The organism is Aestuariimicrobium soli (assembly GCF_051192575.1).
GTDB classification, from domain to species: Bacteria; Actinomycetota; Actinomycetes; order Propionibacteriales; family Propionibacteriaceae; genus Aestuariimicrobium; species Aestuariimicrobium soli.
Genome location: NZ_JBPJSQ010000003.1, coordinates 110,318 through 223,274 on the forward strand (window position 1 = coordinate 110,318; position 112,957 = coordinate 223,274).

General features: G+C 70.6%; 105 protein-coding genes, 2 tRNA genes and 3 pseudogenes (2 of these 110 cut by a window edge). 65 read left to right on the forward strand and 45 right to left on the reverse strand.

Features of this window, described 5'->3' with window-relative positions; all coding sequences use genetic code 11:
• Both ACSDQ9_RS04250 and ACSDQ9_RS04255 read left to right on the forward strand, forming a co-directional pair.
• Positions 1-199: the end of a heavy metal translocating P-type ATPase gene (locus ACSDQ9_RS04250; protein WP_435144054.1), read on the forward strand. Its footprint begins 2,021 nt before the window's first position; the window shows 199 of its 2,220 coding nt (coding positions 2,022-2,220); its start codon lies off the left edge, out of view; the stop codon is at positions 197-199.
• A gap of 145 nt (positions 200-344) precedes the next feature.
• Entirely contained in the window at positions 345-1,526 is a 1,182-nt protein-coding gene (locus ACSDQ9_RS04255; protein ID WP_435144057.1) for a transglycosylase family protein, read from the forward strand.
• 123 nt (positions 1,527-1,649) lie between these two features.
• On the opposite strand, the gene ACSDQ9_RS04260 is transcribed toward ACSDQ9_RS04255, so the two are convergent.
• The gene (locus tag ACSDQ9_RS04260; RefSeq protein WP_435144059.1) at positions 1,650-1,988 is read right to left on the reverse strand and encodes a thiamine-binding protein; all 339 of its coding nucleotides are present in this window, start codon (positions 1,986-1,988) and stop codon (positions 1,650-1,652) included.
• Positions 1,989-2,184: 196 nt separating this feature from the next.
• Between ACSDQ9_RS04260 and ACSDQ9_RS04265 the strand changes: the two genes are divergently transcribed.
• From ACSDQ9_RS04265 to ACSDQ9_RS04290, 6 genes are all read left to right on the forward strand, one after another.
• Positions 2,185-2,652, forward strand: coding sequence for a hypothetical protein (locus ACSDQ9_RS04265; RefSeq protein ID WP_435144062.1), 468 nt, complete (start codon positions 2,185-2,187; stop codon positions 2,650-2,652).
• A 56-nt stretch (positions 2,653-2,708) separates the two neighbouring features.
• Positions 2,709-3,488 (forward strand): ThuA domain-containing protein, encoded by a 780-nt coding sequence (locus ACSDQ9_RS04270; protein WP_435144065.1) that lies wholly within the window; start codon positions 2,709-2,711, stop codon positions 3,486-3,488.
• A gap of 46 nt (positions 3,489-3,534) precedes the next feature.
• The gene (locus ACSDQ9_RS04275; RefSeq protein WP_435144067.1) at positions 3,535-4,284 is read left to right on the forward strand and encodes a (Fe-S)-binding protein; all 750 of its coding nucleotides are present in this window, start codon (positions 3,535-3,537) and stop codon (positions 4,282-4,284) included.
• A gap of 75 nt (positions 4,285-4,359) precedes the next feature.
• Complete coding sequence (locus ACSDQ9_RS04280) at positions 4,360-5,799, forward strand: LutB/LldF family L-lactate oxidation iron-sulfur protein (RefSeq protein ID WP_435144914.1); 1,440 nt, start codon at positions 4,360-4,362, stop codon at positions 5,797-5,799.
• Positions 5,796-6,431, forward strand: coding sequence for a LutC/YkgG family protein (locus tag ACSDQ9_RS04285; protein ID WP_435144068.1), 636 nt, complete (start codon positions 5,796-5,798; stop codon positions 6,429-6,431). The genes ACSDQ9_RS04280 and ACSDQ9_RS04285 overlap by 4 nt, the downstream gene beginning before the upstream one ends.
• A 216-nt stretch (positions 6,432-6,647) precedes the next feature.
• Positions 6,648-7,649 (forward strand): hydroxyacid dehydrogenase, encoded by a 1,002-nt coding sequence (locus tag ACSDQ9_RS04290; protein ID WP_435144070.1) that lies wholly within the window; start codon positions 6,648-6,650, stop codon positions 7,647-7,649.
• A 7-nt stretch (positions 7,650-7,656) separates the two neighbouring features.
• On the opposite strand, the gene cydC is transcribed toward ACSDQ9_RS04290, so the two are convergent.
• The 4 genes from cydC to ACSDQ9_RS04310 form a co-directional block, all read right to left on the reverse strand.
• Complete coding sequence (gene cydC, locus ACSDQ9_RS04295) at positions 7,657-9,195, reverse strand: thiol reductant ABC exporter subunit CydC (protein ID WP_435144916.1); 1,539 nt, start codon at positions 9,193-9,195, stop codon at positions 7,657-7,659.
• A 146-nt stretch (positions 9,196-9,341) separates the two neighbouring features.
• Positions 9,342-10,970 carry a thiol reductant ABC exporter subunit CydD gene (gene cydD, locus ACSDQ9_RS04300; protein ID WP_435144918.1) on the reverse strand — a complete coding sequence of 543 codons (1,629 nt, stop codon included), beginning with the start codon at positions 10,968-10,970 and terminating at the stop codon, positions 9,342-9,344.
• A gap of 88 nt (positions 10,971-11,058) precedes the next feature.
• Positions 11,059-12,138 (reverse strand): cytochrome d ubiquinol oxidase subunit II, encoded by a 1,080-nt coding sequence (cydB, locus tag ACSDQ9_RS04305; RefSeq protein ID WP_435144072.1) that lies wholly within the window; start codon positions 12,136-12,138, stop codon positions 11,059-11,061.
• A gap of 12 nt (positions 12,139-12,150) precedes the next feature.
• Positions 12,151-13,641, reverse strand: a complete 1,491-nt coding sequence (locus ACSDQ9_RS04310) for a cytochrome ubiquinol oxidase subunit I (RefSeq protein WP_435144075.1) — start codon at positions 13,639-13,641, stop codon at positions 12,151-12,153.
• 55 nt (positions 13,642-13,696) lie between these two features.
• Between ACSDQ9_RS04310 and ACSDQ9_RS04315 the strand changes: the two genes are divergently transcribed.
• The 5 genes and pseudogenes from ACSDQ9_RS04315 (at position 13,697) to ACSDQ9_RS04335 (ending at position 16,156) form a co-directional block, all read left to right on the forward strand.
• Positions 13,697-14,062, forward strand: coding sequence for a BlaI/MecI/CopY family transcriptional regulator (locus tag ACSDQ9_RS04315; RefSeq protein WP_435144078.1), 366 nt, complete (start codon positions 13,697-13,699; stop codon positions 14,060-14,062).
• 206 nt (positions 14,063-14,268) lie between these two features.
• Entirely contained in the window at positions 14,269-14,985 is a 717-nt protein-coding gene (locus tag ACSDQ9_RS04320) for a CpaE-like family protein (protein ID WP_435144080.1), read from the forward strand.
• Positions 14,982-15,638 (forward strand): hypothetical protein, encoded by a 657-nt coding sequence (locus tag ACSDQ9_RS04325; protein WP_435144951.1) that lies wholly within the window; start codon positions 14,982-14,984, stop codon positions 15,636-15,638. Before ACSDQ9_RS04320 ends, ACSDQ9_RS04325 begins: the two co-directional genes overlap by 4 nt.
• Positions 15,526-15,918: pseudogene (locus tag ACSDQ9_RS04330) on the forward strand (ATPase, T2SS/T4P/T4SS family); the annotation flags it as partial. The gene ACSDQ9_RS04325 and the pseudogene ACSDQ9_RS04330, both read left to right, overlap by 113 nt.
• A gap of 31 nt (positions 15,919-15,949) precedes the next feature.
• A complete protein-coding gene (locus ACSDQ9_RS04335) occupies positions 15,950-16,156 on the forward strand; it encodes a hypothetical protein (RefSeq protein WP_435144954.1) in 207 nt (68 codons plus the stop codon).
• Positions 16,157-16,316: 160 nt separating this feature from the next.
• On the opposite strand, the gene ACSDQ9_RS04340 is transcribed toward ACSDQ9_RS04335, so the two are convergent.
• Positions 16,317-18,341 (reverse strand): MMPL family transporter, encoded by a 2,025-nt coding sequence (locus tag ACSDQ9_RS04340; protein ID WP_435144081.1) that lies wholly within the window; start codon positions 18,339-18,341, stop codon positions 16,317-16,319.
• 21 nt (positions 18,342-18,362) lie between these two features.
• On the opposite strand from ACSDQ9_RS04340, the gene ACSDQ9_RS04345 reads away from it, so the two are divergent.
• The 8 genes from ACSDQ9_RS04345 (at position 18,363) to ACSDQ9_RS04380 (ending at position 27,054) form a co-directional block, all read left to right on the forward strand.
• Complete coding sequence (locus ACSDQ9_RS04345; protein ID WP_435144083.1) at positions 18,363-18,887, forward strand: MarR family winged helix-turn-helix transcriptional regulator; 525 nt, start codon at positions 18,363-18,365, stop codon at positions 18,885-18,887.
• Positions 18,888-19,347: 460 nt separating this feature from the next.
• Positions 19,348-20,898, forward strand: coding sequence for a M81 family metallopeptidase (locus ACSDQ9_RS04350; protein WP_435144085.1), 1,551 nt, complete (start codon positions 19,348-19,350; stop codon positions 20,896-20,898).
• A 96-nt stretch (positions 20,899-20,994) separates the two neighbouring features.
• A complete protein-coding gene (locus ACSDQ9_RS04355) occupies positions 20,995-22,020 on the forward strand; it encodes a LacI family DNA-binding transcriptional regulator (RefSeq protein ID WP_435144087.1) in 1,026 nt (341 codons plus the stop codon).
• A 143-nt stretch (positions 22,021-22,163) separates the two neighbouring features.
• On the forward strand, positions 22,164-23,138 hold the full coding sequence (locus tag ACSDQ9_RS04360; protein WP_435144089.1) for a carbohydrate ABC transporter permease: 975 nt from the start codon (positions 22,164-22,166) through the stop codon (positions 23,136-23,138).
• The gene (locus ACSDQ9_RS04365) at positions 23,135-24,037 is read left to right on the forward strand and encodes a carbohydrate ABC transporter permease (RefSeq protein WP_435144092.1); all 903 of its coding nucleotides are present in this window, start codon (positions 23,135-23,137) and stop codon (positions 24,035-24,037) included. The genes ACSDQ9_RS04360 and ACSDQ9_RS04365 overlap by 4 nt, the downstream gene beginning before the upstream one ends.
• A gap of 77 nt (positions 24,038-24,114) precedes the next feature.
• Complete coding sequence (locus ACSDQ9_RS04370; protein ID WP_435144095.1) at positions 24,115-25,431, forward strand: extracellular solute-binding protein; 1,317 nt, start codon at positions 24,115-24,117, stop codon at positions 25,429-25,431.
• A gap of 100 nt (positions 25,432-25,531) precedes the next feature.
• Complete coding sequence (locus ACSDQ9_RS04375) at positions 25,532-26,428, forward strand: glycoside hydrolase family 130 protein (RefSeq protein ID WP_435144098.1); 897 nt, start codon at positions 25,532-25,534, stop codon at positions 26,426-26,428.
• Positions 26,425-27,054, forward strand: coding sequence for an SGNH/GDSL hydrolase family protein (locus tag ACSDQ9_RS04380; protein ID WP_435144101.1), 630 nt, complete (start codon positions 26,425-26,427; stop codon positions 27,052-27,054). Before ACSDQ9_RS04375 ends, ACSDQ9_RS04380 begins: the two co-directional genes overlap by 4 nt.
• 36 nt (positions 27,055-27,090) lie before the next feature.
• Here the strand turns inward: ACSDQ9_RS04380 and ACSDQ9_RS04385 are convergent, their stop codons facing one another.
• Together ACSDQ9_RS04385 and ACSDQ9_RS04390 are read right to left on the reverse strand one after the other, a co-directional pair.
• Positions 27,091-28,305 (reverse strand): alpha-L-rhamnosidase-related protein, encoded by a 1,215-nt coding sequence (locus ACSDQ9_RS04385; protein WP_435144920.1) that lies wholly within the window; start codon positions 28,303-28,305, stop codon positions 27,091-27,093.
• Positions 28,269-29,933: pseudogene (locus ACSDQ9_RS04390) on the reverse strand (alpha-L-rhamnosidase N-terminal domain-containing protein); the annotation flags it as partial. The pseudogene ACSDQ9_RS04390 and the gene ACSDQ9_RS04385, both read right to left, overlap by 37 nt.
• A gap of 45 nt (positions 29,934-29,978) precedes the next feature.
• Between ACSDQ9_RS04390 and ACSDQ9_RS04395 the strand changes: the two are divergent.
• The gene (locus tag ACSDQ9_RS04395) at positions 29,979-30,881 is read left to right on the forward strand and encodes a hypothetical protein (RefSeq protein ID WP_435144104.1); all 903 of its coding nucleotides are present in this window, start codon (positions 29,979-29,981) and stop codon (positions 30,879-30,881) included.
• Here ACSDQ9_RS04395 and ACSDQ9_RS04400 read toward each other — a convergent pair.
• Both ACSDQ9_RS04400 and ACSDQ9_RS04405 read right to left on the reverse strand, forming a co-directional pair.
• Positions 30,847-31,446, reverse strand: a complete 600-nt coding sequence (locus ACSDQ9_RS04400) for a flavin reductase family protein (RefSeq protein ID WP_435144107.1) — start codon at positions 31,444-31,446, stop codon at positions 30,847-30,849. The genes ACSDQ9_RS04395 and ACSDQ9_RS04400 overlap by 35 nt on opposite strands.
• Before the next feature lie 195 nt (positions 31,447-31,641).
• Positions 31,642-32,489: pseudogene (locus tag ACSDQ9_RS04405) on the reverse strand (aldo/keto reductase).
• On the opposite strand from ACSDQ9_RS04405, the gene ACSDQ9_RS04410 reads away from it, so the two are divergent.
• The 3 genes from ACSDQ9_RS04410 (at position 32,383) to ACSDQ9_RS04420 (ending at position 34,437) form a co-directional block, all read left to right on the forward strand.
• Positions 32,383-32,604 (forward strand): hypothetical protein, encoded by a 222-nt coding sequence (locus ACSDQ9_RS04410; protein WP_435144956.1) that lies wholly within the window; start codon positions 32,383-32,385, stop codon positions 32,602-32,604. The pseudogene ACSDQ9_RS04405 and the gene ACSDQ9_RS04410 overlap by 107 nt on opposite strands.
• 76 nt (positions 32,605-32,680) lie before the next feature.
• The gene (locus tag ACSDQ9_RS04415; RefSeq protein ID WP_435144109.1) at positions 32,681-33,352 is read left to right on the forward strand and encodes a ThuA domain-containing protein; all 672 of its coding nucleotides are present in this window, start codon (positions 32,681-32,683) and stop codon (positions 33,350-33,352) included.
• Positions 33,349-34,437, forward strand: coding sequence for a Gfo/Idh/MocA family protein (locus tag ACSDQ9_RS04420; RefSeq protein WP_435144112.1), 1,089 nt, complete (start codon positions 33,349-33,351; stop codon positions 34,435-34,437). The genes ACSDQ9_RS04415 and ACSDQ9_RS04420 overlap by 4 nt, the downstream gene beginning before the upstream one ends.
• Positions 34,438-34,601: 164 nt before the next feature.
• Here ACSDQ9_RS04420 and ACSDQ9_RS04425 read toward each other — a convergent pair whose 3' ends face one another.
• The 3 genes from ACSDQ9_RS04425 to ACSDQ9_RS04435 are packed head-to-tail and all read right to left on the reverse strand — an operon-like array spanning position 34,602 to position 39,003.
• The gene (locus ACSDQ9_RS04425; RefSeq protein WP_435144115.1) at positions 34,602-36,662 is read right to left on the reverse strand and encodes an ABC transporter ATP-binding protein; all 2,061 of its coding nucleotides are present in this window, start codon (positions 36,660-36,662) and stop codon (positions 34,602-34,604) included.
• Positions 36,659-38,395: an ABC transporter ATP-binding protein gene (locus ACSDQ9_RS04430; RefSeq protein WP_435144118.1), complete on the reverse strand. Its 1,737-nt coding sequence runs from the start codon at positions 38,393-38,395 to the stop codon at positions 36,659-36,661. The genes ACSDQ9_RS04425 and ACSDQ9_RS04430 overlap by 4 nt, the downstream gene beginning before the upstream one ends.
• Positions 38,395-39,003 carry a TetR/AcrR family transcriptional regulator gene (locus ACSDQ9_RS04435; protein ID WP_435144121.1) on the reverse strand — a complete coding sequence of 203 codons (609 nt, stop codon included), beginning with the start codon at positions 39,001-39,003 and terminating at the stop codon, positions 38,395-38,397. Before ACSDQ9_RS04435 ends, ACSDQ9_RS04430 begins: the two co-directional genes overlap by 1 nt.
• 187 nt (positions 39,004-39,190) lie before the next feature.
• On the opposite strand from ACSDQ9_RS04435, the gene ACSDQ9_RS04440 reads away from it, so the two are divergent.
• Positions 39,191-40,120, forward strand: coding sequence for a pirin family protein (locus ACSDQ9_RS04440; RefSeq protein WP_435144124.1), 930 nt, complete (start codon positions 39,191-39,193; stop codon positions 40,118-40,120).
• 157 nt (positions 40,121-40,277) lie between these two features.
• Positions 40,278-40,940, forward strand: coding sequence for an HAD family hydrolase (locus tag ACSDQ9_RS04445; RefSeq protein ID WP_435144127.1), 663 nt, complete (start codon positions 40,278-40,280; stop codon positions 40,938-40,940).
• Between the two features lie 15 nt (positions 40,941-40,955).
• On the opposite strand, the gene ACSDQ9_RS04450 is transcribed toward ACSDQ9_RS04445, so the two are convergent.
• The 3 genes from ACSDQ9_RS04450 to ACSDQ9_RS04460 all read right to left on the reverse strand — a co-directional run bounded on the left by ACSDQ9_RS04450 (position 40,956) and on the right by ACSDQ9_RS04460 (position 43,803).
• On the reverse strand, positions 40,956-41,585 hold the full coding sequence (locus ACSDQ9_RS04450) for an MBL fold metallo-hydrolase (protein WP_435144130.1): 630 nt from the start codon (positions 41,583-41,585) through the stop codon (positions 40,956-40,958).
• Positions 41,582-42,667 carry an S-(hydroxymethyl)mycothiol dehydrogenase gene (locus ACSDQ9_RS04455; RefSeq protein WP_435144133.1) on the reverse strand — a complete coding sequence of 362 codons (1,086 nt, stop codon included), beginning with the start codon at positions 42,665-42,667 and terminating at the stop codon, positions 41,582-41,584. The genes ACSDQ9_RS04450 and ACSDQ9_RS04455 overlap by 4 nt, the downstream gene beginning before the upstream one ends.
• A gap of 185 nt (positions 42,668-42,852) precedes the next feature.
• Entirely contained in the window at positions 42,853-43,803 is a 951-nt protein-coding gene (locus ACSDQ9_RS04460; RefSeq protein WP_435144136.1) for a heavy metal-binding domain-containing protein, read from the reverse strand.
• Positions 43,804-43,960: 157 nt separating this feature from the next.
• Between ACSDQ9_RS04460 and ACSDQ9_RS04465 the strand changes: the two genes are divergently transcribed.
• From ACSDQ9_RS04465 to ACSDQ9_RS04475, 3 genes are read left to right on the forward strand one after another with little or no spacing between them, the layout of a single operon-like run.
• Entirely contained in the window at positions 43,961-45,427 is a 1,467-nt protein-coding gene (locus ACSDQ9_RS04465; protein ID WP_435144922.1) for a lysine--tRNA ligase, read from the forward strand.
• Positions 45,428-45,452: 25 nt separating this feature from the next.
• The gene (locus ACSDQ9_RS04470) at positions 45,453-46,061 is read left to right on the forward strand and encodes a DinB family protein (RefSeq protein ID WP_435144139.1); all 609 of its coding nucleotides are present in this window, start codon (positions 45,453-45,455) and stop codon (positions 46,059-46,061) included.
• On the forward strand, positions 46,058-46,435 hold the full coding sequence (locus ACSDQ9_RS04475) for a VOC family protein (RefSeq protein ID WP_435144142.1): 378 nt from the start codon (positions 46,058-46,060) through the stop codon (positions 46,433-46,435). The genes ACSDQ9_RS04470 and ACSDQ9_RS04475 overlap by 4 nt, the downstream gene beginning before the upstream one ends.
• Before the next feature lie 10 nt (positions 46,436-46,445).
• Here ACSDQ9_RS04475 and ACSDQ9_RS04480 read toward each other — a convergent pair whose 3' ends face one another.
• Complete coding sequence (locus ACSDQ9_RS04480) at positions 46,446-46,733, reverse strand: cell division protein CrgA (RefSeq protein WP_435144145.1); 288 nt, start codon at positions 46,731-46,733, stop codon at positions 46,446-46,448.
• A gap of 124 nt (positions 46,734-46,857) precedes the next feature.
• Between ACSDQ9_RS04480 and ACSDQ9_RS04485 the strand changes: the two genes are divergently transcribed.
• Entirely contained in the window at positions 46,858-47,676 is an 819-nt protein-coding gene (locus ACSDQ9_RS04485; RefSeq protein WP_435144147.1) for a DUF881 domain-containing protein, read from the forward strand.
• Positions 47,677-47,796: 120 nt separating this feature from the next.
• Positions 47,797-48,429, forward strand: coding sequence for an aminodeoxychorismate/anthranilate synthase component II (locus tag ACSDQ9_RS04490; RefSeq protein WP_435144149.1), 633 nt, complete (start codon positions 47,797-47,799; stop codon positions 48,427-48,429).
• 3 nt (positions 48,430-48,432) lie between these two features.
• On the opposite strand, the gene pknB is transcribed toward ACSDQ9_RS04490, so the two are convergent.
• The 7 genes from pknB to ACSDQ9_RS04525 form a co-directional block, all read right to left on the reverse strand.
• Positions 48,433-50,577, reverse strand: coding sequence for a Stk1 family PASTA domain-containing Ser/Thr kinase (pknB, locus tag ACSDQ9_RS04495; RefSeq protein WP_435144150.1), 2,145 nt, complete (start codon positions 50,575-50,577; stop codon positions 48,433-48,435).
• 112 nt (positions 50,578-50,689) lie between these two features.
• Positions 50,690-52,123: a peptidoglycan D,D-transpeptidase FtsI family protein gene (locus ACSDQ9_RS04500; RefSeq protein WP_435144152.1), complete on the reverse strand. Its 1,434-nt coding sequence runs from the start codon at positions 52,121-52,123 to the stop codon at positions 50,690-50,692.
• Positions 52,120-53,595 carry an FtsW/RodA/SpoVE family cell cycle protein gene (locus ACSDQ9_RS04505; protein ID WP_435144154.1) on the reverse strand — a complete coding sequence of 492 codons (1,476 nt, stop codon included), beginning with the start codon at positions 53,593-53,595 and terminating at the stop codon, positions 52,120-52,122. The genes ACSDQ9_RS04500 and ACSDQ9_RS04505 overlap by 4 nt, the downstream gene beginning before the upstream one ends.
• On the reverse strand, positions 53,595-55,034 hold the full coding sequence (locus ACSDQ9_RS04510; RefSeq protein WP_435144925.1) for a PP2C family protein-serine/threonine phosphatase: 1,440 nt from the start codon (positions 55,032-55,034) through the stop codon (positions 53,595-53,597). The genes ACSDQ9_RS04505 and ACSDQ9_RS04510 overlap by 1 nt, the downstream gene beginning before the upstream one ends.
• Positions 55,031-55,537 (reverse strand): FHA domain-containing protein FhaB/FipA, encoded by a 507-nt coding sequence (locus ACSDQ9_RS04515; RefSeq protein WP_435144156.1) that lies wholly within the window; start codon positions 55,535-55,537, stop codon positions 55,031-55,033. Before ACSDQ9_RS04515 ends, ACSDQ9_RS04510 begins: the two co-directional genes overlap by 4 nt.
• 13 nt (positions 55,538-55,550) lie before the next feature.
• Positions 55,551-56,276, reverse strand: coding sequence for an FhaA domain-containing protein (locus tag ACSDQ9_RS04520; protein WP_435144159.1), 726 nt, complete (start codon positions 56,274-56,276; stop codon positions 55,551-55,553).
• Between the two features lie 119 nt (positions 56,277-56,395).
• Positions 56,396-56,845: a globin gene (locus ACSDQ9_RS04525; RefSeq protein WP_435144162.1), complete on the reverse strand. Its 450-nt coding sequence runs from the start codon at positions 56,843-56,845 to the stop codon at positions 56,396-56,398.
• 158 nt (positions 56,846-57,003) lie between these two features.
• On the opposite strand from ACSDQ9_RS04525, the gene ACSDQ9_RS04530 reads away from it, so the two are divergent.
• Positions 57,004-57,678, forward strand: coding sequence for a trimeric intracellular cation channel family protein (locus ACSDQ9_RS04530; RefSeq protein WP_435144164.1), 675 nt, complete (start codon positions 57,004-57,006; stop codon positions 57,676-57,678).
• A 53-nt stretch (positions 57,679-57,731) separates the two neighbouring features.
• Here the strand turns inward: ACSDQ9_RS04530 and ACSDQ9_RS04535 are convergent.
• From ACSDQ9_RS04535 to ACSDQ9_RS04545, 3 genes are all read right to left on the reverse strand, one after another.
• A tRNA-Pro gene (locus ACSDQ9_RS04535) sits at positions 57,732-57,805 on the reverse strand.
• A 95-nt stretch (positions 57,806-57,900) separates the two neighbouring features.
• Positions 57,901-58,809, reverse strand: a complete 909-nt coding sequence (locus ACSDQ9_RS04540) for a metallophosphoesterase (protein ID WP_435144166.1) — start codon at positions 58,807-58,809, stop codon at positions 57,901-57,903.
• The gene (locus tag ACSDQ9_RS04545) at positions 58,809-61,247 is read right to left on the reverse strand and encodes a transglycosylase domain-containing protein (RefSeq protein ID WP_435144168.1); all 2,439 of its coding nucleotides are present in this window, start codon (positions 61,245-61,247) and stop codon (positions 58,809-58,811) included. The genes ACSDQ9_RS04540 and ACSDQ9_RS04545 overlap by 1 nt, the downstream gene beginning before the upstream one ends.
• Positions 61,248-61,388: 141 nt before the next feature.
• Between ACSDQ9_RS04545 and ACSDQ9_RS04550 the strand changes: the two genes are divergently transcribed.
• Together ACSDQ9_RS04550 and ACSDQ9_RS04555 are read left to right on the forward strand one after the other, a co-directional pair.
• The gene (locus tag ACSDQ9_RS04550; protein ID WP_435144171.1) at positions 61,389-61,580 is read left to right on the forward strand and encodes a DUF4177 domain-containing protein; all 192 of its coding nucleotides are present in this window, start codon (positions 61,389-61,391) and stop codon (positions 61,578-61,580) included.
• Positions 61,577-62,038, forward strand: a complete 462-nt coding sequence (locus ACSDQ9_RS04555) for a RidA family protein (RefSeq protein ID WP_435144174.1) — start codon at positions 61,577-61,579, stop codon at positions 62,036-62,038. Before ACSDQ9_RS04550 ends, ACSDQ9_RS04555 begins: the two co-directional genes overlap by 4 nt.
• Positions 62,039-62,045: 7 nt before the next feature.
• On the opposite strand, the gene ACSDQ9_RS04560 is transcribed toward ACSDQ9_RS04555, so the two are convergent.
• On the reverse strand, positions 62,046-62,795 hold the full coding sequence (locus ACSDQ9_RS04560) for a Crp/Fnr family transcriptional regulator (RefSeq protein ID WP_435144176.1): 750 nt from the start codon (positions 62,793-62,795) through the stop codon (positions 62,046-62,048).
• 157 nt (positions 62,796-62,952) lie between these two features.
• Between ACSDQ9_RS04560 and nth the strand changes: the two genes are divergently transcribed.
• Genes nth through ACSDQ9_RS04575 form a run of 3 tightly spaced genes read left to right on the forward strand, consistent with a single transcriptional unit; the run spans position 62,953 to position 64,903 of the window.
• Entirely contained in the window at positions 62,953-63,639 is a 687-nt protein-coding gene (gene nth, locus ACSDQ9_RS04565) for an endonuclease III (protein ID WP_435144179.1), read from the forward strand.
• Positions 63,636-64,268 carry a TlpA family protein disulfide reductase gene (locus ACSDQ9_RS04570; RefSeq protein WP_435144182.1) on the forward strand — a complete coding sequence of 211 codons (633 nt, stop codon included), beginning with the start codon at positions 63,636-63,638 and terminating at the stop codon, positions 64,266-64,268. Before nth ends, ACSDQ9_RS04570 begins: the two co-directional genes overlap by 4 nt.
• On the forward strand, positions 64,265-64,903 hold the full coding sequence (locus ACSDQ9_RS04575; protein ID WP_435144186.1) for an NUDIX hydrolase: 639 nt from the start codon (positions 64,265-64,267) through the stop codon (positions 64,901-64,903). The genes ACSDQ9_RS04570 and ACSDQ9_RS04575 overlap by 4 nt, the downstream gene beginning before the upstream one ends.
• 21 nt (positions 64,904-64,924) lie before the next feature.
• On the opposite strand, the gene ACSDQ9_RS04580 is transcribed toward ACSDQ9_RS04575, so the two are convergent.
• The 3 genes from ACSDQ9_RS04580 to ACSDQ9_RS04590 form a co-directional block, all read right to left on the reverse strand.
• On the reverse strand, positions 64,925-65,404 hold the full coding sequence (locus tag ACSDQ9_RS04580; RefSeq protein ID WP_435144188.1) for a phage holin family protein: 480 nt from the start codon (positions 65,402-65,404) through the stop codon (positions 64,925-64,927).
• An 80-nt stretch (positions 65,405-65,484) separates the two neighbouring features.
• Complete coding sequence (gene nhaA, locus ACSDQ9_RS04585; protein ID WP_435144191.1) at positions 65,485-66,720, reverse strand: Na+/H+ antiporter NhaA; 1,236 nt, start codon at positions 66,718-66,720, stop codon at positions 65,485-65,487.
• 140 nt (positions 66,721-66,860) lie between these two features.
• Positions 66,861-67,604 carry a class I SAM-dependent methyltransferase gene (locus ACSDQ9_RS04590; protein ID WP_435144194.1) on the reverse strand — a complete coding sequence of 248 codons (744 nt, stop codon included), beginning with the start codon at positions 67,602-67,604 and terminating at the stop codon, positions 66,861-66,863.
• A 123-nt stretch (positions 67,605-67,727) separates the two neighbouring features.
• Here ACSDQ9_RS04590 and ssd point away from each other — a divergent pair, with 123 nt between their 5' ends.
• The 8 genes from ssd (at position 67,728) to ACSDQ9_RS04630 (ending at position 74,124) form a co-directional block, all read left to right on the forward strand.
• The gene (gene ssd / locus ACSDQ9_RS04595; protein WP_435144197.1) at positions 67,728-68,825 is read left to right on the forward strand and encodes a septum site-determining protein Ssd; all 1,098 of its coding nucleotides are present in this window, start codon (positions 67,728-67,730) and stop codon (positions 68,823-68,825) included.
• Positions 68,822-69,985 (forward strand): TadA family conjugal transfer-associated ATPase, encoded by a 1,164-nt coding sequence (locus ACSDQ9_RS04600; RefSeq protein WP_435144200.1) that lies wholly within the window; start codon positions 68,822-68,824, stop codon positions 69,983-69,985. The genes ssd and ACSDQ9_RS04600 overlap by 4 nt, the downstream gene beginning before the upstream one ends.
• Positions 69,982-70,782, forward strand: a complete 801-nt coding sequence (locus ACSDQ9_RS04605) for a type II secretion system F family protein (RefSeq protein ID WP_435144202.1) — start codon at positions 69,982-69,984, stop codon at positions 70,780-70,782. Before ACSDQ9_RS04600 ends, ACSDQ9_RS04605 begins: the two co-directional genes overlap by 4 nt.
• On the forward strand, positions 70,782-71,582 hold the full coding sequence (locus ACSDQ9_RS04610; protein WP_435144205.1) for a type II secretion system F family protein: 801 nt from the start codon (positions 70,782-70,784) through the stop codon (positions 71,580-71,582). Before ACSDQ9_RS04605 ends, ACSDQ9_RS04610 begins: the two co-directional genes overlap by 1 nt.
• Positions 71,583-71,732: 150 nt before the next feature.
• A complete protein-coding gene (locus ACSDQ9_RS04615; RefSeq protein ID WP_435144208.1) occupies positions 71,733-71,978 on the forward strand; it encodes a DUF4244 domain-containing protein in 246 nt (81 codons plus the stop codon).
• A 151-nt stretch (positions 71,979-72,129) separates the two neighbouring features.
• The gene (locus ACSDQ9_RS04620) at positions 72,130-72,453 is read left to right on the forward strand and encodes a TadE family type IV pilus minor pilin (protein WP_435144927.1); all 324 of its coding nucleotides are present in this window, start codon (positions 72,130-72,132) and stop codon (positions 72,451-72,453) included.
• Positions 72,450-72,845: an Rv3654c family TadE-like protein gene (locus ACSDQ9_RS04625; RefSeq protein ID WP_435144210.1), complete on the forward strand. Its 396-nt coding sequence runs from the start codon at positions 72,450-72,452 to the stop codon at positions 72,843-72,845. The genes ACSDQ9_RS04620 and ACSDQ9_RS04625 overlap by 4 nt, the downstream gene beginning before the upstream one ends.
• Before the next feature lie 79 nt (positions 72,846-72,924).
• Entirely contained in the window at positions 72,925-74,124 is a 1,200-nt protein-coding gene (locus tag ACSDQ9_RS04630; protein WP_435144213.1) for an AAA family ATPase, read from the forward strand.
• Here ACSDQ9_RS04630 and ACSDQ9_RS04635 read toward each other — a convergent pair.
• The gene (locus ACSDQ9_RS04635; RefSeq protein WP_435144216.1) at positions 74,090-74,653 is read right to left on the reverse strand and encodes an ArsR/SmtB family transcription factor; all 564 of its coding nucleotides are present in this window, start codon (positions 74,651-74,653) and stop codon (positions 74,090-74,092) included. The two genes, ACSDQ9_RS04630 and ACSDQ9_RS04635, sit on opposite strands and share 35 nt — an antisense overlap.
• Before the next feature lie 77 nt (positions 74,654-74,730).
• On the opposite strand from ACSDQ9_RS04635, the gene ACSDQ9_RS04640 reads away from it, so the two are divergent.
• Positions 74,731-76,068, forward strand: coding sequence for an MFS transporter (locus tag ACSDQ9_RS04640; RefSeq protein ID WP_435144219.1), 1,338 nt, complete (start codon positions 74,731-74,733; stop codon positions 76,066-76,068).
• A complete protein-coding gene (locus ACSDQ9_RS04645) occupies positions 76,065-77,399 on the forward strand; it encodes a VOC family protein (protein WP_435144222.1) in 1,335 nt (444 codons plus the stop codon). Before ACSDQ9_RS04640 ends, ACSDQ9_RS04645 begins: the two co-directional genes overlap by 4 nt.
• A 32-nt stretch (positions 77,400-77,431) precedes the next feature.
• Here the strand turns inward: ACSDQ9_RS04645 and ACSDQ9_RS04650 are convergent, their stop codons facing one another.
• Positions 77,432-79,732: a DEAD/DEAH box helicase gene (locus ACSDQ9_RS04650; RefSeq protein ID WP_435144225.1), complete on the reverse strand. Its 2,301-nt coding sequence runs from the start codon at positions 79,730-79,732 to the stop codon at positions 77,432-77,434.
• 62 nt (positions 79,733-79,794) lie between these two features.
• The gene (locus ACSDQ9_RS04655; protein WP_435144227.1) at positions 79,795-80,685 is read right to left on the reverse strand and encodes a CPBP family intramembrane glutamic endopeptidase; all 891 of its coding nucleotides are present in this window, start codon (positions 80,683-80,685) and stop codon (positions 79,795-79,797) included.
• 129 nt (positions 80,686-80,814) lie between these two features.
• Here ACSDQ9_RS04655 and ACSDQ9_RS04660 point away from each other — a divergent pair, with 129 nt between their 5' ends.
• The gene (locus ACSDQ9_RS04660) at positions 80,815-82,350 is read left to right on the forward strand and encodes a DUF7059 domain-containing protein (RefSeq protein ID WP_435144230.1); all 1,536 of its coding nucleotides are present in this window, start codon (positions 80,815-80,817) and stop codon (positions 82,348-82,350) included.
• Between the two features lie 48 nt (positions 82,351-82,398).
• Here the strand turns inward: ACSDQ9_RS04660 and ACSDQ9_RS04665 are convergent, their stop codons facing one another.
• The 4 genes from ACSDQ9_RS04665 to ACSDQ9_RS04680 all read right to left on the reverse strand — a co-directional run bounded on the left by ACSDQ9_RS04665 (position 82,399) and on the right by ACSDQ9_RS04680 (position 86,561).
• Positions 82,399-83,190: an ABC transporter permease gene (locus ACSDQ9_RS04665; protein WP_435144233.1), complete on the reverse strand. Its 792-nt coding sequence runs from the start codon at positions 83,188-83,190 to the stop codon at positions 82,399-82,401.
• Positions 83,187-84,032 carry an ABC transporter permease gene (locus tag ACSDQ9_RS04670; protein ID WP_435144235.1) on the reverse strand — a complete coding sequence of 282 codons (846 nt, stop codon included), beginning with the start codon at positions 84,030-84,032 and terminating at the stop codon, positions 83,187-83,189. The genes ACSDQ9_RS04665 and ACSDQ9_RS04670 overlap by 4 nt, the downstream gene beginning before the upstream one ends.
• Positions 84,029-85,042, reverse strand: coding sequence for an ABC transporter ATP-binding protein (locus ACSDQ9_RS04675; protein ID WP_435144238.1), 1,014 nt, complete (start codon positions 85,040-85,042; stop codon positions 84,029-84,031). The genes ACSDQ9_RS04670 and ACSDQ9_RS04675 overlap by 4 nt, the downstream gene beginning before the upstream one ends.
• Before the next feature lie 166 nt (positions 85,043-85,208).
• Positions 85,209-86,561 (reverse strand): FG-GAP repeat domain-containing protein, encoded by a 1,353-nt coding sequence (locus ACSDQ9_RS04680; protein ID WP_435144241.1) that lies wholly within the window; start codon positions 86,559-86,561, stop codon positions 85,209-85,211.
• 230 nt (positions 86,562-86,791) lie between these two features.
• On the opposite strand from ACSDQ9_RS04680, the gene topA reads away from it, so the two are divergent.
• The 6 genes from topA to ACSDQ9_RS04710 all read left to right on the forward strand — a co-directional run bounded on the left by topA (position 86,792) and on the right by ACSDQ9_RS04710 (position 96,644).
• The gene (gene topA / locus ACSDQ9_RS04685; RefSeq protein ID WP_435144244.1) at positions 86,792-89,557 is read left to right on the forward strand and encodes a type I DNA topoisomerase; all 2,766 of its coding nucleotides are present in this window, start codon (positions 86,792-86,794) and stop codon (positions 89,555-89,557) included.
• 1 nt (position 89,558) lies between these two features.
• Positions 89,559-90,983 carry a hypothetical protein gene (locus ACSDQ9_RS04690; protein ID WP_435144246.1) on the forward strand — a complete coding sequence of 475 codons (1,425 nt, stop codon included), beginning with the start codon at positions 89,559-89,561 and terminating at the stop codon, positions 90,981-90,983.
• Positions 90,983-91,681, forward strand: a complete 699-nt coding sequence (tmk, locus tag ACSDQ9_RS04695) for a dTMP kinase (protein ID WP_435144248.1) — start codon at positions 90,983-90,985, stop codon at positions 91,679-91,681. The genes ACSDQ9_RS04690 and tmk overlap by 1 nt, the downstream gene beginning before the upstream one ends.
• Before the next feature lie 127 nt (positions 91,682-91,808).
• On the forward strand, positions 91,809-94,376 hold the full coding sequence (locus ACSDQ9_RS04700; RefSeq protein WP_435144930.1) for a DEAD/DEAH box helicase: 2,568 nt from the start codon (positions 91,809-91,811) through the stop codon (positions 94,374-94,376).
• A 51-nt stretch (positions 94,377-94,427) separates the two neighbouring features.
• Entirely contained in the window at positions 94,428-95,630 is a 1,203-nt protein-coding gene (locus tag ACSDQ9_RS04705) for a DNA polymerase III subunit delta' (RefSeq protein ID WP_435144251.1), read from the forward strand.
• 99 nt (positions 95,631-95,729) lie between these two features.
• Positions 95,730-96,644 (forward strand): DoxX family protein, encoded by a 915-nt coding sequence (locus tag ACSDQ9_RS04710; protein WP_435144254.1) that lies wholly within the window; start codon positions 95,730-95,732, stop codon positions 96,642-96,644.
• Positions 96,645-96,648: 4 nt separating this feature from the next.
• Here ACSDQ9_RS04710 and helR read toward each other — a convergent pair whose 3' ends face one another.
• Positions 96,649-98,862 carry an RNA polymerase recycling motor ATPase HelR gene (gene helR, locus ACSDQ9_RS04715; protein ID WP_435144256.1) on the reverse strand — a complete coding sequence of 738 codons (2,214 nt, stop codon included), beginning with the start codon at positions 98,860-98,862 and terminating at the stop codon, positions 96,649-96,651.
• Positions 98,863-98,957: 95 nt separating this feature from the next.
• On the opposite strand from helR, the gene ACSDQ9_RS04720 reads away from it, so the two are divergent.
• The 4 genes from ACSDQ9_RS04720 (at position 98,958) to ACSDQ9_RS04735 (ending at position 103,499) form a co-directional block, all read left to right on the forward strand.
• Positions 98,958-100,598, forward strand: a complete 1,641-nt coding sequence (locus tag ACSDQ9_RS04720; protein WP_435144259.1) for an alpha/beta hydrolase — start codon at positions 98,958-98,960, stop codon at positions 100,596-100,598.
• Between the two features lie 4 nt (positions 100,599-100,602).
• Complete coding sequence (locus tag ACSDQ9_RS04725) at positions 100,603-101,859, forward strand: MFS transporter (protein ID WP_435144261.1); 1,257 nt, start codon at positions 100,603-100,605, stop codon at positions 101,857-101,859.
• Between the two features lie 54 nt (positions 101,860-101,913).
• A tRNA-Thr gene (locus ACSDQ9_RS04730) sits at positions 101,914-101,986 on the forward strand.
• 127 nt (positions 101,987-102,113) lie between these two features.
• On the forward strand, positions 102,114-103,499 hold the full coding sequence (locus ACSDQ9_RS04735) for a flavin monoamine oxidase family protein (RefSeq protein ID WP_435144263.1): 1,386 nt from the start codon (positions 102,114-102,116) through the stop codon (positions 103,497-103,499).
• Between the two features lie 89 nt (positions 103,500-103,588).
• Here ACSDQ9_RS04735 and ACSDQ9_RS04740 read toward each other — a convergent pair whose 3' ends face one another.
• A complete protein-coding gene (locus tag ACSDQ9_RS04740) occupies positions 103,589-103,927 on the reverse strand; it encodes a P-II family nitrogen regulator (RefSeq protein WP_435144266.1) in 339 nt (112 codons plus the stop codon).
• On the reverse strand, positions 103,924-105,312 hold the full coding sequence (locus ACSDQ9_RS04745; RefSeq protein WP_435144267.1) for an ammonium transporter: 1,389 nt from the start codon (positions 105,310-105,312) through the stop codon (positions 103,924-103,926). Before ACSDQ9_RS04745 ends, ACSDQ9_RS04740 begins: the two co-directional genes overlap by 4 nt.
• A gap of 131 nt (positions 105,313-105,443) precedes the next feature.
• Between ACSDQ9_RS04745 and ACSDQ9_RS04750 the strand changes: the two genes are divergently transcribed.
• Both ACSDQ9_RS04750 and ACSDQ9_RS04755 read left to right on the forward strand, forming a co-directional pair.
• On the forward strand, positions 105,444-106,286 hold the full coding sequence (locus ACSDQ9_RS04750; protein ID WP_435144270.1) for a zinc ribbon domain-containing protein: 843 nt from the start codon (positions 105,444-105,446) through the stop codon (positions 106,284-106,286).
• 80 nt (positions 106,287-106,366) lie between these two features.
• A complete protein-coding gene (locus ACSDQ9_RS04755; RefSeq protein WP_435144273.1) occupies positions 106,367-106,621 on the forward strand; it encodes a hypothetical protein in 255 nt (84 codons plus the stop codon).
• Positions 106,622-106,632: 11 nt separating this feature from the next.
• On the opposite strand, the gene ACSDQ9_RS04760 is transcribed toward ACSDQ9_RS04755, so the two are convergent.
• Positions 106,633-107,142, reverse strand: a complete 510-nt coding sequence (locus ACSDQ9_RS04760; protein ID WP_435144276.1) for a SixA phosphatase family protein — start codon at positions 107,140-107,142, stop codon at positions 106,633-106,635.
• Positions 107,143-107,198: 56 nt separating this feature from the next.
• On the opposite strand from ACSDQ9_RS04760, the gene ACSDQ9_RS04765 reads away from it, so the two are divergent.
• Complete coding sequence (locus ACSDQ9_RS04765) at positions 107,199-108,248, forward strand: acetylxylan esterase (RefSeq protein WP_435144278.1); 1,050 nt, start codon at positions 107,199-107,201, stop codon at positions 108,246-108,248.
• Between the two features lie 9 nt (positions 108,249-108,257).
• On the opposite strand, the gene ACSDQ9_RS04770 is transcribed toward ACSDQ9_RS04765, so the two are convergent.
• Positions 108,258-109,280 carry a TRM11 family SAM-dependent methyltransferase gene (locus ACSDQ9_RS04770; RefSeq protein ID WP_435144281.1) on the reverse strand — a complete coding sequence of 341 codons (1,023 nt, stop codon included), beginning with the start codon at positions 109,278-109,280 and terminating at the stop codon, positions 108,258-108,260.
• A complete protein-coding gene (locus ACSDQ9_RS04775; RefSeq protein ID WP_435144284.1) occupies positions 109,277-109,945 on the reverse strand; it encodes a hypothetical protein in 669 nt (222 codons plus the stop codon). Before ACSDQ9_RS04775 ends, ACSDQ9_RS04770 begins: the two co-directional genes overlap by 4 nt.
• 200 nt (positions 109,946-110,145) lie before the next feature.
• On the opposite strand from ACSDQ9_RS04775, the gene ACSDQ9_RS04780 reads away from it, so the two are divergent.
• On the forward strand, positions 110,146-111,378 hold the full coding sequence (locus ACSDQ9_RS04780; RefSeq protein ID WP_435144287.1) for an MFS transporter: 1,233 nt from the start codon (positions 110,146-110,148) through the stop codon (positions 111,376-111,378).
• 185 nt (positions 111,379-111,563) lie between these two features.
• Entirely contained in the window at positions 111,564-111,725 is a 162-nt protein-coding gene (locus tag ACSDQ9_RS04785; protein WP_435144290.1) for a hypothetical protein, read from the forward strand.
• Between the two features lie 6 nt (positions 111,726-111,731).
• Here the strand turns inward: ACSDQ9_RS04785 and ACSDQ9_RS04790 are convergent, their stop codons facing one another.
• Complete coding sequence (locus ACSDQ9_RS04790; protein ID WP_435144292.1) at positions 111,732-112,292, reverse strand: inorganic diphosphatase; 561 nt, start codon at positions 112,290-112,292, stop codon at positions 111,732-111,734.
• A gap of 68 nt (positions 112,293-112,360) precedes the next feature.
• Between ACSDQ9_RS04790 and dacB the strand changes: the two genes are divergently transcribed.
• On the forward strand, positions 112,361-112,957 hold the 5' portion of the coding sequence (dacB, locus tag ACSDQ9_RS04795) for a D-alanyl-D-alanine carboxypeptidase/D-alanyl-D-alanine endopeptidase (protein WP_435144295.1). The gene runs 852 nt beyond the window's last position; only the first 597 of its 1,449 coding nucleotides appear in the window; it begins with the start codon at positions 112,361-112,363; its stop codon lies beyond the right edge, outside the window.

Sequence of the window (112,957 nt, forward strand, 5' to 3'; positions counted from 1 at the left end):
CGCGGTGCGGCTCAGCCGGGCCACGCTGCGCACCATCACCATCAACCTGTTCTGGGCCTTCTTCTACAACGTCGCTGCCCTGCCGGTGGCCGCGTTGGGCCTGCTCAATCCGATGATCGCGAGCGCCGCGATGGCGTTCAGCTCGGTGTTCGTGGTGCTCAACTCGCTGCTGCTGAGGCGGTTCACGCCGCGAGCCTGACGACACGCCCGCCGCGGTCACCCGCGGCGGGTCGTCCTCAGGTACTCTCAGGGTTTTTTTGGGATTCTCTCAACATCGGTTAAAGTTGACTCGCTCGGAGGATCCGGGCCACCCGAATCCGAATCCGCAAGAAGAGGTCTCGCCCGTGAAGTTCCCTGTTGGCGCCAAGGTTGCGCTCGCCACCGTGCTCGCCGCCGGTACCGCCGTTGGCGGCATCGGTGTGTCCCGTGCGTTCGCCACTGACTCCGTCACCTTCGACATCGACGGGGCCACCAGCACCGCCCAGGTCCGTTCGTCCGACGTGCGCGAAGCGCTCGCCTCGCAGGGGGTCACCCTCGGTGAGCACGACGTCGTCCAGCCCTCGCTCGACACCAAGGTGTCCGACGGCCTGGAGATCTCGGTCAAGTACGGCCGCCCGATCACCATGACCGTCGACGGCAAGACCACCACCAAGTGGACCACCGCGAAGTCGTTGGACGAGGCGTTGACCCAGTTCAACCTGCTCAACCCCAAGGATCAGGTCTCGATCAACCGGTCGACCCCGCTGGGCCGCAACGGGCTCACCGTGTCGGTTGACACCGCGAAGGCCGTGACCGTCAAGACCGCCAAGGGCGAGGTCGAGGTCGAACTGGTCGGCACCGTGGGCGACGCCCTGAAGGCCGCCAAGATCACCACCGACGCCTACGACGAGATCTCCGTGGCCCCCACCAGCCAGCTGGTCGACGGCCAGGTCATCACCGTCGCCGACGTCGCCGGCACGCGCTACACCAAGACCGCCGCGATCCCGTTCTCGGTCGTGAAGGTGTCGGACGACTCGCTCGCGAAGGGTACGACCAAGGTCGCCCAGGAGGGCAAGAACGGCTCGGTCACCAACGTGCGCACCAAGTGGACCCGTGACGGCAAGCTGTTCTCGGACCAGCTGGTGAGCCAGAAGGTCGTCAAGCCCGTCAACAAGGTGATCAAGGTCGGCACCAAGGTGGCGGCCCCGGCTGTCACCACCCGCACCTCGTCGTCGACCTCGACCTCGACGACCACCTCGACCTCGACGACCACCTCGAAGACCGCCTCCAGCGTTCCCTCGGGCAGCGTCTGGGACCGTCTCGCGCAGTGTGAGTCGGGCGGCAACTGGGCCATCAACACCGGCAACGGTTTCTACGGTGGCCTGCAGTTCACCAGCCAGACCTGGCTCGCGTTCGGTGGCGGGGCCTACGCCTCGCGCGCCGACCTGGCCAGCCGTGAGGCCCAGATCGCCGTCGCCACCAAGGTGCAGGCGGCGCAGGGCTGGGGTGCCTGGCCCGCGTGCACCTCGAAGCTCGGCATTCGCTGAGGCGAAGCCGACAGCTGACACCCGAACGGGGCGTCCACCAGTGTGGTGGGCGCCCCGTTCGTGTTGGTGGAGTCGGTGTTGTTGGAGTCGGACTCTGGGCGGTGGTGTCGTGGGGCCGGGCGCTCAGCGCTCGGCGATCGCCTGCTCGAGTCGATCCAGTTTGCCGTCGAGCTCGCCGGTGAAGCCGGGGCGGATGTCGGCCTTGAGCACCAGCGACACGCGTGACCCGTAGGGCTGCACGGCGTCGACACAGGCCTTGACGACGGCCATGCACTCATCCCACTCGCCCTCGATGGTGGTGAACATGGCGTCGGTGCGATGCGGGAGCCCCGAGGCGCGGATCACCTGCACGGCGGCGGCGACGGCGTCGTGCACCGAGGCGTCGTCGGTGCCGGGGCGATCGTCGCGGGCGACGGGCTCGGCGGGGCGACCGGAGGGGGCGACGGAGAAGGCGATCAGCATGCCCTCAGTCAAGCAGCGGATGTCCAGAAATGGTCGCGGGAGGCCGTTCGTGACCAGTTTTCGGCCCCCGGAGCTCCGCCGAGTGGCCATTTTTGGACACGCCCCCGGCGAGCGGCCCCGAACCCGTCCACGCCTACCCTCGAGGCATGGAGACCCGCTCACCATCGAGCTCGCCGAGCCCCTGCCCCACCACGCCGTGCTGGCCAGCCAGGCCCTGCGGTGGCGCGGCGCGGCCGGCATGGTGGCCGGGGTGGTGCTGCTCGGTCTCGCCGTGCTGGTGCTGGTGATCGGCCTGGTCGACCGGGGCCCGTGGCAACTGTTCGTCGCCGCTGTGGTGGTCGGCGTCATCGGTGCCCTGGGTCTGCTGACCGGCCGATGGATCCTCCGCGGCGGCTTGTTGTCCCTCGACGGCGGCCCGACCACGCTGCCGCCCCATGCCTTCGTCATCACCGACGACAGCCTGGAGTTCCCCCCGTTCCGACGCAGCGCCGGCGAGTCGTGGCCGAGGGCCGAGGTCACGGCCCGCATCGAGTCGGTGCGCGGGCACCGGCTGCTGGCGTTGTCGGCGCCGGGTCGTCGTCCGCGGCGGTTCTTGGCCAGCGCCCTCGTCCTGCCCGTGGACGACGTGCTCGCTCTCGTGCGGGCGGGTGGTGAAACGGGCTGAAACCGCTTCCGCGCAGGCCCTAGGCTCGTGGCCGCCAATCGTCTGCAAGGAGCACCATGAGCCAGCCCATCCGCGTCGTCGTCTGGGGCGAGAACTTCCACGAGAACCACGACGAGCCGGTGCGGGCGATCTACCCCGACGGTATGCACACCGCCATCGCCGAGGGAATCCGCGAGCTGTTGGGCGAGGGCGTCGAGGTCTCGACCGTCACCCTCTACGACGAGCACCAGGGCATCACCGAAGACCTGTTGGCCGGCACCGACGTGCTGCTGTGGTGGGGCCACGCCCGCCACGACGAGGTCACCGACGAGACCGCCACCCGCGTGCAACGCGCGGTGCAGGCCGGCATGGGTCTGATCGTGTTGCACTCGGGCCACCATTCCAAGCCGTTCGTGCAGCTGATGGGCACCACCTGCAACCTCGACTGGCGGGGGTCCGACGACCGCGAGCTGGTCTGGACCGTCAACCCCGGCCACCCCATCGCCCAGGGGGTGCCGCACCCGATCATCATCGATTCGGAGGAGATGTACGGCGAGCCGTTCGACGTGCCGGCCCCCGATGAGTTGATCTTCGTCTCGTCGTTCTCGGGCGGTGAGGTGATTCGCTCCGGTGGCACCTGGACTCGCGGCCGCGGCAAGGTCTTCTACTTCCGCCCCGGCGACCAGGAGTACCCCACCTACTTCCACCCCGACGTGCGCCGGGTGATCGCCAATGCCGTCGCCTGGATCGCGCCCACGAACGGTCGCGTGGCCCCTGTCGTCAATCGCCGCCCGGCCGGCTGGTTCGAGACCGGCGAGAGCCTGGACGCATCCGATCCCCGATTGCAGCAGCACTGACCCATCGGAAGTCGGCCGTGCCAGACTGGCCGACAGGAGGTCACCCATGGCAGCACCCACCGTCGCCCTGTTCGCGACGTGCATCAACGACACGATGTTCCCGGGCACCGCGGTCGACACGGTGCACCTGCTCGAGCGGCTGGGCTGCACGGTCACCTTCCCCGAGGCCCAGACCTGCTGCGGGCAGATGCTCACCAACACCGGCTACATCACCCAGGCCGAGCCGGTGGTGCGCACCTTCGTCCGCGCGTTCGAGGAGGCCGACTACGTCGTCGGGCCGTCGGGGTCGTGCGTGGGCTCGGCCCGCCACCAGCATCCGATGGTCGCCGAACGGGTGGGGGACGAAGGCCTGCGCCGCGCCTCCACCGAGCTCAACCAGCGGGTGTTCGAGCTGTCGGAGTTCCTGGTCGACGTGCTCGGGGTCACCGATGTCGGGGCTTGGTTCCCGCACCGGGTCACCTACCACCCGACCTGCCACTCGCTGCGGGTCGCCCGCGTCGGCGACCGCCCCCTGCGGCTGCTGCGCGCCGTCGGCGGCATCGACCTGGTCGACCTGCCCGAGGCCGACCAGTGCTGCGGATTCGGCGGCACGTTCTCGGTGAAGAACCCCGACGTCTCCGTCGCCATGGGCTCCGACAAGGTGCGACAAGCCGCCTCGACCGGGGCCGAGTACCTCGTGGCCGGCGACAACTCCTGCCTGATGCACCTGGGTGGGTTGATGTCGCGGACGAAGGCCCGCGTCAGGCCCGTGCACCTGGCGACGGTGCTGGCCTCGACGAAGGAGTTGGCCCAATGAAGGAGTCGGCCCAGTGAAGGAGTTGACCCAGTGACCCGCCTGACCCCGGCACCCGAGGCGCCCGCTTTCCTCGGCATGCCGCCCTTCCCGAAGGCCGCCCCCGAGGCGCTGGCCAACACCACCCTGCGCACCAACCTCGCCCAGGCCACGCGCACCATCCGGGCCAAGCGGGCGGTGCGCGCGTCCGAGATCTCGAACTGGGAAGACCTGCGCACGGCCGGCGCCCAGATTCGCGACGGAGCCCTGCGCAACCTCGACCGGCTGCTCGAGCAGGCAGAGCAGGCGATGACCGCCTCGGGCGTGCAGGTGCACTGGGCCCGCGATGCCGCCGAGGCCAACCTGATCGTGACCGACCTGGTCAGGGCCGAGCAGGCGACGGAGGTGATCAAGATCAAGTCGATGGTCACCCAGGAGATCGAGCTCAACGAGGCCCTCGAAGAGGCGGGCATCGCCGCCTGGGAGACCGACCTGGCCGAGCTGATCGTGCAGCTGGGCCACGATCGTCCCAGCCACATCCTGGTGCCGGCGATCCACCGCAACCGCACCGAGGTGCGCGACATCTTCACCGCCGAGATGGGTCGCTGGGGCCGACCCGCCCCCGAGGGGCTCACCGACGAGCCGGCCGAACTGGCCGAGGCGGCGCGCCTGCACCTGCGCGAGAAGTTCCTGCGCGCCAAGGTCGGCATCTCGGGCGGCAACTTCATCGTCGCCGAGACCGGCACCCTGGTGATCGTCGAGTCCGAGGGCAACGGACGCATGTGCCTGACCCTGCCCGAGACGCTGATCTCGGTGGTGGGCATCGAGAAGGTGATCCCGACCTTCGCCGACCTCGAGGTGATGCTGCGCCTGCTGCCGCGCTCGTCCACGGGCGAGCGGATGAACCCCTACACCTCGCTGATCACTGGCGTGACCAGCGGTGACGGCCCGCGCACGCGGCACGTGGTGCTACTCGACAACGGCCGCACCAACGCCCTCGCCGACGAGGTCGGGCGCGACGCGCTGCGCTGCATCCGCTGTTCCGCCTGCCTGAACGTGTGCCCCGTCTACGAGCGGGTCGGCGGGCAGACCTACGGATCGGTCTACCCCGGCCCGATCGGAGCGATCCTGACCCCGCAGCTGCGCGGCCTCGACTCGCCCGTCGACCAGGCGCTGCCGTTCGCGTCGTCGCTGTGCGGGGCCTGCAACGACGTCTGTCCCGTCAAGATCCCGATCTCCGACATCCTCGTGCACCTGCGCGGCAAGGTCGTCGAGCACAAGACCGCCCAGCACCCCACGGCCGAGTCGGTCGCCTTCGACGCCGTCGCGCGGACGATGGCCTCCTCCCGGCTGCTGGGGGTCGCCCAGTTCGGCGCCGAACTGCTCGGACGAGGGCTGGCGATCCTCCGTCGGCCCTCGATGCCGCGACTGCCCTGGCTGGGCGCGGCGTGGTTCCGCGAGCGAGACATGGTGGCGCCGCCGAAGCAGACCTTCCGGGACTGGTGGCAGCACAACCGGCGAGAAGGGGGTGGGCGATGAGTGCCCGCGACGACATTCTGGGCCGGGTGCGCGCGGCCCTCACCGACGTTCCCGCCGACGAGCAGCGCCAGGTGGACTGGCAGTACGGTCGGGCCACTCCGCTCGCGTCGGTGATCGACACGTTCGCCGAGAACATCGACGAGTACGGCGCCCGGCTCACCCGGGTCGCTCCCGACGACCTGCCCGGCGCCATGGCCGCCGCCCTGACCGACGCTGGCGCCCGGTCGGTGGTGGTGCCGCACGACCTGGACGAGTCCTGGCTGTCGGAGGTGCGGGGGCTGATGGTGGTGCCCGATCACGGGCAGCTGACGGCGCGCGAACTCGACGGCATCGACGCGGTGGTCACCGCCTCGCTGGTGTCGTCGGCCGAGACGGGAACCATCTGCCTCGATCACGGGGTCGGTCAGGGTCGGCGGGCCATCTCGCTGGTGCCCGACATTCATGTCTGCGTCGTGGCAGTGGACTCGGTGGTCTCGGACATTCCCGAGGCCGTGGCACGGCTGCACGCCTCGGCGGCTGCCGGTCGTCCGATCACGTGGATCTCGGGTGGATCGGCCACCTCGGACATCGAGCTCGACCGCGTCGAGGGCGTGCACGGTCCGCGCCGGCTGCACGTGCTGCTGGTGGGCTGACGGCGCTCGCGTCCAAAAATGGCCACTCGCGGGGGTGGTGGCACTGAAAGCGGTCGATTCGGCCACCGAGAGGCCATTTCTGGACATTCGGCACCCACGATCGGAAGCGGCACCCGACACACCCTGCCCCGGAGACCCGCCCAACGCCCCGCCCAACCGACGCTCAACTACTGGGAAAGCGCTTTCACCGCCCCGGACCCGCGCCAGACTGGAGCCATGAGCGCACCCGTCGTCCTGCTGGCCGTCCATGAGCACCTGCGAGAGCCCTTCTTCGGCCGCGGCGAACTGGAGCGCCTGCAGGCCGTCGCCGACGTGCGGCTCGCCGCCGACCCCGGCACCCTGAGCGCCGCCGAACTCGCCGAGGCCATCGTGCTGGTCACCGGCTGGGGCACCGGACGCCTGACCCCCGAGCTGCTCGACTCCGCCCCACGGCTGACCACGCTGGTGCACTCGGCTGGCAGCCTGCGGGCCGTGCTCGACCCTGACTGCTACCGCCGCGACGGGTTCATCGCCTCCTGCCAGTCCGACACCAACGCGCTGCCGGTGGTCGACTTCACCCTCGCCGTGGTGATCCTCGCCCTGAAGAACGCGTTCGTGCTGCGCGAGAAGTTCCGCGAGCACCGCACCGACACCTCCGATGCCCGTTCCTGGGGCGCCGACGGGGTGCCCTTCCGCCGGGTCGCGATCGTCGGCGCGTCCAGAATTGGACGAGGCGTGCTCGCCAAGCTGCGTCCCCTCGAGGTCGAACTGGGGCTCTACGACCCCTACGTCACCGCAGACGAGGCGGCCGAGCTGGGGGCCACGAAGTTCGACGACCTCGTCGAGTTGGCGCGCTGGAGCGAGGTCTTCTCGGTGCACGCCCCCTGGCTGCCCTCCACCGAGGGACTCGTCTCGGCCGAGGTGCTGGCCGCGCTGCCCGACGGCTCCCACTTCATCAACACCTCCCGCGGCGCGGTGGTCGACGAGCCAGCCCTGGTGGCCGAGCTGCAGACCGGTCGCTTCGACGCCGTGCTCGACGTCACCTGGCCGGAGCCCCCCGAGGCCGACTCGCCGCTGTGGGAGCTGCCGAACGTCTTCCTGACCCCGCACATCGCCGGGTCGCAGGGAACCGAGTTCGGGTTGCTCGGACGAGGGGCCATCGATGAGGCGATTCGCGTCGTCACGGGGCAGCCGCTGGTGCACCCCGTCGACGCCGCTGGCTACGAGCGCCAGGCCTGAGGAACCCTCACCCCAGCCTGACCACCCGCGAACAGGCGGCCATCACGTCGGCGTCGTGGGTGATCACCAGCACGGGGCTGTCACCGGCGGACGCCCACACGTCGGTCATCAGGGCGGCAGCCGTCTCGTGGTCGAGGTGCTCGGTGGGCTCGTCGAGAATCCACAGATCGTGGGTGCCGACCAGCAGCCGGGCCAGCGCCAGCCGCCTCGCCTCGCCGCCCGACAGGGTCGCGCCCGCCTCACCGATCACGCGCTCGGGGTCGAGGTCGAGCCCGGCGCGGGCCAAGGCGTCCCGCACCTGCGCGTCGGTGGCCTGGCGGTCGCCGATGCGCACGTTCTCGCTGACCGTCGTGCGGAAGATGTGCGCGTTCTGGGCGAGGTAGCCCACCCGACCGGCCGAGACGGCCTCGCCATCGAGGGCGGGAATCATCCCCATCACCGTCGCGGCCACCGTCGTCTTCCCGATCCCCGACCGCCCCACCAGCGCCACCCGTTCCCCGGGAGCCACCGACAGGTCGAGGTCTCGGACCACCGGCGCCCCGCCCGGCCACCCGGCGGTGACCGAGCTCAGCCGCAACCCGGGATCGGCGGAGGCCTCACGACGGGCGTCACCGGAGCCGACTGGCGGCTCGTCCAATGTCTGGGCCAGGCGGGAGAGGGCGATCTGGCTGCGGGTGAAGGTCTGCGCGGCCTGGGTGAAGGTGCTGAGCACCTCGTGCATCGCCAGCGGGGTCAGCGCGACGACGGCGAGCAGGCGCGGCCCCATGGTGCCGGCCGCGACTGCGTGGCCGCCGATCCACAGTGCCGCGATCACGGCGACGCCGGAGGCGAGCACCTGCCCGCCGGTCGCCAGGCCGCGCACCCAGGCGGCGCGGCTCTCGATGCGGCGCAGGTCCTCGTCGTGGGCCAGGGCTCGGGCGATGCGGTCGTCGGCGGCACCGTTGGCGACCAGGTCCTGGCCGGCGCGGGCCAGCTCGAGTACCTCCGAGGCGAGGGCCCCGCGAGCCGGCACAGCGGCGCTGTCGTGACGCAGGCTCGCACGCTGGGTGAGCAGGGGAGCGAGCACGCCGGCGAGCAGGCAGCTGAGCAACAGCACCGCTGCCGAACCGGGGGAGAAGCGGGCGAGCATGACGGTGGTGCCGACCACCACCAGCGAGGCGGAACAGAAGGGGATGACCACACGCACGACGAGGTCCTGGATCGCCTGCACGTCGGAGATCACGCGGGCCAGGAGGTCGCCGCGGCGGCGCCCGATCAGGGTGGTGCGGGCGAGGGTGTCGTAGGTGCGCACACGCAGGGCGGCCTGCATGCGCAGCGCCAGATCGTGCCCGACGAGCCGCTCGAGGTAGCGGAAGAAGCCCCGGCTGATGCCGAAGAAGCGCACGCCCACGGCCGCGGCCTGCAGGTAGAGCACCGGCGGAGCCTCCGCAGCCCGCGAGATCAGCCAGCCGCTCACCCCCATCAGGGCCACCGAGGCACCCGAGGCGGCCCCCGCCAGCAGGATCGCCCCCAACAGTCGCCAGTGGCCGTGCCTGACCGCCGCCATCACCTCGCGGCCCAGCGCGAGACTCGCCCGCACCCGCTGGCGCCGGGGAGAGTCGGGGCGTGTCCAGAAATGGTCGCTGGAGGGCCGAGTGGGCCGATTTTCGGGCGAGTCAGCCCGCGAGTGGCCATTTTTGGACGAGAGCTCGGTCATCGCTCACCCCCGAGGTCGACGACGGTGTCGGCCAGCGCCATCACCGCGGGCCGGTGCGAGACCAGCACCACCGAGGCGCCCGCCTCGGCCACCGTGGCCACCACCCGCGCCTCGGTGTCGGCGTCGAGCCCGGCCGTCGGCTCGTCGAGCACCAGCAATCGGGCGTGGCCGAACCGCACCCGGGCCAACGCCCGAGCCAGGGCCACGCGCCGGCGCTCACCCGCCGACAGCCCTTCACCGTCGTCGCCGACGGAGCGGAAGGGGTCGACCTCGGCGGCGACGGCCGTCAGCACCTCGATGACCTGGTCGCCCGAGATCTCCGGGGCTCCCAGCCGCACGTTGTCGGCGATGCTGCCCGAGACCATGCCCGGGTGCTGCGCGACGAAGGCGACCTGCGCCAGCCACTGGTCACGATCGAGGTCGACGATCTCGCGCCGCTCTGACTCAGCCCCAGACTCCCCAGTCCCCATGCTCACGCTGACCGATCCCGACGTGGGCCGCTCGAACCCGAGCAGCAACCTGAGCAGCGTCGTCTTGCCACCCCCCGACGGCGCGCGCAGCGCCACCACCGCACCGGGATCGACGCGGAACGAGACCGGAGCCAGCGCCGTGCGCGACGATCCGGGGTGGCTGTACGTGGCTCCCTCCACGAGCACTGCGGCGGTCGCGAGGTCGGGTGCCGGCGCCGAGCCGCCCGCCTCACCGCCGGCGTCGATGATGGCGAAGGCCTCGTCCGCTGCCGCGACGCCGTCGGCGGAGTCATGGAAGTGCACGCCCACCTGACGCACGGGCAGGAAGGCCTCCGGGGCCAGGATCAGCACGAACAGGGCGGTCTCGAAGCCGACGTGCCCGAACACCAGCCGGAAGCCGACGGTCACCGCGACCACGGCCACCGACAGGTTCGCCAACAGCTCGAGCGCGAACGCCGACAGGAACGACACGTAGAGGGTGCGCATGGTCTCGCGCCGGTTGGCGTCCTCGGTGAGCTCGACCCCGCGGGCCTGGGCGCGCGCCCGTCCGAACGCCTGCAGCGTCGGCAGCCCCTCGATCAGGTCGGCGAAGTGGTTGGCCAGGCGGTCGGCCACCCTGAACCGCCGCGCGACGGCCTGCTGGGTCGTCCACCCGATCAGGGCCATGAACACCGGGATCAGTGGCAGCGTGAACGCCACGATCAGCGCCGACTGCCAGTCCGCCCACAGAATCGCTGCGCCCACGATCAGCGGCACCACCAGCGCCAACGCCAGCTGCGGCAGGTATTTCGCGTAGTAACCGTCGAGCGCGTCGAGCCCGTCGGTGACCACATGCACCAGCGTGGCGGACGACGCCTGGTCACCCGTGGGTCGCCTCAGCCGCGCGCGCAGCACGTCGCGCCGCAGTTGGGACTTCACGCTGGCGGCCGCCCGATGGGCCACGAGTTGGTTGGCCCAGGCGAGCAGGGCTCGTCCGACGAAGACAGCCGCCAGCGCGACGATCGACCCCACGAACGGATCCACCCGGCGCTCGTGGAAGATGCCGACGATCACGTGGGCCAGCAGCCAGGCCTGCGCCACGGCCAGTAGCGCCGTCGCCACCCCGACGCCGACGCCGGCCGCGAGGAACGGACGAGTGGCCCGGGCGCGTTGCAGCAGTCGGGGGTGGATCGGCCCGGTTCGCGATCGGGTCCGACGCTCGGAGCGTGGGGGCTCGCTCCCGGGATCTGGCACGGGTCCCAGACTAGGCGTGCGCCGCCGGGGCCGAGGCGTCCGCGGGCTCCACGGGCAGGTTCTTCACGCTGATCCGCTTGCGGAACACCCAGTACGACCAGGCCTGGTAGCACAGCACCACCGGCACGAAGATCGCGGCGGCGATGGTCATGATCTTGAGCGTGTACGGCGAGGACGAGGCCGACCACATGTCGAGCCCCGGCTCGCCTCGGCTGATGAAGCCGAGGTTGCCGTACATCTTCACGAACATGGCCACCACCATGGCGATCACCCCGACTCCGGTCGACACGAACGCCCACCCGCCGCGCTCGGCGCGGGTGAACCAGGCAGCCGCGGCCACCGCGACGGCGGCGAGCAGTCCGAGCACCCAGGTGACCGCGTGGGCGGCGGTGTCGGCGGGGCCGTACGCGAGGTTGAACCACGACGCCCAACCGAGCATCAGCACGGCCGCGACCAGCGCCAGGCGCACGGCCAGCCGACGGGCGTCGTCGTGCACCTCACCCTTGGTCTTGAGGGCGACGAAGACGGCCCCGTGGGCGCAGAAGAGCACCACGAACAGCACTCCACCGAGCAGCGCGAACGGGCTGAACAATGCCCAGAAGCCGGTCGTCACCAGGGGCGGGTTGCCCTCGACCACGAGGCCCTTGAGGAAGTTGGCGAAGCCGATGCCGAGCACCAGGGCGGCGATGAACGAGCCGGTGGTGGCCATCGCGTCCATCAGGTTGCGGTGGCTCTGCTCGGGCTTCTTCGAGCGGTACTCGAACGCGACCCCGCGAATGATCAGGCCGACCAGCACCAGCAGCAGCGGCAGGTACAACCCCGAGAACAGGGTCGAGTACCACCCCGGGAAGGCGGCGAACATGGCTCCGCCAGCGGTGAGCAACCAGACCTCGTTGCCGTCCCAGGTGGGGCCGATGGTGTTGACCATCACCCGGCGGCGACGGTCGCTGCGGCCCAGCACGGGCAGCAGCATGGCCACCCCGAAGTCGAACCCTTCGAGGAAGAAGAAGCCGACCCACAGCACGGCGATCAGCACGAACCAGATCGGGGTGAGCGAGGAGTGGGCGGCGGTCTCGAGCACGGTGAACATGGCCAGAACTCCTCAGTAGGCGAAGGACAAGGGAGCGTCCTCGTCCTCGATGACCTCGACGGGGGCCACGTCCGGCAGGCCCAGCTTCAGGTACTTCATGAACAACCCGACCTCGAGCACCCCGAGGGCGCCGTAGACGACGGTGTAGGTGATCATCGAGAACAGCACTGCACCGGCGCTGACCCCGGGCGAGACCCCCGCGAGGGTCGGCATCACGCCGGCGACGAGCCACGGCTGTCGTCCCATCTCGGTGAACACCCAGCCGAACGAGTTGGCGAACAGCGGCAGGAACGGCAGCACGGCCATCGCGAGCAGCCAGATTTTCGTCGGACGAGGGGTGCGGCCCTTGCGGGTGGCCCACAGGATCCACAGGCCGCCCGCGATGCCGGCGAACCCGAGGCCCATCATCAGGCGGAAGGTCCAGTAGCTGACGGGAACGTTGGGGCTGATGTCGGTGATGCCGGCCTTGGCGAGTTCGGCCGCGTAGGTCTGCTGCAGGGCGGTCTGGGTGCCGTCGTCGGCGAAGTAGCCCTTGGCGGTGAACTCGGCGTTGATGTCGTTGATGCCCTTGACCTGGGAGCCCCAGTGGCCGTTGGCGAGGTAGCCGAGCAGGCCGGGCACCTGGATGAGGTGCTTGGCCTGCGTGCCCTCGAGGTTGCCGACGCTGAGCACCGAGAAGTTGGAGCCGTCGGCGGTGTTGTAGTGGGCCTCGGCGGCGGCCATCTTCATGGGCTGCACCTGGGTCATCACCTTGCCCTGGAAGTCACCGGAGGCCATCACGACCAGCGAGGCGGCCAGCAACACGCCGGCGCCGAAACGGGCGGCCCAGCGCCAGGTGGCGGCGTCACCCTTGCCGGAGGTCTGGTCGTCGTCCCGGCCGTGCAGCTTCGACAGGTGCCAGCCGGCGATGCCCGCGACCAGTGCGCCGGCGACCATGTAGGAGGCCGAGATCTGGTGGGGGAAGGTGGCCAGGAAGACGGGGTTGGTGAGCACGGCCCCGAAGTCGGTGAGTTCGGCGCGGCCATTGCGGAAGGTGGCGCCGACGGGGTTCTGCATCCACGAGTTGGCGGCGAGGATGAACACGGCCGACAGCATGGTGCCGACGGCGACAGCGTAGATCGTCATCAGGTGCAGTTTCTTGGGCAGCTTGTCCCAGCCGAAGATCCACAGGCCGAGGAAGGTGGACTCGAGGAAGAACGCGAGCAGGGCCTCGAGTGCCAGCGGGGCGCCGAAGACGTCGCCGACGAAGCGGGAGTATTCCGACCAGTTCATGCCGAACTGGAACTCCTGCACGATGCCCGTGACCACGCCGATCGCGAAGTTGATCAGGAACAACTTGCCGTAGAACTTGGTCAACCGCAAGTAGCGTTCGTTCCCGGTTCGGTACCAGACCGTCTGCATGACCGCGACGAGCATCGACAGCGCAATCGTGATCGGCACGAAGAAGAAGTGGTAGACCGTGGTGATGCCGAACTGCCAGCGGGCAAGCACTTGAGCGTCCATGCTGGCAATCTACTACTGCATGTCGTAATTGCGGAATCGGTGAGGAGGTGGGGTCGTGGCGGTGCTGGGAGAGCTCGAGCACAAGGTGATGCGCGTGCTGTGGGCGGGGCGTGAGCCGATGAGTGTGCGCTCGGTTCACGAGGCCCTCGAGACCGATCGCGAGCTGGCCTACACCACGGTGATGACCGTCTTGGATCGGCTGGCGAAGAAGGGTGTGGTGACTCGCGAGCAGCAGGGTCGGGCGTGGCTCTACCTGCCGGTGCAGACGCAGGCGGCCATGGTCGCCGACGAGATGGCCAACCTGCTCGACGAGGCCGGCGACGAGGGCATGCGCACCGTGGGGGAGTTCATGGCCCGGCTGTCGCCGGAGCTGGCCGAGCACGCGCGGTTGTGCCTGGGGGTCAAGCCGGAGCGTCGCTGAGGGTGGTGCGGCAGTCGGCTGTGTCCAGAACTGGACCCATGTCGACACGCCCCTGCCCAGCCCCTCCCTCCTCAGCCTCTCGTCTTCACCCGCCCCCCTGACCAGTCACTCCTTCTCAGCCTCTCGTCTTCGCTCGCCGTGTCCAGAAGTGGCCACTCGCGGGCCGAATCTGCAGGGTTCTGGCCCGATGGGCGCTCTGGTGGTCAGTGCTGGACATCCTCGTGGGGAGCAGTCGGACCGCCGGGGGAGTCGCCGTCGCCCGTCGGTGGGCGGCCACGGGGTCGGCGAGCGTCGTCGTCGACCTCGACCTCGGGTCGGGAGGTCTCGACGTCACGGCCGGGGTCGAGCACCTCGTCGGACGGCGCTGGTCGGACCTCGCGGAGCTGCGCGGCGCGGTTCCCGTCGGGACGTTGACGGGGTCGTTGCCCCACGAGCACGGCTGCCACGTCCTCTCGGCCGGCGGGCCGGGCCCACCCGACGTCCCGGCAGCGGCGGTCCAGGACGGCCGCGCCGCGCTCACGGGGTCGGTCCATCCGGTCGTCCTCGACGTGCCGCGGTCCTCTCCGTACCTCGCGACCGCGCTGACGTCGGCGACGACCGTCGTCGTCCTCGCCGGGCTCACGACGAGGGCCCTGGCGGATGCCGACGCGCTCGTCGAGCGGCTCGTCGACGCGGTCGAGAGCGTCGAGCACCCCGTCGACCTCCGCCTCGTGACGCGAGGACCTCGTCCCGGTGCGGCGGTCCTCGACGACGTCGAGGCCCACCTCGGGGTCGCCCACCTGCATCATCTCCTCGACGACCCGGCGGTCGGCCGGACCGCGGAGCGCTGCCTCTGGCCGGGATCGGGGAGGGATGCCGTGCGGCGGTGCGCGGACGTCGTCCTCGAGGCGATGCTCGCGCGGTCCGTCGGGCGGGCGTCGTGACGGCCGTTCCCGCCGGCGCCCGCCGCGCGGTCGACCGCTCGATCCGGGCGGGACGGGGGCCGACGCCCATGGGGATCGCCCGCGTCCTCGACGACGAGGGGGTGCTCGGGGTGGACGGCCGCAGGCTCGCGGTCGCGTCCCTGGCCGACCGGCTCGTCGGACTCGGACCCCTGGCCCCGCTCGTCGCCGACCCTGAGGTGTGCGACGTCCTCGTCAACGGGGACGGCCGGGTCTGGGTCGAGCGCGGACAGGGCGTCGAGCCCACGACCCTCGTCATCCCGGCGGACGAGCTGCGGCCCCTCGCGTCACGGCTCGCCGGGCTCGCCGGGCGACGGCTCGACGACGCACAGCCGTGGGTCGACGGCACACTGCCCGGCGGGGTCCGGCTGCACGCCGTCCTGCCACCCCTCGCCGAGGGCGGCCCTCATCTCAGCCTGCGCATCGCCCGGCGACGGCCCGGCGGGGTGGCCGCGCTCGAGGCCCTCGGCGCGGTCGGTCCGGAGGTCGCGGACGTCCTGCGGGCGCTCGTCCCGGGCTCGGGTGGGGTTCCTCGTCACGGGTGGGACCGGAGCGGGGAAGACGACGGTCCTCGGCGCGCTGCTCGGGGAGTGCCCGCCGCACGAGCGGATCGTCGTCGTCGAGGACGTCCGTGAGCTCGACCCCGATCATCCGCACGTCGTCCGGCTCCAGGGGCGCACGCCGAACGTCGAGGGGGTCGGCGAGGTGTCGCTCGCTGTGCTCGTCCGCGAGGCCTTGCGGATGCGTCCCGACCGGCTCGTCGTGGGGGAGGTGCGCGGTCCCGAGGTCCGAGACCTGCTCGCCGCGCTCAACACCGGTCACGAGGGCGGCGCGGGCACGGTCCACGCGAACGGGCCGGCCGAGGTCCCGGCCCGGCTCGAGGCGCTCGGCTCACTCGCGGGGATGCCGCGCGAGGCGGTCCACGCGCAGCTGCGCGGCGCGCTCGGTGCCGTCGTCCACGTCGCTCGGTGCCGTCGTCCACGTCGCTCGGGCCGCCGACGGGCTCCGGCGGGTCGAGCAGGTCGGGGTGCCGACGACCGGGGCCGACGGTCTCGTCGAGGTCCGGACCGCCCTGCGCCACGGGGCGGTCGGCGTGACCGAAGGACCCGCGGCCGACGACCTACGGCGGGTGCTCGAGCGGGGGCGGTCGTGAGCGTCCTCCCTCTCGTCCTGCTCGTGGGACTCGTCGGTGGTGCGGTGCTTCTCGGCCCGCCGAGACACCCGAGGGCACCCTGACGCGCGCGTCCTCGCCACCCAGGTGCCGCCCCTATGGGCGTCAGGATAGCGGCGCCCGAGGCCTCCCCGCGCGGACCTCAGCCCTCGCTCGGCCCGACCCGGCGCGGCCACCAGAAGCGGTCTCCGAGACGGACGGCCGCGGCCGGCACGAGGAGGGTACGGACGACGAGCGTGTCGAGGAGGACACCGATGCAGATGACGACGCCGAGTTGGGCGAGGACGACGAGCGGCAGCACCCCGAGGACGGCGAACACCGCAGCGAGGAGGACGCCGGCGCTCGTGATGACGCCACCGGTGGCGGCGAGCGCGCGGAGCATCCCCTCTCGCGGTCCGTGCCGCTTCGCCTCCTCGGAGGCCCGGGTCACGAGGAAGATGTTGTAGTCGACGCCGAGCGCCACGAGGAAGACGAACGCGAGGAGCGGCACCCCCTCGTCCAGGCGGTCGAACCCGAGCACCTGGGTGAAGAGCACCCACGCCGCCCCGAGGCTCGCGAGGTAGGTCCCGACGACCGTCGCGACGAGCACGACGGGGGCCACGACGCTGCGGAGCAGGGCCCCGAGGGCGAGGAGGACGAGCGCGAGGATGAGCGGCAGGATGAGCGCCCGGTCGCGGGCGGAGGCGTCGGCGTTGTCGATCGCCTCGGCCTCGGTGCCGCCGACGTGGGTCGACGGGATGGTGCGGACGGCGTCACGGACCGCACGGACGGCGTCGCGGGACTCCTCGGAGCCGGACGACCCGGCAACGACGGCGTCGATCTCCGTGACGCCCCCGCCGCTCGCGACGACCCGCGCGGACTCCACCCCGTCGACGCCGGTGACGGTGCTCAGGACCTCGTCGGGGTCGCTCTTCGTCATGACGACGACGGGGTCGACGGAGCCGGCCGGATAGGACTGCGCGTACCGGTCGAGGGCGACGATCGACTCGGGGGTGTCGAGGAACTGGTCCGAGGTCCCGAGGCCGGCCTTGATCTGGGTGACCCCCGACGCCGCGCCGGCGAGGAGGAGGACGACGACGGCGGCCACGGCGAGCGGGCGACGGGCGACGAAGTCCCCGACCCGACGCCACAGCGAGTGCCCGTCGGCGAGACCGGTCTGTCCGACCCGCGGCACCTTGGGCCAGAAGATCCAGCGGCCGAAGACGACGAGCGCGGCGGGCAGGACGACGAGGACGAAGGCGGCCGCGACGACGACGCCGACGGCACACGCGAGGCCGAGGCCGCGGGTGGCCGGGAAGGCCGACAGGAGCAGGAGGAGCAGGCCCAGGACGACGGTCGAGGCGCTCGAGAGGACCGCCTCGGTCGTCCGACGCAGGGCGTGCGCCATCGCCTCGCGGCGGTCCTCGAAGACCCGCAGCTCGTCGCGGTAGCGCGAGATGAGGAGGAGGGCGTAGTCGGTGCCCGCACCGAAGACGAGGACGGAGAGGATGCCGACCGTCGACTCGTCCCACGCGACGTCGAAGACGGCGAGGGTGCGGGTCGCGAGGACCGCGGCGAGCTGGTCGGCCACGCCGACGACGGTGAGCGGCACGAGCCAGAGCCACGGGCTGCGGTACGTGACGAGGAGGAGGAGGGCGACGACCGAGGCGGTCGCGGCGAGGAGCCGGAAGTCCGCGCCGTCGAAGACACTCGCGAGGTCGGCCTGGATCGCGGCCGGGCCGGTGACCTGGGCGCTCACGCCGTCGGGCAAGTTCGCGCGGGCCTCGGAGCGCAGCCGCTCGACGACGTCGGCCGTGCGGGCGGCGTCGCCGGCCTCGACGGGGACGACGACGACGGCAGCGGTGCCGTCCTCGCTGAACTGCGGGGGCATCCCCGTGGCCCCCGGCAGCGACCGGGCCGTCCCCTCGATCGCCTGCTTGTCGGCGGCGGTGAGGGTGCCGTCGCGGGAGAAGAGGACGACGGCCGCCGAGCCCTGCTCGTCGGGCAGCTGCTGGCGCAGCTCGGCCGCGGCGAGGCTGTCCGAGCCGACCGGCAGCGCGGTGAGCGTGCCGTCCGGCTTCGTGGCCTGGCCGACGAGGCCCACGACCGCGCCGGCGCCGAGGAGCGCGACGAGGGCGAGGACCCCCGCGACCCAGCGGCGGGTGATCAGAGCGGCGATACGTCCCACGGGTGGCCCTCCGTTGCTACGATGGCGTACCAGGTGATTCACCTGATTGCTAAGTTGGTGAGTGATATTACACAGCATCGCAAACGCGAAGCAAGTCCGGCCCTCACGGAGGTCGTCCCCGGGTGGGCCGAGTCGTCGACCCTCGACGCGCTCCAGGAGCTCGTCGACGTCGCCGTCCAGATGCCCCACGAGGTGGCCCGCCGCGCCGGGCTCTCCACCTCCGAGCTGCACTCCCTGCGGCACCTGTCCGCCGGCCCCCTGGGCCCGGTCGAGCTCGCCCGCCTCCTCGGGGTGACCTCGGCCGCCTCGTCCGGGGTCGTCGACCGGCTCGTCGCCCGCGGTCACGTCGAGCGACGGCCCCACCCCGAGGACGGACGCCGCACGGCGGTCGTCATCACGGACAGCGGCCGGCTCGAGGTCGTCCGCCAGCTCGCGCCGATGTTCGAGGGGCTGGCACGGATCGACGGCTCCCTCTCCCCCGACGAGCGCGCGGTCGTCGAGCGCTACCTCCGCGGGGCCACCGAGGCGATGCGGAGGCTCATGTGAGCACCGACCCGACCACCGACCCGCCGCTGGCCTCCCGCGTCGTCGACACCCTCCTCGACCGCACCGTCGCCCCCGGTTTCACCTCGGTCGGGCTCGCGGTCCGCAAGCGCCTGCCGGGCTGGCCCGCCGACCCGGCTCCGGACGCCCTGCGCGGCCACGCCGTCGCCGTCACCGGGGCCTCGTCCGGGCTCGGCCGCCGCACCGCCCTCGACCTCGCGGCCCTCGGCGCCTCCGTCCACCTCGTCGTGCGGGAGCGGGGGTGTCCACAACCGCACCCGGCCCCTCCAGCGCGGCCAAGCCCTTGCCATCCCTGCCCACACCATCCCGGCCCTTTGCCTCCTTCCCCGCCGTCGCTGTCCAGAAGTGGACACTCGCGGCCCAGATCAGCGGGTTTCACGCCCGATGAGCGCTCCGGTGGTCACTTCTGGACACCCTCGGGGGTGGCTGCAAGAGTCGGCCCATGACTTTGGCGAGCGAGATCTGGGTTCCTGACACCGTCGAGCGGCACGAGGGGGGGCTGGCCAGACCGCGGATCGCGATCGCGGGAATCTCGATCGAGTCGAGCACCTTCTCGGCCCATCGCTCGGGCGACGAGGCCTTCACGATGTGGCGCGGCGAGGACCTGCTCAGCGGCCTCAACCCCTTTCTGGCTCCCGGGCACCCGTTCCGGGAGGCGGCCGAGTGGGTCCCGATCGCCCGCGGTCGCTCGTTGCCCGGCGGCACCGTGGTGCGCGAGACCTACGAGCGCATGGCCGACGAGATCGTCGACGGATTGCGGGAGGCGGGCCCCCTCGACGGCCTCTGGTACGACATCCACGGCGCGATGAGCGTCGAGGGACTCGAGGACGCAGAGGGTGACCTGATCACCCGCATCCGTGAGGTGGTCGGCGACGATGTGCTCATCGGCGCCTCGATGGACCTGCACGGCAACGTCTCCCGCACGCTGGCCACCCAGGTCGACCTGCTCTCCTGCTACCGCATGGCTCCCCACGAGGACGCCCCGAACACCCGCAAGCGCCTCGCCCGCTCGCTGCTCAACCGTCTGCTGGGGCCGGTCGGGGCCGACGTCCAGGCCCGGCGTCCGTACAAGGCCTGGGTGCAGGTGCCAGTGCTGCTCCCCGGGGAGAAGACCTCGACCCGCCTCGAGCCCGCCACCAGCATCTACCAGGAGCTGCCGGGCATCGAGGCCCTCGACGGGGTGATCGACGCCTCGTACTGGATCGGCTACGCCTGGGCCGACGAACCCCGTTGTCAGGCCGCGGTCGTCGTCTACGGCGACGATGCCGAGCTGTGCCAGCGCGAGGCCGATCGGGTGGCCGCCCTCATCTGGGACCGCCACGACGAGTTCCAGTTCGTCGCCCCCGCCGACACCCTTGAGGTGTGCCTCGAGCAGGCCCTGGCGCCGCAGGCGGCTCGTCCGTACTTCATCTCCGACTCCGGCGACAACCCGACGGCCGGCGGCTCGGGCGACGTCACCTGGACGGTGCACCAGTTGCTGAAGCATCCGGTGCGCACCGCGGGCTTCCCGGTGATTCACGCCTCGATGTTCGACCGGGCCGCCGTGGCCGCCTGTGTCGCGGCCGGGGTGGGTGGCCGGGTCGACCTCGAGGTCGGCGCCGGGGTCGACGCCACCACCGCGGGCCCGGTGCCGATCGCGGGCGAGGTGTTCTCGATCACCGAGGGCGACCCCGTCGCGGGCACCGTCGCGGTGATCAAGGTCGACGACCTGCACCTGATCGTCACGGAGCGCCGCAAGCCCTACCACCACGAGTCGGACTTCACCGCTCTCGGGCTCGACCCGCGCGCGGCCGGCATCGTGATCGTCAAGATCGGCTACCTCGAACCCGAGCTCTACGACATGGCCGCCGACTGGATGATGGCGCTCACCCCCGGCGGTGTCGACCAGGACCTGCTGCGTCTGGGTCACCACCGCATCGAGCGCCCGATGTTCCCGTTCGACCCTGACATGGAACGCCCCGACCTGCGCTCCGAGTTGCTCCGCGGACGCTGACGCCTCCCGACCCGCCGCCTGTCCGGGGCGGGATGCCGGGGGCGGCGGGCTGGTGTCAACGTTGACAATGCGGGCGCCAGCCCTAGTCTGTGCACCATGATGACCGAAGGACAGGCGCCGCGACTCGTCCGACCCCGCATGCAGGATGTCGCCGACGCCGCCGGGGTCAGCATCAAGACCGTGTCGCGGGCGCTGACCGGCACCGGAGCCGTCAAGGAGGCCACCCGCGAGCGCATTCTCGCCGAGGCGCGCCGGGTCGGGTTCCAGCGCAATGACATCGCCGCAGGCCTCCGCCAGGGGCAGTCGATGCGCACCCTGGGCGTCATGTTGGGTGACCTCGCGAACCCCTTCTTCCCGCCGCTGTTGCGCGGCATCCACGACGTCGCGGCCCGGCGGGGCCACCTCGTGATCTCCGCCGACGCCCAGGGTGACCCCGACCTGGAGCGCCGGTCGATCGAGTCGCTGCTGGCCCATCGCGTCGCGGGCCTGATCATCGCCCCGACGGGCACCGACTTCAGCTATCTCGGCGACCAGACCCAGTTCGGGTCGGCCATCGTGTTCGTCGACTCCAACCCCCTGGGCACCGGCGCCGACTCGGTGATCACGACCAACACCGCCAGCAGCCGCGCGGGAGTGGCGCACCTGATCTCGCGCGGGCATCGCCGGATCGGCTACCTCGGGCACCCCCAGGCCGGCGACGGCGTGCCCAAGCGGTGGCAGGGCTACGCCGATGCGCTGGCCGAGGCGGGCCTTTCGGTCGATGAGAGCATCGTCCGTCGTGACCTGCGCAACGAGGAGGACAGTGCACGCGCCGCCTCGGAGTTGTTGTCGCTGGACGAGCCGCCGACCGCCCTGTTCTCCGACAACAACCGGCTCACGGTGGGGGCGCTGCAGTCGGAGGTCTACTCGCGCCGGCCGGTGCCGATGGTCGGCTTCGACGCGTTCGACCTGGCGGCCCAGTTCGGCGTCTCGGTGATCGACAGCGATCCCTTCGCGGTCGGACGAGCCGGCGCCGAACTGCTGTTCGAGCGACTCGAGAACCCCGATGGTCCGCCGCGGCGGCGCACCATCAAGGCGAGGCTGATCGTCAACGACCAGCCCCTGTACGGCGTGCCGGCCTGATCCAAGGCTGACCCAGCGAGCCTGACCCGCGAGGCCTGCCCGCAGGTCAACGACTCGCCAAAATGACAACGTTGACACTGCCACGCTGATCGCGTACGTTCACGGGTGACTCCTCATATGTCAACGTTGACAGAAACGGTTCCATGACCACCACACTCGCGAGAACTCTCGCCCCGGAAGCCGCCGAGCTGACCGCTGTGTCGGCGGTGCCGGCTCGTCCGCGCGGACGCCGCTGGCGCACCACGCTGACCGGCTACCTGTTCATCCTGCCCGGCATCATCGGCTTCGGCCTGATGGTGCTCTACCCGGCGCTCACCTCGCTCTACCACTCCTTCACGAAGTGGAACGGGCTGACCGCGGCCACCTGGGTCGGGTTCGACAACTTCGTCTACCTGTTCACCAAGGACCCGCTGTTCTGGCCGTCGCTGCGGGCGACCGCCTACTACGTGTTGCTGACCGTGCCGGCCTCGATGGTGGCCGGGTTGGCGCTGGCCCTGCTGATCAACCGCCGCCTGGCCGGGGTCAAGATCTTCCGCACCGTCTTCTACCTGCCGGTGGTGCTGCCCGCGGTGGCGGTGCTGACCCTGTGGAAGTACATCTACGAGCCCACCTACGGCCTCGCCAACCAGGTGCTCGAGTTCCTGCACCTGCCCACCTCGATGTGGCTGGGTGACGCCAAGGTGGCGCTGCCGGCGATCGTGATCGTCAACATCTGGGGCATCGGCGGCACCATGATCATCTTCCTCGCCGGCCTGCAGGCCGTGCCCCAGGAGCTCTACGAGGCGGCCATGATCGACGGCGCCGGCCCCATCCGCCGGTTCGTCGGGGTGACGCTGCCCATGATGGGCCCGATCCTCGTGCTGCAACTGATGCTGCAGGTCAACGGCGCCTTCCAGACATTCACCCAGGTGGCGATCCTCACCAAGGGCGGCCCGGGGGTCTCGACCAACCTGCTGATGTACAAGATCTACAACGACGGCTTCGGCGACTTCATCTCGTCGCCCCAGCTCGGCTACGCCACCGCCGAGGTGTGGGTGCTGTTCGTGATCGTGATGGTCGTCACGGCGTTGCTCCTGAGGCTCAGCAATCGCTTCGCCTACGAGGGGGACGCGGCATGAGTGCGGCCACCCAACCTCTCGTCGCGGACCAGCACGGGCGGCGGCCTCGTCCGCTGGCTGCCCGCGTTCCCCTGGGGGTGTCGCGACTCGCCTGGTACGCCCTGTGCTGCCTGCTCGGCGCCACCATGTTGCTGCCGCTGGTGTGGATGCTGTCGATCTCGCTGAAGAGCGACGCCAACATCCAGGCGCTGCCGCCCACGTTCTTCCCCTCGGAGTTCCAGTGGAGCAATTACGTCACCGGCCCCACCCAGATCCACTTCGGACGCCTGCTCGGCAACACCATGATCATCACGGTGCTGTCGACCATCGGTTCGGTGATCAGCTCGATGCTGGTCGCCTACGGTCTGGCCCGCATCGAGTTCCCCGGACGACGGCTCTGGTTCGGCCTGATCGCGTTCAGCGTCTTCGTCCCCGGAGTGATCGGGCTGATCCCGCTGCAGCGGCTCTACATCCAGCTCGGGCTGCTCGACACCTACGTGCCGCTGATCCTGCCCGCCTTCCTGGCCAGCCCGATCTTCGTCTACCTCGCCCGGCAGTACAACCTGTCGATCCCGAAGTACCTCGACGAGTCGGCCATGCTCGACGGCGCCGGCCACTGGCACATCTTCACGCGCATCATGCTGCCGCTCACCCGGCCGGCCTGGATCACGATCGCGATCATGGCCTTCCAGTTCTCGTGGAACGACTACCTGACCCCGCTGATCTACCTGCAGTCGAGCGAGAAGTACACCCTCGCCATCGGCATGGCCTCGTTCATCGGCGACCACGCTGGCGACTCCGCCTACAACTACTACATGGCGACCAACATGCTCTACATGCTGCCGCCCCTGGCCCTGTTCTTCCTTGCCCAGCGGTACTTCATGGAGGGGCTCGGCTCCCTCGGCACCACCGGCAAGTGACCGTCCCACCCCCAGCCAGTCCACCCCCAGCCAGTCAACCCTCACCCGACCCAGCCCTCACCGAAGAGAGACCTGTCATGATTCGACGCCGCTCACTGCTCAGCCTCGCCGCCGCCACCGCCGCCGGTGGACTCACCCTCGCGGGGTGTGGGTCCGACTCGGGGACGGGATCCTCGTCCGACCAGGTCACCTACATGACGTGGGAGTCCAACGACACCAACGCGGCCATGGATGCGACCTTCAAGACCTTCACCGAGCAGAGCTCGATCACGATGGTGCGCCAGGAGTCGCCCAACACCGATTACGCGCAGAAGCTGGCCTCGCTGCTGCTGTCGAAGAAGGCGCCCGACTTCTTCTGGTGCTCGACCACCCAGGCGCAGAACCTCGCCGCCCAGGGGCTGGTCTTCGATTGGACGAGCCACCTCAAGGACTCCGGCAAGGGTCTCAACCAGGCCGACTTCGCCCCCGGATCGCTCGAGCTGTACACCGCGCCCGACGGCACGATCATCGGCATCCCGACCCTGGCCAACACCTACGGCGTCTTCTACAACAAGGACATGTTCAAGGCCGCCGGGCTGGCCGAACCCACCCCCGAGTGGACCTACGACGAGATGCTGGCCGATGCCAAGGCGCTCACCGGTTTCACAGGGACGAAGGGCCCCGGCCTGGTGACCGCCTGGTCGCTGCTGGCCAGCCCCCAAGGGCTGTCGGCCTACTCGGTGGCCAACGGCGGCGCGCCGTTCCTGGACAAGGACCTGGGCGCCACCAAGGTGACCGCCAGCCCGCAACTGGTCGAGGGGGCGCAGAAGCTGGCGGACGCCGTCAAGGCCGGGCACCTGACCGCGCCCGACTTCGACGCCACCAACTCGGTGGCCGTCTTCTCCAACGGCGGCAACGGCATGCTGTTCGGCGGCCAGTGGCTCGCCCAGACCATCAAGCCCACGGGGGCGGGCTTCGAGTGGGGCTACGCGCCCTGGCCGCGCGGTTCGGCCTCGGCGGTGCAGCCCATCGAGGCCAACGGCGTCTGCTCGCCGGCGACGCTGAAGAACCCCGACGCCACCTATCAGGCGATCGCCTACATGCTGTCGAAGGGCTTCAACGAGGTGATGGCCAAGATCCCCGTCGCCCCGATCGCCTACACCCCCGGCTCGACCGGCTACTTCGACAACCTCGAGAAGCAGGGCGGCGCGCTCGCCGCGATCGGCGCGACCGCCAAGTACGAGTTGGGCGCCGAGCAGAAGTTCGGCACCCAGATGCTCGACCCGTGGGCCACCAAGGCGGGCGACATCATCACCGCCAAGTGGACTCCGGCGTTGGGCGGCAAGACCGACCTGCAGGCGGGGATCACGGCCACGGTGACCGGCATTCAGGGCCTGATCGACTCCGAGAAGTGAGGATCGCGTGACCCACCCGACCCCGCCTGCAACCCCGCCCGTTTCGCCGCCCCCGATCGACTACCCGTTCGGGCCCTTCGTCCCCTCAACGGCCAATCCTGTGCTGCGGCCCGGGACGGCGCGGTGGGAGTCGGCCTGCGTCTACAACCCGGCCGCGATCGTCCACGACGACCGCGTCGTGCTGCTCTACCGGGCCCACGCCGACGACATCGTGTCGTCGATCGGGCTGGCCTGGTCTGACGACGGCCTGCACTTCGAGCGCGAGGCCGAGCCCGTGCTGTGGCCCGAGCACGACTACGAGAAATACGGCTGCGAGGACCCACGGGTCGTCCGCGTCGACGACACCTTCTTCCTGACCTACACCGGCTGGGACCGGTCGGCGGCCCGGCTGTGCCTGGCGACGTCGACCGACCTCAGGAACTGGACGAAACACGGGCCGATGCTGCCCGGGTTGAACACGTTCGCCGGGCTGCGCACGACCCCCGAGGCCGAGTGGAGCAAGGGCGGGGTGATCCTCGAGACCCCCGTCGACGGCCGATACCTGATGTGGGTCGGCGAGGGCAACGTGTACGTGGCGGAGTCGTCCGACCTGGTCACGTGGCGATTGCTGTCGGACGAACCGGTGCTTCGTCCGAGCCCCGGCACGTTCATGGGCGACCTGGTCGAGACCGGGCCGCAACCGGTGCTCACGCGCACCGGGCACGTGCTGCTGATGCACAACAGCGCCATCGAACTGCCCGAAGGAGGCGTGTACTACGCCTGCGGACAGGTGCTGATCGACCCCGCCGAACCGACGGTTCCGGTGGCGGCGCTGCTGCAGCCCTGGCTCGAACCGACCACGGACGAGGACCGCCACGGCCTCGTCGACAACGTGACCTTCGTGGAGGGACTCGTGTTCCACCGCCGCACGTGGTTCGCCTACTACGGTCAGAGTGACACCACCGTGGGTGTCGCGACGTTCACGCCCCACCCCGATGCAGGACAGAGGACCGCATGACCCTTCACCTTCCCGACGGCGCCACCGTGATGTTCACCGGCGACTCGATCACCGACTGCCAGCGCGGCGTCACCGAGCACGGCCTCGGCTGGGGCTACCCGCGCCTGGTCGCCGGCGGTCACGGCGCCAAGCGCCCCACCTCGGGCATCACCTGGCTCAACACCGGCATCTCGGGCAACCGGGTCAGTGACCTGCTGGTCAGGTGGGACGAGGAGGTGCTCGCCCCCAAGCCCGACGTGCTGTCGGTGCTGGTCGGCATCAACGACTGCGGTCGGCGGTTCAGCGGCACGGGGGAGGAGGTCTCCGAGGCCGACTACCGCGCCGGCTACCACGACCTGCTGGAGCGTGCGCTCGCGGCCGGGGTCGGGTCGTTGGTGCTGATCGAGCCCTTCCTGCTGCCAATTGACGGCAGCGGCCAGCGCCAGTGGCGGGAGGATCTCGACCCGAAGATCCAGGTCGTGCGCGACCTGGCCAAGGAGTTCGGGGCGCACCTGCTCGCCGCCGACGGCATGTACGCCCAACTGTCGGCGACCACGGGGCCGGAGCCCTGGGCGGCCGACGGCGTGCACCCGACGGCCGCGGGTCACTGGGCGCTGGCCCAGGCGTGGCTGGGGCTGGTGTCCTGACAACGATCGCCCGAACGACCGAGCACCTCTCGACGGTCAGCTCTGGAGCTGGATGAGGTGCTCGGTCGTTCTGCCTGTCCGGCGCTGGGTGTGCCGGGCTCCTTCGGGGACGACGACGCTCACCCCGGTGCGGGCCAGGACTCGTCCGCTGATGGTCGCGCCGCGGCGTTCCCACTCGGCGCTCACCTCGCCGGCAAGCGTCGTCAGCGCCGACGCGCAGCCGAAGCCTTTCTCGGCCGGCAGGTGCGGGTCGACGCGGACGGCGTCCCACCCGGGCGCATGGGGGCTGAGGCCGGCGACGTCGGCGTGCAGCCAGCCCACGATCGAGCCGAACATGGCGTGGTTGTGGGAACGCCCGTCGAGCTCCCAGTTCTCGTACAGCGTGGTGGCGCCGTTGGCCAGCCACCAACCCCAACTGGGGTAGTCGCGCTGGCGGGCCACCGCGAACGCCAGGTCGCAGCGGCCCAGCCGCACCAGTGTGGGCAGCAGGAACCTGGTGCCCACGATGCCGGTGTCGAGGTGGCGGTCGCGGGCCTCCAGTTCCCGCACCAGCCGGGCGGCGGCGAGATCGCGGCGCTCGGGCAGGGCCAGGCCGAACGCCAGGGGCAGCACGGTGGAGGTCTCGCGGTAGCCCTCGCCGCCTGCCTCGCCACTGGCCTCGCCCTCGCCTGACGCCGACCAGTGGTCACCGCGCCAGAACTCGGCGTCGAAGCGCCGGGCGAGGGCTGCGGCGCGGGCCTCATGATGGGCGGCGGCCGCAGGCTCGTCCATGATGCGCAGGGCGCGGGCGAACTGTCGCAGGAAGCGGTGGTGGTAGGCGGTCGACAGCAGTGCCGGTGACTCGGGCGGGGCGATGTGGCCGGGAGCGTTCCAGTCGCCCAGGCCGGTGTCGATGATGCCGGTGGGGAAGCGGCGTTCGAGGAAGTCCAGGTAGCGGCGTTGCGCGGGCAGGGCGCGGCGCAGGGTGGCGACGTCGGCGTAGTGGCGCAGCAGGGTGGCGGGGATCTCGAACAGGGCGGCGTCCCAGGCTGGTGAGGGCACGTCGAAGATCCAGTTGCCGGGCGGTGTCGGGGCGATGCCCGGCAGCGAACCGTCGGACGTTTGGGTGGGCAGCAGGCTGGCGGTGAACCAGTCGCCGAGCGCGGTGGCATCCAGAACGTGGAGGCGTGGCTCTTGGCGAGCAGTTGCGCGTCGCCGGTGTAGCCCTGCTTCTCGTAGAGGGGGGTGTCGATGGGGATGCCCTGCAGGCAGTTCTCGAAGGTGAGCAGCGCGGTGTCATGGATCGCGGTGAGCAGCGGGTCGGTGCAGGTGAACGTGCTGACCCGTTCCGGCGCGGACGAGACCCGCTCCACGGTGAGCTCGACCGGATCACTGGTGCCGACGACCTCGACGTGTCGGAAGCCCGCCCACGCGAGGTCGAGGGCGACGGGTTCCCCGGGACGAAGGCCGGTCAGGTGGCTGCTCTGGAGGTCGCCGGGGATGGCTCCGTCGGCGGCGAGCACGCGGCCGTCGGGGTCGAGGTGTTCGCCCAGAGTGACGGTGAGCGGGGGGATGGGGGCGGCCGGGAGTGTGGGGGTGGTGCCGGGCACGGTGAGGGTGAGGATGCCAGCGATGTTGGCGGCCAGGTCGAAGCGCTGCCGGTCGCTGGCGGTGAACTGGTGGGCCACGATCGGGATGCGTCCACGTCGGGTGCTGGGGGGCTGGCGGACGGCGGTGAGCCGTCCTCGCGGGGCGGGCACGGGTTTCGCGGCCGGCGCGGGCGGGGCGGGGTGGGGCGGGTGAGTGAAGGTGGAGGTGAGGTCGATGACGTGACCGGTGTAGAGGGAGTCGTCGAGCACGGCGGTGCGGGTGAGGGTCCAGTCGGGGCCGGTGACGAGCAGGGGGCGGGACGGGTCGGCGAGGTCGACGAGCACGAGGCGGAGCTTGGGTTCGTCGCGCCAGGGTGCCCGGTGCCAGCCGAAGGTGGTGGGGGTGGTCATCGCGTAGAAGCCTCGGCCCAGGCGGGCCGTGATCGTGGTGATTCCCGGGCTGACCAGCGGTGACACGTCAAAAGTTCGGGCCAGTACGACCTGGTCGTAGGCAGACGGAGGAGGGTCGAAGCGCCCGTCGCCGACGCGTTCGCCGTTGATCCACAGCTCGAGGCTGCCCAGACCGCAGGCGTGCAGGCGGAGGGGGCCATGGTCGGCTGGGGTCTCGAAGGTGGCCGTCAGCAGCGGGGCGGCGCCGGTGGTGGGGGAGTCGGTGGCGAGGTCGGGCGCGTGCTCGGTACCGATCCAGGAACTGGTGCCCCAGTCTGGTTCATCCAGGGGACCGGTCTCGAAGCTCGCCCACTGGCTCCAGGTCGAGGTCCTGCTGCCGGTCGATCGCACCCGCCACTGCACACGGGTCCAGGCCGTCAGGGCGAGCGGGTACTCGAGTCGAGGGGCGCCGTGGAGCGTGAAGGTGCGGGATGCGAGCGTGCGGGGTTCACCACCGCCTGGCTGGACGGCAACGGCGATCTCGACCTCGAAGGCCCGCTCGTCGGTGTCGGGTTGCCAGCTGAGCAGCGGCGCGCGGTCGAGCCCGATCGGGTCGACGCGGTAGTCGGTGAGCAGTCCCGTGGGCATCGAGCTGCTGCTCTCTGGGATCGAGGAGGAAGGCGTGACGGGGGAGGGCATGGGAGTCCTGGGTCTGCAATGTGGCTGCGGCTTCGCGAGCGATGACAACGTTGACATTAGCGGTGGTGGGGCCCGGCGCGTGCCGTCAGCCCCAACGCGTGCCATGACATCCCCCTGCGCTCGTCCCCGCGTCCAGAAATGGCCTCCCGACGCCGTTCTGGCTCGATTCGAGGCGAGTTGTCCACAGCCGCGGCCACGGTTGGACCGTTGTCCACAGGCCATCAAGGAATCTGGGACGAATCGAGGCCCGGCGACCACAACTCAGGTGTGACCTCTCGAACCGAACTCGACCACCTGTTCGCCACCCAGGTCGTGGTGGCCTCCCGCGAATGCCTGCCCCGGCAGCGCCGCATGCTCTCGCGCCTGCTGGCCGAGGGCGCCATCAGTCGGGTTCTCCCTGGCATCTATGCCCCGACCGGGGTGGCCGCCGACCTCCACGTGCGGTGTGCGGCCGTCCAGAAGTGGGATCCCGACGCGGTGATCTCGGGGCTGGCCGCCGCCAAGCTGTCGTTCTGGCCCGAGGCGCGGCCGCGGCAGATCGAGGTGAAGAGCCAACGCAAGCGCCGCGGCCCCGCCTGGATCAGGGTCTCGCGTGCGAGCGTCCCCGACGAACACGTCATGGTCAGGGAGGGCCTGCGCCTCACCCGAGCAGCCTGGACCGCGGTCGAGCGTGCCGCCCACGACAACGGTGACGCCATCGACAACGCCCTGCGCCAGCGCGTGGTCAAGCTGCCCGACCTGCGGCAGGCATGGTCCGACCACTGCCGACGCCGCGGGAATCCGGTCCGCCGGTCGGTGATCCGCGACTCCCGTGACGAGCCGTGGTCGCAGGGCGAGCGGCGCCTGCATCGGGAGCTCCGATCGTCCGGGGTGAAGGGGTGGGTGGCGAACCACTGGGTGCAGCTGAGCAACGGGCGGGCGGCGCTCGACATCGCGTTCCCAGCGCTGGGGCTGTATCTCGAGTTCGACGGGTTCGGCACGCATGGCGACCGGCGTGCGTTCGAGGCCGACCGCGATCGTCAGAATCGCATCTACGTGGAGTTGGGTTGGACCTGTCTGCGGATCACCTGGGCGATGCTCGAGGACCCTGCCATGGTGATCGGGCTGATCAGGCGTGCCATTCGCCGGGCGCGCGTCACCGCGAGGCGTGCGAGGCGCCGCCACCCTTGAGGTAGTGGCCGCGCACGTGGTGCAGGGGCTCCGGGTCGTCCCCGAGGTGGATCTTGCGGGCCACGCAGGTGACCTGCAGCGACCAGCCGACCTCGACGGCCGCCTCGAGTTCGACCCCGGCCCAGGTGGCTGAACTGGCCAGATGGGGACCCCACGGCGTGGCCTCGAAGTCCGCCGCGGCGAAGGGCCCGCCGGGTGCCGGCGCCAGCCCTGCGAAGACGTCGGCCAGATGTCGATCGGGCCAGTCGATGAGGTTGACCGCGGCCGTGCCGGTCGAGCGCAGGCGATGGGTGAGAGCAGCGTCGGGGTCGAGCAGGGCGATCAGTCGCCAGGGGTCACCCGCGGCCACCATCATCGAGCTCACGGTGAGCCCAGCGGCCTGCTCTGCGGGCGCCGGTGCTGCGCCGCTCGCGGGGGATGAGAGGCGCTCCGACAAGGTCAGATCGCTGGCCTCGGGAAGGGTGCCGCTGGTCCAGATGCTGACCCGGGCGCCCAGTCGTCCGCGCAGTTGGCGGCCCGCATCGCGCTGTGAGTCCAGAAATGGGTGGGAGCTGTGGATCGTCATGGCCCCCTCAGGCTAACCGCGAGCGCGACGCGGCTGCATCCTGTCCGCGAGGGGGGCACCTGGCGGCACCTCAGGGCGGCACCGGGCGGCGAGCGGCGGTGAGGTGACGGCCGGTCCAGAAATGGTCGCCGGCGGCGCGAATCGTCGCGAAACCGCTCCGTCGGCGCCTCCAGCGACCATTTCTGGACCGCGCGGTCAGAAGCCTGCTGGCAGTTGCGGGGTGTAGGGCCCCTCGAGGGCCGCCACCTCGTCGTCGGTGAGGCGCAACTCGAGCGCTGCGACGGCGTCGCTGAGGTGGTGAGGCTTGGTCGCGCCCACGATCGGCGCCGTCACCACGGGATTCCGCAGCACCCACGCCAGCGCCACCTGGGCCATCGACACCCCGCGCTCGCCCGCGATCTGCTCGACCGCCGTGATGATCTGCTCGTTGCCGTCGCCGAAGAAGCGCTTCCCGACGGGATCCACCGATCCGCGAGTTGTTCCGTGCTCGCCGAACGGCCTTGCCAGACGCCCCTTCGCGAGCGGGCTCCACGGAATCGCCCCGACTCCCTGGTCGGCGAGCAGCCCGAACATCTCCCGCTCCTCCTCGCGCTGCAGCAGGTTGTAGAGGTCCTGCATCGAGACGAACTTCGTCCAACCGTTCAGCTGCGCCGTGTACTGCATCTTCGAGAACTGCCAGGCCCACATCGACGAGGCACCCAGGTAGCGCACCTTGCCCGCCTTCACGACGTCGTGCAGCGCCTCCATGGTCTCTTCGACCGGTGTGTTCGGGTCGAATCGATGAATCTGGTACAGGTCGACGTAGTCGGTTCCGAGCCTTGTCAGCGAGGCATCGATCTGCTCCATGACGGCCTTGCTGCTCAGCCCCTTCCCACCCGGACCGTCGTGCATGCCGAAGTACAGCTTGGTCGCCAGCACCACGTCTTCACGTTGGCCGTGTCCCACAGGGTGATCCCCAACTCGACCGCCTGCCTGAAGAAGGGCGCCGACTCCTCCTCCGACAGCGACCACTCGCTGAAGCCACGGTGGTCGCCGAAGCTCATGCAGCCCAGGGCAATCCTGCTGACGGTCAATCCGGACGAGCCGAGGCGGGTGTACTCCATGGTGATTCCTTTCCTGAGGCGTGATCCCATCCTCGTCCGCCACAATCACGCCTGAGAGGCACCGCCGCTACCTGCCTGCCCACGTGGCGATCCGGCCGCCGGTTGAAACGATTCGATGCTTGGATCGTGAGGTGACTTCCACCGCACAGACCAAGCTCGCCCTCGTCGTCCGCGGCGGTTGGGACGGGCACCACCCCGTCGCCGCCACCGACCTGTTCGTCCCGTTCCTCGAGTCCGAGGGCTTCGAGGTGATGATTCGCGACTCCACCAGCGCCTACGCCGACGCCGACCTGATGGCCCGGGTCGACCTCGTCGTGCAGTGCATCACCATGTCGACCATCGAACCGGACGAAGTGGCCGGCCTGCGTGCCGCCGTCGAGGCGGGCACTGGCCTGGCCGGGTGGCACGGGGGCATCGTCGACTCCTTCCGGGCCTCGTCGGAGTACCTGCACCTGACCGGCGCGCAGTTCGCCTGCCACCCGTCGTCGTCGAACCGGCACACCATCGAGATGCTGCCCGCGGCCGCCGACCACCCCATCACCCGGGGCATTCCCGACTTCGAACTCGACACCGAGCAGTACTGGATGCTCGCCGACAGCTACATCGACGTGCTGGCCGTGACCACCCAGACGGCCTCGCCCGGCGACCCGTGGCAGCGTCCCGTGACCTCGCCGGCCGTGTTCACCCGCCAGTGGGGCCAGGGTAAGGTGTTCGTCGCCACCCCCGGGCACGATCCCGAGGTGCTGCAGAACGAGCACGTCAACACCCTGGTCAAGCGCGGACTCCTCTGGGCGGCGCGATGAAGCTCGGCATCCTCGGCCTCGGGAACATCTCTGGCCAGTACCTGGCGCAGGTGCCCAAGCTGGCCAATCTCGAGTTGGTGGCCGTCGCCGACCTGCGTCCCGAGGTCGCCGCCGACGTCGCCGGTCGCCTCGGCGTGCGGGCGCTGACGCCGCAGGAACTGGTCGCCGACGATGAGGTCGAGGTGGTGCTCAACCTCACCATTCCCGCCGCGCACGCCCCCACGACCATCGAACTGTTGCGCTCCGGCAAGCACGTCTACCAGGAGAAGCCGCTCGCCCTCACCCCGGACGAGGCCGCCGCCATGCTCGCCGCCGCCGATGAGGCGGGGGTGCGCCTGGGAGTCGCTCCCGACACGGTGCTCGGCACCGGCGTGCAGACCGCTCGGGCCGTGATCGATGCCGGCGAGATCGGACGCCCGATCAGCGCGATCGCCACCTTCGGCTGTCCCGGGCACGAGTTCTGGCACCCCAACCCCGCCTTCTACTACCAGGCCGGCGGCGGGCCGATGCTCGACATGGGCGTCTACTACCTGACCGCCCTGGTCACCCTGCTGGGGCCGGTCGAGTCGGTGGTGGGCATGGCCTCCCGGACGAGGTCGCAGCGGCTGGTTCCCGAGGGCGCCCCGCGTGCCGGGGAGACGCTCGAGGTCGAGGTGGACACCCATGTTCAGGCCCTGCTCCGGCATGCCAACGGCACGCTGACAACGGTGATCACCAGCTTCGACCAGGTCGAGACCAGCCTTCCGCGCATCGAGGTCTACGGCGAACAGGGGTCGCTGCGGGTGCCCGACCCGAACGGGTTCGGTGGGGCTCCGCTGCTGCTCACCCTCGAGCGCCGGGAGTGGGTCGAGGTGCCCGATCGGGCCGGCTTCGTCGACGCGGGCCGCAGCTACGGGCTCTCCGACCTGGTCAGCTCCATCGAGCGGGGGCGGGCGGCGCGGCAGTCGTCCGAACTGTCGGCCCACGTCTTCGAGGTGATGGACGCCATCCTCGCCAGCGCCCACGGCGATCGCGTGGTCACGCTGGCGACGACGTGTGATCGACCCGCGCCGGTGCCGCTGGGGTCGATGCCGGCCGACGCCTGATCGCCCGCCTGCCCTCGCGGCGGCGTGCCCCACATCCAGAAATGGCCACTCGAGGGCCCCTGCGCCGGAAAACCGGCACAACGGGCCCTCGAGTGGCCATTTCTGGACGAGCGGGAGGCGGGCGACCCGAACCGGGCGCCCGCCTGCACGCCAGAAGCCGTCGATCAGCTGTGGTCGGTGCGTGCCCCCGGCTGCGCATCGCCACCGCCGGGGCCAGCCATCGCCAACTCCTCCTCGCCCTCGACCACACCGGCCGCCGCGAACTGGCTCTGGTACAGCTCGAAGTAGTGCCCGCGGCTGTGCAGCAGCTCGTCGTGGGAGCCCTGCTCGACGATGGTGCCGTGCTCCATCACCAGGATCACGTCGGCGTCGCGAATGGTCGACAACCGGTGGGCGATCACGAAGGACGTGCGACCCGAGCGCAGCGCGTTCATCGCCTGCTGCACGAGCACCTCGGTGCGGGTGTCGACCGACGAGGTCGCCTCATCGAGAATCAGCAGCGCCGGGTCGGCCAGGAAGGCCCGCGCGATCGTGATCAACTGCTTCTCACCAGCGGAGATGTTCGATCCCTCGTCGTCGATCACGGTCTCGTAGCCGTCCGGCAGCGAGTGCACGAAGCGCTCCACGTAGGTCGCCCGCGCCGCCGCCTCGACCTGCTCGTCGGTGGCGTCGGGTCGTCCGTAGCGGATGTTCTCGCGAATCGTGCCGCCGAACAGCCAGGTGTCCTGCAGCACCATGCCGAGCTTCGACCGCAGCGCCGCCCGCGGCACCGACGCGATGTCGACCCCGTCGAGGCGAATGGTGCCCCCGTCGAGCTCGTAGAACCGCATCAACAGATTCACCAGGGTCGTCTTGCCGGCGCCGGTCGGTCCGACGATCGCGACCGTCTGCCCGGGCTGCACCGTCAGGTTCAGGTCGGTGATGAGCGGACGATCCTGCCGGTACGAGAACGTCACCCGCTCGAAGCGCACCTCTCCTCGGGTGGCCGGCAGGGTGCCGTGGGCGTCCGGTGTGGTCTCGCCGGCGTCGAGCACCTCGAACACGCGCTCGGCCGAGGCCACTCCCGACTGCAGCAGGTTGGCCATCGAAGCCAGCTGGGTGATCGGCTGGGTGAACATGCGCGAGTACTGGATGAACGCCTGGATGTCGCCCAGGGGGAGTCGTCCGGACGCGACCATCAGGCCACCCACGACGGCGATCGCCACGTAGTTCAGGTTCCCGATGAAGAACATGATCGGCATCATGATGCCGCTCAGGAACTGACCGCCGAACGAGGCCTTGCGCAGCTCGACATTGCGGCGGCTGAACTCCTGCTCGATCTCGCGCTGACGGCCGAAGACCTTCACGAGGGCGTGCCCCGAGAACGCCTCCTCGATGTGGCTGTTGAGCTCGCCGGTGGCCTTCCACATGCCCGCGAACTGCACCTGCGAGCGCTTGCCGATCAGTCCTGCGACCAGCCCCGACACGGGAATGATCAGCACCGTGATCAGCGTCAGCCACGGGCTCACCCACAGCATCATCGCCAGTACGCCGATCACCGTCAGCACCGAGTTCAGCATCTGCTGCACGGTCTGCTGCAGCGTGGTCGCCACGTTGTCGATGTCATTGGTCACGCGGCTGAGCAGCTCGCCACGCGGTTGGGAGTCGAAGTACGACAGCGGCAGCTTGTCGAGCTTCTCCGAGACGTCGCGCCGCAGCTGGTAGATGCCGCGGTTGACGATGTGGTTGAGGATCCACCCCTGCGCCACCATCAGCAGCGCCGAGGCGATGTACAACGCCAGCGCGATGCCCAGGATCTGCAGCAGCTTGTCGGTGTTGATGCCCAGCCCGGGCACCACCGGCAGCTTGGCGATGGTGTCGGCGAACTCGGTTCGTCCGGCGACGCGCAGCTGCTCGATGAGGGCTTCCTTCGAGATGCCCGCGGGCAGTTGCTTGCCGATCACCCCGGCCACAATGTAGTCGGTTGCTCGTCCGAGAATCTTCGGACCGACGACGTTGAAGGCCACGCCGACGGCGGCCATCACGACGACGAGCACGGCGGCGAGCTTGTGCTGGCCGAAGCGGCTCAGCAGCCGCTTGAGCGAGGGGCCGAAGTTGACGGCCTTCTCGTTGACCCGGCCGATGCCGGGCCCGTGCCCCTGGGCGCCGGCCTTGCGCGCGGTCTCGGCGATCTCGGAGCGCTCGTTGGCCGCTTTGGGAGCCTGCTGGTCGGTGGTCTCGCTCATGCTGCGGCCTCCTCGGCGCTCAACTGCGAATCGACGATTTCTGCGTAGGTCTCGCACGTCTGCACGAGGGTGTCGTGGGTGCCGATGCCGACGATGCGGCCGTCATCGAGGACGACGATCTGGTCGGCCTGGCGAATGGTCGAGACTCGCTGCGCGACGATCAGCAGCGCTGCGTCGTGCACCTCCCGCGCCAGCGCCGCCCGCAGCCGGGCATCGGTGGCGACGTCGAGTGCCGAGAACGAGTCGTCGAAGATGTAGACCGCCGGACGCTTCACCAGCGCTCGCGCGATCGACAGTCGCTGCCGCTGGCCGCCCGAGACGTTGGTGCCGCCCTGCGAGATGGGGGCGTCCAGACCGCCGTCCATGGCCCGGACGAAGTCCGCCGCCTGGGCGGTGGTGAGCGCGGCCCACATTTCGTCCTCGGTGGCGTCGGGGGAGCCGTGCTGCAGGTTCGAGCGCACCGTGCCCGAGAACAGGTAGGGCCGCTGGGGGACGAGCCCCAGTTGCGCCCACAGTGCGTCCGGATCGAGCTCGCGCACGTCGACACCGTTCACCCGCACCGCGCCGCCGGTCGCGTCGAACAGCCGTGGGATGAGGTTGGTCAGGGTGGTCTTGCCGGCACCCGTCGACCCGATCACCGCCGTGGTCTGCCCGGGGCGGATGGTGAAGGTGAGGTCGTGCAGCACCGGCTGATCGGCGCCGGGGTAGGTGAACTCGACGTGATCGAGGTCGACGGTGACCGGGCCCGCGGGCACCGGCTGACCGTCGGTGGGCGGCACCACGGACGAATCCGTGTCGAGCACCTCGGTGATGCGACCGGCCGAGACCGCCGCGCGCGGGGCCATGAAGATCATCATCGTCGCCATCATCACGCTCATCAGGATCTGCATCAGGTACGCGATGAACGCGGTCAGCTGGCCGACCTGCAACTCACCCGAGTCGATGCGCTGCGACCCGAACCACATCACGGCGATGTTGCTGGCGTTCATCACGAACATCACCAGCGGGAACAGCGCCACCATCAGCTGACCGACCTTGGTCTGCACCTCGACGAGTGACTCGTTGGCGTCGTCGAACCGCTTGGCCTCGTGCGGTTCCCGGACGAACGCCCGCACCACCCGAATGCCGGTGATCTGCTCGCGCAGCACGCGGTTGAGGGTGTCGATGCGGGTCTGCACCTGGCCGAACAGGGGGAAGGCACGCCACAGCAGCAGACCCAGCCCGATGCCGAGCACGAGCACGGCCGCGAGGATCACCCAGCTGAGTCCGGAGTCCTCCCGCAGGGCCATGATCACGCCGAAGACCATGGTGAACGGCGCCGAGATCATCATGATCAAGGTCATCAGCACCAGCTGCTGCACCTGTTGCACATCGTTGGTGTTGCGGGTGATCAGCGAGGCGGCGCCGAAGTGGTTCACCTCACGAGAGCTGAACCCCACCACCTGGTGGAAGATGTCGTCGCGCAGGTCTCGTCCGACGTTCATGGCGACGGTCGAACCGAGGTAGACGGCGCCGATCTGGGCGAGCACCTGGCCGGCGCTGACCACGAGCATGAGGCCGCCGTGGCGCCAGATGTAGCCGATGTCCTGCTTGAGCACGCCGGTGTCGATGATCTCGGCGTTCAGGGTGGGCAGCCACAGGGATGCCGCGACGGCCACCATCTGCAGCACCGCGACGGCGCCGATCAGGCCCCAGTACGGCTTGATGTAGCGGTTGACGAGGGAGACGAGCATCAGTTCTCCTGACGATCTGGGCGGACGAAGCCGTGGAGCATCAGCGCGGTGACCTCGTCGAGGTCGTCGAAGTGATGGGCGGCGAGGAAGGGGTGCAGCGTGGCGAGGGCGACGGTGTGGACGAGGCTCGCGGCCCGCTCGGCGGGCACGGTCAGCTGTGCCGCGAACGGGGTGAGCAGCCCGGTGATGGCGGTGGTGACCCGATCGATGCGTTCGCGATGGGCCTCGTGGGGCGGCGGTTGGTGGCGGGGAGGGCCATCGGTCTCGCGGGTGCTGGCGTGCAGCGCGGCGAAGAACATGGTCGTGGTGCGGACGTGGTCGCGCAGCACCTCGAAGACGCCGCGGACGGCCTCGTCAAGGGTACTCGGGCGCAGTTCTTCGAGGGCCGCGACGACACCCGAGGGATCGACGACGTCTTCGATGACGGCGCACATCAACTCCTGCTTGGTGGTGAAGACGCGGAACAGGGTGCCCTCGGCGATGCCGGCGGCGTCGGCGACCTGCTTGGTGGTCACCTGGCCGCCGAGCTCGAGGATCAGGGGTCGGGCGGCGGCGAGGATGGTCGCGCGCCGCTCTTCAGGGGGAAGTGCTGGGGCCCGTGGAGTCACGACGCGAGCCTAATGAGTGAGTGCTCACTCATTCAAGCGACTTTGGTCGGAGATTGGGGCGCCGGCGGTGCGGGCTCCAGGGTCGCGTGTCCAAAAATGGCCGCTCGCGGGCCGTTGGCGCAGCTTTCCGGCGCACCTTGACCGCCCGCGACCATTTCTGGACATCGCCGGCTGCCACAATCGAGCCATGAGCCAGCCGATCGAGCCCCGCCTGGTGCCGCTGGGCGGGCATCGTGCCATGACGGTGCGCCGCACCCTGCCCTCGAAGGGGCGCGCCTTCATCGGCGCCTGGTGTTTCGCCGACCACTACGGCCCCGAGCGCACCGCGATGGACGTGGCCCCGCACCCCCACACCGGGCTGCAGACGGTGAGCTGGTTGTTCAGCGGCGAGGTCGAGCACCGCGACTCCCTGGGCTCGGTGGCGCTGGTCAGGCCGGGCGAGGTCAACCTGATGACGGCCGGCTCGGGCATCTGCCACTCCGAGGTGAGCACGAGTGATGATGCCCTGCTGCACGGGGTGCAGCTGTGGGTCGCGCTGCCCGAGGCGGCCCGACACGTCGATCGCGCCTTCGAGAGCCACGCCTGCCCGCGGCTCGAGGTGGCCGCTGGCGTGGGGGTGCGTCTGCTGATCGGCAGCCTCCCCGGGTTCCCGGCCGCAACCACGACGAGCCACTCACCCCTGCTCGGCGCCGAGATCTCCCTCGATGCCGGCGCCCGGGTCGAACTGTCCATCGAACGCGACTTCGAGCACGGCGTGCTGGTCGACGGCGGCACGGTCACCGTTGACGGCCAACCCGTCACCCACGGCCAACTGGTGCACCATGACCCCGGCGCCGACACCCTTCGCCTGGCGGCAGGGGATCGCCCCGCCACCGCCATGCTGCTCGGCGGGGTGCCGTTCGAGGATGAGGTCATCATGTGGTGGAACTTCCTGGGCCGCAGCCATGACGAGGTCGAGCAGTTCGCCCGCGAGTGGAACGAGGTCGCCGACAGGTTCGGCTCCGTCGAGGGCTACCGGCCGCACCCGGGTGGGCTCGACCGCATCCCGGCACCCGCCATGCCCCCGGGACGGCTGCTGCCCACCGTGCGCCGCGGCCGCCGCAGCTCGATCACCTGATCGGCGCCGCGGTCCAGAAATGGCCACTCGCGGGCCCGATGGCGCCGAAACCGGAGCACGAGCCCGTCGAGTGGTCATTTCTGGACCGACCAGTCTGGACCGACCAGTCTGGACCGACCAGTCTGGACCGACCACTGTGGGCCCGTACGCTGGCCCGGTGACTGATCTGGGCTGGATCGCCGACACCACCTTCGCGGCAGTGCTGTTCGACATGGACGGCACCTTGATCGACTCGACCCCCGCCGTCGAACGCTCCTGGCAGACCTGGGCGCGGGAGTTCGGCTTCGACCCCGAGGGCGTCGACCACCACGGCATTCCGGCCGAGACGACGGCCCGCCGCGTGGTCGCTCCCGATCGGGTGGACGAGGCCATCGCCCGCATCAACGAACTCGAGCTGACCGACCTCGAGGGCGTCACCCTGCTGCCCGGTGCCTTCGCCGCACTCGAGGCGCTCACCGACGACCGCCGGGCCATCGCCACCAGCTGCACCCGCCCCCTGTTCGAGGCCCGCATCACCGCCGCCGGCGCCCCGCATCTGGCCCACACCGTCACCGTGGACGACGTGGCGCGCGGCAAGCCCGAGCCTGACCCGTTCCTGCGCGCGGCCGAACTGCTCGGCGTCGACCCGACCCGCTGCCTGGTCTTCGAGGACGCCGCCGGAGGGGTCACCTCGGCCAAGGCGGCCGGCTGCACCGTGATCGCGCTGACCTCGTCGACCGGCACCGCGGACGACCTCTCCCACGCCGATCTCGTCGTCGACGGGCTCGACGCCCTGCGGTTGGTGCAGGTCGCCGACGGTGTGCGGGTGACCCTTCCCTGACGGCGCCGTCAGCCCTCAGTGGCCGCGGTCGATCCACTCCTGCAGGTGCGGGGCCTCGTCCGCAATGGTGGTGGACTCCCCGTGACCGGTGTGCACCACCGTGTCGGCGGGCAGCGTCAGCAGGCGTTCCTTGATCGACTCGATGATCGTCTCGAACGACGACCAGCTGCGGCCGGTGGCGCCTGGGCCGCCCTGGAAGAGGGTGTCGCCGGTGAAGACCACGCCCAGGTCGGGCACGTGGAAGCAGCAGGAACCCGGGGAGTGCCCGGGGGTGTGCAGCACCGTCAGGTCGATGCCGGCCACCTCGATGACCTGCCCGTCGACCAGCTCGCCGTCGGGGCCGAGATCGGGGAAGACCAGATCCCACAGCATGCGGTCGTCCGCATGCAGCCACACCGGAGCCCCGAGCCGCTCGGTGAGCTCGCGGGTGGCGCGGATGTGGTCGTCGTGGGCGTGGGTGAGCAGCACCGCCACGACGCGGCGGCCGGCCACCAGCTCGGCGATCGCGGAGTCGTCGTGCGGCGCGTCGATCACCACGCATTCATGGTCGTCGCCGACCACCCAGACGTTGTTGTCGACCTCCCAGGTGCCGCCGTCGAGCGAGAAGGTGCCCGAGGTGGTCGTGTGGTCAATGCGCGCGCTCACAGTTCCACCACCGAACGCAGCACCTCGCCGCGGTGCATCTTCGCGAACGCCTCCTCGACGTCGGTGATGCCGATCCTCTCCGAGACGAACGCGTCGAGGTCGAAGCGGCCCTGCCGGTAGAGGTCGACCAGCATGGGGAAGTCGCGCTCGGGCAGGCAGTCGCCGTACCAGGACGACTTGAGGGCGCCACCTCGTCCGAAGATCTCGATCATCGGCAGCTCGACGGTCAGCTCGGGGGTCGGCACGCCGACCAGCACCACGGTGCCCGCGAGGTCGCGCATGTAGAAGGCCTGTTCGTAGGTCTCCGGACGACCCACCGCCTCGATCACCACATCTGCTCCGTGGCCACCGGTGAGGTCGCGGACGGCCTCGATCGGGTCCTGACCACGGCTGTTGACGGTGTGGGTGGCGCCGAGGCCGCGGGCGACCTCGAGCTTGCGGTCGTCCACGTCGACGGCGACGATCGTGGTGGCACCGGCGATCCGGGCGCCCTGAATGGCGGCATTGCCGACACCACCGCAGCCGATCACGGCCACGCTGTCGCCGCGGGTCACCCCGCCGGTGTTGACGGCCGCCCCGAAACCGGCCATCACCCCGCAGCCGAGCAGGCCCACGGCGGCGGCGTCGGCGTCGGGATCGACCTTGGTGCACTGCCCGGCGGCCACCAGGGTCTTCTCGATGAACGCGCCGATGCCGAGGGCTGGGCTGAGCTCGGTGCCGTCGGTGAGCGTCATCTTCTGGGTGGCGTTGTGGGTGGCGAAGCAGTACCACGGCTTGCCCTTGCGGCAGGCGCGACACTGACCGCACACGGCGCGCCAGTTGAGCACCACGGTGTCGCCGACCGCCACCTGGGTGACGCCCTCACCGACCGCCTCGACCACTCCGGACGCCTCGTGCCCGAGCAGGAACGGGAAGTCATCGTTGATGCCACCCTCGCGGTAGTGCAGGTCGGTGTGGCAGACCCCGCAGGCCTTCACGGCGACCACCGCCTCGCCGGGCCCGGGATCGGGCACCAGGATGTCGACGAGTTCGACGGGTGCTCCCTTGGATCGGGCGATCACGCCCTTGACGGTCTGCGGCATGGCTGGCCTCTCGTTCGAAAGCTGCGTCCGCCCAGTCTTTCGCATGCGGCGCCGTCCGTGTCCAGAAGTGTCCGCTCGGTGGCCGTTGTGCCGCCGAATCGTGACATGGCGACGCCCAGTGGCCATTTTTGGACCACTGGGCGACCTGCCAAGTGCGCGTCGAGAGTTCGGACGAGCGTCGCCGCTCAGGAGGGCCGCTGCTCCTCGGCCTCACCCGACAACGGGGGCTGCTCGACCGGTGCCCACGGGTTGGTCGCCTGCGCCTGCCCCAAATCGACCTGTCCAGAATCGGTCGCGCCCGAATCGACCTGTCCAGATTCGGGATGGCCGGACTCAGCGTGTCCAGAATCGGACTCAGCAGGCTCGCCGTGTCCAGAATCGGACGCAGCGGGCGCCGGGGCGTCATCGGCCGGGCTCGGGTCGGACCCCTCCAGGGACTGCGCCGGGCTGCTGGTGAACGGGTTGGGCTCCTCCGCGACGGCCTCGAGGGTGACCGCGGTGCCGTACGCGGCCACCTCGGAGGTGCCGTCGTTGACCTTGCCACCGTCGAACCGCAGACCGACGACCGCATCGGCGCCAGCCTGCTTGGCCATGGCGACGAGGGCGTCGACCGCGTCCTGACGGGTGCCGGTGAGCACGGCCGAGAGGTCGGCACTCGGGCGCATGTCGCGCGGACGGGTGACCACCCCGATCACCTCGCCGAGCACCTCAACCACGGTGCGGCCGGGGAGGGTCTCGGTGGTCACCACCGGCAGGTCACGCTCACGGAAGGTGGCCTTGCGGGGCTCGGGCTCGGGCACCGGGGTCGCCGGCACGGGCTGCGCCGGTGGCGCCCCGAACTGCTGACCGGGCTGGCCGGGCTGTCCGTGCTGCGGGCCTCCCCACGGCTGGCCCTGCGGTGCTCCCCACCCTGGCTGCTGCGGCTGGTTCCACCCGCCTGGCTGCGGCTGCCCCTGCGGTTGACCCTGCGGCGGACGCTGCCCCGGCTGCCCGCCCCACTGACCCGGCTGGCCGGGCTGACCCGGCTGACCGGGCGGCTGGGCCGAGGGCTGGTGCTGCGGCTGACCGTACGCCGGCTGGTTGGGGGGCTGCTGGCCATACGGATTCTGGCCGTAGGGGTTCTGACCGTAAGACATGCCCCCACGATAGAACCCGGACGAGCCACCCGCCCCGACAACTGACGCGACCGTCGCCGCCCGCGCTCGATAGGCTGTCGGGGTGACCGATCAGACCACCGCCACCAGCGCCCCAGCCGACACCCCGGAGCTCACCGCTGCCGAGGTCAACGAGCAGATGCAGGTGCGCCGCGACAAGCGTGAGCGCATTCTCGCCGCCGGCGGTCAGGCCTACCCGGTCGACCTCACCCGCACCCACACGCTGGCCCAGGTGCGGGCCACCTGGGGCCACCTCACCGCCGGTGAGGAGACCACCGACGAGGTCACCATCGGTGGCCGCGTCGTGTTCATCCGCAACACCGGCAAGCTCGCCTTCGCCACCCTGCAGGACGGTTTCACCCCCGCCGACAACGGCGAACGCCTGCAGGTGATGCTCTCGTTGGCCGAGGTGGGCGACGAGGCCCTGGCCGCGTGGAAGGCCGATGTCGACCTCGGTGACCACGTCTGGGTGCGCGGCCGCGTGATCGCCTCGAAGCGCGGCGAGCTCTCGGTGATGGCCGCCGAATGGCGGATGGCGAGCAAGGCCCTTCGTCCGCTGCCGACCCTGCACAAGGAACTCTCCGAGGAGGCGCGCGTCAGGCAGCGCCACGCCGATCTGGTGGTGCGCCCCGAGGCCCGCGAGATGGTGCGCCGCCGCGCCGCGGTCACCCGGTCGATCCGCGGAACCCTCGAGCGGATGGGCTTCATGGAGGTCGAGACCCCCACGCTGCAGCTGATCCACGGAGGGGCGGCGGCTCGTCCGTTCACCACCCACCTGAACGCGTTCGACCTGCCGATGACGCTGCGCATCGCACTGGAGCTCTACCTGAAGCGCGCCATGGTGGGCGGCGCCGACCGGGTCTTCGAGCTGGGGCGTATCTTCCGCAACGAGGGCATCGACTCCAGCCACAGCCCCGAGTTCACGATGCTCGAGGCCTACCAGTCGTGGGGCAACCAGTTCACCATCGCCGAGGTGCTGCAGACCGTCATCCGCGAGGCCGCCGAGGCCGTCGGTGGCCTGCAAGTCACCACCCCCGAGGGTGCGGTCATCGACCTGGCCGCCGACTGGCAGTGGCTGGGCGTCTACCCGGGTCTGTCCGCCCACCTGGGCCGCGAGGTCACCCTCGACACCCCGCGCGCCGAGCTCGAGGCCATCGCCGCCGAGCACGAGGTCGAACTGAAGCCCGGCATGTCCGACGGCAAGGTCGTCATGGAACTCTTCGGCGAACTGGTCGAGCCCACCCTGGTGCAGCCGACGTTCGTGTGTGACTACCCGGCGATCGCGCAGCCGCTGGCTCGTCCGCACCGCGACGACCCGCGCCTGGTCGAGGCCTGGGACCTGATCATCGACGGCGTCGAGTGCGGCACCGGCTTCTCGGAGCTGATCGACCCGGTGGTGCAGCGCGAGGTGCTCACGGCCCAGTCGCTCCAGGCGGCCGCCGGTGACCCCGAGGCCATGCAGCTGGACGAAGACTTCCTGGCTGCTCTCGAACTGGGCGCGCCCCCGATGGGTGGCCTCGGCATGGGTCTCGACCGGCTGATGATGCTGCTGTCGGGTGCCGGCATTCGCGAGACCATCCTCTTCCCGCTGCTCAAGCCCCGCTGAGGCGCCGATCGGGCAGGCTGGGGGCATGAACCCCGTACCCACACCGTCCGAAACGCTGAAGAAGTACCTCACCGAGGCCCGCAGCAGCATGCTGCAGAAGCTCGAGGGGCTGGACGAGCGCGCGCTCCGCTGGCCGCACACCCCCACCGGCGCGAACCTGCTGGGCATCGTCAAGCACTGTGCCTCGGTCGAGTTGGGCTATCTGGGTGACTGTTTCGGACGACCCAGCGGCGTCCCGCTGCCGTGGTTCGACGAGGGCGCCGAGCCGAACGCCGACTTCTGGTGCACCCCGGACGAGAGCGCCGACGACATCCGGGCCCTGGTGCAGGCCGCAGCCGACTCGACCAATTCCACCCTCGATGCGCTGCCGTTGGATGCCGAGGGGCACGTGCCGTGGTGGACGGGGCGCGAGCGGGTGACGCTTCACCAGATCGCCGTGCACCTGCTCTACGACATCTCCCGTCACGCGGGGCACCTGGACATCGTCCGCGAACTCACCGACGGCAGTGTCGGGCTGCGCGCGCCGGGCGACAACCTGCCCACGATGGACTGGCCGGCCTACCGCTCGCGGCTGGAGGAGCTCGCCGACGAATCCCAGAAAGTGTCGGAGCGCCGGGGCAGACTCGGGTCATGATCGATCACTTCGGCATCAACTGCGCAGATCTGGCTGCCGCCAGCAGGTTCTACGACGCCACCCTGGGCGTGTTGGGGCATCGGCGCGTGCTCGATTTCGGTGAGGCCATCGGCTACGGCACCGACGAGCCCGATTTTTGGATCTCCACCGGTGAGGCGGCCGGCGGCCCTAACCGCGAGGTGCACGTGGCCTTCACCGCACCCGACGTCGCGTCGGTGAAGGCCTGGTATGCGGCGGCCATGGAGCTGGGGGCGGAGTCACTCCACGAGCCCCGGCTGTGGCCGGAGTACCACGCACGCTACTTCGGGGCCTTCGTCCGAGACCCCGACGGCAACAACGTCGAGGCGGTCTGCCACACGGCGGAACCGGCCTGACGGGGGCTGCTCACTTCCAGAGCGGCGTCAGCGAGAACGCGATCGCCATCAGGCCGATGCCGATCAGAATGTTCCAGTCGCCGAGGTCGCGCATCACCGGAATGCGGTAGCCGGTGATGTAGTACACGACCAGCCAGAGCACGCCCAGCAGACCGGTGGGGATGAATGCCCACGGCACCCACGAGCGGTCGGCGGGGCCGCTGAGGCGCTCCCGCTTGGCGCGCTTCTCGGCGAGCGCGGCCTTGTCCGTGGCCTTGCGCTTGCTGGCGGCGGCGGTTCGGCTCTTCGACTCTGGCACCGGGTTCCTCCCCTGATCGTGGCGCGTCCCGGGCTGCGCGGACGCTGCAGGTAGCCTAGTCGAGACACCGGGCAGCGCCCTACTCGCCGGAGCGCCGCCGCCGCCACAGCCCCAGGGAGACCCCGTGCCCGAGCCGGACGAACTCGTCGTCGGCCGCCAGCAGCCGGTGGTGCGCTCGGTGACCCAGCGGATCGCGCGGAGCGTGCGCCGGGCGCGGGTGCGCGAGCGTCGCCGTCCCGGAACCCGACGCGGACGAGCGGCCACCTTCGGCGTCGTCGCCGTGGCCGCCCTGATGGCCACCGTCGGCGCCCTCAGTTCCCACGGCAGCGACCTGCGCGCGGGCCGCAACACCGAGCTCATCGATCTGGTGCGCACCCAGGCCGGCGTGAACCGCGACCTGCAGGGGCAACTCGGCACCCTGCGCAAGGACGTGGACACGCTGTCGAAGGTGGACGCGGGCAACCCCGAACTCGCCGCCAAGCTCGAGCAGGCCTCCATCGACGCGGGCACGGTCGCCGTCAGCGGGCCCGCCATCAAGGTCACCCTCACCGATGCGCCGCTGTCGGTGCAGCCCATCGGGGTGGACGAGGATCTGCTGGTGGTGCACCAGCAGGACATCCAGATGGTGGTCAACCTGCTGTGGGCCGCGGGAGCCGAGGCGATGACGATCCAGGGGCAGCGGGTGATCTCGACCACCGGGGTGAAGTGCGTCGGCAACTCCGTGGTGCTGCACGGCATTCCTTATGCGCCGCCCTACGAGATCGTCGCGATCGGTGACGCCGGCATGCTGTTGGGCACCCTCGACACCTCCGAAGACGTGCACATCTACCGTCAGTACGCCGACCGCTATCAGTTGGGCTGGAAGCAGGAGAACATCGGCCGGGTCTCGATGCCCGCCTACACGGGCACCACCACGCTGTCGGACGCCAAGCCCGGCTCCTGACCCCCGTCTGGGGTGCGCGGGCGCGGCGGTCCAGAAATGGCCCCTGGATCGCCGTCTGGCCCGAAAACCGGCGCCAACGGACGTTGAGTGACCATTTCTGGACATGCGCGACAATGAGTCATGCGCATCCTCGTCATCGACAACTACGACTCGTTCGTCTACAACCTGGTGCAGTACCTGTACCAGCTCGACGCCGAGGTCGAGGTCTGGCGCAACGATGACTCCCGCCTGGGCGAGGCCGGCTTCCACGAAGGCTTCGACGGCATCCTGCTGTCACCCGGCCCCGGTACCCCCGAGGACGCCGGCGCCTGCATCGACATCGTGCGCTCCCTGACCGGGACGATCCCGATCTTCGGGGTCTGCCTGGGGCTGCAGTCGATGGCGGTCGCCTACGGCGGCACCGTCGATCGCGCCCCCGAGCTGTTGCACGGGAAGACCTCGCAGGTCTTCCACGAGCAGGCCGGGGTCTTCCGCGGCCTGCCGAGCCCGTTCACCGCGACCCGCTACCACTCGTTGGCGATCGTGCCAGAGACGTTGCCCGACTGCCTGGTCGTCACCGCCCGCACCGAGTCGGGCGTGATCATGGGCGTGCGCCACCGCACCGAGCTCGTCGAGTCGGTGCAGTTCCACCCCGAGAGCGTGCTCACCGAACACGGCCACCTGATGCTCGCCAACTGGCTCGCCGACTGTGGCGACGAGGGCGCGCCGGCCCGCGGTGCCGATCTGCGACCGCTGATGACGGCCCAGGCTTGACCCTCAGCCGCCCGTACCGCTCGAACTCGCCGACGGGTCGGCGGACGACGCGTCCCCGCTCGGCGTGCTCGGAGGCGGCGTGGGCTTCGCTTTGGCCACCTCGAGGGTGACCTTGTCGGTCGGCTTGATCTCCTTGGCCTCGGCCGGATCGACCCCGATCACGGTGCCTGGAGCCGCGGAATCGGTCTCGGTCTCCTTGATCTTGACGTTGGTGAAGCCCGCCGTGGTGAGCCGATCCTGGGCCACGGCCACGGAGACGCCCACCACCTGGGGGATCGCCACCGTGTCCTTCTTGACGCCGAGCGTCACCGTGACGAACTTGTCGCGGCTCAGGGTGTTCCCGTCGGTCGGGTTCTGGTCGATGACCTTGCCCACCTCGTTGTCATTGGGGGTCGCCTTGGTGCGCACGGTGATGTCGGGGAATCCCGCGCTCTGCGCCGCGGTGCGGGCCTCGGTCTCGTCCATGCCGCTCAGGTTGGGGACGGGCGCCTCGGTCGGTGACAGGTAGATCACGACCTCCTTGCCCTCGGGCACCTCGGCTCCCTCGGCCGGGTCGGTGGTGACCACCATGCCCGGCTTCTGGGCGAGCGACTCGGGGCTCACGGGGGCTGTCTCGGTGCGGCTGGTGAACCCGGCCGCCTGCAGGGCCTGTTTGGCGACCGCCTCGGACTTGCCGACCAACCCCGACGGGATCTGGCCCGTCTTCACGCCGAGATTGATGGTGATGTCGACGGCCGTGCCCTCGTTCACCATCTTCAGCGGCTCGGGGTTCTGCTTGGTGACCTGGTTCTTGGTCTCGTCGGGGCCGTTCACCTCGGTGACCTTGCCCACCTTGAGCCCGGCGTTGATGATCTGCGACTCGGCGCTGGCCCGGTTCGAGCCGATCACCGAGGGCACCCGCGCTTGCGCCGGGGGCGGCGGGGTGTCGTCGGAGAAGACCTGCCAGGCGCCGTAACCGATCACGCCGGCCAGCAGCAGCACCAGCGCGATCACGAGCACCAGCCCGCGCCGACGCCTCGGCTGATCGTCCACCGCCGTCATCGTGCCCGTGTCGCGGCCGGCCGGCATGAACGTGCCCGTGTCGGTCACCGCCTGCTGCGTTCCGGTGGACGACGCGCCGTACCGCGGGCCACCGAGGGCAGCCGCGCCACCCGCACCCGCACCAGCCGCACCCACACCGGCAACACCCGCACCGGCGGCCGCCAGTCCGGCACCGGCCACGGCCGTCCCCATCAACTGGGTGGGCGCCGAGGCGGTGTCGGGGGAGGCCGGGGTCGTCGGCGAGGGGGCGGTCACGGGTTCACCGGCCAGCAACCGACCGATGTCCTCCCGCATGGCCCGCGCGTCCTGGTAGCGGTCGGCCGGGCTCTTGGAGAGCGCCTTCAGCGTGATGGCGTCCATCGCCGGGGTGATCTCGTGGTCGAGCTGGCTGGGCGGCACCGGCAGTTCGCGCACGTGCTGGTAGGCCACCGAGACCGGCGAGTCACCGGTGAAGGGGGGTCGTCCGACGAGCAACTCGTAGAGCAGGCATCCGGCGGAATAGATGTCGGAGCGCTGGTCGACGGTCTCACCGCGCGCCTGCTCGGGCGACAGGTACTGCGCGGTGCCGATCACCGCGGCCGTCTGGGTCATGGTGGCCGAGGTGTCGGCCACGGCGCGGGCGATGCCGAAGTCCATCACCTTGACCTGCCCCTGCGGGGTCAGCATCACGTTGGCCGGCTTGATGTCGCGGTGCACGATGCCCGACTTGTGCGAGTAGGCCAGCGCGTCGAGCACACCCGAGACGAACTCCAGCGCCCGCTCGGGCAGAATCTTGCGGCCGTCGCGCAGCACGTCGCGCAGCGTGTGACCCTGCACGAGTTCCATGACGATGTAGGGCACGTGCACGCCCGTGGAGTCGTCCATCTCTTCGCCGGTGTCGTAGACGGCGACGATGTTGTGGTGGTTCAACCCCGCCGCGGCCTGCGCCTCACGCCGGAAACGGGCCTGGAACGTGGGGTCGGACGACAGGTCCGCGCGCAGCCGCTTCACGGCGACGTCGCGGCCGAGTCGGGAGTCGCGGGCCTTCCACACCTCGGCCATGCCACCACGGCCGATCACGGAATCCAGCAGGTAGCGGCCACCGAGCAGCGTTCCTGAGCTGGTCATCGGCGTCCTCCTTCCTTGGACGTCGGCATCGGGACTGATTGTGCCTGACGTGGATGAGAGTCGGTTGAGAGAACCGGACGAGTCTGCGCGAGTGGGGGCATGCTGGGCTTCCTCATGACTGCACCGCCTTGATGACGCTGGCGGCGATGGGGCCGGCGAGTCGTCCGCCGGCGATGTCGGAGCGTTCGATGTCTGCTTCTTCGATGAACACGGCCACGGCCACCTTCGGGTCCTCCGAGAACGCCACGAACCAGGCGTAGGGCGGGCGCTTGGGGTCGGACTGCGCGGTGCCGGTCTTGCCGCCGACGACCGTGCCCTCGATCTGGGCCTTGGTGCCGGTGCCGCCCTCGACGACGCGCACCATCATCTGCTGCATCTGCTGGGCGGTCTCGGGCTTCATCACCTGCCCGATGGGGGTGGGGCGGTGCGAGCTGACCAGTTGCAGGTTCGAGCCGCGCACCTCCGAGACGAGGTAGGGCTGCATCTGCTTGCCGTCGTTGGCGATCGCGGCGACCACCATGGCCATCTGCAGCGGGCTGGCCGCGACCTCGTACTGGCCGATCGCCGACAGCGCCAGCTGCGGCTGGTCGGTCTTCGACGGGAACCGGGAGTTCACCCACGGCACGTCGGTGGTGGCCTCGTGGTTGAACCCGAACTTCTCGGCCTGCTCGGTCAGCGACTGCGACCCGAGGTCGAGGCCCAGCTGCGCGAACGCGGTGTTGCACGAGTTCATCAGCGCCTGCTCGAGCGAGATGGTGGTGTCGCCACAGTCGACCTGGTTGGTCAGCACGCGGGTCGACTGCGGCAGCCGCAGCGCCCGCTTCGAGGCGATCTGGGACGACGGCGTCAGGTTCAGCTTCTCGATGGCCGCCGTCGCGGTGACCAGCTTGAAGACCGACCCCGGGGGGTAGATCTCCTTGCTGGCCCGGTTCTTCAGCGGCCCGTCGGGGTTCTTGACCAGCGCGTTCCAGGCCGCCGTCGCCTTCGGCAGGTCGTTGGACGACAGCGTGTTCGGGTCGTAGCTCGGCAGCGACACGTTGGCCAGCACGGCGCCGGTCTCGTAGTTCAGGGCTACCACGGCACCCTTGCGCCCGGCCAGCCCGTCCCACGCGGCCTGCTGCGCCTTGGGGTTGATGGTGGTCTGCACCGAGGCACCCTTGGGTTCGCGGCCCGACAGGGTGGCGATCAGCCGGTCGATGGCCTGGGACTCGTCGGTGCCGGCCAGTTGCTGGGTGTAGTTCAGTTCCACCCCGGACGAGCCGAAGTCATAGGCGTACCACCCGGTCACGGAGGCGTACAGCTCCGGTTGGGAGTAGGTGCGCTGGTACTTGAACCGACCGCTGGTGGCCTTCGACTGCGCCAGCGGGGTGTTGCCGACCAGGATCGCGCCCCGGTCGCGGGCGAACTCGGCGTCACGGACGCGTCGGTTGCGCACGTCGCCGTTGAGGTCGGGGTAGCGCACCACCGCCGTGAAGGTGATGTTGGCCAGCAGCGCGAAGATCATCACGGCGGCCACGACGGCGACCTTGCGGATGGGTCCGTTCATGCCGTCACCCCCCCAGTGGTGGCCCCGCGCGTGGTGGCCCGCGTGGTGGCCCCCCGAGTGGCGGGCCGGGCGGTGAGCAGCTGGGTCTCGTCAGCCCGCAGATCGGTGGCGGTGGGTTCGTCCAGACTGATGGCGGTCTCGACGGGGCGGCGGGCGTGATGGCTGATCACCATCATGGCGCCGATGATCGTCCAGTTGGCGATCATGGACGAGCCGCCCTGGCTCATGAAGGGCGTGGTCAGGCCGGTCAGCGGCAGCAGTCGGGTGACGCCGCCGATGATCGCGAAGACCTGCAGGGCGAAGGTGAACGACAGGCCACAGGCCAAGAGCTTCAGGTAGGGATCGTGGCTGGCGAGCGACATCCGCAGGCCGCGGGCGACGATGAAGGCGTAGAGCATCACCACGGCCACCAGCCCGAACAGGCCCACCTCCTCACCGATCGCGGCCGAGATGAAGTCCGACTTCGCCAGCGGGGTCAGCCCGGGCCGGCCCAGACCCCAGCCTCGTCCGGTCAGACCTCCCCAGGCCATGCCGAACTGGCCCGAGATCACCTGCAGGTTCTGCTCGTAGTTCTCGAAGGGGTGCAGCCACGAGCTCACCCGCACCTTGACGTGCCCGGTGAACAGGTAGGCGCCGATGCCGCCGATGACCATCAGCAGTGCGCCGACGATCGGCCAGCCGGGGCGCTCGGTGGCGACGTAGAGCATGATCACGAAGAGCCCGAAGAACAGCAGGGCGGTGCCGAGGTCGTTCTGGAAGACGAGCACCAGCATGCAGGCCACCCACATCAGGGCGATCGGCCCGAGGTCACGCAGCCGGGGGAACTGGATGGGGCCCAACCGGAAGCCCGACAGCGCCAGCACCTCACGCTTCTCGACCAGGTAGGCGGCGAAGGCGAGGGCCAGCAGGATCTTGGCGACCTCGCTGGGCTGGAAACTCATGGGGCCGATGCGGATCCAGATGTTGGCGCCCATGGTCTCGACACCGATGCCCGGCATCAGCGGCAACAGCAGCAGCGCCACGCCGGCGATGAACAGCAGGTAGGGGAAGCGCTGCAGTCGCCGAGGGTCACGGACGAACACGATCACAGCCGCGAACAACGCCATGCCCAGGCCCGTCCAGACGAACTGCAGCGTGGCGTCATGCCTGATGGGGTCGGGAATCTGGTCGATCCGGTGGATCATCGCCAACCCGAGCCCATTGAGGGCGACCACGCAGGGCAGGATCAGCGGGTCGGCGTAGGGGGCGCGCCAACGCACCACCAGGTGGCACAGCACCGACATGCCGATCCACAGCAGGCTGACCCGCATCCAGCTGGTGGGGGCGTGGCCGTAGAGGTTGATCTCGGTGAGCAGCCAGCCGCCGAGACCGATCAGGCAGGCGAGCAGCACCATCAGCAGTTCGACGTTGCGTCGCTTGCGGTAGACCACCAGCCGGGTGGCCGCACCCGTGGGGAGGGTGGCGCTGCTCATCAGCACTCCCCGTTCGTGGTGCTCCCCGACGTGCTGGTGGCCGAGGGGGTGCCGGACGAGGCGGATGCGGTGGACGAAGGCGACGTGCTCGTCGAGGAGGATGCGCTCGCCGAGCCCGCGGGAGTCGCGGACGTCGGGGTCGCGGACGAGGGGCTGGGTGTCGGGGTCGGACTGGGTGTGGGTGTCGGGCTGGGTGTTGGCGTCGGGGCGCAGGTGCCCGCCACGCGGCGCAGCTGGTCGAGGGCGCTGGCGGCTTCGTCCGCGTTGTGCACCCGGAAGCTGGCCTGCACCCGCTCGCGGTGGTAGCGCGGCAGTTCCTGGGTGACGATGTCGGTGGACTCGTCGAGGTGGCTCAGCGGCAGCACGGGCACGTTGACGCCGCGGAAGACGCCGACGGTGCCGGCGTTGTCGGCCACGTAGTACTGCGTCTGGCTCCAGCGGTAGCCGCCGTAGCCGAGCCCGCCCAGCAGTGCCAGCACCAGCACGGTGATGATCAGTCCGCGCCATCGCCTCGGGCGCTCCAGGGTGGGGGAGTAGCGCTCGATCTCGGGGTCGGACGACTGCACGGGCCCCGCCGAGGGGGCGGGCGCGGTCGGGGTGTGCGCCGAACCGTCGTCGTGGTCGTCGGGCGCGGCGGCGGCCACCGGCTCGGGAACGTGCGGGTCGGGCAGCTCGTCCGCGGCGCCGATCACCATCGGAGCGCGGGCGTCGAGGGCATCGTCCTGGGCGACGATGCGAGCCATCGAGATGGTGATGTTGTCGGCGCCTCCGCCCTCGTGGGCGGCCCTGACCAGCAGGTCCATGGCCTCGTCGAGGTCGTCGCGGTCGAGCGAGGTGGCGATCACGTCGTCGGTGGTGAACCCGCACAGGCCGTCGGAGCAGAACAGCACCACATCGCCCTCGCGCACGTCGAGGGAGAACGTGTCGGGTTCGTGGTTGGGGTGCCCATTGAGCACCTTCAGCACCAGCGAGCGGTGGGGGTGGACGAGGGCCTCGTCCTCGGTGATCTTGCCCTCGTCGACCAGCGACTGCACCCACGAGTGGTCGTGGGTGAGGCGGGTCAGGGTGCCGTCGCGGAAGAGGTACCCGCGGGAGTCGCCGATGTGCACGATGCCAAATTGCTCGCCCGAGAAGAACCCGCCGCAGAAGGTGGTGCCCATGCCGTCGAGGCTGTGGTCGGCCGCCACCAGCCGGGTGAGCACCTCGTTGGACGAACGCATGGCGTCCCCCAGGTGGGTGATCAGGTCGCTGCTGGCGAAGCGGCCGTCGGCCCGCGCCACCTGGTGGATGGCCACCGCCGAGGCCAGGTCGCCCGCCGCGGCGCCACCCATGCCGTCGGCGATCACGAGCGCGGTCGGCGACGCGTAACCGGAGTCCTGGTTGTTCTTGCGCACCAGGCCCGTCTCGGAGTGCGCGCGGAAGTCGAGGGAGAACATCAGGCGTCGAGCCTCATCTGGGTGCGGCCGATGCGAATCACGTCGCCGGGTTTGACCGGTTGGGCCTCACGGATCAGCTGGGTGTTGAGGGCGGTGCCGTTGGTGGAACTCAGGTCTTCCAGCCACCAGATGCCCTGGTCGTCCTGCAGCAGTTGGGCGTGCCGGGTCGAGGCGTAGTCGTCGTCGAGGTTGAGTGCCGAGTCGGCGGCTCGTCCGAGACCGACCACCCCCGACAGCGGGATCGACAGCCCGGTCTGGCGGCCTTCGACCACCGTCAACCGGGTGGGCACGGTCGCAGCCTCGCCCTTGCGTCGGCGTCGGGGCGCGCCACCGCGGCCGCGGGCGACCCCAGTGCTCGAGAGGGGGGTGCTCGAGGGTCCGGCGCTCGAGGCGGTCACGCTACGTCCGAACATGTCAGCCCGGATCACCTGCGCCGCGAAGATGATGAAGGCCCACATCACGACGAGGAAGGCCACCTTCAGGGCGGCGACGACGAGTTCACTCAAAAGCGCTCCCGGGTCAGGACCCGACCGGGGCGTGCACCAGCATGCGGGTGCTGCCGATCTCGAGGCGGGTGCCGTCGGTGATCTGGGCCTGGCGGCACTTCTGCCCGTTGACGGTGATGCCGTTGGTCGAGCCCAGATCCTCGATGGAGATCGACTGCCCCGAGACGTGGATCATGGCGTGCTTGCGGCTGATGCCGGGATCGTTGATGCGCAGGTCGGCCTCGGAGCCGCGGCCGATGAGCAGGCCCGGCGCCACCAGCGGGTGCCGCACACCGTTGACCTCGAGCACCAGCTTCGGGGCGGCGCCCATCACGTGGGTGTGGTCGGAGGTGTCCTGCGAGTTCAACACGGCCTGCCCGCGCTCGACGCCGGCCGACGCGTGGCTCTCGACGGTGAAGCGGCCCGTGGGCAGGCTCTCGTCCAGTTCGTACTCGATGACGATCGGCCCGTTGAAGACGTAGCGCCGCTCGCCCGCGTGCTCGCGCAGTTCGGGGATGATCTCGGCGTTCAGGGTCTTCGAGTAGGGGGCGAGGCGGTCATGGTCGCGGGGTGAGAGGCCGACGACGAAGTGGTTGGGCACCAGCCGCTTCTCGCGGCTCAGGACAGTGGCCCGGGCGTCGAGCTCGCGCTGCAGGCGGGCGGCGATCTCGACGGGCTCGACGTCGCCCTTGAAGGCGCGCGCGAAGACGCCGTTGACGGCTCCTTCGATCTTCTGCTCGATCTTGTCCAGCAGACCCATGCGTGCTCCTTCCAGTGCAGCCGACCATGTGGTGCATCCCCTCGATCTTACGCAGGCACCGTACCGGGCCGCGTGAGCCACTCGGCTGTCTCAAGCGTGGCTGGAGGGTCGAGTGGCCCTCAAGCCAGGGGAAGGCTCCGGCGAATCGGCGGCTCGTCGGTGGTGTTGATCAGGAACTCTGCGGCCCGGGTCAGGTAGTCACGCAGGGCGGCGTCGTACTCAGGGCCGAGTTCGATCTGGTCGACCGCCCCCAACATGTGGAACAGCCAACGGTCGGCGGCCTCGCGGGTGACGGCGAACGGGGCGTGTCGAATCCGCAGGCGGGGGTGGCCGCGCTGCTCGTGGTAGTCCGACGGCCCGCCCCAGTACTGCTCGAGGAACATCCGCAGGCGATCCTCGGCGGGGCTGAGGTCCTCCTCGGGGTACATCGGGCGCAGCAGGGGGTCGTCCTTGACGCCGGCGTAGAACAGGTGCACCAGCCGGGTGAACGTCTCCCGGCCGCCCATGGCCTCGTAGGGGGTGGTCGGACTGGCCTGGTCGCTCGGGGGTGTCTGGTCGGCGGAACTCATGCGCCGATTCTCCCAGACGTCGACACCTGCACAGTTGCGTCCAGAACTGTCCCCGCGAGCGCGCCGGTGGGCGGAATCTGGTCGCGATCGCGATCCAGCGGCCATTTTTGGACAGCCCGCTCCGAGTACGCTCGGCTGGCGAGGAAAGGGGTCGGCTCATGCACTGGTTCGAGGCGGTCATGCAGGTCGTCGACCTTCTGGGGGTGCTCGGCAATGCCATCCTCGGCGGCATGGCGGCCAGGGCGGCACGCCTCGACTTCGTGGGGTTCGCGATCGTGGCGGTGATCTCCGGGCTGGGTGGCGGCATGATCCGCGACGCCCTGCTCGGTGGCGGGCCGGTGGTCGCGTTGACCAACCCGTTCTACCTGGGCACGGCCCTGGTCGGGGCCGTGGTGGCCTTCGGAGTGAACTTCTCGGCGAAGATCCCGCGCCGCACCCTGGTGCTGCTTGATGCGCTGGCCGTCGGGTGTTGGGGAGCCGTCGGTGCCACCAAGGGGCTCGCGCACGGGCTGTCGTGGCTGGCGGCGATCCTGCTGGGGGTGGTCACGGTCGTCGGTGGCGGCATGGTGCGCGACGTGATGCTGATGAAACGCCCGGTCGTGCTGGGCGGCAACACCCTCTACGCCACCAGCGCCTTCGCGGCGGCCACGGTGATGGTCGGGGCGGCCGAGCTCGGTCACCCGCAGGTGGGCGTCGCCCTGGCGCTGGCCGTGGGTGCGGGGCTCTCCCTGGGAGCGAGAAGGTTCGGCTGGCGGCTGCCCACGGAGGCACGCACCGTGCAGTTCCCACCGGTTCGCTTCACCCGAACGCGAAAGTCCCGGGGCATCCGTTGATGATGCCCCGGGACTCCCTCGGCTGACCGGTCTCGGGTGTCAGCTGACCTCGGTCGGGGTGACAGGATTTGAACCTGCGACCTCGTCGTCCCGAACGACGCGCGCTACCAAGCTGCGCCACACCCCGAAGCCCTCAGTGAGGGCCATCGGCAACTGTAGCCCACCCGTTGCCCGCACCACCAACTCGCGGCGCCGCTGGGCATCCCGAGGGCGGTGTCGGGCTCAGCCGCGGCGTGCGGTCAGCGTGAGCAGCGTCGCCTCGGGACGGCAGAACGTGCGGTAGGGAGCGTACGGCGAACTGCCCAGGCCGGCCGAGACGTGCAGCCACGCGCTGCGCCCCCCGCTGGTGTGCCGGTGCAGGCCCTTGACCCGGGGGGCGTCCAGATCACAGTTGGTGATCAGGGCACCCGTGGGCAGGCAGACCTGACCCCCGTGGGTGTGGCCCGCGAACATCACCTCAACCCCGTCGGCCGTCATCGCGTCGAGCACCCGCAGGTAGGGGGCATGCGTGACCCCGACGGTGAGTGCCGCTGCAGGGTCGACCGGGCCGGCGACCTTGGCGTACCTGTCCTGGTTGATGTGGGCGTCGTCGGTGCCGCGGAAGGCGATCGTCCGCCCGGCGACCTCGACCTCTGCGCGACGGTTGGTCAGGTCGACCCACCCGCGCTCCGAGAAGGCCGCGCGCAGGTCACGCCACGGCAGCTCGACCTTCTGCGGCGCCCCGGCGAGAGCCGGCACCCCGAGGTACCGAAGGGGGTTCTTGAAGGTCGGCGCGTAGTAGTCGTTCGAGCCGAACACGAACACCCCGGGCACGTCGAGCAGGGCGCCCAGACTGCGCAGCAGGGGAGGCACCGCGGCGGCCGACGACAGATTGTCGCCGGTGTTGACCACCAGATCGGGTGCCAGGTCGGCCAGACCCGCCAGCCAGTCGAGTTTCGTCCGCTGGGAGGGCAGCAGGTGAATGTCGGACAGGTGCAATACCCTGACCGGCGACGACCCGGGCGCGAGCACCGGGCAGCTCACCTCGCGGAGCGTGAACCGTCGCGTCTCGATGTTGGCCCAGGCCAGCACCCCGGCACCCGCGACGGCTCCACCGGCCGCCACGAGGGCGGCCGTCGTCAGACCCCGCATCAAGGCTTCTTCTTGCCGGGCTTGCTCGGCGCCGTGGAGGCCTGGGTGCTCGTCTTCGAGGCGGTGGGCTTCGACGCGGACGACGTCGGGGCCGACGGCGACGACTTGGTCGGCTTCGGTTTCGGCTGGGGCCGCGGTCCGCTCGAGAGGACGAAGGTCACGTCCTGACCCATGCGGACGGTGCCCGTCGGGTAGTACCGGCCGGTCCAGACACCCCGGGGGAGCGACGAGTACTCGTACACCCGCACCGGGTTGAGCCCGGCCTTGCGCACCTCGTCCTCGGCCGCCGCCAGCGGCATGCCGCCCAGGTCGGGAACCTTGACCGGCTTGCCCTTCAGCACGTCGTCGCTCGGGGCCACGAAGGCGGTCTTGGGCTTGCCCTTCAGGGCCGAGGCCATGGCGACCTTGTAGATGCGGCCAGCGTCACCCGAGCCTGATCCCTCGAGGTAGGTGCCACTGGGGAGTCGGATGCCCTTCAGCGAACGGCGGCGGTTCTTCCAGTAGTCGGTGCCCTTGTCGACCGAGATCATCGCGATGCCGGCCATCTCTGGGGTGTAGCCCGCGAACCAGACCGACTCGTTCGACTCGGTGGTGCCGGTCTTGCCGGCCTGCGGGTAGCCGCCGGGAATCAGCGCGCGGGCGCCGGTGCCGGGGTACTTCATCACCTGCGAGAGCACGTAGTTGGTGCCGTCGGCCACGGCGGCCTCCATCACCTTCTGGCACTTGGCCGTGGGGACGGCGTACTTCTTGCCGGACTTGCTGCTGACCGTGGCGAGGATCAGGGGGTTGCAGCGCACGCCTCGGTTGGCGAACGTCGCGTAGGCCTGTGCCATCGACAGCGGGGTCACCTCGGCCGAACCGAGGATGAACGACAGGTTGGCCGACTGGGTGGTCATCGGCTCGCCGTTGGCGAGCTTGGCCCCGGCACGGTCGGCCATCTTGGTGACGTTGCAGTTGCCGACCGAGGCCGCCAGCGGCACGAAGAACGTGTTCACCGAGCCCTGAGCCGCCTGCACCATCGTGATCTGGCGGTTGTCGTAGCCGCGCACCGAGTTCGTCACCTTGTACGGGGTCACTTGGCGGACGAGCCCCTCGCAGCTCATGAACGAGGTGCCCGTCATGTCGGCCGTCGACTTGGCCAGCATCTTCGAGTTGGGCGTCATGCCCTTCTCGAGGGCGGCGGCGATGCCGAAGGCCTTGAAGGTCGAGCCGCCTTGGAAGCCCTGGGCGTCGCCCATGGACTTCTCGACGTTGTAGTTCAGGAAGGTCTCGCCGCGGCCGGTACCCATCTTGGGTCGCGACTGGGCCATGGCCACGATCAGGCCGGTCTTGGGCTGCACCAGCACCGAGGTCGAGATCACCGGGTCGGTGGGCGAGACCATGGCCGTGATGGCCTGCTCGGCGGCGCGCTGGGTCTTCGGGTCGATCAGCGTCTGGATCGTCAGACCGCCTCGCTTCAGGGTGCGCTCACGCTCGTCCGCTGTCTTGCCGAGGGAGGGCATCTGGTCGGAGAGCAGCACGCGGCGCACGTAGTCGCAGACGTGGGGGTAGGGGGAGCTGATGCAGCCGTTGGGGGCCGCGACCACGCGCGAGGGCGAGAACGGCACCTTTTTGGCGGCATCGGCGTTGAGCTGCGAGACCACGTTCAGGTCGGCCATGCGCTGCACCACCACGTTGCGGCGGTTGATGGCCTGCTGCGGGTAGAGGCGGGGGTTGGTGGCGTTCGGGTTCTGCACGAGACCGGCAAGCATGGCGGCCTGCGAGAGGTTCAGCTTGTCGGCCGAGGTGTTGAAGAAGCGCTTGGCGGCGGCCTGCACCCCGTAGGCGCCGTCGCCGTAGTAGGCGATGTTGAGGTAGCGCTCGAGGATGATCTTCTTGGCGTTCGGGCCGAGGCTCTTCTCGAGAGCGATGGCGTAGCGCAGCTCGCGAACCTTGCGGGAGACCGTCTGCTCCTGCGCCTCGCGCATCGCCTCCTCGTCGTTGTTGTTCTGCGCGTCCTGCACCAGCACCTGCTTCACGTACTGCTGGGTGAGCGTCGAACCGCCCTGGGTGTTGCCACCCGTCGAGTTGCGCACCAGCGCGCGAAGCGTGCCCTGCAGGTCGATGGCACCGTGCTCGAAGAAGCGGTGGTCCTCGATCGCGACCTGCGCCTGCTGCATCATCGGGCTGATCTTGTCGAGGGTGACGTACTCGCGGTTCTGGTCGTAGAACGTCGCCAGCACCTGGCCGTCGGCCATCAGCACCCGGGAGACCTCGGACTGAGGGGGAATGTCCAGTGCCGCCGGCAGGTCTTCGAGGCTGTTCGCCCCGGCCTTGGCCACGCCGCCGGCCATCGCCACGTAGGGAACCGCCAGTCCGGCGGTCAGCAAACCGCACAGCACACTGACGGCGCCGAACATCGCCAGGGCATACGCCTTGCTCGCCTTGGTTGCACTCATGATTCCCAGAGTACGTGACCGATTCGGCATTTCCCGCACCGTCGGTGCGGTCCAGAAGGGGTCGCCCGCGCTCGCCGGAGCCGCGAATCCGCCCCCTGACGACGACCAGCGGACGAATCTGGACGCACTACGCTGAGCCCCATGACGAAATGGGAGTACTTCACCGCGCCGATCCTCACCCACGTCTCGACGCAGATCCTGAACAACTTCGGGGCCGACGGCTGGGAGCTCGTGCAGATCGTTCCCGGGCCCAACCCCGAGAACCTGGTCGGCTACTTCAAGCGCCCCATCCAGGACACCAAGGGCGGTGCCCAGAGCCAGGGTGCCCAGTGACCTCACCCTCGCAGCGACTGGCCGAACTCGGCCTGAGCCTGCCGCCCGTCGCGACCCCGCTGGCCGCCTACACCCCGGCCACCCGCGTGGGCAGCCAGGTGTTCACGTCGGGCCAACTGTGCACCGTCGACGGGGTGCTCGTCGCCACCGGCAAGGTGGGTGCCGAGGTCAGTGCGGACGACGCCACCGCCGCCGCGAAGGTCAGCGCCCTCAACGCGCTGGCGGCCGCGGCCCAGGTCGCCGGGGGTCTTGATGCGATCACCCGGATCGTGAAGCTGGTCGTCTTCGTGGCCTCCGCACCCGATTTCACGGGTCAGCCGGCCGTCGCCAACGGGGCTTCGCAGTTGCTCGGTGAGATCTTCGGTGAGGCCGGGGTGCACGTGCGGTCGGCCGTCGGGGTGGCCGTGCTGCCGCTCGACGCGGCCGTCGAACTCGAGCTGGTCGTCGAGACCGCCTGAGACGCCTTCAGTTCGTGCGGGAGGTCAGTCGTCCGAGGTCATGAATGGTGACCGAGCGGCTGTGCACCGACAGGATGCCGCGCTGCTCGAACTCGGTCAGCGCCTTGTTGACGCTCTCGCGGCTGGCGCCGACGACCTGGGCCAGCTCGGCCTGGGTGAGGTCGTGGTTGACCTCCCAGCCGAGCGGGGTCGACCGTCCGAAGCGGTCGCACAGCGAGACCAGCAGCGCCGCCAGTCGCCCCGGAACGTCGGAGAGAATGAACCGGGCGCTCTGGTTGTCGCTGCGACGCAGCCGGGTCGCCATCTGCCGCAACAGCGCCTGGGCGACGTCGTGGCGCTGCTCGACCAGGGTGCGCAGCGCCCTCCCCGGAATGCGCAGCACCCGGCAGGCGGTCTGCGCGGTGGCCGTCGTCGAGCGGTGGCCCTCGTCGAAGACCGACAGTTCACCGAACATCTCGCCCGGACCCATCAGCCACAGGAGCGACTCGCGCACCTGCACCGCCTGGGCTCGGCGGCGCAGTTCCTTGACGGTCACCTTGCCGCGGATCGGCGGCAGGGGCGGCGGCTGGTGGCGCGCCGCCCGGGTCAGCTTCACCTTGCCCTCGAGCAGCAGGTAGACCTCGTCGGCCGGGTCGCCCGTCACGAACAGCGTCGCGCCCTTGGCCAGCTCCACGAGGCTCGCTCGCTCGAGCACGGCGTGTCGTCCCTCGTCCGGAAGGTCGGCGAGGAACGGAACGGACGAGACATCAATGGGCAACGGACTCTCCTGCGGTACAGCGTGAGGCGACAGTCTACCGAGGTCACATCGGCCGTCGGCGCCCCGGGTGGGTCATCGTGTTGGTCATCACGCGGGTCATCACGGGGGGCATCGGTCGGGGCGTCGGGAGTCGCGGCTCGGCGGCTACTCTGGCGGGGTGGTGACCTCGACCCGCGACCGCGCCCAGCGCGCGCACCGACTGCTCGCCGAGTGCTACCCGCAGGCCCGGTGCGAGCTCGATTTCGCGACCCCTCTCGAGCTGCTGGTGGCCACCGTGTTGTCGGCGCAGTCGACCGATCGGCGGGTCAACGCGATCACCCCCGCGCTGTTCGCGCGCTACCCCACAGCGCTCGACTACGCGCAGGCCGACGCCGGCGACCTGGAGGAGATCATTCGTCCGACGGGGTTCTTCCGGTCGAAGACGACCTCGCTGATCGGCATCGGACGAGCGCTGGTCGACCGGTTCGACGGCGTCGTGCCCGGTGCCCTCGACGACCTGGTGACGCTGCCGGGGGTCGGGCGCAAGACGGCCAATGTGGTGCTCGGCAACGCGTTCGGGGTGCCCGGCATCACTCCCGACACCCACTTCATGCGTGTCACCCGACGCCTGGGTTGGACGACCGCGACCAAGCCCGACGCCGTCGAGTCGTCGGTCGGTGAGCTGTTCGACCCCGACGTCTGGGTGATGCTCTGCCACCGCGTGATCTGGCACGGTCGCCGGCGCTGCCACGCGCGCAACCCCGCCTGCGGGGCCTGCCCGGTGGCCGAACTGTGCCCCTCCTTCGGCGAGGGCGAGACCGACCCGGTGAAGGCGGCCCGGTTGGTGAGGGAGCCCCGCGGATGAGGGGCCGTCGACCCGGGGTGCGAGCGGCCGCCGTGGCCGTGGGGCTGCTGCTGGCGGCGGCCGGGTGCTCGTCCGCGCCGGGCACCACGAACGAACTGCCCACGCCGACCGTGGGCGACCACGACCCCGACCTGCGCGCCGAGCGCAAGGCCGCGGGGATTGCGGACTGCCCGCGCACCATGCCGAACCAGCCCGCCGTGGTCGACGGCCTGCCCCCGTTGACGCTGCCGTGCCTGGGTGGTGGCTCCGAGGTGCATCTGGCGTCGCTGCGCGGGCCGCTGCTGGTGAACTTCTGGGCGCAGTGGTGCGGCCCCTGCCGCGACGAGGGCCCGCTGCTGGCCCAGGCCCACCACACCTTCGGCAGCAAGGTGGCCTTCCTCGGGGTCGACACCAGCGACCCCCGCCCCGAACTGGCCATCGAGTTCGCCAAGCAGGTGGGCTGGACCTACCCGCAGGTGCGCGACGCCAGCGGCGACGAGGTCGAGAAGCCGCCGCTGCAGGCGAAGAACCTGCCGATGACATTGCTGGTCGCGGCCGACGGGCGCATCGTCGCGCGGCATCTGGGCGGCTTCGCCACGCAGGCCGAACTCGACGGCTTCATCACCACCAACCTGGGCGTCGAGCCGTGACCGAGGAGCTGAGCGAGCTGGCGACGCGCCTCGACCCGGTGGGCACCCGCGACCGGCTGGCCGCCGAACGCGGCCGGGTCACCTCGACGGCCCGCCGCTCGGCCGTGCTGGCGCTGCTGTCGCGCGGCCCGCGACCCGACCTGGTGTTCACCGAGCGGGCCTCGACCCTGCGCCACCACGCCGGGCAGATGTCCTTTCCCGGCGGCCGCATCGACCCCGGTGATGCCGATTCGGTGGCCGCAGCGCTGCGCGAGACGCACGAAGAGGTGGGGCTGGCGTCGTCCGCCGTGACGGTGCTGGGCGAACTGCCGCCGACCAGCTTCACCACCCGGGTCTTCAACGTCACCCCCGTGGTGGGAACGTGGTCGGGGGACGAGCCCCTGGCGGTGATGGATGCGGCCGAGGTGCAGAGCATCCATCGGTTCGCGATCGACGACCTGACCGCTCGCGAGCACCGGGCCATGGTGCGTCACCCGCAGGGGGGTCTGGGGCCCGCGTTCGTGTTCGGCGAGTACATGGTGTGGGGGTTCACCGCGCACCTGGTGGTGGAACTGCTCAAGCTGGGCGGGTGGGAGCGGCCGTGGCCGACCCGCGAACTGCCGATTCCCGACCGGTTCCTGCGCTCGGGCCTGTGAGGCCCCGAGCGAGGACAGGACTCAGAGCGCGCGGCGGGCGTGCTTGACGGCCGCGCGGGCCAGGGTGTTGCCGTTGACGGCCTCACGCCCCTGCTTGACGGCGGCTCCCAGCGCCTGCACCGTCGACTGGAACTCGGCGATGGTGGCCTCGGGCTTCTTGATCTGCTCGAACTGCTTCTTGCCGACGAGCGCCAGCAGGCCCGCGATCAGCAGGCAGATGATGGCCATCGCCGCGAAACCGATGATCAGGCTGAGCAGCACGCCCAGACCGACCACGGCGTTGAACAGCAGCGACAGGGCGAACGCGCCGCTCAGGAAGAGCAGCGACAGGGCGTTCATCGCGAAGTAGCCGGCGGTGCCGAACATGCCCGATCCCACGCCAGCGTGCTTGGCCGCGGGCTGCAGTTCGGCCTTGGCCAGAGCCACGTTGTCGTTGAGCATCTGCGGCACGTCGGTCTTGAGGTTGTTGATCACGTCACCAACCTGCAGACGATCAGTCATTCCAAGCTCCTCGTTGTGGGTGCGGCGTCAACGCGACGGCGTCGGACACGGGCCAGCCTAGTGGCGAAGGGTGCGGCGCGTCAGGTGAGCGAGTGGCGACGTCGCTCGTGGGAACGGGCGCGCAGGGCCACCAGCACCCCGCCCACGATCGCCGCGATGGCCGAGGCCACCAGCACCGCGGCCTTGGCCTCACCCGCATGGGTGGCGTCGCCGGGGAAGCTGAGTTCGGCCATCAGCAGGGCCACGGTGAAGCCGATGCCGGCCAGCACCGAGACGCCCGCCACGTCGACCCAGCCGACCTCGTCCGAGAGTTCGGCCGACGTCAGCCGGGTGGCCAACCAGGCGCCCCCGAGCACGCCGATCACCTTGCCGGCCAGTAGTCCGAGGATGATGCCGAGCGGAACCGGGTCGGTGACCAGCGAGCGCAGACCGTCGCCCGAGACCTCGACGCCGGCGGCGAAGACCGCGAACAGCGGTACGCACAGCCCGGCCGACCACGGCTGCACGGCGTGCTGCCAACGGTCGGCGGGGTCGTCCAACTCGTCGGGGTCGATGGCGGTCAACAGGCCCAACGCCACCCCGGCGATGGTGGCGTGCACCCCGGAGGAGTAGAGGCACCACCAGGCGATGGCGAACAGGGCCAGGTAGCCGGGGACGAAGCGGATGCGCTGCCGGTGCCCGAGCCACCACAGCGCCATGGCGGCGGCGGCGCCGACCATCCAGAGCAGGGAGATGGACGAGGTGTAGACCACGGCGATCACGAGGATCGCCCCGAGGTCGTCGACGATGGCCAGGGTCAACAGGAACACCCGCAGCGGGGCGGGGAGCCCTCGTCCGACCAGAGCCAGCACGGCCAGCGCGAACGCGATGTCGGTGGCCATCGGGATGGCCCAGCCGGTGCGCAGCGACCCGGTCGCGACCAGGTTGACGACCAGGTAGATGGTGGCGGGCACGACCATGCCGCAGACCGCGGCGACGATCGGCACCAGGGCCTGCGCCGGGCGCGACAGGGACCCCTCGACGAACTCGCGTTTGAGTTCGAGCCCGGCGACGAAGAAGAAGATGGTCAGCAGCCCGTCGGAGGCCCAGTGGGCCAGGCTCAGCGGTCCCAGTTCGAGGTGGGAGACCCGCTGGTAACTGGACGACGCCAGGTTCGCCCACAGCAGGGCGACGATGGCGGCCGCGACCATCAGGAAACCACCGACCGTCTCGGAGCGGAGCACGTCGGCGACGTGCAGGGAGTCGGGCCCGGACGTGGGGCCACCGAAGGCGATCCGCCGAAGACGGGGGCGTGAGGGAGTGGGGGAGGAGGGCATGGCACCTGTTTCGGGTGTGCGGGAACGGGGTCGCCGCGGGATCCGCGACGGTCGACCAGACTTCCCGACCCTCCGTCGGTCACCCTACAGGGTCGACGTGACGGGCAGCCTGAGTTCGGGGCGTCACAGAGTTCGGTGCGTCACAGGGGAATGATCAGGCCGTCGTCGTCGATGTCGATCGGGGCGGTGAGTTCCACGTGGTCGACCCAGGCCCGCCAGCAGTGCAGGCGGTAGGGCAGTCGCAGGGCGTCACGGCCCGACGGGGCGGCGTTGTCGTAGAGGGCGGTGACGTCGGCGAGCAGTTGGTCGCGCTCGGGTTCGTCGAGGCCGCGGGCGGCCGGTAGGCGGGCGACCATGTCGAGCAATTCGGGCTTGGTCGTCGGCACCCAGTGCCGGTAACTGGTGGCCTCGTGCTCGGGGAAGTACTTGCTGGTCAGCAGGCCGTCGACGGCGTCGAGACCGAAGTCACCGCGCATGGCCCGGGGGTCGAGTTCGCGCACCCGGGCGATCAGCCGCTTGACCCACGGCACGGAGTCGTCGCGGGCCAGCATGCTGACGCTCGCGGCGCCGCCCGGGCGCAGCACCCGGGCCATCTCGGAGAGCACCAGCCCGGGGGCGAACCGGTGGAACGACTGGTGGGTGACGACGGCGTCGAACTGGCAGGGGTCGAAGGGCAGCGACTCGGCCTGGGCGGCCACGGCCACGATGCCGCTGTCGCGCAGCCGGGCGACGACCGCGGGGTTCTTGTCGACGGCGAAGACGTGGTGACCCTGGGCGGCCAGAGCGCGCGGCAATGCCGTTCCGGCAAGGGTGAGCACCTTCATCTCCGGGGCGGGAACCAGCCAGTCCAGTGCCTGGGTGGGCAGGGCGAAAGGGCTGGGCATGGCCCCCATCGTAGGCGGCAGCCGGAGGGGGAGTTGTCCACAGGGTGCGTGCGCGGTGGGCGTGTCGTCCACAGATTGTTCCGAGGGTGGGACGATCGGCCCTTCGGCGACCACAACTGGGGTGTGAGCAGTCAGCAACAGCCCGCGCTGGTGATCGCGCGGCAGCCCAAGGTGGTCGAGTCGGTGCAGGCCTCGGCGGCGGCCGTCGGTCGCGCGGTCGAGGTGGTGACCGACGCCGAGACGGTGCGCCAGCGCTGGCGGGCGGCGCCCGTAGTGCTGGTCGGGGCGGAGTGCGCCGCCATGGTGGTCGCCTGCGCGCTGCCGGTTCACCCCGGCGTGCACGTCGTCGCCCCGACGGCAGACGAGGCGGTGGCCTGGTCGGCCCCGCTGCAGGCCCCCGTGGTGGTGCTGCCCGAGGGGTCGGGGCTGCTCACTGGTCTGCTGGCGGGCGTCGGTGAGCGACGAGGGTCGGGCCGGGTGGTGGCCGTGTGCGGCGCCTCCGGTGGGGTCGGGGTGAGCAGTCTGGTGGCCGGTCTCGCCCAGGTGGCGGCGCGCACGGGCCTGCGCACGGCCGCCGTCGAACTGGCGAGCCACTCCGGCGGTCTCGACCTGCTGATGGGGGTGGAGCAGCAGCCGGGGTGGCGCTGGCCCGATCTGGCCTCGGCGTCGGGGCACGTGGGTGCGTTGTCGGGCAGGGTTCCCCGCGCCGCCGAGGTCGATCTGGTCTCGGTCGGACGATCGCCCGTCACGCCCGGGCAGGCGGCTGTCATGGCGGTCGTCGAGGCCCTGACCCGCAGCCACGCGCTCGTGCTGGTCGATGCCGGCCGCTGCGCCGAGCTGGCCCTGCCGGCCGCCCTGGTCGGGCGCACCCTGCTGGTGGTCGGCGCCGATGTGCGCAGTGTCGTGGCGGCCCGCTCACGGCTCGCGGCGGCCGCCCTCGAGCCGGATCGGCTGGCGCCGGGTGTCATCGAGGTGGTCGTCCGGTGCGGACGCGATCGGCGGCTGGCGGCCAGCGAGGTCGGACGAGCGCTGTCCCTGCCGGTGCTGGGGCGGGTGCGGGACGATCGCGGCGTGCCCCAGGCGCTCGAGGCCGGTGACCAACCGGCCCGTCGTGCGCGATCGTCGTTCGGGCGGGACTGTGCGGCGCTGGTCGACCGACTGGCCGCGCCCGCCGACGCCTCAGGTTCGAGCGATCGGCCCTTCCTCGGGGAGGTCGCATGAAGGCGGACGATCTCGAGGCCGTCCGGGGGCGGCTCGCCACCCTGGGGCGGGCCTGGTCGCCGGCGGACGTCGCCGAGGCGCTCAGGGGCTTGGGCCTGGTGGTGTCCGATCGGCTGGTGGCCGAGGCCGTCGACGGGCTGCGGCGCAGTTCGGTGGGTGCCGGGCCGCTCGACGACCTGCTGGCCCTCGACGGGGTGACCGATGTGCTGGTCAACGGCCCCGACCGGGTGTGGATCGACCGCGGGGCGGGGTTGGAGCTGACCGAGGTGCGCTTCGCCGGTGAGGACGAGGTGCGTGCCCTCGCGGTGCGGCTGGCGGCCAGCGTCGGCCGTCGGCTGGACGAGGCCTCGCCGTGGGTCGATGCCCGCATGGCCGACGGCACCCGGGTGCACGCGGTGCTCTCGACGTTGAGCGACCCCGGCACCTGTCTGTCGCTGCGGGTGCCCGCCCGTGCGACCTTCAGTTTCGAGGCGCTGGTGGCGGCGGGTTCGGTGTCGCCGCTGATCGAGCGCGTGCTGCGTCGGGTGATGGAGCGTCGGGTTCCCTTCCTGGTGACCGGGGGCACCGGCAGCGGGAAGACGACCCTGTTGGCGGCCCTGATCGGGCTCGTCGATCCGGCCGAACGGGTGCTGGTGGTCGAGGACTCACGCGAACTCAACCCGCATCACCCGCACGTGGTGCGGCTCGAGGGCCGGGTGGCCAATGCCGAGGGGACGGGACGGGTGACGCTCACCGATCTGGTGCGCCAATCGCTGCGGATGCGGCCCGATCGCGTGGTGCTGGGCGAGGTGCGCGGCCCCGAACTGGTCGACATGTTGATGGCGATGAACACCGGTCACGAGGGCGGGTGTGGCACCGTGCACGCCAACTCGGTGGCCGATGTGCCGGCCCGGCTCGAGGCGCTGGCGGCCCTCGGGGGGATGGGACGCGACGCCTGCCATGCCCAGGTGGCGTCGGCGCTCGACCTGGTCGTGCACGTGGGTCGAGTGGGCGGACGACGGTTGGTGCAGGAACTCGGCGTCTTCGAGCGCACGGCCGGCCTGGTCGAAGTGGTGACGGCTCTTCGCGTCGATGAGGACGGGGTCGAACACACCGGGCCGGGGTGGCCGTGGCTCGCGGCCCGTTGCGGCATCGCCCGGTTCGCCGAGGTGGCGGCGTGACGGCGGTGTGCGCCGGGCTGGCGGCGCTGGCTGTCTGGCTGCTGGTGCCGGCGCGTCCGCGCGGCCTGCGTCGGATCGAGGCGGCCAAGCCCCGCGGTTCGGGCCGGTTCGTGGTGCCCGTCGTCTGGTGTCTCGTCGCGGTGGCCTGCCTGCTCGTGCTGGCGGCCGGCGGTGCCGCCGATCTGGCGCTGTGGTGCCTGGTGGTGACGGTGGCCGGTGGGCTGGTCGCCTGGCTGGTGAGTCGCGCGCGCCGCCGACGGCGCGAGGTGGCCCTGCAGCGGCAGGTGGCCGAGGCCTGTCAGGTGGTGGCCGGCCAGCTGGCCATCGGGCAGGTGCCGGCGCGCGCCCTCGAGGGGGCAGCCGAGGACTGCGCGGTGGTTCGTCCGGTGGTGACGGCGCAACGGGTCGGTGCCTCGGTGCCCGACGCGCTGCGGGAGGAGTCGCGCACGCCCGGGGCCGACGGACTGGCGGCGCTGGCCTCGGCCTGGGAGTTGTCGGCCCGGCTGGGGGCGCCGACCGCGGCCCTGGCCTCGGCCGTCGCCGACGGGCTGCATGAGGAGGAGCGACTGCACGAGACGGTGGCCACCGAACTGTCCGCCACCCGGGCGACGGGCAAGGTGCTGGCCCTGTTGCCCGTGGTGGGCGTGATGATGGCCGGTCTCGTGGGGGCCGATCCGGGGCACTTCCTGCTGGCCACCTGGCCCGGACGCGTGTGTGTGGTGGTGGGCGTGGTGCTCACCTGCGCCGGCGTGGTGTGGACCGAGACCCTCGCCGATCGAGCCGGAAGGACGAGCTGATGGCGGTGGTCGTGGCGCTGTTGGCCGCCCTGGCGGTCTGGCTGCTCGTGCAGGGCCAGCCCGACCCGCGCCGGCTGGAACGGGCCAGCCCGGGGGCGAGGGCCGCTGGCGATCGGGGTCGTGGGTCCCGGCGGCAGCGCGTGGGTTCGTGGCTGGTCGGACGACCCGATGCCCCCAGCCTCGGCAGACGAGCCTTCGGCGGCGCGACCCTGGCCTGTCTGGGGTGGTTGACCACCGGCGGACTGGGCGTTCCGTGGGGGCTGCGCGCTCTGCTCGTGCTCGCCGCCGGGGTGGGGCTGGTGGTGGCGCTCGGGCACGTGGAGCCCGCCCGGGTGGCGCGCGACCGGGAACGACAACGAGGCCAACTGCCCGCCACCATCGACCTGCTGGCTGCCGCACTGGCGGCCGGGGTCGCGCCGCGGGTGGCTGCCGCCGAGGTGGCCCGGGTGGTGCCCGAGCCCAGTCGGTCGGCCCTGCTGGTGGTCTGCGCCGAGACCGACGTGGGCCGCTCCGACGCCGATGCCTGGCGCGCCCTGGGCACCTCGCCCCGGTGGGAGGCCGTCTGGGGTCGCGTGGGGCGCGACCTGGCCCGGAGTGCGCGCCACGGGATTCCGGTGCAGGAGGTGCTCGTGGTGCACGCCGCGCGCGCCCGACAGTCGCGCCGGGCCGCCCTGGAGCGGCGGGCCAGGGCCGTGGGAGTCAGCTCGGTCGTGCCACTGATGGTCTGTTACCTGCCCGCGTTCATGGCGGTCGGGGTGGCGCCGATCATCCTCGGCCTCGGCCTGCAGTACCTGCACTGAGCCCTGCCTCAGCCCGAAGTTGTCCACAGGTTCGGGATGGGTGCAAGAGCTGTCCACAGGCCCAAAAACTTTCTGGGACGAATCGGGCCCTGATGACCACAGTCCCAGTGAGCCCACGGTGTGGGTCGCCAACCAACAAGGGAGAACATCATGTCCGAGATCGATCTGCTCGACACCCAGAAGTACGCGCCGGCCCCGAAGGCGTCGGCTCGTCACGAGGCCCGCCTGACCAGGCTCGCCCAGCGGGGACTCAGCACGGCGGAGTACGCCATCGGCATCCTGGGGGTGATCGCCTTCGCCCTCGTGGTCTACACCACGTTCGGCAACAGCAAGATCGCCGAGGGCGTGCTGCAGCTGGTGATGAAGGCCATCAAGCACTTCGCGGGGAAGATCTGACGCCAAACGGGGGCGGGGCACGGGGGTGCGGCCAACTGATGCGGCCGCACCCCCATCCCGGCCGGGGCTTCGGCCCGGAGGGGAGTGGTGAGCGATGAACGGTGGCAGCCAAGCGACCGGGCGTGGCGGGCGGGTTCGCCCGCAGCGCGGCATGGTCACCGTCGAGACGGCGGTGGGCATGATCGCCGTCGCCGTGGTGCTGGCGTTCTGCAGCGCGCTGGTGGGTCTGGTCATCCAACAGGGCCAGTGCGAAGAGGTGGCCACCCAGGTGGCACGCCAGGTCGCCCGAGGCGACGACGAGGCCGCGCGCCGGGCGTCCCAGGCGGCGCCCCTGTCGGCCGAGGTCGTGACGACCACGCGGTCCGGATGGGTGACCGTGGTGGTGACGATGCGGCAGTCGTGGGGGTCGCTGGGGCCCGTCGAGGTGCAGGGAGCGGCCAGCATGCCGCTCGAGCCCGGAGTTGGTGCACCGTGAACCGGGGCCAATCGGGCGAGCGGGGCGTGGGCACCGTGCTGACGGCCGTGGTGATGATGGCCATCGTCGCCGCGACCGTGTTCGGCCTGTGGGGGCTGGGGTGGCTGCGGGGGCACGCCATCGCCGCCGACGCCGCCGACTCCGGGGCGCTGGCCGCGGCCCGCGCCTATGCCGCCGACCCCGAGGCCGACTCGTGGGCGGCCTGTCAGCGGGGAGCGGCCGCGGTGGTGCGCAATGGGGCCACGGCGGTGAACTGTGTGTTCGAGGGCGACGAGACCAGCTTCGTGGTCACGGTCACCGCCGAGGTGAAGCTGTGGCCGCGGATCTCGCTCCCGGGGGCGCCGCGCCGGGTGCAGGTGACGGCTCTCGCGGGTTCTGGGAACGCGGGGTGAGGGATCGCGAGATGCCCGACCGCGGGCGCTGGACCGGGCGCGGGGCGAAATGTCCGACGGGCCGCCTAGCCTTGCGGGCATGCTGACGATGCTCGCCGTGCACGGCTATCGCTCCCTGCGTGACGTGGTCGTGCCGCTGGCTCCGGTCACGGTGATCACCGGCGCCAACGGTGCGGGCAAGTCGAGCCTCTACCGTTCGCTGAAGCTGCTGGCCGACACCGCTCGAGGGTCGTTGGTGGGGGCGCTGGCCCGCGACGGCGGGCTCGCCCGGGTGCTGTGGGCGGGGCCGGAGGAGATCTCGGGGGCCATGAAGCGCGGTGAGGTGCCGATCCAGGGCACCGGCTCGCGTCGGCAGCCGATCAGCCTCACCCTGGGTTTCGCCACTGACACCTTCGGCTATCTGGTCGACGTGGGTCTGCCGATCCCGCGGACGACGGCATTCCTGCGCGATCCCGTCATCAAGCGGGAGGCGATCTTCGCCTCGCCGGTCTACCGACCTGCGTCATCGCTGGTGGAGCGCAAGAACCACACGCTCAAGGTCAATCCCGGCGACGGCTGGCGGGTGCTGGCCGAGGATCTCGACGACCGGGCGAGCATGTTGGGTGAACTGGGCGACCCGCAGGAGTACCCCGAGGTGCTGGCGGTGCGCCGACAACTGCAGGGGTGGCGGTTCTACGACGGGTTCCGCACCGATCCGCTGTCCCCGGCACGCCAGCCGCACGTGGGCACCTGGACCCCCGTGCTGGCCGACGACGGCGCCGACCTCGCCCCGGCGATCCAGTCGATTCTCGAGTCCAGTTGGGAGGGGCCGTTCCGGCGGGCGGTCGCCGATGCCTTCCCCGGGGGCGAGATCGCCGTCACCAACCACGACGGCCGCTTCGAGGTGGAGTTCAACCAGACGGGGCTGCTTCGTCCGCTCAATGCTGCCGAACTCTCCGACGGCACCCTCAGGTTCCTGCTGCTGGCCACGGCGCTGCTGAGCCCCCGGCCGCCGAGCGTGTTGGTGCTCAACGAGCCCGAGACCAGCCTGCACCCCGAGGTGCTGCCCGCCCTGGCCGGCCTGATCACCGGGGCCGCGAAGCGCACGCAGGTGGTGGTGGTCAGCCATTCGTCCGCGATCGTCGATCACCTGCTGGCCGGCCACGACGACGCCGACGACCCCGACGACTGGCGCGACCAACCCGTGCTGCACCACCGGCTGGTGAAACGCTTCGGCGAGACCGTCATCGAGGGTCAGGGGCTGCTCAGTCGTCCGACGTGGAACTGGGGGAGTCGCTGACCCGCCGCTCGACCCGCTGGCTCATGTCCGGATGCAGCGACACGAACAGCGACCACGCCTCACCCTCGGGGTCGCGCGGCCGGTCGTGGTACTCGGCGAACAAGGCGCCCAGTCGCTCCCGGAACTCCTCGAGGTCGGCCGGCTTGAGGCGGAGCCCCAGGCGGGTCAGCGCCTGCTGCTCCGGCGGAACCAGTGCCACCTCCTGCAGGAACGCGTCGAGCATGTGCACGCCGGGGGCGGGGGAGTCGAGGTACCAGGACTTGCCGGTCGTCCGATAGGGAATCTCGCGGGATCCGCGCTTGCCGCGACGGGGCTCTTCGGCCACCAGGAATCCGGTGTCGACCAGGGTGCGCACGTGGTGCAGGCAGGTGGCCGGGTTGAGGTCGAGAGCCTCGGCGATCTCGCGGTTGGTCAGCGCCTCGTCGAGGCACAGGCGCAACATGCGCAGCCGCAGGCCCGAGGCGAGCGCCTTCGCCTCGGCGTCGGTCGCCTGGCGATGCTCGAAGGGGGGTTCGTCCGGGTGGGGCATGACGTGAGACTATCCGGTGGCACGGCCGCTCCGAAAGAGTGATTGACTTTTCCCAATCGGTAGCGGATGCTTGGCGTGTGACCACCCCAACCACGGCGGCAGCCGCGCCCACCACCCCCCGCCGCAGCCTCTTCTTCCACCACGACTTCCGGCAGTTGTGGATGGGCGACACCGTCTCGGTGTTCGGTACCCAGTTCGTGCTGTTCGCGATGCCCCTGCTCGCGGTGCAGCTGCTGCACGCCGATGCCTTCCAGATGGGCATCCTCTCGATGCTCGAGTCGTTGGCCTTCCTGCTGATCAGCCTGCCCGCCGGCGCCTGGGTCGACCGCTGGCGCAAGAAGCGGGTGATCGTGCTCGGCGACATCATGCGCGCCCTGCTGCTGCTCACCATTCCGATCGCCCACCTGCTGCACCTGCTGACCATCTGGCAGCTGTTCGTGATCGCCTTCGTGGTCGGCTGCATCACCGTCTTCTTCGACGTCGCCAACCAGTCGTACCTGCCCGAGATCGTGCACGGCGACCAGATCGGTGAGGGCAACGGCAAGCTGCAGGCCAGCCAGCAGACCGCTGGAGTGATCGGCCCCGCGGCCGCCTCGGCCCTCGTCCGACTGCTCGGTTCGCCGCTCACCGTCGCCGTCACCGCCGTCTGCATGGGCCTGTCGTCGCTGTTCGTCAGCCGCATTCGCCACCAGGAGGCCGAGCCGGCGGGAGTCGTGCGTCGTCCCTTGTGGCACGAGATTCGCGAGGGGCTCAGCTTCGTGGTCTCGCACCCGCTGCTGCGTCGCATCGTCGCCTGCACCGGCATCTCGAACCTCGCCTCGTCGGCGGTGTTCGCCCTGTTCGTGCTCTACACCATCCGCACCCTCGGCTTCTCCGAGACCACGCTGGGTCTGGTGATGTCGGTGGGCGCCGTCGGTGGCCTGCTCGGCGCCATCAGCTCCGATCGGGTTGCCAAGCTGATCGGCGAGGGCCGGGTGATCCCGGTTTCGGCGGTGATCTTCGGTGTCTTCAGCCTGGCCCTGCCGCTGGCCTCGTTCCTGCCGGCCGTGCCCACCCTGATGGTGGGGCAGTTCGTCACCTCGTGGTCGGTGGTGGTCTACAACATCGCCCAGGTCAGCTTCCGTCAGCGCCTGTGCCCCAAGCCGCTGCTGGGCCGCATGAACGCCTCCATCCGCTTCCTGGTGTGGGGCCCGATGCCGATCGGTGCCTTCCTGGGTGGTCTGTTCGGACGACACCTGGGTCTGCTCGAGACCATGTGGATCTTCGGCGCCGTCTCGATCGCTTCGGCGCTGCCGGTGCTGATCTCGCCGCTGATCGGCATGCGTGACCTGCCCCGCAGCCTCGACGCCCTCGCTGACAGCCACGAGTCCAACAGCCACGAGGAGGGGACCCAGCCTGTAGTGTCGGAGCCGTGAGCAACGACACCCTGACGGGCAGACAGTTCGAGCGAAGCCCCGGTGGTGAGCACTGGCGCCTCTTGGGGGAGTCGATGGCCGGCTGGTTCACCGGCACGGGCCACGCGGCGGGGGCGGCCCTGGCCGCCGACCTGATCCTTCGCCTCACCGATCCCGCCGACCTGCCCACCATTGACGTGCGCTCGGGCGGGGTGCGCGTCGGCCTGCCGTGGAGCCCGCCGGGCTTCACGGCAGCCCAACTCGAGGTCGCCCGCTTCGTCAACGGCCGGGTCGCCGAGCGCGGACTGGTGCCGGAGCCGGCGGGACTGCAGGATCTGCAGCTGACCTTCGACGTCACCGACGCCCCGTCGGTGATGTCGTTCTGGCAACGGGTGTTGGGCCACCGGCTCGACCCGGAAGACCTGCGGGACCCGCTGCGGGTGCTGCCGCCGATCTGGTTCCAGCCGCAGGACTCCCCTCGTCCGCTGCGCAACCGCCTGCACCTCGACGTCATCTCGACCACCGACAACACCACCGCCGCGCTGGCCGCGATCGCCGACGACGACACCAGCGCCGACCCCGGCCCCTACGGGGCTCTGGTCACCGACCCCGAGGGCAACGAGGCCGACCTGCTGTGGCGGGAAGCCGACCAGGACCGCTGGCGGGTCGACGGCCTCGATCTCGACGACTGGCGGCTCGTCTTCGACGCCCAGGCCTGGTGGCTCGCCACCGGACCCGAGGCGTTCGCCCGGGTGGCCGAACTCATCACCCGGGCCGCCACCCTGGCCGACGACGCCGGTCAGCGGCTGCGACTGACGGTGCGCGCTGCCCGCGCGAAGGGCGGCTGCTGGGTGGTCGCCTCCACCGGCAAGGACCTGTGGGATGCCCCGAACCCGGACGCGCCCGGGAGCATCGCGGCCGTGGCCGCCGGCGTGCAGGCCGTCGCCCGCGAGCTCGGCCTCGAATCCCACCCCGAGAGGGCGCGGTTCATGCAGGTCGGTTTCGACGTCGCCGATCCGGCCGCCGCCCGCCGGTTCTGGTGCGCGGCGCTGGCCTACGAGCCCGATTCCCGCGACGACGTCAGCGACATCGTCGACCCCCGCGAGCTCGGCTTCCCCCTGTTCTTCCAGGACCTCGACACCGGCGACGAGGCCCGCCTGGCCCAACGCAACCGCATCCACCTCGACCTGTTCCTGTCGGCGGACGAGGCCCCGCGCCGCCTCGCTGCGGCACTGGAGGCGGGCGGGCGCATCGTCCGCGACAGGTCGCCCTTCTGGTGGACCGTCGCCGACCCCGATGGCAATGAGCTCGACCTGTCGGTGAACTCCGGCCGCGAGGAGGAGTGGGCCTGAGGGGCCCGCCCTCGTCAGTCGGCTGGGGGCGCTCAGGGTGCCTGCAGCACCGACCCGGTGAGCAGCAGCTCGAGCAACGTTCTGGCGCCCGCCTTGTCCAACAGCTGATTGGCGTTGCCGCACTTCGGTGACACCACACACCGCGGGCAGCCGGTCTCGCAGCCACACCGCACCAGCCGGTCCCAGGTCGTCTCCAACCAGCGTTCGGCCACCTCGAAACCGCGGTCGGCGAAGCCCGACCCGCCCCGCAGGCCGTCGTGCACGAAGATCGTGGCGGTGCCGGTGTCGGGATGCATGGGCGTCGACAGCCCGCCCAGATCCCACCGGTCGCAGGCCGCGAACATCGGCAGCAACCCGATGCCGCAGTGCTCGGCGGCGTGCAGCGCCGAGGCGAGCCGCAGGTCGTCGAACCCCAACTCCGCGGACACCTGCGCGGGCACCGTGAACCAGACCGCGCGGGTCTGGAACGAGTGCTTCGGCAGGTCGAGGGGGCTCTGGTCCCACACCCGTCCCGTCTGCTCGTCGCGCCGCAGGTAGCCGGTCACCTGCGACGACATCACCACCGTGCCCGCGTTGACCGTCGCCTCGGTGGGCCCGAACGAGCGGGTGTGCTGCCACCGCCGGATGGTCACCTCCGAGGTGCCCAGAGCCTGCGTGAAATAGCCCGGACGACCGCGCCGCACCAGCGCCTGCCCCTCGTCGGGCTGGTAGCTGGTCACCAGGAACTGCTCGCCCTGCACCAGGTGCACGGCCCCCTCGAACAGCTCCCGGTCGCTGGCGGTGCGGTCGACCGAGCCCACGACTCGTCCGGTCTCGGACTCGACCACCTCGACCGCGTGCCCACCGGCCGCACGAATGTCGATGTGGTCGACCGCCCGGTCGGGGCGCGTCCAGAACCAGCCTGTCGGCCGCTTGCGCAGCGCCCCCAGCGAGGCCAACTGGTCGGCGAGATGCTCCATGGTCGGCCCGAACCAGCGCGCATCGTCGCTCGTCAGCGCCAGTTCCTGCGCGGCGGCCGTGAGGTGCTGGCCGAGCACGGGCGGGTGGTCGGCGTGCAGCACCGTCTGCTCGACGGGCGCGTCGAAGATCAGCTCGGGGTGGGCGAACAGATAGCTGTCGAGCGGGTCGTCGCGGGCGATCAGCACGGCCAACCCGTCGCGATCGCGGCGCCCGGCTCGTCCGACCTGCTGCCACAACGCGGCCAGCGTGCCGGGGAATCCGGTGACCACCACAGCGTCCATGCCCGAGACGTCGACGCCGAGTTCGAGCGCATTGGTCGCGGCCACCCCGGTGAGCGCGCCCGACTGCAGCGACCCCTCGAGGTCGCGACGGTCCTGGGCGAGGTAGCCCGCCCGGTAGCTCGCGATGGTGCCGCCACCGGTCACCCGCTCGGCCGCCCTCAAGGCCACCACCTCGGCCAGGCTGCGCGAAGGCACGAACGCGATGGTCTGGCGGCCCTCGTCGACCAGGGCCGCCAGCAGACGCGCGGCCTCGTCCGTCGGTGTTCCCCCGGTGGGGCTGGCGCTGGGATCCCACAGCACCACGTCACGCACCGGCCGGGGAGAGGCGTCGTCGTCGACCACCGTGATCGACGGCTCGCCGATCAGCACCGCCCCCGACCGGTCGGGATCGGTGGGCGTGGCCGAGGCCAGCACGAAGGTGGGGTTGGCGCCGTAACGGGCGCACAGTCGGCGCAGCCTGCGCAGCACCAGCGCCACGTGGGTGCCGAAGGTGCCGTGGTAGCGGTGAGCCTCGTCGACCACGACGTAGCGCAGGTTCGCCAGCAACCGGGTGTACCGCTCATGGTTCGGCAGGATCGACAGGTGCAGCATGTCGGGGTTGGTGAGCACGTAGCGGGCGTGGTCGCGCGCGAACCGGCGTTCGGCCTCGTCGGAGTCGCCGTCGAGCGTGCCCACCCGGTAGCCGGACGGCGCCAGCTCGCGCGCGACCCGGTACTGGTCGTGCGCCAGCGCCTTGGTGGGCGCCAGGTACAACGCGGTGTGGGTGGGGGAGAGCAGGTGCCCGCGCCGCGGTGGAATCTCGACCCCGATCACCGGATCGGACGAGGCGGTGGCGGCCAGGATCGGCATCAGGTAGCCCAGCGTCTTGCCCGAGGCCGTCGACGTGGTGACGGCCGCGTGCCGGCCGGCGAACAAGGCGTCGGCGAGCGTGCGTTGGTGTTGCCAGGGGCGGACGATGCCGGCCACCTCGATGCTGGTGCGCAGGTCGGCGGGCAGCCAGTCGGGCCACTCGGCGGTTCGGCCGGGTTGGGCGGGTCGGTGGTGGAAGCCGACGGCACGGTCGTCGGTTCTGAGCCACGCGGGAATCGCCACGGCCCCAGCATGGCGCATCCCTCTGACAGGTTTTTCTCCTCCCCGAGCGGCGCGCCCCTCAGTCAGCGGCGGGACAGGCGGCGGGCCAGCAGGCACCAGGCCAGCGCCCCCACCGCGGTGAAGACCACCAGCTGCCACAGCGGCCAGGTCGACTGCTCCGAGGGCGGGGTCATCAATCCGGTCAGGTACACCAGCGCCGAGTTGAGCAGGGCATGCCCGACCACCGCCGGCCACACGGTTCCCGACCGCTCCCGCAGCCAGCCGAGCACCAGCCCAGCGAAGAAGACGTTCACCATCGCCACCGCGGCCGAACGGTCGTCCATCAGACCGGAAACCACGTAGCCGACCAGCAGCGGACCGTGCCACAGGGCCCAGACCAGCGATGCCAGCACGATCCGACGCCACGCGGGCCCGCGCGCGAGCAAGCGCCACAGATGCCCACGCCACCCCACCTCTTCACCGAAGCACGGCAGGCACATCGCCAACGCGACGGGCAGCACCGCCGCGGCCATCGGCAGCTGACCGCTCGCGAACCCGAGGGGTCGACCCGTCAGGGCGGCCATGGCCAGATGGGCGAGGGCCTGCGCGACCGCCACCACCAGCACGGCCACCAGGGCCCAGCCGAGTCCGGCAGCGAGGGCCCGGCCTCGCGGCACGCGCAGCGCCCACAGGTCGCGCAGGCGCTCGCGTCGTCCGAACAGCAGCCAGGTCGCCACCGAGGCGGCCAGCGGTGCGAACTGCCCGAACATCACCACCGTCGAGGCCACCGTGTCGTCGAAGACGCCCAGCGCGAGCGGAACGCTCAGCGCGGTCACCATCGCGACGGCCAGCCCACAGAAGACGCCGAGCTCGGCCCAGGGCATGGCGGTCTCGTCGATGACCGGCTCCACGGGAGTGGCGGGTGACTGCGCGTTCGCGGAACCGGGATGGACGGGGGTCGGCTGGCTGATCACGACGCCCATTCAACCCACCCACGTGAACCGACCCCCGATTCCGGGGGGGCCCAGCGGGAGAGGGTCAGGGTCTGGTCAGTGCTCCACCGGTCACCTCAGGGACGGCGCCCTTCAGGGCAGACTGGGCACATGGCCGAACCCCAGTCGAGTCACCCGCTCCCGACGCTGCCGCCGCTGCTCACCGACGCCGAGGCGGTGGCCCTGCGCGAGGCCCTCGCGGCGGCCGACTACACCGTCGACCGGGTGATCGAGGCGGTCGGCGAGGTCGGCCAGGCGGGGTTGCAGCGCAACTCCACCGTCGCCGCCGCCCACCACCTCGGAGACGACCGCGGCCCGCTCGCCTGCCTGGTGCGCCTGTTCGTGCTGCAGCAGCCGATGGCCGATCACCACGCGCGCCGGCCGTTCGGCACCGACCTGTACGCCCGGCTGCTCGAGGTGGGCATCGTCGAACGCACGGGTGCCGGCGACATGGTGCGGGCTGGCGTCGACGTTCGTCCGGTCGACAGCCCCGACGACCAGGCGACCGGCTGGGTGGTCAGCGACCTGCACCCCGGCCTCGACCAGCGGACGGCGCCGATGCGGCCCGACTACGTGCTCGGCCTCTCGCCGGCCAGCACGACGCTCGCCCAGTTGGTCAACCGGGCACCCGTCGGACGAGCGCTCGACCTCGGCACCGGCTCGGGTATCCAGAGCCTTCATCTGGCCAGTCACGCCGAACAGGTGGTGGCCACCGATCTCAACCCCCGCGCGCTGCAGCACGCCCGCCTCACCCTTCAACTGGCCGGGCTCGGCGAGCGGGTGCAGCTGCGCGAGGGGTCGCTGTACGAGCCGGTGAGCGGGGACCGGTTCGACCTGATCGTCACCAATCCGCCCTATGTGATGAGCCCGCCCAGCGGGGAGCGACTCGTCTACCGCGAGGGCAGCTTCACCGGCGACGGACTGGTGCAGGCCGTGGTCACCGGCGCGCCGGCCCACCTCAACCCGGGCGGCAGCCTGCACGTGCTCGGCAACTGGGCCAACCTGACCGGCGTCGACACCGCTGAGCGGTTGGCCGGGTGGGTGGCCGGCAGCGGGGCCGACCTGTGGGTGATCGAGCGCGAGCGCCTCGACATCTTCGAGTACATCGAGTTGTGGCTGGCCGATGCCGGGCTGACCACCAGTCGCCACTACGGCCCCCGGTACGCCGAGTGGCTCGACTACTTCACCGGCCTGGGCATCGAGTCGGTGTCGATGGGCTGGATCACCGCCACCATGGCCGGACGCGAGGTGCCCGACGTCACCGTCGAGGCGTGGCCCTGGCAGGTCGAGCAGCCGGTCGGCGAGGCGTTGGGCCGCCACGCGGACGACGTGGGTGCCGCAGGCTCGTCCGACGGTGACCTGCTGGGCCGTGCCTGGCGGTTGCGCGGCGACGTGATCGAGGAGACCACCGGACGACCCGGCGCCGACGGCCCCGAGCACCTCGTGCTGCGCCAGACCAGCGGACTGCGGCGGGCCATCGAGTGCGACACCGCGCTGGCTGCCGTGCTGGGAGCCTGCGACGGCGACCTCACGCTGGGCCAACTCATTCCCGCCGTGGCGCACCTGCTCGAGGTCGACGCGGCGGCGTTGGCCGCCGAGGTGCTGCCCCGCTTCCGGCAGGCCGTTCGGGAGGGCTTCCTCGACTGAGCCCGTTCCTCAAAGTGTCCGTCAACGGGCGGTGGAGCGCCGCCCGAATCAGGCCGAGGCGCCGGTGTAGTGGCGCAGGGCGTAGCGCCAGAACAGCCGCGACCCGACCAGGAACAGCAGCGCCACCCCGACGGCCGCTCCCAGATTGGCCAGCCCCACGCCGAAGACCAGTGACTGCGCCGGCACCGTCACCGCGAACGAGACCGGAACCACGAAGGTCAGCACCATTCGAAGCCACGGCGGGAAGATGCCCACCGGCCAGCGACCGGCCGACTGGAACATGCCCTCGAAGACCACGAGGATGTTGTCGAGCTTCACGAACCAGAAGCTGAACGTCGACAGGATCAGCAGGAAGCTGTAGATGATCGTCAGGCCGCACGCCAGCGCCACCAGGAAGCCCGCCACCTGCCAGCCGTCGAGGCCCTGCCGCATGCGCACCAGCGAGAACGTGATCACACCGAGCCCCACCACCAGGTCGGTGGCGGCCTGAGGCGCGACGGTCTGCACGCTGGCCAGCACCTGCGAGTCGGCGGGCTTGGTGAGGGTGAAGTCGAAGGTGCCCAGCCGGATCGCCTCCATCAGCGCCTGCATCGAGGGGCGGATCACCACCCCCAGTAGTCCCGAACAGACGAAGAAGACGCCCACCAGCACCAGCAGCCCGCCGTGGTCCCACCCGTTGAGGTCGGCAGTCTGGCCGAAGATCACCGCCAGGCCGATCACCTGCGTGACCAGGTTGCTCAGGGCGTTGATGACGGCCACCGCGAAGTCGGCCCGGTACTGCACGAAGTTCAACAGGCCCACCCGCAGGAAGGAACCGATCACCGACAGGTGGTGCCTCATGAGCCCACCGCCGAGTACTTGACCACCGCGCGTGACCACACCAGCCGCAGCACGAGGTAGGCGACGGCGATCCAGCCCAGCTGGGCGGCGAACCCCAGCCACATCGACGATCCGGTCGTCTGGCCCATCGCCACCTTGCTCACCCAGGCGATGTTCCCCCACGGGAACGGCGTCCACCAGGCCACCTGCTGGGCCAGCGCCGGCAGCACCGCCAGCGGGGCGAAGCCGCCGCCGAGGAAGGCGATCAGCCCGAAGTAGAGCGAGTTGATGGCCGAGACCTTCGTGACCCAGAACGCGGCCAGCGAGAGCGTCCATTCGACCATGAACCGCAGCACGATCGCGAGCACAGTGGCCAACAGCCCGGCGAGCACCGAGCGCGGGGTGAAGCTCGACAGGTCGCCCCGGAAGAGCACCAGCAGCAGCACGGCGGCGGGCAGGATGCCGGCCAGCCCGACCAGCTTGTACGACAGGTTCTGGGCGATGTCGGTGTGGATCGGGTGCACCGGGCGCACCAGCAGCGGCGAGTAGGCGCCGGTGCGGATGCGCCACTCCATCTCCCACATGATCCACACGAAGGTGACGTGGTTGACCACCATCTCGAGAGCGAAGTAGGTGACGAACGCGCTCGCACTGAACCCGGCCACCTGCCCCGAGCCGGCGACCGTGCGCCACACCACGATCGAGACGAGCGGATGGATGACTGCGGTGAACACCCAGATCAGCGTGGCCCCGCGGTAGGCGATCTGGTTGGCCATCGCCATCGCGAACTGCCCGCGGTACATCGCCCAGAAGGACGACCAGGCCCCCGGCGTGGTCGTGGTCGAGGTGGTCGTGGTGCTCATGGCGTGTCCTCGCTGGCGAACACCCGCTCGATGACGCCCTCGATGGGCGGCTCCTCGATGGTCAGGTCGGCCACGGGCAGGCTCGACAACACCCGCGCCGCGATCGCCGGGGCGGACTCCTTGGGCACCTCGAGCACGAGCTGATGAGCCGACTGCTCGACGACCCGCACCCCCTCGATCGCGCCCACCTCGGCCACGGCGCCCGCCAACTGGTCGGCCAGGTCGGTGTCGGCGTCGAACTCCATCGTCAGCGTCTTGGTCGCCGAGAAGCGCCGCACCAGACCGGCGAGACCGCCGTCGTAGAGCAGTCGTCCGTGGTGGATGACGATGACCCGCTCGCAGAGCGCCTCGACGTCGCCCATGTAGTGGCTGGTCAGCATGACCGAGGCCCCGGTGCGGCGGTTGTACTCGGCGATGAACGAGCGAATCTTGCGCTGCATGGCCACGTCGAGCCCGATCGTGGGCTCGTCGAGGAAGACGGTGCTCGGCTGGTGCAGCAGCGAACCGGCCACCTCACACTTCATGCGCTCGCCCAATGACAGGTTGCGCACCGGCTTGTCGAGTAGGTCGCCCAGGTCGAGCAGGTCGGTGAGCTCGTCGAGCCGGGTGCTGAAGTCCGACTCGGCTATCCGGTAGACCGCCCGGTTGAGCCGGTACGAGTCGAGCACCGGAATGTCCCACTGCAACTGGTTGCGCTGCCCCATGATCAGCGCCATCCGACGCAGGTAGTCATGGTCGCGGCGCCACGGCACCTGACCCCCCACCTCGGCGGTGCCCGAGGTGGGGTGCAGCAGGCCGGCCAGCATCTTCAGGGTGGTCGTCTTGCCGGCACCGTTGGGGCCGAGGAAGCCCACCACCTCGCCGGCCGCGATGTCGAAGCTAATGTCACGCACGGCCTCGACCTCGCGGGTCTTGCGGCGCACCAGGGCGCCGAGGGCGGCGCGGACGCCGCTCTCGCGCACGGGCACGACGTAGCTCTTGCGCAGGTCGCGCACGGCGATGGTGCTCACCAGGTTCCAATCGGTCGACGACGGGGGGGGGGAGTGGTCATCCGGGAGCCCCCAAAACTCCCGGTGGACCACCGTTCCCCCACAGGCAACACCGTCGCAGCCCGCTCTGACAATTTCTTTCTGGACCGATGCTTTCCCGACTGATGATTTCCAGGGGCGCGACGCCTCAGGCGACGGTGTCGAGCACTCCCCAGCCCTGACCGATCTGCTTCGCGACCCCGAAGGTGGCGTTGCCGGCCGAGGCGTAGAAGTACAGACCGCCATCGGTGCGCACGGCGACCAAGTCGCGTCGTCCGTCACGGTTGAGGTCGCCGGGCGAGACGAGACGGGTCGTGGTCTGCCAACCACCGCCCACCAGGGCCACCGACGAGATCGAACCCGACGGGCCGAAGGCGTAGCGGTAGAGGCGGCCGTCGCTGCGAATCGCCATCAGGTCAGACAGGCCGTCACCGGTCAGGTCGCCCAGGCTGACCACCTGACGAAGCGAGCTCCAGTTGGTGCCGATCGTCCGCGGGTTCGACAGGCCACGCACGGTCAGGGTGTAGCGCACGAGTTGCCCCGAGGCATTGCGTCCGACCAGGTAGGTGGGTGCGCCGGCGTCGTTGCCCGGCACGATGCCGAACAGTGACCAGGTCTGGAAGCCGTGGCCGATCTGATAGGGCAGGGCGAGTCGTCCGCCCTCCATCGCCCGGGCGAGCAGCACGCGTCCATCACGGGTGACAGTGAGCACGTCGGTCATGCCGTTCGAGTCCAGATCGCCGACCTTGGCCGCGAACCGGTCGCCGGTCGCGGTCGACTGGTAGACGGTCGAGTGCTTGACGAGGGACGGCCCGGGCAGCGTGCGGTACAGCGAGGTGGTGCCGTTGCGGGTGCCGTGCACGTCGGCGGCCGCATCGCCCACGTAGTCACCGATGCGGTGGGTGGCCCCCACGGCCTTGGGGAAGGACGCGGGCTCGTAGGTGCCGTCGAACTCGGTCGCCGGCACGATGTCGACGGTCAGACCCAGCTGGGGCTGGTGGAAGGCCAGCTGCCACGGTGCGCCACCGCTGTTGGCCAGGGCTCCCGACACGCAGGCACCGCGCGCCAGGTACACCGACGGCAGGGGGCGATGCACCGGGGTGTCGCGCTGGGCGTAGTAGGTGGACGCGTTCTGGGTGCGCGACCACGAGAAGTTCTCGGGGCCCACCGGAATGGTGGCCGCCGAGATGTTGCACACCGTGACCTGGTTCTCGTACACGTCGCCGTCGCCGATGCGCTCGGGGTAGGAGACCTTCACCGAGATGCCGGCGAAGGTCTTGGCGTCGCCGAAGGTGGTGTAGGGCCCCTCCACCCCGACGGCGTGGGCGGGCGCGGCACCGAACACGGTGGCGCCGGCGACGATCGCGGTGCCGGCCAGGGCCGCCGCGAGTCGAGGTCGCCGGCGGGTGCGGCCCGTAGCCCCGCCACCAGGAGGGGTGGCGAGGGCCAGAGGGGTGGCGAGGGAAGGTGCGACGGGGGGACGGACTGTGGTGGTGAACACGGGAGCTCCCTCGGTGTGGGTGACGAAACGGGCTGGCACTCCTCATACGCGCAGCCCGCGCTCCCGGGTTGCACGGACGATGCCCAACTTCTGCTGAGGAACGCTCAGCAACGCCGGCCCAGCAATGTGGCTGGCGGCGAACCTGTCGTGGGCGGCGGCTACCATGCAGTCGAAGCGGACGCCGTCGGGCGAACCGTTGGAGTACCACTTGACCCTGACCGAAGGCGGACATGTCGAAAACCCTCGTGATCGTGGAGTCGCCCACCAAGGCGACCAAGATCGCCAGCTACCTGGGCGATGGCTACATCGTCGAGTCGTCCCGTGGGCACGTGCGTGACCTGCCCACCGGGGCCTCCGACGTGCCCGCCAAGTACAAGGGTGAGAAGTGGGCGCGCACCGGCGTCGACGTCGAGAACGGCTTCGAGCCGTTGTACGTGGTGGCTGCCGACAAGAAGGCGACCATGCGGGCGCTGAAGGACCACCTCAAGAACGCCGACGAACTGCTGCTCGCCACCGACGGTGACCGCGAGGGCGAGGCGATCGCCTGGCACCTGCTGCAGGAGCTGAAGCCGAAGGTGCCCGCCAAGCGCATGGTCTTCCACGAGATCACCAAGCCGGCGATTCTCGAGGCCGTCGCGCACCCCCGCGAGCTCGACCTCGACCTCGTCGACGCCCAGGAGACCCGGCGCATTCTCGACCGGCTCTACGGCTTCGAGGTCTCACCCGTGCTGTGGAAGAAGGTCAAGCCGCGCCTGTCGGCCGGCCGCGTGCAGTCGGTGGCGACCCGGTTGGTCGTCGATCGCGAACGCGAGCGCATGGCCTTCACCTCGGCCGGGTACTGGGACATCGACGCCACCCTCGCGGGCACGGGCGGCGAGCCCGACTTCACCATCCGGCTGGTCGCGGTGGACGACGCCAAGGTCGCCCAGGGCTCAGACTTCGACACGCGGGGCCAGCTGAAGTCGGCGAAGGCGGTCGCCCTGGACGAGACCGGCGCCACCGCGCTGGCGACGGCCCTGACGGGGCAGCCGTTCGAGGTGGTCAGCGTCGAGTCGAAGCCCTACACCCGCCGCCCCTACGCGCCGTTCCGCACCACCACCCTGCAGCAGGACGCCGGCCGTCGGCTGCGGATGTCGGCCGAGGAGACGATGCGGGTCGCGCAGTCGCTCTACGAGGGCGGCTTCATCACCTACATGCGTACCGACTCGACCACGCTGAGTTCGTCCGCGATCACCGCGGCCCGCGCGCAGGCCACGCAACTGTTCGGGGCCGACTCGGTGCCGGATCGTCCGCGGGTATACGCCTCGAAGGTCAAGAACGCCCAGGAGGCGCACGAGGCCATTCGTCCGGCCGGCGAGCACTTCCGCACCCCCGCGCAGACCGGCCTGACCGGAGCGCAGTTCCGGCTCTACGAGCTGATCTGGCAGCGCACCGTCGCCTCGCAGATGGTCGATGCCCAGGGGCAGACGCTGACAGTGAAGTTCGAGGCCCGACCCGCCACGCCGGTGGCGATCGGGCAGCAGTCGCCGGTCGAGGTGGCCCACTTCACCAGCTCGGGGCGCACCATCACCAAGCCCGGGTTCCTGCGCGCCTACGTGGCCGGGGTCGAGGAGGATGACACCTCGGACGACGCCCAGGCCCGCCTTCCCCAGTTGAAGCAGGGGCAGCGGGTCGACGCCCGCGAGATCACCCCGGCCGGTCACGCCACCAAGCCGCCGGCCCGCTACACCGAGCCCACGCTGGTGGCCAAGCTCGAGGAACTCGAAATCGGCCGGCCGTCGACCTACGCGTCGATCCTGCGCACCATCACCGCCCGCGACTACGTGTTCAAGCGGGGATCGGCGCTGGTGCCCACGTGGCTGGCGTTCGCGGTGACGCGGCTGTTGGAGGAGCGGTTCTCGCACCTGGTCGACTACCAGTTCACCGCCGACATGGAGGGTGTGCTCGACGAGATCGCCAAGGGCAGCGCGAAGCGGCTCGAGGTGCTCACCGACTTCTACTTCGGCGACGAGGATGCCTCGACCACCGAGGCGGGTGGGGTCTCGGCCCGCGAGGGTCTGCACCGGCTGGTCAACGAGCTGGGCGAGATTGACGCCCGCGAGATGTCGACCTTCCCGATCGGTTCCGACCAGCTGGGCGAGCAGTCGGGCATCGTGGTGCGGGTCGGCAAGTACGGCACCTACCTCGAGGATTCCGAGGGTCGCAAGGCCAACGTCGACGACGACCTCGCCCCCGACGAACTCACCGTTGACAAAGCCCGCGAGTTGCTGGCCACGCCCACCGGCGAGGAGCGGGAGATTGGCGTCGACCCCGACACCCACCTGACGATCGTGGCCAAGAACGGACGCTTCGGCCCCTACGTCACCGAGGTGTTGCCCGAGGACGCGCCCAAGTCGGCCAAGCCGCGCACCGGCAGCCTGTTCGCCTCGATGGACCCGGCCACCGTCACCCTGGAGCAGGCGCTGCAGCTGATGAGCCTGCCGCGGGTGGTCGGTGTCGACGCCGACGGCGCCGAGATCACGGCCCAGAACGGCCGCTACGGCCCGTACCTGAAGAAGGGCACCGACTCGCGTTCGCTCGCCAGTGAGGACCAGATCTTCTCGATCGAGTTGGACGAGGCGGTGACGATCTTCGCCGAGCCGAAGACCCGCGGACGAGCCGCCGCTCGCGGCCCGCTCAAGGAACTGGGTGACGACCCGACATCGGGCCAGCCGGTGCAGGTGAAGGACGGCCGCTTCGGCCCCTACGTCACCGACGGTGAGTTCAATGCCACCCTGCGCAAGGACGACTCGGTCGAGGCGATCACCCTCGAACGGGCGGCCGAACTGCTGGCCGAGAAGCGGGCCAAGGGGCCGGCGCCGAAGAAGACCACGCGGCGCACGACCACGCGCAAGACCGCGACGGCCAAGACGACCGCAGCCAAGAAGGCGACCACCCGGAAGACCACCACCCGCAGCACGACCACCCGCAGCACTTCGGCGTCCACGAAGAACTGAGATGGCCAAGAAGCGCAAGGAGTTCTTCGAGCTGCCCTTCACGGTCGACGCCCCCCGGTTGGTGAACCCGGCACTGGGGGTCGACCGGCTGCTGCTCAGCCCGCAGAAGAGCTTTGACCTCGAGATCACCCTGCTCGACGCGCCTGATCACCGGCTGCTGCGGGCCGGGGTCACCCTCGCCCATCGGGTGAAGGGCGGTCTGGGGGAGTGGTACCTCGATGCGCCCGACTGGCAGCCGTGGCTGCCGGTCGACCACGTCGTCCAACTGGGGGCGGCGGGCGACTTGCCGACCGATCTGGCCGAACTGGTTCGCCCCTTCCGCCGCCGGTCACCGTTGGGTCCCGTGGCCGCCGTGCACCAGGAGCGGCAGGTGTTCGCGATCAAGGACGCCGACGACGTCACCCTGGGCACGCTGCGTGACGAGAAGATCACCATCCGCCGTGGTGGGGTGACCACCGCGCGCTACCGCGAGACCACCCTCGAGGCGGGGCCGGTGATGACGGCCGCCCAGCGCCGGTTCCTCGGCGACGGGCTGATGGCCGTTGGTGGGGTGCGGGTCGACGAGTTCCCCGACCCGATGCACCGGCTGGGGGCACCAGGCAGCGGGCTGAGCGACTTCCCGGAGCCGCGCGAGTACGACTCGTCCACGTCGTTGGAGGTGTTCGTCTCGAGCCTGTTCGCCGCCCGGCTGCGCGCCGTGATGCGTGCCGACCTGGCGCTGCGGGCGAGTGAGTTGGCACGGCAGGCGCGGGTCGCCGCCGCCGAACGTGCCGGTGAGCCCACGTCCGAGGCTGCTCGGTCGGCCGAGCCGGTGTTCTCGGAACTCGAGACGCTGGGCGTGCAGCTGCGCGCCCTGGCGGGAGTGCTCGAACCGGGCTGGCGCGAACGCCTCGAGACCGACCTCGCCAGCCTGACCGGCAGCGACCGCACCGTCTCGGTGACCCAGCTCGACGACCGCTACTTCCGGGTGCTCGACGCGCTGGTGACTGCCGTGCGCGCACCGCAGTTGGGCGACTTCTCCAACCAGAAGGCGGGCGAGGTGCTGCAACGCCAGGCCCATGCCGGGCTCGGCATTCTCGCCAGCCGCATCACCCGCCTCACCCCCGAGGCGCCGCTCGAGCAGTGGTCGGGGGCCCGCGCCGCCGCCCAGCAGCTGCTGATCGGCGTCGAGGGCGTCGGCACCCTGTTCGGCAAGCGGGGCAAGCGCCTCCGCAAGCGCCTGCGCGGGCTCGTCGACCGCCTCGAACCGTGCGTCGTGCCGGTCGCCGAACCCACCGCGGACGAGTTGGCCGCCCTCGACGGGGCCACCGCCTATCGCCGCGGCCTCGAAGCGGCCGACGCCACCCGGGCTCGGCGCCAGGCCCGCTCCGAGTTCATCAACGACTGGCCGAAGCTGCGCGGCAAGCTCGCCGACCGGGGGCTGTGATGGGCGCCACGACTCCTGCCACCCCCTCGGCCACCCCCTCGGCCACAGGTCAGCACGCTGGCCGGGGGCTGTTCATCGTCTTCGAGGGTGGCGACGGCGCCGGCAAGTCGACGCAGGTGCGCGAACTGGCGGGCTGGCTGGCCGAGCGGGGCATCGACCACCTGGTCACGCGCGAACCGGGGGGATCGCCGGTCGGCCAGAAGGTCCGCGAGATTCTGCTCGACCCCGCCACCGGACACCTGGCCCCCCGCGCCGAGGCCCTGCTCTACATCGCAGACAAGGCCCACCACGTCGACCAGGTGATCCGCCCCGCGCTCGACCGCGGCACGGTGGTGGTCTGTGACCGCTACACCGACTCGCTGCTCGCCTACCAAGGTGCCGGACGAGCGCTCGCCGTCGACGAGGTCGACACCATCTCGCGCTGGGGCACCGAGAACCTGCGCCCGCACCTGACCGTGCTGCTCGACGTCGACCCGGCCGCCGCCGTGCACACCAAGACCGAGCAGGACCGCCTCGAGTCCGCCGGGGAGGACTTCCACGCGCGAGTGCGTGAGGGTTTCCTGCGGCTGGCCGAGGCCGACCCCGACCACTACCTGGTGCTGCCGGCCCGCGATCCCCGCGAGCGCCTCGCCCGCGAGGTCCGCGGCCGGGTGGCCGACCTGCTCGGCATCACCGTCGTGGGAACCCAGCCCCACTGACTCCGCCCAGAGCTGTGCAGATTCCGTTCGCTGGCGGCCAATGGTGCCCTCGTGGGGGCACTCTCGCCGCTGTCCGACGGAATCTGCACGAACTCAACCGTCGGGTCAGTGAGATGCTGCTGTGGTGATGGCCACCCTCGCCGACCGGCTCCCCGACCGCGCCGACGCCGACACCCTGTACCAGGTGTTCGTCGACTGGGCGGCTGAGCGCGGGCTGACGCTCTACCCGCACCAGGACGAGGCCTTCATGGAGATCCTCGCCGGCGCGAACGTGGTGATGGCCACCCCCACCGGGTCGGGCAAGACGATGGTGGCCCTCGCCGCGCATCTGGCCGCCCTCGCCGACGACCGGGTGAGCTTCTACACCGCCCCCATCAAGGCCCTGGTCAGTGAGAAGTTCTTCGCCCTGTGCGAGATCTTCGGCGCCGACAACGTGGGCATGGTCACCGGCGATGCCTCGGTGAACGCCGACGCCCCGATCATCTGTTGCACCGCCGAGATTCTTGCCAACATCGCGCTGCGGGAGGGCGCCGAGGCCGATGTCGGCATGGTGATCGCCGACGAGTTCCACTTCTACGCCGAACCCGACCGCGGCTGGGCCTGGCAGGTGCCGCTGCTCGAACTCCCGCAGGCGCAGTTCGTGCTGATGTCGGCCACCCTGGGCGACGTCACCACCCTCGCAGACGACCTGACGCGGCGCACCGGTCGTCCGACCGCACTGATCGCGGGCACCCAGCGACCGGTGCCGTTGGAGTTCAGTTGGGCGATGAAGCCCGTGCACGAGACGATCGCCGAGCTGATTCGCGACGACAAGGCGCCGATCTACATCGTGCACTTCACCCAGGCTGCGGCTCTCGAGCGGGCGCAGTCCTTGACGTCCGTGGTGACCATCAGCAAGGAGCGCAAGGCCGAGATCGCCGACCGCATCGGGCACTTCCGGTTCGGCACCGGTTTCGGGCGGGTGCTGTCGAAGCTGGTGCGCGCGGGCATCGGTGTGCACCACGCCGGCATGCTGCCCAAGTACCGGCGCCTGGTCGAACAACTCGCCCAGGACGGTCTGCTCACGGTGATCTGCGGCACCGACACCCTCGGGGTGGGCATCAACGTGCCCATCCGCTCGGTGCTGCTGACCGCGTTGACGAAGTTCGACGGCACCAAGCAGCGGCTGCTGCGGGCCCGCGAGTTCCACCAGATCGTCGGACGAGCCGGTCGCGCCGGTTACGACCTCAAGGGCTGGGTGGTCGTGCAGGCCCCGGATCACCTGATCGAGAACGCGCGCCTGATCGCGAAGGCCGGCGACGACCCGAAGAAGCTCCGCAAGCTGCAGAAGGTGAAGCCGCCCGAGGGGCAGGTCAGCTGGAACGAGGAGACCTACGCCCGACTCGTGGCCGCCGAACCGGAGCCGCTGCAGCCCCGGCTGCGGGTCACCCACGCCATGCTGGTGAACCTCTTGGCCCGGCGGGGCAACCCGGTGGCCGCCGCGGCGAAACTGCTGGGCGACAACCATCAGGACGAGGCCGCCCGGCTCAGGCTGCGGCGCCGTGGGGTGGTGCTGGCCCGCGAGCTGATCAACTCCGGGGCGGTGCGCCGACTCGAGAAGGCCGACGCCGACGGCCGGCGCCACGAGCTGACCGTCGACCTGCAGCGCGACTTCGCCGTCAACCAGCCGCTGGCGCCGTTCGCTCTGGCGGTGCTCGAGACCCTCGACCCCGCATCGCCCGACCATGCCCGCGACGTCGTGTCGGTGATCGAGGCCATCCTCGAAGACCCCCGCGCCGTGTTGTTCGCCCAGCAGAAGCGCGAACGCGGCGAGGCCGTGGCCGCCATGAAGGCCGAGGGCATCGAGTACGAGGAGCGCATGCAACTGATCGAGGAGATCGGCTGGCCCACCCCGCTGGCCGACCTGCTCGAGCACACCCTGGGGGTCTACCGCCAGACCCATCCGTGGGTCGACCCCGAGAACCTGTCACCGAAGTCGGTCGTGCGCGAGATGTACGAGCGCGGCCAGACCTTCGGCGAGTTCGTGGCCGCGCTCGGGCTGTCGCGCTCCGAGGGGCTGCTGCTGCGCTACCTCTCCGACGCCTACCGCACCCTGCGGCACACCGTGCCCGAGCAGTCGCGCACCGAAGAGTTGGACGACCTGATCGCTTGGCTGGGGGAGCTGGTGCGGCAGACCGACTCGTCGCTGCTGGACGAATGGGACGCCCTGGTCAATCCCGACGAGGCCGCCGAACTCCGGCAGGTGCCGGAGCAGCCTCGTCCGATCACCGGCAACGAGCGGGCGTTCCGGGTGCTGGTGCGCAATGCCATGTTCCACAAGGTCGAGCTGGCGGCGGCCGAGAAGTCGCGCGAACTGGCCGAGGTGGAGGCCCGGGTGGCCGCCCTCACCGAGCCGGCGCAGGCCGTCGTGATGGACGTCGACGCCTGGGACGATGCCCTCGACGACTACTTCGACGACCACGCCGACATCGGCATCGACCAGGGGGCCCGCTCGCCGGGAATGCTGCAGATCACCCCCGGCCGAGGCGACCTGGGCGGCCGCGTGTGGCAGCTGCGGCAGGTGATTGACGACCCCGACGGCGACCACGACTGGGCCATCGAGGCCACCGTCGACCTCGACGCCTCCGACGAGGTGGGGGCAGCGGTGCTGCTGACCACGGCGATGCGCCGCCACGACGGGGTTGGGCCACGGTGATCGAGCGGGAACGGGGGCCCAGTTGTCGGAGGCGCGTGACATCATGCTGACGTGCTGACGACGACGAACCCGACCGGTGTCTGGGCCGACCTGGTCGGTCAGGAGAACGCGGTCGAGGTGCTGCGCCGCGCCGTCGCCTCCGCGTCAGGCCAGGGCCCCCGCCAGGCCATGACCCATGCCTGGCTGATCACCGGCCCGCCCGGATCGGGCCGCTCGAACGCGGCGATGGCGTTCGCCGCCGCCCTGCAGTGCCCCCGCGGCGGCTGCGGTGAGTGCACCGACTGCCGCACCACTATGAGCGGCGCCCACCCCGACGTCACCCTCGTCCGCACCGAGAAGTTGTCCATCGGCGTCGACGAGGTGCGCTCGCTGGTGCGCTCGGCCGCCATGAACCCAACCACCGGGCGCTACCAGATCGTCGTGGTCGAGGACGCCGACCGGGTGACCGAACGCGGCGCCGACGCGCTGCTGAAGTCGGTCGAGGAACCCGCCCCCCAGACCGTGTGGCTGCTCTGCGCGCCCACCCCCGACGACGTGGTGGTCACCATCCGCAGCCGCTGCCGGTCGCTGCACCTGGCCACCCCCTCGGACGAGGCCGTCGCCCGTCTGCTGCAGACCCGCGACGGCATCGACGCCCCGATCGCCGCCTACGCCGCGCGCGCCGCTCAGGGCCACATCGGACGAGCGCGCGCCCTCGCCCGCAACGAGGAGGCCCGCGCCCGCCGCAACGAGGTGCTCCGGCTGCCCGGAGCGCTCACCTCGGTGGGAGCCTGCCTGACGGCGGCCGACAACCTGGTGAAGGCCACCGCCGAGGATGCCGCGCAGGCCACCAGTGGCTGGGACGCCAAGGAGCGGGCCGAGCTCGAACTCTCGCTGGGTTTCGGCACCAAGGGGGCACGACCCAAGCACGCGGCCGCCGCCCTCAAGGAACTCGAGGACCAACAGAAGGCCCGGGCCAAGCGGCTGCAGCGGGATGCCCTCGACCGGGTGCTGACCGAACTGACCGGCTACTACCGCGACGTGCTCGGGCTGCAAACCGGCGCCCTCGACACATCGCTCGAGGTGGTCGCCGGCGCGCATCTGATCAACGCCGAGTACCGCGATCAGCTCACCCAGATCGCCCGCGCGACCACGCCCGAGCAGACCCTGCGGCGGATCGACGCGATTCTCGCCTGCCGCGAGGCGCTCGAGGCCAACGTGGCGCCGCTGCTGGCGCTCGAGGCGCTGATGGTGCAGCTGGCCGTGCCCCGCTGAGCGCGGGCCGACAGCGTGTGCTCCCCGGCTGTTCCGGGGTCAGGTGTTTGAATGGCACGGAGTTTTGGGCACGTCACGACCGCGACCATGGAGGACCAGATGACCGACAGCGACCACAACCGCCCGGCCGACGAGGCACAGGTCGAGGATCGCCCCACCCTGGCCGAGGAACTGGCCGCCACCGAGCCGGTGAACGACGACGAGGGTGAGCCCACCCAGCAGTTCGACGCCGTCACCCAGGACCACGAGAACCGGGACGTCGAGACCCAGGACTTCGACAACCAGGACCACGAGACCCGGGACTTCGCCACCCGCGAGCCCGCCAGCCAGACCTTCGCCACCCAGGAGCACGCCCCCCAGGAGTACCCCACCCAGGAGCCCGGCCACGAGGAGACCCGTGTGATGCCGGCCCCCCTGGTCGCTCCCGAGGTCGATCCCGAACAGGAACGCCACGAGGCCCTGGAGCGCCGCCGCGCCGAGCTGGCCGCCCGCGACCGAGCCCTGGGCAATGTGCACCGCGACGAGGCCGGCGCCGACGGTACTGCCGAGGTCGCCCCCTACCGCTTCCAGAAGCGCTCCACCGACAAGTTCCTCGGAGCGTTCGGCCTGTTCGTGCTCAGGGTGGTCGTGGCCGGCATTCTCGGCGTGCACGGCTACCAGAAGGTCACCGACATCAACGCCACCACCACGTTCTTCGAGCAGGTCGGCGTGCCTTATGCCAACTACGCGGCCTGGGTCGTGGGCATTGCCGAGCTGCTCGCGGCCATTGCCCTGGTGTTCGGCTTCATGGTGCGGGTGGTCGGCGTCGGCGTGATGGCCATCGCGATCGGGGCCCTGGTGTTCGTCCGCTGGGGTTCGCAGAACCCGTTCCGGGCGGGCGAATCAGGTTTCGTCGGCGAACTCGAGTTGCTGCTCGCCGCCGTCGGCTTCGTGCTGTTCTGCCTCGGTGGTGGCGGCTGGGGCATGGATGGTGGCATCCGTCGCAGCCGCTCGCGCCGCAAGGCCGGTCTCTGAGCGATCAGCTCAGCAGCACGAGTTCCTGCGTCGCTCGGGTCATCGCCACGTAGCGGTCGACCGCACCCCTGAGGTCGGCCGGCCAGTCCCGGTCGAGCAAGACCACCAGGTCGAACTCGAGTCCCTTGACCGAGACGGGGTCGTGCCAGCTGACCCGTCCGTCGTGGGCCGTCGTCGCCGGTTCGGCCCCCTGGCGGCCGATCACCACCGCCGTGCCCTCGTCGTGGGCGGCCAGCCAGTCGCGCAGCACCTCGTCCAGCTCACCGACCGAACCCCGGCGCACCGGACGACCGCCCACCCGCACCGAGGTGGGCACGTTGGCGTCGGGCAGCGCGGCCAGGATCACCGGCGCGGCCGCGGCCATCACCTCCTGCGGAGTGCGGTAGTTCACCGTCAGCGACGCCAGCCGGGGGGCTCCCAGCCCGACCCGTTCGAGCCGCGAGGCCCACGATTCGCCCGCGCCGGGCTGCCCGAAGCCCGAGCGGGCCTGTGCCCGGTCGCCGACCACGGTGATGCTGCGCGACGGGCAGCGCCGCAGGATCACCTGCCACTGGGCGTCGGTGAGTTCCTGGGCCTCGTCGACGATCACGTGCGCGAAGGGTCCGGCGAGGCGGTCGCGGGTCGCGGTCGCCACGGCCTCGGTGTGCAGCAGGTCGTCGCGAATGCTGTCGCGGCGCAGCAACCCCAGGCCGCTCTCGGGGTCGTCGTCGGCCTCGAGCAGGTGGGTGACGACGTCGTCCATGTAGGCACGATCGGCGGCCAGGGTGGCCTGCGCCCGGTGACGCCGGCCCGCCTCCCGACGATCGCCCAGGCGGGCCCGCACGGCATCGAGCAGGGGTAGGTCGGCGCTCGTCCACGGCGACCCCTCGTCCCGGCGCAGCAGGGCGCGCTCGTCGGTGCTCAGCCACGGCGCGCACAGCCGCAGGTAGGCCGGCACCGACCACAGGTCCGAGACGACATCGGTGGCGTCGAGCATGGGCCAGGTGGCGCCCATCAGCTCGGCGAGGTCGTCGTCGTCGGCCAGGGCCGCGGTGAGCTCGTCGGCCGCCTGCCCCTCGTCGTCGCCGACCAACTGGTCGACCGCGATCGTCAGCAGCGCCTGCCACAGGTCGTCGCGGGCCTCGTTGTGCGGGGTGCCGGGCTCGAGGGCGTCGATCGCCTCGCGCCAGTCGTCGGGGGTCAGCCGCAGCTCACCCCAGTCGGTGTCGATCACCAGCGTGGACGACGGTGGTTGCTCGTGGAAGGCCACTGCCGGTTCGACCGCCTCGACCAGACGGGCGGCGTGCTTGAGGGCCGCCACCCGGGGGTCGTCCTCGTCCACCGGCCCGTCGACGCCCAGCCGGTCGGCCCCCAGTAGATCTGCCAGCGTGCAGGTCAGCACACCGTCCTCGCCGAGCGCCGGCAGCACGTCGGCGACGTAGCCCAGGTAGGCCTCGTGCGGCCCGACGAAGGCCAACGACCCGCGACTGCCCGCCAGCCGGGGGTCGGTGTGCAGCAGGTAGGCGGCGCGATGCAGGGCCACCACCGTCTTGCCGGTGCCGGGCCCACCGTCGACCACCAACGGGCCCGACGAGTCGGCGCGAATGATGGCGTCCTGGTCGGCCTGGATCGTCGCCAGCACGTCGCGCATGCGGGGCGACCGGCTCGAGCCGAGGCTGGCGATGAAGGCGGAGTCGTCGTCGAGGGCCACCGCGGGCTGCCCGGGTGAGCTCTGGCCGAAGCTCTCGTCCCAGTAGTCGACGATCACCCCACCCGACCACCGGTACCGGCGGCGGCTGACCAGACCGCTCGGGTGCGCGGCCGTGGCCGCGAAGAACGGCTCGGCCGCGGGGGTGCGCCAGTCGACCAGCAGCTGCTCACCGTCGCCGGTGGTCAGGCCGATGCGTCCGATCCAGACCGGGGACGACCCGTCCGCGGGCACCATCCGCCCCAAACACAGGTCGGTCGAGAACCGCGCCAGCATCGCCAGCCGCGCGGTCAGCCGATGGATCTCGAGGTCGCGGTCGAGGGCCTTGCGGCCGCGGCCGGCGGGCGACCGGCGCAGCTCGTCGCGTTCGGACGACAGCGCCCGCACCTGCTGCTGCACGGTCTCGACCACGCGGCGCAGGTGGCGCTCGTCCAGGTCGGTCAGGGCGGGGGTGGACTTGTGGGAGAGGCGGTCGGGAAGGGCAAAGATCGGCATGCGTGCCTCACTCGAGGGGCGAAGGGTGGTGCACACGGGTGCTGCACGAGTGTGCTCCCTGTGGGGGGCCTTGCGGCAAGCCCCCCTGCCGGGGTTACTGTGAAGGTGGCGGGCCTCTATAGGGTGATGGGGTGACTGCCCCCGACCGCTGCCGCTCGATGGCGGTGCTCGCCCTCGTGGTGGCGCTGGTCGCCGCCGGGTGCAGTCTGGTCGACCGGCCCCATGCCGGGTCGGCAGCGGGGTCGTCCGCCAGCTCGGCAGCGGGGAGCACCTCGCCCCGCCCCGCCACGTTCGCCGAGTTCAACCCCGCCAGGCACGAGACCTGGACGCGGCTCACGTCTCCCGATCGGGTCGTGACCAGCTCCGACGCCACCCCCGAGGGGTTCGTCGACCCGCCCGCCGGACGTGGGCTGCAGCGCTACGCCGACCAGCGCATCGAGTGGTTCGACTGCCCCGAGCAGGGCGGGGTGCAGTGTGCCTCCGTCACCGTTCCCCTCGACTGGGACGAGCCCGACGGTCAGGCCATCACGTTGGCGATGGCCCGCAAGCGAGGTCAGGGTCAGCACCGGGCCACCCTGTTCGTGAACCCGGGCGGCCCCGGCGGGTCAGGTATGTCCATGGCCGCCGGCTTCGATCTCAGCCCCTACCCGGGCCACGACGTCATCGGTTGGGACCCGCGAGGCTCCGGCCGTTCGACCCCGGTGGTCTGCGGCACCCCGGCCCAGACCGACGGGTGGAACGCGGTCGACCCCACCCCGACCACTCCCCGTCAGGTCGAGCAGCTGCGGGCCGTCAGCCGGGCCTTCGCCACGCAGTGCCGGGCATCGTCCGGAGCTCTGCTCGACCACATCTCGACGATCGACACCGCGCGCGACCTCGACTACCTGCGCTGGTTGGTGGGCGATGAGCGGCTCAGCTATCTGGGCATCAGTTACGGCACCTTCATCGGCGCCACGTATGCCGAGCTGTACCCGCAGCGCGTCGGGCGCATGGTGCTCGACTCGGCGGTCAACATCACCGACAACGAGTCTGTGATCCAGGCCATGGGTTTCGACGCCTCGTTGGACGACTTCGCCGGTTGGTGTCAGCGCCAGGGCGAGTGCGCGCTCGGCTCGACCAAGGCGGCCGTCGTGCAGGCCGTCAACCGCTGGATCGCCGGCCTGGACGCCTCACCGCGCACGGTGAACGGGCACGTGTTCGGCTCGATCGCCGCGGCCACGGGCATCGCGGCGTTCATGTACGCCGGCGAGGGCGGCTACCGCAACCTCTACAACTCCCTGCAGTGGGCGCTGCTGCGCGACGAGCCGACCTACATCGCCCAGGCGGGCGACTCGATGATCGGGCGCAACCGCGACGGCTCCTACTCGACGATGGCCTACGCCTTCCCGGCCATCAGCTGCGCCGACTGGGCCGATGCGGGCGTCGCCGGTGCCCAACGGCGCTGGGCGGCCGACCGCAGACTGGCGCCGATCTTCGGCCAGTGGTTCGGCATGAACCTCACCTGCCCGGTCTGGACGGCTGCCCCCGCGCCACAGCTGCGGCTGACCGCGAAGGGGTCGGCGCCGATCCTGGTGCTGGGCTCGACCATTGACCCGGCCACGCCCTACCAGCAGTCGGTGTGGATGGCCGGTCAGCTCGAGAACGCGGTGCTGATCACCCGGCAGGGGGCCGGCCACTCGGCGTACTCCCTGGGCGGGGAATGCGTCCGCGCCCCCGTGATCGCCTACCTCAACGACGGCACCGTTCCGCCCGCGACCACCTGCAAGGGGTGATCCCATGACCCAGCAGTCCCTGCCCAGCATCGGCGGCTGGCCCTTCTTGGTCACCGCCGCGGTCGGTCGTGTGCCAGGGGCCATGGTGCAGTTGGCCACGCTGCTGTTCGTCACCCAGATCGGCGGCTCCCTCACCCAGGCCGGCACCGCGGTGGCCGTGCTGGGGCTCGGCTCGGCCATCGGCGCCCCGATCATCGGGCGGCTGATCGACCGGCTGGGAGCCCTGCCCGTGGTGGTGGCCTGCACGCTGCTGCAGCTCGGCGGGATCGCCGGGTTCGCCGCCCTCGGCCTCGCCCACCCCGGCCAGCCCGGTGCGCTCGCCGTCGCCTTTGCGCTCGGCGCCGCCAACCCGCAGATCGGGTCGATCGCGCGTGGACACTGGGCCGCGCTGGCCCGCGACGGCCGGCTGCCCAGCGGGTTCGTGAGCCGCGCCATGGGCTACGAGGGGGCGGTCGACGAGGTGAGTTTCGTGCTCGGGCCGACGCTGGCGGGGCTGCTGCTGGGGCTGGCCGGGGGCGTGCCGGGCATGGTCGTCATCGGCGCCCTCACCCTGCTCGGGCAGGGGGCCTTCGCCGCCTACCTGGCCCGGGCGGGCGCCGACCGGCGTGCCGCCGCCTCGGGCCACACCGACACCGGCCCGGCCATTGCGTGGCTGACCCTGCTGCCGGTGGCCATCGCCACCGCCATGGTCGGGTTCACGTTCGGCTCGACGCAGACGGCCCTCACGGCGTGGTTCGACGACCTCGGACGATCATCGCTGACGGGCCCCGTCTACGGGTTGGTGGGGGTCGGCAGCGCCGTCGCCTCGCTGCTGGTCGCCCGGCTCTCGCCGGGCATCCGCTACGGCTGGCGGATCGCCGTCGGTGCCGCCGTGCTGGTGGTGGCCGGCGCCCTGGTCACCCGCACCATGGTCGCCCAGGCACACCAGGTGACGCCGATGACACTGGTCGCCCTGCTGATCGGTGTGGCGGTCGGTCCGGTGCTGGTCTCCGGCTACTCGTTGGCCGAGAGCCTCGCGCCGCGCTCCCGGCTCACCACGGTGATGACGGTGATCGCCACCACGGTCGTCCTCGGGGTCTCGGCGGGGGCGGCCACCATGAGCCGGCTCGTCGACACCTTCGGCTTCCCGTCGGTGGGGGTCGTGCTGATGGCCGCCGGGGCGGTGGCCCTGGTGTGTGGGGTGGTGACCGCCCTGCAGCGATCCCCCCTGCAGCGGTCTCCTCTGCAGCGGTCTCCTCAGCAGGGGCCTTCGGGAGGCTGAGTCGCGCCGCGGGCATCGGCATTGGTAGGGTTTCCCGCGCTGGTTGATCAGCACGCCGCCTTAGCTCAGTCGGTAGAGCGACGCTCTCGTAAAGCGTAGGTCACGGGTTCGATTCCCGTAGGCGGCTCTCTTCGTGCCCGAAATCGGACGAGGACGCCGAAAGGCCACCCCCGCGTCTGCGGCCAGCGGCGTGGGCGTAAGGTCAGGTGCGCTGAGCCCAACCGCGGGCTGGGCCGACCAGGAAGGGAACCCCCGTGCTCGACCGCCCCGTGCTGGACTGCCCCGTCCTGGACTGCATCGTGCTGGGTGCCGGTCTGGCGGGGCTCAGTGCCGCCACCGATCTGGTCGCCAACGGGCGTTCCGTCGTCGTGCTCGAGGCCCGCGAGCGGGTCGGCGGTCGTGTCGAGACCGGCGTGCTCTCCGACGGCCAGGTCGTCGACCTGGGTGGCCAGTGGCTGGCCGACGGTCACACCCGCATGCACGAGCTCACCACCCGGTTGGGGTTGTCGCTGGTGAGCCCGTCGTCGGGTGACGTCACCGTGCGCCTGGGCGGCAATGTCTCGCAGGTGCCCAGCCGCGACGAACTGGCCACCAGCCTGAACCCGTTCGAACTGGCCGACCTCGGCGAGGGGCTGGCCCGGTTCCGTCATCTCGCCGAACGCATTGCGGACGACCCCACCTGGGCCCGGGGCAACACCACCTGGCTCTCGCGCCCCCTGGTGCGCTGGGTGACCTCGAACCTGCGCACCCCGGCCGGCCAGGACTGGTTCGGCCGCGTCTTCCGGGCGAGTTTCCGCACCGACCCCGAGGCCATCACCCTCTCGGAGGGGCTGCACCGCGCCAATTCGGGCACCGACATGGAGGCCCTGATCGCCGTCAACGGCGGGGTCCGTCAGCGGCGGGTGGTGGGTGGCTCGTCTGGCATCTGCCGACGGCTCGCCGACGACCTGGGTGAGGCGGTGCGGCTGTCGTCCGTGGTGACCTCGGTGGCGCAGACCGACGACACGGTGACCGTGACGCTGGCCTCCGGTGAGCAACTGGTCGCCCGCAGTGTGATCAATACCCTGCCGCCGAAGTTCGCGGCGGCCCTGACGCACGAGCCCGCCCTGCCCGAGTGGCGCCACGAGTTGGCTGCCAAGGTGCCGCCGGGCAATGTCATCAAGGCGTTCTTGGTGTACCCCACGCCGTGGTGGCGCGAGCGCGGGCGGTCGGGTCAGATGGGATCCGACCGGGGCCCCGTGCGCGTGAGTTTTGACGCCACCGACGACGCCCAGGGCAGCGGACGAGGGGTGCTGCTCGGGTTCTTCGCCGGTCCGGAGGCCGACGGCTGGGGGCAGAAGTCGGCCTACCTGCGCCAGCGGGCGTTCACCGAGGCCGTGACCGCGGCCTTCGGGCCCGCGCCCGCCGAGCCGTTGGAGTACGTCGACAGGGACTGGTCGGCCGAACGGTTCACCGGCGGCTGCCACGGCGCCCACTTCGCCCCGGGTGTGTGGACCGCGTCGGGGCCGGCGCTGGCCGAGCCCAACGGCCGGGAGTTCTTCGCCGGGGCCGAGTACGCCACCACCTTCAATGGCTACATGGAGGGCGCCGTGCGCTCAGGGTCGGCCGCCGCCGCCCAGGTGATGCAGGCGCTGGCCTGACGGCCAACCCACAGACAACAGGGCCCCGACCACGATGGTCGGGGCCCTGCTGTGTCGGGGACGTTCCCCCTGCGGGGTACAAGGGTCCGTCAGATGGCGTCGTCCCCGGTCTCTGAGGTGCGGATTCGCACGACCTCCTCGACGGCGGTGACCCAGACCTTGCCGTCCCCCACCGAGCCGGTGCGGGCCGCGTCGCAGATCACCGCGACGATCTGGTCGGTCTTCTCGTCGGTGGCCAGCACCTCGATGCGGGCCTTCGAGATGAAGTCGATGGTGTACTCGGTGCCGCGGTAGACCTCGGTGTGGCCGCGCTGCCGGGCGAACCCGGAGGCCTCCGAGACGGTCATGCCGTTGACTCCGTACTGGGCCAGGGCCACCTGCACGTTCTGCAGGATGGTGGGCTGGACGATGGCGGTGATCAGCTTCACTTGACCGCCTCCTTCTGAGCGTCGGTGCGGGTGCTGTCGGGGTCGACCAGGTCGACTGGGCTGACGGGGGCCGCGGGCACCACCAGGGTCTGCTGCACGCGGTAGGACGAGTACCCGACCCGGCTGAAGTCGTAGCCGTTCTCGGCGTGCTCGGTGATGTCGACGCCCGAGACTTCGTCATCGGTGGTGACCCGCAGGCCGATCGTGTACTTGATGGCCAGGGCGATCAGCAGGCTGACCACCACGGAGTAGACGAGCACGGCCGCCGCTCCGAGGGCCTGCCGGCCCAGCTGCTCGACTCCGCCGCCGTAGAACAGGCCCGCGGTGCCGCCGGTCAGCGAACCCTTGGCGAACAGGCCGATCGCCAGGGTGCCGACCAGACCACCGACCAGGTGCACGCCGACCACGTCGAGCGCGTCGTCGTAGCCGAAGCGGGTCTTGAGGCTCAGGGCCAGCGGGCAGGCGATGCCGGCGAGCACGCCGACGGCGATGGCGCCCAGCGGGGTCACCACGGCGCAGGCCGGGGTGATCGCGACCAGGCCAGCCACGATGCCCGAGGCGGCACCCAGCGAGGTGGGGTGGCCGTCCCGAATCTTCTCGACGACCAGCCAAGCGAGCATCGCGCCGCCCGTGGCAACCAGGGTGTTCACCCAGACGAGGCCGGCCAGACCGTTGGCGCCCAGCGCCGAACCGGCGTTGAAGCCGAACCAGCCGAACCACAGCAGGCCCGCGCCCAGCATCACCAGGGTCAGATTGTGCGGACGCATCGGCTTGGTGCCGAAGCCCAGTCGCTTGCCGAGCACGAGGGCCAGCACGAGGGCTGCCGCGCCGGCGTTGATGTGGATCGCGGTGCCGCCGGCGAAGTCAAACGCCTTCACCTGGTTGGCGATCCAGCCGCCCTTCTCGGCGACGACACCGTCGAAGGCGAACACCCAGTGGGCCGCGGGGAAGTAGACGAGGGTGGCCCATGCGATCGAGAACGCGATCCAGGCCGAGAACTTCATGCGGTCGGCGACAGCGCCCGAGACGAGCGCCACGGCGATGATCGCGAAGGCCGCCTGGAAGCCGGCGAAGACGAACAGCGGGATCTGGTTGCCCTCGGCCCCGATCAGGGTGTCGAAGGCGCCCCGCATGCCAGCGAACTGGGTGGGGTCGCCGATGATGCCGTGCCACGAGTTCCCGAAGGCCATCGAGAAGCCGTAGAGCACCCAGAGGATGCCCACGATCGCCATGGTCACGATCGACATCATCATCATGTTGAGGACGCTCTTGGAGCGCACCATGCCGCCGTAGAAGAACGCGAGGGCGGGGGTCATCAACAGCACCAACGCAGCTGAGATGAGCACCCAGGCCGTGTCGCCAGTGTTGAGCTCGAGAATGGTCATGCCAGTACTCTGGCGGTCGGGTTTTTCACCGAAGTCGCGCCCGAGTCACAGTCGTGTGACGAGAATCCGGTCAGTGTTACGGGCGCGTTTCACCACGTAGGGTCGACACACACACCGAGTCGAGGAGGGGCATGTACTGCAGCAACTGTGGTGCGCAGATCGCCGCCAGCGCTCGGTTCTGCCCCCAGTGCGTGGCCGACCTCACCAGATCGGGGGCCGTGCGGCTCACGCCGATGATGAGCGAGGCCGAAATCGTCCGGGAGATGCCGGACGAGCTCATCGACACCGCGATCCGGCCGCCCCTCGACCTGAGTGACCTGCCGCCCCTGCCGGCCGCGCCGCGCCACGGGGTGGCCGCCCCGGCCTCGTCCCCCACTCCGACGGACCCGCACCACGAGGTGCCCCTCGACCCGAGGACGTTCGACGAGCCGGCGCAGGCGAGGCGGGCCGAGGCGGCACAGCGTCGCGTGCGGGCGGCCGCCAGCCGCCAGCACACCCGTCGCAACCAGGTGGCCGTGGTGGTGCTCACGCTCGCCCTGCTGACGGCGGTGGTGCCGATCGTCATCGTCAGCTGGTCGTTCTTCAACCTGTCGCCCGGCGATGCCGCCACCCCGTCGGCGAGTTCGGCCACCCCGGTGGCCTCGACGCCCGCCGCCAGCCTCACGCAGGCCGCCAGTTCACGGCCGGCCCCGTCGAAGCCGGCCACCTCGTCGTCCGCGGTGGTGAAGGTCTCCCGGCTGCCGTGGCCGAGCTACACGCGTGCCTGCGGGGCCGACGTGGCGGCGAACCAGCAGACCTCGTGCGAGTTCGCCGTGGTGGTGTTCGGCAAGATCGACCGCAAGCGCACCGGCACCTTCACGGTCACTGCAACCAGTCCGGTCACCAACCGCAGCTACACCCTGAACTGTTCGCGGCCCGACTTCATCGTGTGCACGGGCGGCAACTCGGTGCGCATCCTGATCCAGCCCCTGTGAGGCTGTGACGCCTGTGACGTCTGTGAGGCTATGACCTCCAGACACGGTGACCCCGTCCCCGTGGTGACATACTGTGAGGCATGAGTGAGCACCCACTGCGGTCGATCGTGGGGATCGTGCTGCCGACCATCGTCGGTATGGCGGCGCTGGCTTACGGACTGCTGGTGAGCACCGCGCTCTACGGGGTCGGTTGCGCCTCGGACGGCCCTGGCGGATGTCACCGCGAACTGATGCTTGGATCGGTGGCCTTCATGGTGGGGCTGTTCGTCGTCGCGGCGGTGTGCTTGGCCATCGGTGGCCGCAACCTGGCACGGCGTCGTGCCCGCCGCCTCTAGGGCGTGCCCGCCTACAGGTCCCGGGAGCGGTGCACCTCCCGCAACCGCACCCCGGAGGATTCCGCCCCGGCCCGCGACGCGGCCAGCTCCTGCCAACTGCCCTCGACGGTGATCTCCGCCCAGGCGGCAGTGGGGAAATCACACGCCAGATCGTCGGCCTGCGCTCGTTGCGTGGCCCAGACAAGTTCGGCTGCCAGCGCCGGGATGGTCGGGGAGTGGCCCACCACCAGCAGGTTCTCGACCGATTCGTCCACCTCGCCGATGCGCTGCAGCATGGTCTCGACGTCGCTGGCGTAGAGGGCGTCCATCACCTCGACGCGGGCGGCCAGGCCCAGTTCCTCGACCGTCTGACGGGTGCGCACGGCGGACGAACACAGCACCAGCTCGATGCCGCGGCCCGCCAACTGCTCGCCCACGGCGCGGGCGTCGGCTCGTCCGCGATCGGTCAACTCGCGTGCCTTGTCGCCACGGGAATGGGAGGCTTCGGTCTTGGCGTGGCGCAGCAGGAAGAGGGTGGGCATGCGTCCACTCTAGGGACGTGGGGCGGGCGCCACCGTCGAGGCATAGGATTCCCACCATGGCCTTGTTCGACCTGCCCCTTGACCAGCTCGAGACCTATCGTCCCGAGGTTCCCGAACCAGCCGACTTCGACGAGTTCTGGCAACGGACGATCGCCGAGGCCCGCAGTCATGACCTGAACGCCCGGCTCGAGCCGATCGATGCGCGGGCCACGCTGCATGACACCTGGGACGTGACCTTCGCCGGGTTCGGGGGCACCGACGTGAAGGCCTGGCTGTTCGTGCCCGCCGGCCACGAGAACGTGCCGGTCGTGGTGCAGTTCCACGGCTACTCCGGGGGTCGTGGCATGCCGTTCCCGGGGCAGTTCGTCAACGCCGGCTGGGCCCACCTGGTGCTCGACACGCGCGGTCAGGGATGGTCGGCACCCTCGATCTTCGAGGTCACCCGCGACGCGTCGGAGTACGCCAGCGGCGGCACCCCCGGCGTGATGACCTCGGGTCTGGAGCACCCCGAGCACTACTTCTACCGGCGCCTGTTCGTCGACGTCGTGCGCCTGCTCGAGGTCGCCGCCGGGCTGCCCCAGATCGACCGCGACCAGATCTTCGTGCAGGGCGCCTCGCAGGGTGGCGCGATGACGATCGCCGCCGCCGGGCTCGCGGGTCTGGCCGGGATTCCGCTGGCCGGGGCGATGCCCGACGTGCCGTTCCTCTGTCACTTCCCGCGCGCACTCACCCTGACCGATTCGCGGCCCTACCGTGAGGTCGGGGAGTGGTTCGCCGGTCACCCGGACGATGTCGAGCGGTCGATGCACACGCTGAGCTACTTCGACGGGGTGAACCTGTCGAAGCGGGCCACCTGCCCGGCACTGTTCTCGGTGGCGCTGATGGACCAGATCTGCCCGCCCAGCACCGTCTACGCCGCCTACAACCAGTGGGGCGCGCAGGCCGACGAGACCCCCGAGACGTCGATCAACGTCTACCCGTGGAACGGGCACGAGGGTGGTCGTCAGGTGCAGACCTGGGAGCAGTTGGGCTGGATTCGTGATCGCGTGCAGAGCCGGGGCGACGGCCCGGCCAACGCTCCGCGTCGGGGTCGGCACGCCTCCTGAGGTCGGTCGTCAGACCTTGACGGCCACCATCAGGTCGCGCTGGATCGAGGAGTCGACGCGGTGGCTGAACCGCTGCCACTCGTCGCCCTCGCAGACGGTCAGGCCGGCCTGTTCCATCAGATCGGCCAGTTGCTCGTAGCCCAGCCCGTGGGTGTTCCAGGACAGCCCGAGCGCGCCACCCGGCTTGAGCTGGGTCGCCCACACCTCGATGGACTCGCCCAGCAGACCGGCGGGGGAGCGGTCGCGTCGTCCGCTGGTGCCCCGCACGTCGGTGGACGACCCGTGCACCACTCCGTAGGGCGCGTCGGTGACGATGGCGTCGAAGGTCTTGCGGCCCCACAGCTCGCGGCTGGTGCGGGTGTCGCCGGTGAAGACGCCCAGGCTCAACGCCGGACGATCCGGTAGCCGCAGCTCGGCGTCGAACCGCTTGCCGAGGGTCTTGCCCTCGCGGCGCACCGGGGTGAGGTCGGCCGAGTGCTTGAGGCGCTTGCGGCGCAGCCAGGTCTTCAGGTAGGCGGCCAACTGCTCGACGGCCTTGGTGTCGCCCTCGACGCCGTAGCCGTGGTGGCCGAGCAGCCAGGCGGTGAACAGGGTGGTGCCTCGTCCGGCCAGAGGGTCGAGAATGCTCAGCGGCTGCCCGGGCTCGGCCTCGCGCACCATCGCGGCCAGGGTGACGTTGACCAGCAGACGGGTGAACTGCTCGTTGGTCTTGCCGGGGTACTTCGGGATCGTGACCAGGTCGTCGTCGAGCCAGTCGGTGGCCGGCAACTCGACCGGACGAAACACCGGCGCCTCGTTGCCCTCGAGGTCGAAGACGGCCAGGGTCGCCGACAGCCGGGCGATGGCGGCCGCGAGGTCGTCCGACCAACCGGGGTGCTCGAAGGTCAGGTAGTCGACGCCCGCGATGGTGGTGGCGGCGACGTCGCGGGCCTCGGGCACGCAGATCTGCAGTTCGCCGGCGGCGAGGGTGGCGGCCTCGCCGGCGTAGACGCGGTTGGCGGAGGGTGAGAGCAGCAGGGCGGATCGGGTCACCGGTTCAGTGTCGCCCCTGCGTGCGGGTGGAGTCGAGTCGAGGGGACGGGGGTGCGGTCGCGTCGGGCGGCGAGGTTGATCACGGCGATGATGCCGGCCAGCAGCAGCACGGCCCCCGAGATGGCGCTGGCGCAGAGGGCGGCGGCCGTGGCGGGGGAGCTGGCCGAGGTCAGGCTGAGGGCGTCCTGGAACGATCCGCGCACGAAGGGTTCGGCCATGGCGCCGACGGGCACCACCAGCCGGGCCGCCCACGCCAGCGGACCGAGGCGGGGGTGGTCGGTTCGTCCGGCGGCGACGCCGACCAGGGCCAGCGGCGGGCCCAGCACCAGGCAGGCGGCCACCCACGACAGGTTGTCGCCGATGCGGGCCGGGATCGCGTCGGTGAGGGCGGCGAGGCCGTAGTGCATCGTCAGTGCCACCAGGCCGGCCAGCGGTCCGGCCAGCAGGGCGGGGCGCCAGCGACCCACGATCCACCCGGCCCAGACCAGCAGGCCGGCCCACGCCGTGCCGGAGTTGACCAGTTGGGCGAGCACGGTGCGGATGGTCAGCCAGGTGTCGGCGCGGCCCTCGAGTTCGGCCGTGGTGATCATGTTCGACAGCAGGGAGGCGAGCCCGAGGGCGGCGGAACCGAGGGCGATCGTCAGCCAGGGCCGTGGGGAGGTCATGCACCGATTCCATCGCCCGTTCCCGGCTGGTCGGGCCCCGATTGGTCGCGGGTGGCCGCCGGTCTGACGGGATTCGTCCCGGGGTGGGAGCCGCCGAGGGCGCCGCTACGACCCTGCTGGCGTTCGGACCTGCTGGCGGTGAGAGTGATGGCCGGTGGGTCGGGCGCAGATAGGGTCGATCGAAACCGACAGGGGTGGGCATGGTCGTGGCAGGCACCGGTGTGGCCCGGTCGTCTTTCGGTCGCTACTGGGCGGCGGCGGCCATCAGTTCCTTCGGCACGTCCGTGACCGCCGTCGCCATTCCGGTGCTCGTCGTGCAGGTGTTGCAGGCGACCCCTTTCGAGGTGGGCGTCGTGAACGCCGCCCAGTTCGTGCCGTACGCGCTGCTCGGTCTCGTGGCGGGCGTGTACACCGACCGGTGGCGCCGCCGGCCGATTCTGGTGTGGGCCAGTGTTGGGCGTGCGCTCGCCTTGGGTGCCATTCCGATCCTGTGGCTGAGCGGCCTGCTGCAGATCTGGATGGTGGTCGTCGCCCTGCTGGTGTTCGGCGCGTGCTCGGTGTTCGGGTTCGCCGCCACCCAGTCGCTGCTGCCGCGGCTGGTGCCCCGGTCGCGGCTGCTGAAGGCCAATGCGCGCCTCGACCAGTCCGACGCGGCGGCGCAGACGCTCGGGCCGGCGTTGGGTGGAGGGCTGGTCGGACTGCTCGGTGCCCCGCTCGCCATCCTCGTCGACTCGATCAGCTATCTGGTCGACGCTGCACTCAACGCGAGCCTGCGCGTGGACGAACCCCGGCCCGCCCCTCGCCGCCGAAATCTCGGCGCCGAGATGCGCGAGGGCTTGCGGTGGACGTACCGCCATCGCACCCTGGGGCCGCTGGCAGTCTCGACGCACGTCTGGTTCGTGGCCAACGGCGCCGCCATGACTGCCCTCTCGCTGCTGGCCCTCAGATCGTGGGGATACACCTCGGTGACCTATGGACTGCTGCTGACGGCGTTCGGCGTCAGCAGTCTCGTCGGCGCCTCGCTCGCCCCACGCCTCAGCGCCCGATTCGGTGAGGGGCGGGTGATCGTGGCCGCGAGGCTGGCCTATCCAGTTGCCTGGCTGGTGGTGTCCCTGGCCTCACCAGGCGTCATCGGCGGGGTGCTGATCGTGGTCGCACTGGTGCTGCAGGGCCTCGCGATGGGTGCCGAGAACTCCCCGGAGCAATGGCTCTGGCAGACGCTCACACCGGACGAGCTGCTGGGTCGCACCAACGCCACCCGACGCGCGGGCAACAGGACGCTCGCGGCCATCGGGGCGATGACGGGGGGACTGCTCGTCGGCCTGGCTGGCCCGCGAGTGACGGTGGTGGGAGTGGTCGTCGTGTTCGCGATCGCCGCCCTGATGGCCGCGCTGTCGCCGGTGAGGAACCACCGGCACGAGGAATCGTCCTGAGGCGGTGAGGGGGCGAAGGCAGCCGAAAATCGGGTCAGATAGTTATCCACAGGCCCGGATTCAGGGCCCAGATGGCCCCGTCGGGTTCCTACCGTCGGGCGCACGACACGATCACGAGTGGCACCGCGCGCGCGGTCTCTCATGTGCGACTGCACGGGTTCGGAGGCGAGGGCTCGTCGTTCAACGTGAGCGCCTGCGTTGATCGCCGTCAGAAGACCTGGAGGTCGGCTGGATCGCCGGAGTCGGTCGGCGACCTGGAGCTGTTGACCGCCGAGGTCGCCCCCTTGGTCGACGGCACCCTCCGGATCACGACGATCGTGCTGCTGCCGGTGGACGCCTGCGGGTGAGGGCCCTCAGTGCAGGTTCACGTGGTGGTGCTCGAAGGGGGTGCCCTTGGCGCGCTCGAACGAGGCGCGGATCTCTTCCTCGGCGGCGGGTCGTCCGGTCCAGGTGGCGCCCTCGACCGACTTGCCGGGCTCGAGGTCCTTGTAGACCGTGAAGAAGTGCTCGATCTCGAGCAGCATCAGCTCCGAGACGTCCTCAATCTCGACCAGGGTGTCGCGGCGGTGGTCGGCCACCGGCACGCAGAGCACCTTGTCGTCACCACCCATTTCGTCCTTCATGCGGAACATGGCGACGGCGCGGCACTCGATCAGGCAGCCGGGGAAGGTCGGCTCGGGCACCAGCACGAGCGCGTCGAGCGGGTCGCCGTCCTCACCCAGGGTGCCCTCGACGAAGCCGTAGTCATAGGGGTACTGGGTCGAGGTGAACAGGGTGCGATCCAACCGGATGCGCCCGGTGGTGTGGTCCATCTCGTATTTGTTCTTGGTGCCCTTGGGAATCTCGATGGTCACATCGAAGGTCAGACCTGCCGGGGGAGCAGACAGCTCAACCCGCTGGAACTCATCGGTCACGTGCGGCCTCTCTCTATGATTGGGGGCACCGTTGCGCGCTCAAGAATAGCGCCTGAACAGGGGGATGGGTGACGCGTCGTCGCAGTCGGGGAGCGCTGATGGGGCTGTCGGTCGCGGGCCTGCTCGCAGCCCTCCTGGCGGCGGGCGTCATCGTCTTCGCCTCGCCGCTCGCGCGCTCGACGGGGCTGCGCACCGCCGGCCGCCAACCGAGCACCATCGCGCCGTCGCTGTTCGCGCCGCCGACCCCCTCGACCGCTCCCGAGCAGCAGTCCGGCGACGGGGTGGTGGACGAGCCCGAGCCCGTCACCCCGCGGGCCACGCTGGCGGGATCCGCCCTGCAGCGCCAGCTGTCGGCGATCAAACCGCAGCACGGGGGGCGGTCGTCCATCGTGGTGATCGACCACGCCTCCGGCACCGTGCTGGCCAACCAGGGCGGGCAGCAGTTGATGCTGCCGGCGTCGAACCTGAAGACGTTGGTCACGATGGCCGTGCTCGAGAAGCTCGGCCCGGGGCACCGGTTCACCACCTCGGTGGTGCAAACCTCGCCGGGCACGATCGTGCTGGTGGGCGGCGGCGACCCCTACCTCGGCACCGTGCACAACCCGACCCGTCCGACCGCCACCAGCACCCTCGAACTGGCCACCCTCACCGCGGCCGCCCTCAAG

Coding starts and splice junctions, on each gene's coding strand:
- ACSDQ9_RS04260 (WP_435144059.1), bottom strand. CDS start 1,988: ATGCTGATCGCCTTCTCCGTCGCCCCCTCCGGTCGCCCCGCCGAGCCC.
- ACSDQ9_RS04270 (WP_435144065.1), top strand. CDS start 2,709: ATGAGCCAGCCCATCCGCGTCGTCGTCTGGGGCGAGAACTTCCACGAG.
- ACSDQ9_RS04275 (WP_435144067.1), top strand. CDS start 3,535: ATGGCAGCACCCACCGTCGCCCTGTTCGCGACGTGCATCAACGACACG.
- ACSDQ9_RS04280 (WP_435144914.1), top strand. CDS start 4,360: ATGCCGCCCTTCCCGAAGGCCGCCCCCGAGGCGCTGGCCAACACCACC.
- ACSDQ9_RS04285 (WP_435144068.1), top strand. CDS start 5,796: ATGAGTGCCCGCGACGACATTCTGGGCCGGGTGCGCGCGGCCCTCACC.
- ACSDQ9_RS04290 (WP_435144070.1), top strand. CDS start 6,648: ATGAGCGCACCCGTCGTCCTGCTGGCCGTCCATGAGCACCTGCGAGAG.
- cydC (WP_435144916.1), bottom strand. CDS start 9,195: ATGGCGGCGGTCAGGCACGGCCACTGGCGACTGTTGGGGGCGATCCTG.
- cydB (WP_435144072.1), bottom strand. CDS start 12,138: ATGTTCACCGTGCTCGAGACCGCCGCCCACTCCTCGCTCACCCCGATC.
- ACSDQ9_RS04310 (WP_435144075.1), bottom strand. CDS start 13,641: ATGGACGCTCAAGTGCTTGCCCGCTGGCAGTTCGGCATCACCACGGTC.
- ACSDQ9_RS04345 (WP_435144083.1), top strand. CDS start 18,363: ATGGCGTACCAGGTGATTCACCTGATTGCTAAGTTGGTGAGTGATATT.
- ACSDQ9_RS04350 (WP_435144085.1), top strand. CDS start 19,348: ATGACTTTGGCGAGCGAGATCTGGGTTCCTGACACCGTCGAGCGGCAC.
- ACSDQ9_RS04355 (WP_435144087.1), top strand. CDS start 20,995: ATGATGACCGAAGGACAGGCGCCGCGACTCGTCCGACCCCGCATGCAG.
- ACSDQ9_RS04360 (WP_435144089.1), top strand. CDS start 22,164: ATGACCACCACACTCGCGAGAACTCTCGCCCCGGAAGCCGCCGAGCTG.
- ACSDQ9_RS04365 (WP_435144092.1), top strand. CDS start 23,135: ATGAGTGCGGCCACCCAACCTCTCGTCGCGGACCAGCACGGGCGGCGG.
- ACSDQ9_RS04370 (WP_435144095.1), top strand. CDS start 24,115: ATGATTCGACGCCGCTCACTGCTCAGCCTCGCCGCCGCCACCGCCGCC.
- ACSDQ9_RS04380 (WP_435144101.1), top strand. CDS start 26,425: ATGACCCTTCACCTTCCCGACGGCGCCACCGTGATGTTCACCGGCGAC.
- ACSDQ9_RS04400 (WP_435144107.1), bottom strand. CDS start 31,446: ATGACGATCCACAGCTCCCACCCATTTCTGGACTCACAGCGCGATGCG.
- ACSDQ9_RS04420 (WP_435144112.1), top strand. CDS start 33,349: ATGAAGCTCGGCATCCTCGGCCTCGGGAACATCTCTGGCCAGTACCTG.
- ACSDQ9_RS04425 (WP_435144115.1), bottom strand. CDS start 36,662: ATGAGCGAGACCACCGACCAGCAGGCTCCCAAAGCGGCCAACGAGCGC.
- ACSDQ9_RS04430 (WP_435144118.1), bottom strand. CDS start 38,395: ATGCTCGTCTCCCTCGTCAACCGCTACATCAAGCCGTACTGGGGCCTG.
- ACSDQ9_RS04440 (WP_435144124.1), top strand. CDS start 39,191: ATGAGCCAGCCGATCGAGCCCCGCCTGGTGCCGCTGGGCGGGCATCGT.
- ACSDQ9_RS04455 (WP_435144133.1), bottom strand. CDS start 42,667: ATGCCGCAGACCGTCAAGGGCGTGATCGCCCGATCCAAGGGAGCACCC.
- ACSDQ9_RS04460 (WP_435144136.1), bottom strand. CDS start 43,803: ATGTCTTACGGTCAGAACCCCTACGGCCAGAATCCGTATGGCCAGCAG.
- ACSDQ9_RS04465 (WP_435144922.1), top strand. CDS start 43,961: ATGCAGGTGCGCCGCGACAAGCGTGAGCGCATTCTCGCCGCCGGCGGT.
- ACSDQ9_RS04470 (WP_435144139.1), top strand. CDS start 45,453: ATGAACCCCGTACCCACACCGTCCGAAACGCTGAAGAAGTACCTCACC.
- ACSDQ9_RS04475 (WP_435144142.1), top strand. CDS start 46,058: ATGATCGATCACTTCGGCATCAACTGCGCAGATCTGGCTGCCGCCAGC.
- ACSDQ9_RS04490 (WP_435144149.1), top strand. CDS start 47,797: ATGCGCATCCTCGTCATCGACAACTACGACTCGTTCGTCTACAACCTG.
- pknB (WP_435144150.1), bottom strand. CDS start 50,577: ATGACCAGCTCAGGAACGCTGCTCGGTGGCCGCTACCTGCTGGATTCC.
- ACSDQ9_RS04500 (WP_435144152.1), bottom strand. CDS start 52,123: ATGAACGGACCCATCCGCAAGGTCGCCGTCGTGGCCGCCGTGATGATC.
- ACSDQ9_RS04505 (WP_435144154.1), bottom strand. CDS start 53,595: ATGAGCAGCGCCACCCTCCCCACGGGTGCGGCCACCCGGCTGGTGGTC.
- ACSDQ9_RS04520 (WP_435144159.1), bottom strand. CDS start 56,276: ATGGGTCTGCTGGACAAGATCGAGCAGAAGATCGAAGGAGCCGTCAAC.
- ACSDQ9_RS04525 (WP_435144162.1), bottom strand. CDS start 56,845: ATGAGTTCCGCCGACCAGACACCCCCGAGCGACCAGGCCAGTCCGACC.
- ACSDQ9_RS04530 (WP_435144164.1), top strand. CDS start 57,004: ATGCACTGGTTCGAGGCGGTCATGCAGGTCGTCGACCTTCTGGGGGTG.
- ACSDQ9_RS04540 (WP_435144166.1), bottom strand. CDS start 58,809: ATGCGGGGTCTGACGACGGCCGCCCTCGTGGCGGCCGGTGGAGCCGTC.
- ACSDQ9_RS04545 (WP_435144168.1), bottom strand. CDS start 61,247: ATGAGTGCAACCAAGGCGAGCAAGGCGTATGCCCTGGCGATGTTCGGC.
- ACSDQ9_RS04550 (WP_435144171.1), top strand. CDS start 61,389: ATGACGAAATGGGAGTACTTCACCGCGCCGATCCTCACCCACGTCTCG.
- ACSDQ9_RS04570 (WP_435144182.1), top strand. CDS start 63,636: ATGAGGGGCCGTCGACCCGGGGTGCGAGCGGCCGCCGTGGCCGTGGGG.
- ACSDQ9_RS04580 (WP_435144188.1), bottom strand. CDS start 65,404: ATGACTGATCGTCTGCAGGTTGGTGACGTGATCAACAACCTCAAGACC.
- nhaA (WP_435144191.1), bottom strand. CDS start 66,720: ATGCCCTCCTCCCCCACTCCCTCACGCCCCCGTCTTCGGCGGATCGCC.
- ACSDQ9_RS04590 (WP_435144194.1), bottom strand. CDS start 67,604: ATGCCCAGCCCTTTCGCCCTGCCCACCCAGGCACTGGACTGGCTGGTT.
- ACSDQ9_RS04600 (WP_435144200.1), top strand. CDS start 68,822: ATGAAGGCGGACGATCTCGAGGCCGTCCGGGGGCGGCTCGCCACCCTG.
- ACSDQ9_RS04610 (WP_435144205.1), top strand. CDS start 70,782: ATGGCGGTGGTCGTGGCGCTGTTGGCCGCCCTGGCGGTCTGGCTGCTC.
- ACSDQ9_RS04615 (WP_435144208.1), top strand. CDS start 71,733: ATGTCCGAGATCGATCTGCTCGACACCCAGAAGTACGCGCCGGCCCCG.
- ACSDQ9_RS04620 (WP_435144927.1), top strand. CDS start 72,130: ATGGTCACCGTCGAGACGGCGGTGGGCATGATCGCCGTCGCCGTGGTG.
- ACSDQ9_RS04630 (WP_435144213.1), top strand. CDS start 72,925: ATGCTGACGATGCTCGCCGTGCACGGCTATCGCTCCCTGCGTGACGTG.
- ACSDQ9_RS04635 (WP_435144216.1), bottom strand. CDS start 74,653: ATGCCCCACCCGGACGAACCCCCCTTCGAGCATCGCCAGGCGACCGAC.
- ACSDQ9_RS04660 (WP_435144230.1), top strand. CDS start 80,815: ATGGCCGAACCCCAGTCGAGTCACCCGCTCCCGACGCTGCCGCCGCTG.
- ACSDQ9_RS04665 (WP_435144233.1), bottom strand. CDS start 83,190: ATGAGGCACCACCTGTCGGTGATCGGTTCCTTCCTGCGGGTGGGCCTG.
- ACSDQ9_RS04670 (WP_435144235.1), bottom strand. CDS start 84,032: ATGAGCACCACGACCACCTCGACCACGACCACGCCGGGGGCCTGGTCG.
- topA (WP_435144244.1), top strand. CDS start 86,792: ATGTCGAAAACCCTCGTGATCGTGGAGTCGCCCACCAAGGCGACCAAG.
- ACSDQ9_RS04690 (WP_435144246.1), top strand. CDS start 89,559: ATGGCCAAGAAGCGCAAGGAGTTCTTCGAGCTGCCCTTCACGGTCGAC.
- tmk (WP_435144248.1), top strand. CDS start 90,983: ATGGGCGCCACGACTCCTGCCACCCCCTCGGCCACCCCCTCGGCCACA.
- ACSDQ9_RS04700 (WP_435144930.1), top strand. CDS start 91,809: ATGGCCACCCTCGCCGACCGGCTCCCCGACCGCGCCGACGCCGACACC.
- ACSDQ9_RS04710 (WP_435144254.1), top strand. CDS start 95,730: ATGACCGACAGCGACCACAACCGCCCGGCCGACGAGGCACAGGTCGAG.
- ACSDQ9_RS04725 (WP_435144261.1), top strand. CDS start 100,603: ATGACCCAGCAGTCCCTGCCCAGCATCGGCGGCTGGCCCTTCTTGGTC.
- ACSDQ9_RS04745 (WP_435144267.1), bottom strand. CDS start 105,312: ATGACCATTCTCGAGCTCAACACTGGCGACACGGCCTGGGTGCTCATC.
- ACSDQ9_RS04750 (WP_435144270.1), top strand. CDS start 105,444: ATGTACTGCAGCAACTGTGGTGCGCAGATCGCCGCCAGCGCTCGGTTC.
- ACSDQ9_RS04755 (WP_435144273.1), top strand. CDS start 106,367: ATGAGTGAGCACCCACTGCGGTCGATCGTGGGGATCGTGCTGCCGACC.
- ACSDQ9_RS04760 (WP_435144276.1), bottom strand. CDS start 107,142: ATGCCCACCCTCTTCCTGCTGCGCCACGCCAAGACCGAAGCCTCCCAT.
- ACSDQ9_RS04765 (WP_435144278.1), top strand. CDS start 107,199: ATGGCCTTGTTCGACCTGCCCCTTGACCAGCTCGAGACCTATCGTCCC.
- ACSDQ9_RS04775 (WP_435144284.1), bottom strand. CDS start 109,945: ATGACCTCCCCACGGCCCTGGCTGACGATCGCCCTCGGTTCCGCCGCC.
- ACSDQ9_RS04780 (WP_435144287.1), top strand. CDS start 110,146: ATGGTCGTGGCAGGCACCGGTGTGGCCCGGTCGTCTTTCGGTCGCTAC.